General features: G+C 38.3%; 104 protein-coding genes, 1 pseudogene and 1 riboswitch (2 of these 106 cut by a window edge). Of the genes and pseudogenes, 75 read left to right on the top strand and 30 right to left on the bottom strand.

Annotated features, from left to right (window positions below):
- From SFC47_RS17780 to SFC47_RS17750, 7 genes are all read left to right on the top strand, one after another.
- On the top strand, positions 1-478 hold the final stretch of the coding sequence (locus SFC47_RS17780) for a hypothetical protein (RefSeq protein ID WP_411255651.1). Its footprint begins 746 nt before the window's first position; only the last 478 of its 1,224 coding nucleotides appear in the window; its start codon lies off the left edge, out of view; it ends in the stop codon at positions 476-478.
- Positions 479-496: 18 nt separating this feature from the next.
- Positions 497-1,396, top strand: coding sequence for an SP_1767 family glycosyltransferase (locus tag SFC47_RS17775; protein WP_411255650.1), 900 nt, complete (start codon positions 497-499; stop codon positions 1,394-1,396).
- 31 nt (positions 1,397-1,427) lie between these two features.
- Positions 1,428-2,357, top strand: coding sequence for an SP_1767 family glycosyltransferase (locus SFC47_RS17770; protein WP_411255649.1), 930 nt, complete (start codon positions 1,428-1,430; stop codon positions 2,355-2,357).
- A gap of 99 nt (positions 2,358-2,456) precedes the next feature.
- Positions 2,457-3,755, top strand: coding sequence for a glycosyltransferase family protein (locus SFC47_RS17765; RefSeq protein WP_411255648.1), 1,299 nt, complete (start codon positions 2,457-2,459; stop codon positions 3,753-3,755).
- A gap of 263 nt (positions 3,756-4,018) precedes the next feature.
- Complete coding sequence (locus tag SFC47_RS17760) at positions 4,019-5,578, top strand: polysaccharide biosynthesis protein (RefSeq protein WP_411255647.1); 1,560 nt, start codon at positions 4,019-4,021, stop codon at positions 5,576-5,578.
- Positions 5,579-6,317: 739 nt separating this feature from the next.
- Positions 6,318-6,857, top strand: a complete 540-nt coding sequence (locus tag SFC47_RS17755; protein ID WP_411255646.1) for a transposase — start codon at positions 6,318-6,320, stop codon at positions 6,855-6,857.
- A 62-nt stretch (positions 6,858-6,919) separates the two neighbouring features.
- Positions 6,920-7,600: a magnesium chelatase domain-containing protein gene (locus SFC47_RS17750; protein WP_411255645.1), complete on the top strand. Its 681-nt coding sequence runs from the start codon at positions 6,920-6,922 to the stop codon at positions 7,598-7,600.
- Positions 7,601-7,726: 126 nt separating this feature from the next.
- Here SFC47_RS17750 and istB read toward each other — a convergent pair whose 3' ends face one another.
- Both istB and istA read right to left on the bottom strand, forming a co-directional pair.
- On the bottom strand, positions 7,727-8,446 hold the full coding sequence (istB, locus tag SFC47_RS17745) for an IS21-like element helper ATPase IstB (RefSeq protein WP_411255644.1): 720 nt from the start codon (positions 8,444-8,446) through the stop codon (positions 7,727-7,729).
- Positions 8,446-9,948, bottom strand: a complete 1,503-nt coding sequence (gene istA, locus SFC47_RS17740; protein WP_411255643.1) for an IS21 family transposase — start codon at positions 9,946-9,948, stop codon at positions 8,446-8,448. The genes istB and istA overlap by 1 nt, the downstream gene beginning before the upstream one ends.
- A gap of 150 nt (positions 9,949-10,098) precedes the next feature.
- On the opposite strand from istA, the pseudogene SFC47_RS17735 reads away from it, so the two are divergent.
- From SFC47_RS17735 to SFC47_RS17725, 3 genes and pseudogenes are all read left to right on the top strand, one after another.
- Positions 10,099-10,356: pseudogene (locus SFC47_RS17735) on the top strand (ATP-binding protein); the annotation flags it as partial.
- 175 nt (positions 10,357-10,531) lie between these two features.
- Complete coding sequence (locus SFC47_RS17730) at positions 10,532-11,809, top strand: hypothetical protein (RefSeq protein WP_411255642.1); 1,278 nt, start codon at positions 10,532-10,534, stop codon at positions 11,807-11,809.
- Positions 11,810-11,879: 70 nt separating this feature from the next.
- Positions 11,880-12,893, top strand: coding sequence for a hypothetical protein (locus tag SFC47_RS17725; protein ID WP_411255641.1), 1,014 nt, complete (start codon positions 11,880-11,882; stop codon positions 12,891-12,893).
- Positions 12,894-13,106: 213 nt separating this feature from the next.
- On the opposite strand, the gene SFC47_RS17720 is transcribed toward SFC47_RS17725, so the two are convergent.
- From SFC47_RS17720 to SFC47_RS17710, 3 genes are all read right to left on the bottom strand, one after another.
- Positions 13,107-13,379 (bottom strand): hypothetical protein, encoded by a 273-nt coding sequence (locus tag SFC47_RS17720; RefSeq protein ID WP_411255640.1) that lies wholly within the window; start codon positions 13,377-13,379, stop codon positions 13,107-13,109.
- 383 nt (positions 13,380-13,762) lie between these two features.
- Positions 13,763-14,002 carry a hypothetical protein gene (locus tag SFC47_RS17715; protein WP_411255639.1) on the bottom strand — a complete coding sequence of 80 codons (240 nt, stop codon included), beginning with the start codon at positions 14,000-14,002 and terminating at the stop codon, positions 13,763-13,765.
- A gap of 191 nt (positions 14,003-14,193) precedes the next feature.
- Positions 14,194-14,481, bottom strand: coding sequence for a helix-turn-helix domain-containing protein (locus tag SFC47_RS17710; protein WP_411255638.1), 288 nt, complete (start codon positions 14,479-14,481; stop codon positions 14,194-14,196).
- Positions 14,482-15,113: 632 nt separating this feature from the next.
- Here SFC47_RS17710 and SFC47_RS17705 point away from each other — a divergent pair.
- Positions 15,114-15,332: a DUF1659 domain-containing protein gene (locus SFC47_RS17705; RefSeq protein WP_411255637.1), complete on the top strand. Its 219-nt coding sequence runs from the start codon at positions 15,114-15,116 to the stop codon at positions 15,330-15,332.
- A 33-nt stretch (positions 15,333-15,365) separates the two neighbouring features.
- Complete coding sequence (locus SFC47_RS17700; protein WP_411255636.1) at positions 15,366-15,584, top strand: DUF2922 domain-containing protein; 219 nt, start codon at positions 15,366-15,368, stop codon at positions 15,582-15,584.
- Positions 15,585-16,115: 531 nt separating this feature from the next.
- On the opposite strand, the gene SFC47_RS17695 is transcribed toward SFC47_RS17700, so the two are convergent.
- From SFC47_RS17695 to SFC47_RS17670, 6 genes are all read right to left on the bottom strand, one after another.
- Positions 16,116-16,409 carry a helix-turn-helix domain-containing protein gene (locus tag SFC47_RS17695; RefSeq protein WP_411255635.1) on the bottom strand — a complete coding sequence of 98 codons (294 nt, stop codon included), beginning with the start codon at positions 16,407-16,409 and terminating at the stop codon, positions 16,116-16,118.
- Positions 16,410-16,596: 187 nt separating this feature from the next.
- Positions 16,597-17,127, bottom strand: a complete 531-nt coding sequence (locus tag SFC47_RS17690; RefSeq protein WP_411255634.1) for a competence protein ComK — start codon at positions 17,125-17,127, stop codon at positions 16,597-16,599.
- A gap of 376 nt (positions 17,128-17,503) precedes the next feature.
- Positions 17,504-17,995, bottom strand: coding sequence for a sigma-70 family RNA polymerase sigma factor (locus SFC47_RS17685; protein WP_411255633.1), 492 nt, complete (start codon positions 17,993-17,995; stop codon positions 17,504-17,506).
- A gap of 209 nt (positions 17,996-18,204) precedes the next feature.
- Positions 18,205-19,050 (bottom strand): hypothetical protein, encoded by an 846-nt coding sequence (locus SFC47_RS17680; protein WP_411255632.1) that lies wholly within the window; start codon positions 19,048-19,050, stop codon positions 18,205-18,207.
- A 180-nt stretch (positions 19,051-19,230) separates the two neighbouring features.
- Positions 19,231-19,695 carry a RidA family protein gene (locus SFC47_RS17675; protein WP_411255631.1) on the bottom strand — a complete coding sequence of 155 codons (465 nt, stop codon included), beginning with the start codon at positions 19,693-19,695 and terminating at the stop codon, positions 19,231-19,233.
- 616 nt (positions 19,696-20,311) lie between these two features.
- Complete coding sequence (locus tag SFC47_RS17670) at positions 20,312-21,565, bottom strand: homoserine dehydrogenase (protein WP_411255630.1); 1,254 nt, start codon at positions 21,563-21,565, stop codon at positions 20,312-20,314.
- A gap of 103 nt (positions 21,566-21,668) precedes the next feature.
- Positions 21,669-21,778: riboswitch (SAM riboswitch) on the bottom strand.
- Between the two features lie 325 nt (positions 21,779-22,103).
- On the opposite strand from SFC47_RS17670, the gene SFC47_RS17665 reads away from it, so the two are divergent.
- The gene (locus SFC47_RS17665; protein ID WP_411255629.1) at positions 22,104-22,865 is read left to right on the top strand and encodes a SurA N-terminal domain-containing protein; all 762 of its coding nucleotides are present in this window, start codon (positions 22,104-22,106) and stop codon (positions 22,863-22,865) included.
- Between the two features lie 243 nt (positions 22,866-23,108).
- Here the strand turns inward: SFC47_RS17665 and SFC47_RS17660 are convergent, their stop codons facing one another.
- Positions 23,109-24,428 (bottom strand): short-chain fatty acid transporter, encoded by a 1,320-nt coding sequence (locus tag SFC47_RS17660; protein ID WP_411255628.1) that lies wholly within the window; start codon positions 24,426-24,428, stop codon positions 23,109-23,111.
- An 866-nt stretch (positions 24,429-25,294) separates the two neighbouring features.
- Complete coding sequence (locus SFC47_RS17655) at positions 25,295-25,492, bottom strand: hypothetical protein (RefSeq protein ID WP_411255627.1); 198 nt, start codon at positions 25,490-25,492, stop codon at positions 25,295-25,297.
- A gap of 115 nt (positions 25,493-25,607) precedes the next feature.
- Between SFC47_RS17655 and SFC47_RS17650 the strand changes: the two genes are divergently transcribed.
- From SFC47_RS17650 to SFC47_RS17620, 7 genes are all read left to right on the top strand, one after another.
- Positions 25,608-27,554 carry a BglG family transcription antiterminator gene (locus SFC47_RS17650; protein WP_411255626.1) on the top strand — a complete coding sequence of 649 codons (1,947 nt, stop codon included), beginning with the start codon at positions 25,608-25,610 and terminating at the stop codon, positions 27,552-27,554.
- 181 nt (positions 27,555-27,735) lie between these two features.
- Complete coding sequence (locus SFC47_RS17645) at positions 27,736-28,050, top strand: PTS lactose/cellobiose transporter subunit IIA (protein ID WP_411255625.1); 315 nt, start codon at positions 27,736-27,738, stop codon at positions 28,048-28,050.
- Between the two features lie 6 nt (positions 28,051-28,056).
- The gene (locus SFC47_RS17640; RefSeq protein ID WP_411255624.1) at positions 28,057-29,013 is read left to right on the top strand and encodes a glycosylasparaginase; all 957 of its coding nucleotides are present in this window, start codon (positions 28,057-28,059) and stop codon (positions 29,011-29,013) included.
- A 59-nt stretch (positions 29,014-29,072) separates the two neighbouring features.
- Positions 29,073-30,413 carry a PTS sugar transporter subunit IIC gene (locus tag SFC47_RS17635; RefSeq protein WP_411255622.1) on the top strand — a complete coding sequence of 447 codons (1,341 nt, stop codon included), beginning with the start codon at positions 29,073-29,075 and terminating at the stop codon, positions 30,411-30,413.
- Between the two features lie 2 nt (positions 30,414-30,415).
- Positions 30,416-31,153 carry a copper homeostasis protein CutC gene (locus SFC47_RS17630; RefSeq protein WP_411255621.1) on the top strand — a complete coding sequence of 246 codons (738 nt, stop codon included), beginning with the start codon at positions 30,416-30,418 and terminating at the stop codon, positions 31,151-31,153.
- Positions 31,154-31,165: 12 nt separating this feature from the next.
- Positions 31,166-31,471 (top strand): PTS sugar transporter subunit IIB, encoded by a 306-nt coding sequence (locus SFC47_RS17625; protein WP_411255620.1) that lies wholly within the window; start codon positions 31,166-31,168, stop codon positions 31,469-31,471.
- Between the two features lie 203 nt (positions 31,472-31,674).
- Positions 31,675-31,848 carry an asparagine synthase gene (locus SFC47_RS17620; RefSeq protein WP_192651005.1) on the top strand — a complete coding sequence of 58 codons (174 nt, stop codon included), beginning with the start codon at positions 31,675-31,677 and terminating at the stop codon, positions 31,846-31,848.
- A 134-nt stretch (positions 31,849-31,982) separates the two neighbouring features.
- Here the strand turns inward: SFC47_RS17620 and SFC47_RS17615 are convergent, their stop codons facing one another.
- Complete coding sequence (locus tag SFC47_RS17615) at positions 31,983-32,789, bottom strand: GNAT family N-acetyltransferase (RefSeq protein ID WP_411255619.1); 807 nt, start codon at positions 32,787-32,789, stop codon at positions 31,983-31,985.
- 204 nt (positions 32,790-32,993) lie between these two features.
- On the opposite strand from SFC47_RS17615, the gene SFC47_RS17610 reads away from it, so the two are divergent.
- Positions 32,994-33,539, top strand: a complete 546-nt coding sequence (locus SFC47_RS17610) for a hypothetical protein (protein ID WP_411255618.1) — start codon at positions 32,994-32,996, stop codon at positions 33,537-33,539.
- 51 nt (positions 33,540-33,590) lie between these two features.
- Here SFC47_RS17610 and SFC47_RS17605 read toward each other — a convergent pair whose 3' ends face one another.
- Positions 33,591-35,405, bottom strand: a complete 1,815-nt coding sequence (locus tag SFC47_RS17605) for a hypothetical protein (protein ID WP_411255617.1) — start codon at positions 35,403-35,405, stop codon at positions 33,591-33,593.
- A gap of 363 nt (positions 35,406-35,768) precedes the next feature.
- On the opposite strand from SFC47_RS17605, the gene SFC47_RS17600 reads away from it, so the two are divergent.
- The 5 genes from SFC47_RS17600 to SFC47_RS17580 are packed head-to-tail and all read left to right on the top strand — an operon-like array spanning position 35,769 to position 38,050.
- Positions 35,769-36,263: a hypothetical protein gene (locus SFC47_RS17600; RefSeq protein WP_411255616.1), complete on the top strand. Its 495-nt coding sequence runs from the start codon at positions 35,769-35,771 to the stop codon at positions 36,261-36,263.
- Between the two features lie 16 nt (positions 36,264-36,279).
- Positions 36,280-36,750, top strand: a complete 471-nt coding sequence (locus SFC47_RS17595; protein WP_411255615.1) for a hypothetical protein — start codon at positions 36,280-36,282, stop codon at positions 36,748-36,750.
- 11 nt (positions 36,751-36,761) lie between these two features.
- A complete protein-coding gene (locus SFC47_RS17590; protein WP_411255614.1) occupies positions 36,762-37,190 on the top strand; it encodes a hypothetical protein in 429 nt (142 codons plus the stop codon).
- A 15-nt stretch (positions 37,191-37,205) separates the two neighbouring features.
- The gene (locus SFC47_RS17585; protein ID WP_411255613.1) at positions 37,206-37,517 is read left to right on the top strand and encodes an HIRAN domain-containing protein; all 312 of its coding nucleotides are present in this window, start codon (positions 37,206-37,208) and stop codon (positions 37,515-37,517) included.
- A gap of 29 nt (positions 37,518-37,546) precedes the next feature.
- The gene (locus SFC47_RS17580) at positions 37,547-38,050 is read left to right on the top strand and encodes a hypothetical protein (protein ID WP_411255611.1); all 504 of its coding nucleotides are present in this window, start codon (positions 37,547-37,549) and stop codon (positions 38,048-38,050) included.
- A 45-nt stretch (positions 38,051-38,095) separates the two neighbouring features.
- Here SFC47_RS17580 and SFC47_RS17575 read toward each other — a convergent pair whose 3' ends face one another.
- A complete protein-coding gene (locus SFC47_RS17575) occupies positions 38,096-38,671 on the bottom strand; it encodes a tetratricopeptide repeat protein (protein WP_411255610.1) in 576 nt (191 codons plus the stop codon).
- Between the two features lie 358 nt (positions 38,672-39,029).
- Between SFC47_RS17575 and SFC47_RS17570 the strand changes: the two genes are divergently transcribed.
- From SFC47_RS17570 to SFC47_RS17550, 5 genes are all read left to right on the top strand, one after another.
- Positions 39,030-39,395, top strand: coding sequence for a hypothetical protein (locus tag SFC47_RS17570; RefSeq protein ID WP_411255609.1), 366 nt, complete (start codon positions 39,030-39,032; stop codon positions 39,393-39,395).
- A gap of 29 nt (positions 39,396-39,424) precedes the next feature.
- Positions 39,425-39,907 (top strand): hypothetical protein, encoded by a 483-nt coding sequence (locus SFC47_RS17565; protein WP_411255608.1) that lies wholly within the window; start codon positions 39,425-39,427, stop codon positions 39,905-39,907.
- A 22-nt stretch (positions 39,908-39,929) separates the two neighbouring features.
- Positions 39,930-40,679 (top strand): HIRAN domain-containing protein, encoded by a 750-nt coding sequence (locus tag SFC47_RS17560; protein ID WP_411255607.1) that lies wholly within the window; start codon positions 39,930-39,932, stop codon positions 40,677-40,679.
- 161 nt (positions 40,680-40,840) lie between these two features.
- Positions 40,841-44,164, top strand: coding sequence for a RecQ family ATP-dependent DNA helicase (locus SFC47_RS17555; protein WP_411255606.1), 3,324 nt, complete (start codon positions 40,841-40,843; stop codon positions 44,162-44,164).
- The gene (locus SFC47_RS17550; RefSeq protein ID WP_411255605.1) at positions 44,152-44,658 is read left to right on the top strand and encodes a hypothetical protein; all 507 of its coding nucleotides are present in this window, start codon (positions 44,152-44,154) and stop codon (positions 44,656-44,658) included. The genes SFC47_RS17555 and SFC47_RS17550 overlap by 13 nt, the downstream gene beginning before the upstream one ends.
- Before the next feature lie 245 nt (positions 44,659-44,903).
- On the opposite strand, the gene SFC47_RS17545 is transcribed toward SFC47_RS17550, so the two are convergent.
- The gene (locus tag SFC47_RS17545) at positions 44,904-45,476 is read right to left on the bottom strand and encodes a hypothetical protein (protein WP_411255604.1); all 573 of its coding nucleotides are present in this window, start codon (positions 45,474-45,476) and stop codon (positions 44,904-44,906) included.
- 375 nt (positions 45,477-45,851) lie between these two features.
- Here SFC47_RS17545 and SFC47_RS17540 point away from each other — a divergent pair, with 375 nt between their 5' ends.
- Positions 45,852-49,586 carry an Ig-like domain-containing protein gene (locus tag SFC47_RS17540; RefSeq protein WP_411255603.1) on the top strand — a complete coding sequence of 1,245 codons (3,735 nt, stop codon included), beginning with the start codon at positions 45,852-45,854 and terminating at the stop codon, positions 49,584-49,586.
- Positions 49,587-50,062: 476 nt separating this feature from the next.
- On the opposite strand, the gene SFC47_RS17535 is transcribed toward SFC47_RS17540, so the two are convergent.
- Together SFC47_RS17535 and SFC47_RS17530 are read right to left on the bottom strand one after the other, a co-directional pair.
- Complete coding sequence (locus tag SFC47_RS17535; protein WP_411255602.1) at positions 50,063-51,472, bottom strand: hypothetical protein; 1,410 nt, start codon at positions 51,470-51,472, stop codon at positions 50,063-50,065.
- Between the two features lie 343 nt (positions 51,473-51,815).
- Complete coding sequence (locus SFC47_RS17530) at positions 51,816-52,268, bottom strand: hypothetical protein (protein WP_411255601.1); 453 nt, start codon at positions 52,266-52,268, stop codon at positions 51,816-51,818.
- Between the two features lie 407 nt (positions 52,269-52,675).
- On the opposite strand from SFC47_RS17530, the gene SFC47_RS17525 reads away from it, so the two are divergent.
- The 9 genes from SFC47_RS17525 to SFC47_RS17485 all read left to right on the top strand — a co-directional run bounded on the left by SFC47_RS17525 (position 52,676) and on the right by SFC47_RS17485 (position 61,664).
- Positions 52,676-52,999 carry a DUF3870 domain-containing protein gene (locus SFC47_RS17525; protein WP_411255600.1) on the top strand — a complete coding sequence of 108 codons (324 nt, stop codon included), beginning with the start codon at positions 52,676-52,678 and terminating at the stop codon, positions 52,997-52,999.
- A gap of 241 nt (positions 53,000-53,240) precedes the next feature.
- Positions 53,241-54,278 carry an LLM class flavin-dependent oxidoreductase gene (locus tag SFC47_RS17520; protein ID WP_411255599.1) on the top strand — a complete coding sequence of 346 codons (1,038 nt, stop codon included), beginning with the start codon at positions 53,241-53,243 and terminating at the stop codon, positions 54,276-54,278.
- Positions 54,279-54,309: 31 nt separating this feature from the next.
- Positions 54,310-54,861: an NADPH-dependent FMN reductase gene (locus tag SFC47_RS17515; RefSeq protein WP_411255598.1), complete on the top strand. Its 552-nt coding sequence runs from the start codon at positions 54,310-54,312 to the stop codon at positions 54,859-54,861.
- 83 nt (positions 54,862-54,944) lie between these two features.
- Complete coding sequence (locus SFC47_RS17510) at positions 54,945-55,901, top strand: hypothetical protein (protein WP_411255597.1); 957 nt, start codon at positions 54,945-54,947, stop codon at positions 55,899-55,901.
- Complete coding sequence (gene fahA, locus SFC47_RS17505) at positions 55,898-57,196, top strand: fumarylacetoacetase (RefSeq protein ID WP_411255596.1); 1,299 nt, start codon at positions 55,898-55,900, stop codon at positions 57,194-57,196. The genes SFC47_RS17510 and fahA overlap by 4 nt, the downstream gene beginning before the upstream one ends.
- Before the next feature lie 28 nt (positions 57,197-57,224).
- Positions 57,225-58,385, top strand: a complete 1,161-nt coding sequence (locus tag SFC47_RS17500) for a homogentisate 1,2-dioxygenase (protein WP_411255595.1) — start codon at positions 57,225-57,227, stop codon at positions 58,383-58,385.
- A 282-nt stretch (positions 58,386-58,667) separates the two neighbouring features.
- Positions 58,668-59,933 (top strand): MFS transporter, encoded by a 1,266-nt coding sequence (locus SFC47_RS17495; RefSeq protein WP_411255682.1) that lies wholly within the window; start codon positions 58,668-58,670, stop codon positions 59,931-59,933.
- 110 nt (positions 59,934-60,043) lie between these two features.
- Entirely contained in the window at positions 60,044-60,889 is an 846-nt protein-coding gene (locus SFC47_RS17490; RefSeq protein ID WP_411255594.1) for a hypothetical protein, read from the top strand.
- 193 nt (positions 60,890-61,082) lie between these two features.
- Positions 61,083-61,664 carry a hypothetical protein gene (locus SFC47_RS17485; protein WP_411255593.1) on the top strand — a complete coding sequence of 194 codons (582 nt, stop codon included), beginning with the start codon at positions 61,083-61,085 and terminating at the stop codon, positions 61,662-61,664.
- Positions 61,665-61,789: 125 nt separating this feature from the next.
- On the opposite strand, the gene SFC47_RS17480 is transcribed toward SFC47_RS17485, so the two are convergent.
- Positions 61,790-62,281 carry a DinB family protein gene (locus SFC47_RS17480; RefSeq protein WP_411255591.1) on the bottom strand — a complete coding sequence of 164 codons (492 nt, stop codon included), beginning with the start codon at positions 62,279-62,281 and terminating at the stop codon, positions 61,790-61,792.
- A 331-nt stretch (positions 62,282-62,612) separates the two neighbouring features.
- Between SFC47_RS17480 and SFC47_RS17475 the strand changes: the two genes are divergently transcribed.
- The 15 genes from SFC47_RS17475 to SFC47_RS17405 all read left to right on the top strand — a co-directional run bounded on the left by SFC47_RS17475 (position 62,613) and on the right by SFC47_RS17405 (position 87,163).
- Entirely contained in the window at positions 62,613-63,545 is a 933-nt protein-coding gene (locus SFC47_RS17475; RefSeq protein WP_411255590.1) for a GNAT family N-acetyltransferase, read from the top strand.
- 436 nt (positions 63,546-63,981) lie between these two features.
- Positions 63,982-68,022, top strand: a complete 4,041-nt coding sequence (locus SFC47_RS17470; RefSeq protein WP_411255589.1) for a S8 family serine peptidase — start codon at positions 63,982-63,984, stop codon at positions 68,020-68,022.
- A gap of 723 nt (positions 68,023-68,745) precedes the next feature.
- Positions 68,746-69,558 (top strand): sugar-phosphatase, encoded by an 813-nt coding sequence (yidA, locus tag SFC47_RS17465; protein WP_411255588.1) that lies wholly within the window; start codon positions 68,746-68,748, stop codon positions 69,556-69,558.
- Between the two features lie 179 nt (positions 69,559-69,737).
- Positions 69,738-70,103, top strand: a complete 366-nt coding sequence (locus SFC47_RS17460; RefSeq protein ID WP_411255681.1) for a VOC family protein — start codon at positions 69,738-69,740, stop codon at positions 70,101-70,103.
- Positions 70,104-70,227: 124 nt separating this feature from the next.
- On the top strand, positions 70,228-70,527 hold the full coding sequence (locus tag SFC47_RS17455; RefSeq protein ID WP_411255587.1) for a hypothetical protein: 300 nt from the start codon (positions 70,228-70,230) through the stop codon (positions 70,525-70,527).
- A 148-nt stretch (positions 70,528-70,675) separates the two neighbouring features.
- Entirely contained in the window at positions 70,676-70,852 is a 177-nt protein-coding gene (locus SFC47_RS17450) for a hypothetical protein (protein ID WP_411255586.1), read from the top strand.
- A gap of 677 nt (positions 70,853-71,529) precedes the next feature.
- On the top strand, positions 71,530-75,585 hold the full coding sequence (locus SFC47_RS17445) for a S8 family serine peptidase (protein ID WP_411255585.1): 4,056 nt from the start codon (positions 71,530-71,532) through the stop codon (positions 75,583-75,585).
- A gap of 326 nt (positions 75,586-75,911) precedes the next feature.
- Positions 75,912-76,484, top strand: a complete 573-nt coding sequence (locus SFC47_RS17440) for a hypothetical protein (protein WP_411255584.1) — start codon at positions 75,912-75,914, stop codon at positions 76,482-76,484.
- 12 nt (positions 76,485-76,496) lie between these two features.
- Positions 76,497-77,096: a D-glycero-alpha-D-manno-heptose-1,7-bisphosphate 7-phosphatase gene (locus SFC47_RS17435; RefSeq protein WP_411255583.1), complete on the top strand. Its 600-nt coding sequence runs from the start codon at positions 76,497-76,499 to the stop codon at positions 77,094-77,096.
- An 879-nt stretch (positions 77,097-77,975) separates the two neighbouring features.
- Positions 77,976-81,041 (top strand): S8 family serine peptidase, encoded by a 3,066-nt coding sequence (locus SFC47_RS17430; RefSeq protein WP_411255582.1) that lies wholly within the window; start codon positions 77,976-77,978, stop codon positions 81,039-81,041.
- 110 nt (positions 81,042-81,151) lie between these two features.
- Positions 81,152-81,706, top strand: coding sequence for a hypothetical protein (locus SFC47_RS17425; protein WP_411255581.1), 555 nt, complete (start codon positions 81,152-81,154; stop codon positions 81,704-81,706).
- A 233-nt stretch (positions 81,707-81,939) separates the two neighbouring features.
- Entirely contained in the window at positions 81,940-83,028 is a 1,089-nt protein-coding gene (locus tag SFC47_RS17420; RefSeq protein ID WP_411255580.1) for an endospore germination permease, read from the top strand.
- On the top strand, positions 83,025-84,437 hold the full coding sequence (locus SFC47_RS17415; protein ID WP_411255579.1) for a spore germination protein: 1,413 nt from the start codon (positions 83,025-83,027) through the stop codon (positions 84,435-84,437). The genes SFC47_RS17420 and SFC47_RS17415 overlap by 4 nt, the downstream gene beginning before the upstream one ends.
- A complete protein-coding gene (locus SFC47_RS17410) occupies positions 84,438-85,592 on the top strand; it encodes a Ger(x)C family spore germination protein (RefSeq protein ID WP_411255578.1) in 1,155 nt (384 codons plus the stop codon).
- Positions 85,593-86,590: 998 nt separating this feature from the next.
- The gene (locus tag SFC47_RS17405; protein WP_411255577.1) at positions 86,591-87,163 is read left to right on the top strand and encodes an HD domain-containing protein; all 573 of its coding nucleotides are present in this window, start codon (positions 86,591-86,593) and stop codon (positions 87,161-87,163) included.
- Between the two features lie 240 nt (positions 87,164-87,403).
- On the opposite strand, the gene SFC47_RS17400 is transcribed toward SFC47_RS17405, so the two are convergent.
- A complete protein-coding gene (locus tag SFC47_RS17400; RefSeq protein WP_411255576.1) occupies positions 87,404-88,294 on the bottom strand; it encodes a hypothetical protein in 891 nt (296 codons plus the stop codon).
- A gap of 201 nt (positions 88,295-88,495) precedes the next feature.
- Between SFC47_RS17400 and SFC47_RS17395 the strand changes: the two genes are divergently transcribed.
- The gene (locus tag SFC47_RS17395; protein ID WP_411255575.1) at positions 88,496-89,161 is read left to right on the top strand and encodes a hypothetical protein; all 666 of its coding nucleotides are present in this window, start codon (positions 88,496-88,498) and stop codon (positions 89,159-89,161) included.
- A 293-nt stretch (positions 89,162-89,454) separates the two neighbouring features.
- Here the strand turns inward: SFC47_RS17395 and SFC47_RS17390 are convergent, their stop codons facing one another.
- The gene (locus SFC47_RS17390) at positions 89,455-89,661 is read right to left on the bottom strand and encodes a hypothetical protein (protein WP_411255574.1); all 207 of its coding nucleotides are present in this window, start codon (positions 89,659-89,661) and stop codon (positions 89,455-89,457) included.
- A gap of 433 nt (positions 89,662-90,094) precedes the next feature.
- Between SFC47_RS17390 and SFC47_RS17385 the strand changes: the two genes are divergently transcribed.
- Positions 90,095-91,027, top strand: a complete 933-nt coding sequence (locus SFC47_RS17385) for an ABC transporter ATP-binding protein (RefSeq protein ID WP_411255573.1) — start codon at positions 90,095-90,097, stop codon at positions 91,025-91,027.
- Positions 91,020-91,964 carry an ABC transporter permease gene (locus SFC47_RS17380; protein ID WP_411255572.1) on the top strand — a complete coding sequence of 315 codons (945 nt, stop codon included), beginning with the start codon at positions 91,020-91,022 and terminating at the stop codon, positions 91,962-91,964. The genes SFC47_RS17385 and SFC47_RS17380 overlap by 8 nt, the downstream gene beginning before the upstream one ends.
- A gap of 60 nt (positions 91,965-92,024) precedes the next feature.
- On the opposite strand, the gene SFC47_RS17375 is transcribed toward SFC47_RS17380, so the two are convergent.
- Positions 92,025-92,741, bottom strand: a complete 717-nt coding sequence (locus SFC47_RS17375; protein ID WP_411255571.1) for a 3-ketoacyl-ACP reductase — start codon at positions 92,739-92,741, stop codon at positions 92,025-92,027.
- 249 nt (positions 92,742-92,990) lie between these two features.
- Between SFC47_RS17375 and SFC47_RS17370 the strand changes: the two genes are divergently transcribed.
- Both SFC47_RS17370 and SFC47_RS17365 read left to right on the top strand, forming a co-directional pair.
- Positions 92,991-93,815 carry an aldo/keto reductase gene (locus SFC47_RS17370; RefSeq protein WP_411255680.1) on the top strand — a complete coding sequence of 275 codons (825 nt, stop codon included), beginning with the start codon at positions 92,991-92,993 and terminating at the stop codon, positions 93,813-93,815.
- A gap of 421 nt (positions 93,816-94,236) precedes the next feature.
- Positions 94,237-95,589: a glycosyltransferase family 2 protein gene (locus SFC47_RS17365; RefSeq protein ID WP_411255570.1), complete on the top strand. Its 1,353-nt coding sequence runs from the start codon at positions 94,237-94,239 to the stop codon at positions 95,587-95,589.
- Between the two features lie 342 nt (positions 95,590-95,931).
- On the opposite strand, the gene SFC47_RS17360 is transcribed toward SFC47_RS17365, so the two are convergent.
- Positions 95,932-96,900, bottom strand: coding sequence for a sugar phosphate isomerase/epimerase family protein (locus SFC47_RS17360; protein ID WP_411255569.1), 969 nt, complete (start codon positions 96,898-96,900; stop codon positions 95,932-95,934).
- A gap of 206 nt (positions 96,901-97,106) precedes the next feature.
- Between SFC47_RS17360 and SFC47_RS17355 the strand changes: the two genes are divergently transcribed.
- The 6 genes from SFC47_RS17355 (at position 97,107) to SFC47_RS17330 (ending at position 104,120) form a co-directional block, all read left to right on the top strand.
- A complete protein-coding gene (locus SFC47_RS17355; RefSeq protein ID WP_411255568.1) occupies positions 97,107-98,096 on the top strand; it encodes a LacI family DNA-binding transcriptional regulator in 990 nt (329 codons plus the stop codon).
- Positions 98,097-98,210: 114 nt separating this feature from the next.
- Positions 98,211-99,185: a substrate-binding domain-containing protein gene (locus SFC47_RS17350; RefSeq protein WP_411255567.1), complete on the top strand. Its 975-nt coding sequence runs from the start codon at positions 98,211-98,213 to the stop codon at positions 99,183-99,185.
- Positions 99,186-99,272: 87 nt separating this feature from the next.
- A complete protein-coding gene (locus SFC47_RS17345) occupies positions 99,273-100,763 on the top strand; it encodes a sugar ABC transporter ATP-binding protein (RefSeq protein ID WP_411255566.1) in 1,491 nt (496 codons plus the stop codon).
- Positions 100,756-101,733: an ABC transporter permease gene (locus SFC47_RS17340; RefSeq protein WP_411255565.1), complete on the top strand. Its 978-nt coding sequence runs from the start codon at positions 100,756-100,758 to the stop codon at positions 101,731-101,733. The genes SFC47_RS17345 and SFC47_RS17340 overlap by 8 nt, the downstream gene beginning before the upstream one ends.
- Before the next feature lie 11 nt (positions 101,734-101,744).
- Positions 101,745-102,779: a Gfo/Idh/MocA family protein gene (locus SFC47_RS17335; protein ID WP_411255564.1), complete on the top strand. Its 1,035-nt coding sequence runs from the start codon at positions 101,745-101,747 to the stop codon at positions 102,777-102,779.
- A gap of 426 nt (positions 102,780-103,205) precedes the next feature.
- Complete coding sequence (locus SFC47_RS17330) at positions 103,206-104,120, top strand: VOC family protein (RefSeq protein ID WP_411255563.1); 915 nt, start codon at positions 103,206-103,208, stop codon at positions 104,118-104,120.
- A gap of 230 nt (positions 104,121-104,350) precedes the next feature.
- Here the strand turns inward: SFC47_RS17330 and SFC47_RS17325 are convergent, their stop codons facing one another.
- Positions 104,351-105,148 carry an HAD family hydrolase gene (locus SFC47_RS17325; RefSeq protein WP_411255562.1) on the bottom strand — a complete coding sequence of 266 codons (798 nt, stop codon included), beginning with the start codon at positions 105,146-105,148 and terminating at the stop codon, positions 104,351-104,353.
- Positions 105,149-105,477: 329 nt separating this feature from the next.
- Here SFC47_RS17325 and SFC47_RS17320 point away from each other — a divergent pair, with 329 nt between their 5' ends.
- The 3 genes from SFC47_RS17320 (at position 105,478) to SFC47_RS17310 (ending at position 107,642) form a co-directional block, all read left to right on the top strand.
- On the top strand, positions 105,478-106,551 hold the full coding sequence (locus SFC47_RS17320) for a coiled-coil domain-containing protein (RefSeq protein ID WP_411255561.1): 1,074 nt from the start codon (positions 105,478-105,480) through the stop codon (positions 106,549-106,551).
- Positions 106,538-107,269, top strand: a complete 732-nt coding sequence (locus tag SFC47_RS17315; protein WP_411255560.1) for a hypothetical protein — start codon at positions 106,538-106,540, stop codon at positions 107,267-107,269. The genes SFC47_RS17320 and SFC47_RS17315 overlap by 14 nt, the downstream gene beginning before the upstream one ends.
- Positions 107,270-107,441: 172 nt before the next feature.
- Positions 107,442-107,642: a hypothetical protein gene (locus tag SFC47_RS17310; protein ID WP_411255559.1), complete on the top strand. Its 201-nt coding sequence runs from the start codon at positions 107,442-107,444 to the stop codon at positions 107,640-107,642.
- Between the two features lie 23 nt (positions 107,643-107,665).
- Here the strand turns inward: SFC47_RS17310 and SFC47_RS17305 are convergent, their stop codons facing one another.
- Positions 107,666-107,953, bottom strand: a complete 288-nt coding sequence (locus SFC47_RS17305) for an HNH endonuclease (protein WP_411255558.1) — start codon at positions 107,951-107,953, stop codon at positions 107,666-107,668.
- A 197-nt stretch (positions 107,954-108,150) separates the two neighbouring features.
- Between SFC47_RS17305 and hprK the strand changes: the two genes are divergently transcribed.
- The 5 genes from hprK (at position 108,151) to SFC47_RS17280 (ending at position 112,380) form a co-directional block, all read left to right on the top strand.
- Positions 108,151-109,080 carry an HPr(Ser) kinase/phosphatase gene (gene hprK / locus SFC47_RS17300; RefSeq protein WP_411255557.1) on the top strand — a complete coding sequence of 310 codons (930 nt, stop codon included), beginning with the start codon at positions 108,151-108,153 and terminating at the stop codon, positions 109,078-109,080.
- 509 nt (positions 109,081-109,589) lie between these two features.
- Entirely contained in the window at positions 109,590-109,907 is a 318-nt protein-coding gene (locus SFC47_RS17295) for a PadR family transcriptional regulator (protein ID WP_411255556.1), read from the top strand.
- Positions 109,904-110,623, top strand: coding sequence for a DUF2812 domain-containing protein (locus SFC47_RS17290; protein ID WP_411255555.1), 720 nt, complete (start codon positions 109,904-109,906; stop codon positions 110,621-110,623). Before SFC47_RS17295 ends, SFC47_RS17290 begins: the two co-directional genes overlap by 4 nt.
- A gap of 191 nt (positions 110,624-110,814) precedes the next feature.
- Positions 110,815-111,198 (top strand): VOC family protein, encoded by a 384-nt coding sequence (locus tag SFC47_RS17285; RefSeq protein WP_411255554.1) that lies wholly within the window; start codon positions 110,815-110,817, stop codon positions 111,196-111,198.
- Between the two features lie 405 nt (positions 111,199-111,603).
- The gene (locus SFC47_RS17280) at positions 111,604-112,380 is read left to right on the top strand and encodes a transposase (RefSeq protein WP_411255553.1); all 777 of its coding nucleotides are present in this window, start codon (positions 111,604-111,606) and stop codon (positions 112,378-112,380) included.
- 197 nt (positions 112,381-112,577) lie between these two features.
- Here SFC47_RS17280 and SFC47_RS17275 read toward each other — a convergent pair whose 3' ends face one another.
- From SFC47_RS17275 to SFC47_RS17260, 4 genes are all read right to left on the bottom strand, one after another.
- Positions 112,578-113,261, bottom strand: a complete 684-nt coding sequence (locus SFC47_RS17275) for a DUF4956 domain-containing protein (protein ID WP_411255552.1) — start codon at positions 113,259-113,261, stop codon at positions 112,578-112,580.
- 36 nt (positions 113,262-113,297) lie between these two features.
- Positions 113,298-113,996 carry a polyphosphate polymerase domain-containing protein gene (locus SFC47_RS17270; RefSeq protein WP_411255551.1) on the bottom strand — a complete coding sequence of 233 codons (699 nt, stop codon included), beginning with the start codon at positions 113,994-113,996 and terminating at the stop codon, positions 113,298-113,300.
- 369 nt (positions 113,997-114,365) lie between these two features.
- Positions 114,366-114,878, bottom strand: a complete 513-nt coding sequence (locus tag SFC47_RS17265) for a GrpB family protein (RefSeq protein WP_411255550.1) — start codon at positions 114,876-114,878, stop codon at positions 114,366-114,368.
- 87 nt (positions 114,879-114,965) lie between these two features.
- A protein-coding gene (locus tag SFC47_RS17260) for a VOC family protein (RefSeq protein WP_411255549.1) crosses the window boundary here: on the bottom strand, positions 114,966-115,343 show its 3' portion. 6 nt of this gene lie beyond the right edge of the window; 378 of the gene's 384 nt are visible here — the last part of the coding sequence; its start codon lies beyond the right edge, outside the window — the gene reads right to left on this strand; it ends in the stop codon at positions 114,966-114,968.

Here is a 115,343-nt window from a genome sequence, read left to right as displayed (position 1 = left end):
AATGAAAAGAAATGTATTGATTAGTTTTATTATTGCATTATTTTTATTTGTTGCAGTTATAATTATCCTCTTGAATTTTGATCTTATCCTATCTCAAAATATCAAACGAATTGAATCGATTGGTGGATCTATAAAAATTTGGCTCAACAGTTATATGATTGGAATCCCATGGGGAGAAATCGATAATTATACAGACGGATTTGATATGATATTTCCTCATAATTGGTTACTTGCTTTCCTAGTTCATGGAGGAACTATTTCATTTATTTCCCTTTTTGGTTTATACTTCTTTTATTTGAAAAGAGTTTATCAAATTATTAAAATAAATAATTTAAGCGCAGGTTATAAACAGATATTATATTTAGTAATTACATTACTGTTAATATCTGCACTTTTCGAACAGATTTTTTTATTAGTACCTGCTGTATTTATACTATATATATTTATCGGTTTTTCAACTCAGTCATTTGAGGAATAATGCGGGGAGGTAATTTTGTTGGACTTACAAGAAATAAAGAGAAGGCTACTTATTTTTCCTAGGATGTGCAAGAATATAATATTCTTTATAGCTGGAACTTTTTATTTCAAGAAAAGGAAACTAAATATAAATGTTTTATCGATTGAAGAGACAATTATGGTAGCAAAGAATAAATCGGTCATAAGGTTTGGTGATGGAGAAATCGCATTAATTAATGGTAAAGATATAGTTTATCAAAATTACAATATCGAGTTAGCCAGAAAATTATCACAAATCATTAATTCAAAAAATAATAACATTTTGATTTGTCTCCCTGATATCTTCGGAGACATGGAAGAATTGAGATTTAAAGATAGGTATTTTCATCTTAAGTTTCTATTTTATTATCGAAAGTACTTTTTAAAAGAAATCAACGGTTATCAATTTGGAAATACATTTATGTCTAGACCATATATGATTTTTAAAGATAAAGATAAATCCATTGAATGGTTTTCTATGTTAAAACAATTATGGGAAGGGAGAGAAATTGTAATCATTGAAGGTGATAAAAGTAAATCGGGTGTAGGAAATACATTGTTTTCAAATGCTAAGCATATCGAAAGGATTATTTGTCCATCAAAAAATGCATTTGGTAAATACACCGAAATAACAAATGAAATCTTAAAAATGGATAGAAATAAATTGTATTTATTGGCTTTAGGTCCTACGGCAAAAATAGTAACATTTGAATTGGCAAAATACGGATATCATGCAATAGATATTGGGCATTTAGACTCAGAATATGAATGGTCATTAAGGAATGCTAAGGATAAAATTATGATAGAAGGCAAGCATACTGCCGAATTTAAAGACGAATTTATTAATCAAGATATTAATGATCAGGAGTATATCCGTCAAATAATTAATCGTATTGAGTAGGTAATTTAGTCATATTTAGATTAGGAGTACAATGATGAGGATAACAATAAAGAGGTTATTTACGAGGATATTTATAATACCGTCCAGACATATTAGATACTTATACTATTCCTTATTCTATCTGCTATATAAAAATCTATTTCCAAACATCACCATCTTAAGTGACTTTGAAACCGTAGAGTTAATAGTACGAGATAAAAAGTCAGTAAGTAGATTTGGAGATGGAGAAATAAGTTGGATATTAGGAACACAAAAGGGCTCGTTTCAAAATGGTTCTGAGATACTTTCGAAAAGACTGTCTGAAGTACTTAGTTCAAATTTGGATAATTTACTAATATGTTTACCTTATACACTTAATGAAGTTAAAGGCTTAGATTTAAATGCAAAACATTTTTGGACCAGAATAATGCATTACCAAAGGTTTCATATTTTTCACTATATTAATACAAACGTATATGGAAATAGTTTATTTACTAGACCCTATATGATATACAAAGATAAAAAAGGTGCTGAAGAGAAGTTTAAGAAGATTAAATTAATTTGGGAGAATCGTGATATCGTTATGATTGAAGGTTCATTTACATTCTTTGGTATAGGAAATGATTTATTAGATAATGCAAATAGTATTAGAAGAATTATCGCACCGCATGAAAATGCATTCGATAAATATAATGAAATATTGAGTGAAGTAAAAAAACTCGAGAAAACATCATTAATATTATTAGCCTTAGGTCCAACAGCAACTATCTTGGCTTATGATTTAACAAAATTAGGTTACCAAGCAATAGACATTGGACATGTTGATATTGAATATGAATGGTTTTTAAGAAAAACAAAAAGAAAAATATCAATTACAGGGAAATATGTTAATGAAGTAAACAATAAAATTGATAATAACTTTATTAACCAAACTAACGTTCAATATAGTGAGTCAATAATAGCAAAAATTAGTAAAGACTAAAGATATTTTAATTGAGGCGATAGGAAATCATCCTCCTTTATTTAATTTTCTACAACGCTATATTCTTTAGTAATTAAAATAACTTTGAGGTGGCATTTTTTGAAAAAAAAAATACTTTTTATTTCACGTGATTTTTGGCCAAAATCGAATGGAACTATATCTTGTTTAGAGAACTTTTTGCCGTATTTGGGTGAAAAGTATGATGTGATATTATATTCTGCTAAGAATTCTTTAAATACAAGTAGTACTGAAGAGTATAATAATATAACTATAAAACGTCCAATGAGTTTTTGGGATAATTTTATTTTGATGAAATTGTATATATTGGGAAAATTAGAACGTTTGGGTCTTAATAAATTAATAAAGAAAATATTAATTATAATTGTAAAAATAATATTCTTATTCCCACTATCTATTGCAAAGAGGTCTGGAATTATTTATGGTTGGGAAAAAAACTTGATTAAATACCTAAGAAAACACGAGGATTTGGAAAGTTTTGACATAATTATAGCGGTTGGAGCTCCTTTCTTAAATATAAGAAGTGCGTACAATATTAAACTAGAAAATCAACATTTAAATTTTATAATGATTCAGTTTGATTTATATACGGATAATCCTATAGCATTAATAGAAGATACCAAATTTAATTTACGTAATTCACGATTAGATGAAGAACAAAGATGGTATGAAATAGCTGATATCGTTTTGGTTACAAATGAAATGAATAACACTATAATGAATAGCGAACTTAAAGCTTGGGATAGCAAAACTTTTGCAATTAATATGCCTAATCTTAGTGATATACTGAATCATAATTCTAATTATATCTTCAATAACGATAATGATGATATAAACATTGTTTATACCGGGACATTATATGAAGACATTAGAAATCCGACTTTTTCTTTGGAAATCTTCAACTTAATCACTCGAAAAGATCCAAGAATAAAAATTCATATTTTAGGCTCCGGTTGTGAGGAAATTATTAAGGAATATAAAATTAAAATGGGCGAAAATTTAATTTTTTACGGTCACCAAAGCAAAGGGTTTTCTATTGACGCCATATATTCATCTGATTTCATGCTAAATATTAGTAACCGAACAACATCTCAGGCTCCTAGTAAAATATTGGAATATATCGGATCGTGTAAACCAATAATTAATATTTATAATGTAAAGGACGATATCTGTAAAATAATGTTAGGGAATTATCCACTGAATTTATCAATAAAGGAAGATTACTCGAAACTAAATAAATTATCTAACGAAGTTTATGAATTTATTTTAAATTCTATGGGGAAAAAATGCAGTTTTAATGATGTAAAACAAAATTATAAAGAATATTTACCAGAAACCTTTACCAATAAGATTATTAAATTAATTGAAAAGCAACAATAGGTAGTATTTTAAAAGTAATTATTAGTAGCAGTTAATTTCACTTGAATTTTTAATTCTATCACAGGGCCTTAAATAAATCATACTGTTAGTGTTTAACTTAACTTAAGTTTTTTCCTGTTAGTTTTAGTTTTTCACCAAGGCAGCCTTTTTTGATCATGCTGGATTCAGTGAATTAAATAGTGCCCCCATCATTTTTAAGTTTGAAATGTGACTGAATAAACTATTATGAAACCTGATTTATTTTTTGCGGCTTTATAACCAAAATGGTAAAAGCTCGTTATAGTGGAGGAAAATTAAGAGAGATGACAAAAGGAAAAAAGAGCATATATACGGCAATATCTGGCTTTTCACTAACCCTAATAAATGGTTTATTAGGATTAATAGTAATAAATTTAATAATTTCAAATTATGGTTCTGATTTTAATGGATTAAACTCAACTGCGACACAGTTTATTACTATGTTATTATTAATTGAAAGTGGTTTTACTCTAGCTACTAATGTAGCCTTATTTAGACCTTTGGCTGACCAAGACTACAATGCAATTAATAAAATTATGTCTGCTACGAAAAGAATATTTAATAAAATTGGGATAGTATTTTTTTTGATAGGGATCATACTTTCCATTGGCTATACATTCCTCATAAAGACTGATTTGTCTAACAACATTGTTATACTAACATTTTTAATGACAGTTATTTCTACATCTTTTAATCTTTTTTACACCACAAAGTTTAGAATATTAATTCAAACTGAGCAAAAGGAATATATATTAAATTCAATTCAGATTTTTACTTTAATCATTCAGCAAGTTATCATAATTATTGTAATACTTCTAGAAGGACATATGTTGTTAGTGCGGTTTGTTACCATGGTTGGGGCTATAATAAACGGTTTAATTATTGCTTATATATTTAAGAAATCTTATGATTTTGTTGATTTTAATGCTATTCCAGATTATAAAGCAATAAAAGGTACCAAAGACGTCTTTATACAAAAATTTACAAGTGTACTGTATTTATCATTTCCAATAATATTTATTTCGGCAACTGCTGGAACCATCTATGCAAGTGTTTTTTCTGTATATAATAGTATATTTTTAATGTTGAAAAATGTAATATATGCATTTATTAACGCTCCGCAAATGGGGTTTGGAAAACTTTTAGCAGAAAATGATAAAAACTATGCATGTAAGGTTTTTATTCAATACGAGTTTATTGCTATTAATGTTTTACTTTGTTTATTAACAACTGCAACTGTATTAATAATGCCATTTATTAATATATATACAAAAGGTTTTGTTGATATTGATTATACAAATTGGTATATAGCCCTACTGTTGATAGGAATTACATTTTTTGAAATTATTCATATCCCTAGTGGTCACATAATAAATATGTCAGGTAACTTTAAAGTTGCGAGAAACATCCAAATAGCTGCAAGCGTTGTTTTAATAACAGTTATGATAATAGGAAATATGATTTTTGGCTTTTATGGAATTTTATTAGCTGTTTTGAGTACTGCAGTTTTATTAGCTGTACTGGAAATTAATTATGTTTATATGGTGTTTTTCAAAAGGTCTAGTTTGGATTTATTAAAAATATTACTTCCTAACTTTATTGTATCAATGCTATTAAGTTACTTTGGCATTTCTCTTTTACCTACAATTAAGGGGTACCTGGAGTTTATTATTGCTGGATTCATTCTAGTAATTTTAAACGGAAGCGTAATATTAATTTTCAACCTAATAATAAATAGAAAGATTACAATTGAAATTCTTAATAGAATGAGAGTAAGCATTCCTAGAAAGTTTCAGACAAAATAAATCACTAGAGGTGTAAGTTGCGAAGCTTTAACTAAATCTACTAATTTGTTAATAATAAATATCGGTGCCTGGCATCCCTATATATCCGTTGAAGATTAATAGGTTGTTAGATAAAAAACTGGTGACAGACATCATTCAAGTAATGTGTATTTTTTTTCCTAACTCTTATTTCATGCAACTTTAGTCATCAAATGTTACTGACAAAATAATGAATAGAAATTTAATAATTCTTTTGTCCGTAAACTGACGAAATAAATGGTCAAGATAGGTGATGCCCGTAACCACTAATTATCTTCATTAAATACTCTCAATTATATATAATCTATTAAAACTTACTATTGGGTTCACTGTCAATCCTCATATATTGTTGTAAAATTATATTTTTTAAAATAATTTTACAATTGTAGAATTGAGAACTTAATTAAATGATGTACTGCTAAAAAAACTACCTAATGACTTGTGATGCGATGGGCTCCATTGGACCTTCAATATACATCAAATACCTGGTGTATTTGTTAATATTAATTTAAGCGAAAGTGATCACGAATCATGGGGTCAGACCCCCACTCAGCTAAAGTTTAATGCGGTGAAGCGATGATTAAATGGAGAGCATGCCTCTCTGTTTTTTTTTTACACAAATTTGTCAAAATCAAATATCGAATTTGGTAGGAATTTAGGGGTTGGTGTTGAATTAAGTATTTGATATTGAACTTATTTAAAAGAGAGGTGCTATTCCCAATTGTCGCGAAGTCACCGTATTTGGTTTCCAGGTGCCATGTATCATATTACGAACCGTGGTAATAGGAGGTCTTCTATATTTTATGATGATTTTGATCGTGAAGCATACTTAGAACTTCTAGAAGAAACCCGATTTAAATTTCCTTTTTATCTCCATACCTATTGCCTCATGACAAATCACATTCATCTCCAATTAGAAACCATTCATCATCACCCAAAAGATATAATGAAAATGCTAAATTCTAGATATGCGATGTATTTTAATAAACGACACCATTTTGTTGGTCATGTTTTTCAAGGTCGGTATGGAGCAGAGTTGATAGATACATCAGATTATCTTTTAGATGTAAGCAGATATATTCATATGAATCCAGTTGAAGCAAAGATGGTAAAGTTCCCCAAGGATTATCGGTGGAGCAGCTACATGGCTTATATATCAGACTTCCAAAATCCTCATATTACAACCACAAAAATATTATCTCATTTTCTAAAACCCAAGCAAGAAAATTACCGCAAGTTTGTTGAAGGTACAGAAACGTAAATACCTTCAATATCCTAGTATAATTGAAGTTACCAAAGTTATCATTGGTGGGGGACATTTTAATGACAGTAAAAGCTTTCAGTATTGGTTTAAAAGGACTTGAAGGTTATCTTGTACAGGCAGAGGCAAGGATAAAACCCGGTACGGAGTCGATGGTGATTGTTGGCTTACCGGATGCTTCAGTTAAGGAGTCAAGGGAACGTGTTCTAGCCGCACTTGGACATTTTGATGTGGATGTCACGGATAAAAAGATAGTAGTGAATTTATCTCCATCAGAGCAAAAGAAAAATGGACCGCTATTTGATTTAGCAATCGCGATAGCTGCCTTAAAAGAGGTCAATATGATAAAAGTGCCAATTCCAACGGATACTGGGTTTATTGGTGCATTATCTCTTGATGGCATGATAGTAAAAGCGGAAGGGATGCTGCCGGCTTTAATTTCTGCTAAAGGTCTTGGACTAAAGAAAATATATCTTCCTTATGATGCCACGATTCCTATTCAGATGTTAATAGATTTGGAGTGCGTGGTAGTTCAGCATATTGAGGAAGTGGTTCAACACTTAGAAGGGCAAGAACTGCTGACCTTTCCCCATAATTTAACTTCAAATGATCAAATGCTTCAATTAACTGACTTGCCACAAAAAGATTTTCGACATGTAATTGGACACGACCAAGCAAAACGGGCACTTGAAATCGCCGCTGCTGGTGAACATAATGTGCTTATGAGTGTATTTGGCAAGTAAAAAATGATATAAATGGCAATTAATAATGTGTCACTTGCCAATCCTCTTTTTTATACTCATTAACGCCAAGCCGTTGGAACTGCCAAATTCTATTTGGCAGCTAAAAATGTCCCGTTTGGCAATTATCTAACTCTGTAGTAATGATTCCTTCATTCGATTACTTGGACCTTTGAAGACCACTAGATGTGAATGATGGATTAACCTATCTATAACTGCCTCGGTTAAAATTGGATCACCAAATACATGGTTCCATTCTCCAAACCGAAGGTTTGTTGTAATGATTAAACTTTTCCTTTCATAACACATACTAATTACTTGGAATAGGAGTTCTGCTCCTTGTTTATGAAGAGGGATGTAACCCAACTCATCAAGAATCAATAAATCTAGCTTTTCAAGCTGTTTAAAGAATCTACTTAATGTACCTTTTTCATTCGCGTCTAATAATCGATTGACTAACCCTGCAACAGTATAGAACCTTACATGATAGCCATTCTTTTGTATGGCATTAAGTCCTATTAAAGTTGATAAAAAGGTTTTACCTGTACCAACCCCACCATAGAAAATTAAATTCTCCTGATTTTTTATGAACTGACCCTCTAATAAATAGTCTTTAGTTAAGCCCTGATTATACTCGATTTCATCCCACTTAAACGGAATGCTAGGTATCTTTGGCAATGCTGCTTGACTCAGAAGTAAATTGACTCTGCGTTCCTCCCGTTGCTGTACCTCAAGTTCTAGTAATCTTAATAAATATTCCTCATTTGAGGCTGCTTGAACATCATGATAATGTTGTCTAATCCAACTTAATTTCAATCGTTTTGCATATTCTTGGATGGCTAATTCCATTACGAAACACCACCGTTCTTAAAGAATTGATCGTAGTGGTCAAGACCACGCGTAGCGGGTGGCATTGATGGAATATCTCTTTTTACTTGTATTTCTTTTCTATGTCCACGGCCATTAATCAACTGGTAGAAAACTTGTTTGATTGAATCCACTGACGGATGGCCACTTTCAGAAGCCCTGTTAAGGGCTTGGGTAGCGTATGTAAAGTCATGCTCCTTTAATAAAACAGACAATAATCTCAATGCTTCCTGTTTCTCATAAACAGTACAATTCTCTAAGTATTTTTGCCACTCCTCAGGCATCTGTTCATAAAAGCTTGTATATTTAATAGCTGTTGGTCTCTTCGCCATCAAATTCAAGTATGGCTGCCACTCCATTGATTTCTTTTGTTTTCCGTAAAGTCGGGAATGAACAACAATGAGCTCATGCTCCTTTGTTAAAATTTCTACCTTATTGAATGATATTCTTGCCAAAACTATGCATTTGGCAAAACGAGGGGATGTAGAGTAAAGTCTATTATCTACTTTTATATAACCATATTTATCTGCTGTTACTTCTTCATGCCTTACACATTGATATTCCTTTTCTGGCAGCTGGAATAAAGCCTGTTTATCTTCCTCAAATAATTCTGATATTAAAATGTCTTTTTGATAATGTTTTCTTTGACGATCTTTTTCGGCAACCAGCCAGAATGTCCTATTTAAATCTTCTAGGCTCGAATAAGATAATTCCGGTAATAGAAAGTTATTCCGAATATACTTAACCATTGCTTCTACGTGACCTTTCTCATTGCCACTGGCAGGATTACAAAATTCCGGTTTAAATCCATAGTGAAATACGAAATTCTGAAATTCATCAGTTAGTTCTCTTTCTCCATTTGGTAGGACCTTCTTTACAGCTGGTGCTAGGTTATCAAATCGAATCGCCTTTGGCACTCCACCTATATAATGAAAAATTCGTTTTAATCCTTCTAAAAAGCATTCTCTGTTCTGTGAATAAAAAACCTGAAAATAAAAGGCATTGCTATTGGGGAATGATAGAGCTAGAAAGGGTAGATCAATGGTCTCCCCATTATGTTTAAATGGTGCTTCTCCAAAGTCCACTTGTGCCATTCCCGGCTTAGCTTCTAAAGGGATAGCCGCATCGGAAGTATTCTCTAATAATTCTAGTTTTCTCTTGGCTACATACTCTCTTACAGTACGGTCTGCCCCCTTAAAACTATAATCACTTACCAATTGATCAAATATTCTCTTTGCTGTTCTGCGATATTTTTTCTTTTTCTTCAAATCCTCCTGGAGCCACTGGTCCACTATATGCTTCACCGGTTCCATTACTTTACTCTTTCTTAATTGCTTATGCTGAATTTCATTCCAGTCCTCTTTATCTGCATACTTTTTTATAGTTCTAGGATCTCTCCCCATTTGTTTTGCAACATCTGAATAAGAACGTCCTTTAATATTTACTTCTTGTTTGATATAATTTATATCAGTCACTGTTAACACTCCTTATACCTCCCTGTAATTGTTAGCCCAATAACAGAGAGTTTAATTGTATGAGAGATTGTTGACAAGTGACTTTTTTTATTTGTCCCTCTAAAATCAACACTACATAAAATAACCGCCAAACCTTACATTTTTATACTGCCATAAACACTTATGAGCGGTCCGCCGGGATGAGGAAAAAGCATGCTGGCAGAAACCTTTCCCTCCATTTTGCCTGCTCTTACAAATCAAGCCCAACTCGAAGTAATGAGTTTATACCAGTTGGCAGGGGAAAGTAGAAACTTACATCAAAATGCCCCATACCGCCATCCCCACCATTCTGCATCTTCAGTTGCCATAATTGGCGGAGGCTCCACACCGAGACCAGGGGAAATTTCACTTGCACATCATGGTGTATTGTTCCTTGATATGGATATATTGGTACTATCTCTATAAATTAAATCTCCTATAAATTCCGGTGCCTGTCACTCCTCAATAAGTGTATATGTAATAAGGCAATAGTATTTCGTTTTAATCCCCACTATAAGGATGGAAAAATAAATGCATATTGTGGTAAATTATTCCTAGAGGTGAAATTAAAATTATGAATAAACATCAGGAGTTAGCACTGAGAAGTCATGACATTACAATCGGTTTAGGTAATAAACAAGTACCAGAGTTTGAAATATTAACAGAAATTGGAAATATGGTTAAACTTGCATTAAATATCCGGGGTCTTCCAATTATTCCTTACAGTACTCTAAAGTTGGCAGCATATCACTTTTTAGATATTCCTACATACATGTGTAATAGTATAGTGGAGAATCTCGCAGAAATTGACTTTGTTAAAATATCTTCAGAGGGAAAAACAATAAAAGCTGTCTTACCTACAGTACCATTCTATGAAGATATATACGAGGGCATAGGTGAATTTGCTGAAACAAAACAAATTAATGAAACAGAGCAACTAGCAGTGACTATTTTGAAAAAGCTAACAAACTCTCCAGTAAGTTCTTCTACAGTATATGAACTCGGGGCTGAGAAAAAACTAGTGGAACGTAACTTATCCATTGGTAAACAAGGGAACTATATTATTAATAAGAGAAGTAGAGGGAAGGACATATTGCTAAGTCCTGTTTATTTTTCGGAAAACGCTGATTTATTCTCTGATCTTGTTGCCAAATCTGGTGCAAAAACTGTCCAAAAAATATTAACATTAATAAAACAAGCTCAAGGGATTCCTTTACACATTATTGAACAAAGGAAAGAAATAAACGGATTTAAGCTGACAGATCCTGAAATAAATCTTTTAAAGAGTTTAGCGCACGATAGCATGATAAAGCCACCGTCGATAAAGACTTCCCATGCAGGTGAGAATTATTTCTTATTTACTCCTAAACCGGGAAATGCTCGTCTAAGCCCGACAAAAAGGGAAATCTACGAAAGAGCAATGGCACTTGTTTCAGCAGTAAGACAAGGACAGTATTTGCCAAAGAAGTATGCTATTAGGAGCCCATTTGCTATACTCAGGAAATTGAAAAATGATCATGAAATTGGCGCAAATACAGAAGCAATTGAACAGTATAGACAATTAACTGTACTAAGAGTAGGGAAACTTGTTTCTACACCAGCTGGATGGCACAAATTCGTACTAATTAATACAGAAGAAAATATTGAAGCTGTAAGTTTAGCACTAGATCTTGTAACAATGGGAGAAGGACAAGGTTTAGAGGTTGACGACCAAATGAGGTTGGCTATAAGTCAAGGTCAAACATATGTTGAATCACTAATAAGCGCAAATAAGTTAAAAGAAAGAGAAAATGTGGCACTTTCTGAAGAACATCAGGAAGAAGTAGACAATATATTTTTAGGGGGAGTTTAACATTATTAAGGATAAAGGTTTAAAACTTAAATTGTTAAAATACTACATAGCAAATGAATGGTTTCCACATATGGAAGCAGAAATTTATTTTGCAGAAGGTGTATCACCCAAGAGGAAGATAGTAACTGATCTCGATACAGTGGCATTAATACCATCCAACTTTGGAGAGCTTAGTTTTTTAATAGGAGATTGTAAAACATTAAAAAATCAATCTCCTATTACCAGGTCTCTTTGGTTAAGTGGATTAATGGGTTTGCTGAAGGCAGAAAGAGGAATAGTTCTTCTCACTAAGGAAATTGAAAGAGATCATAAACAACTATCTTCTAATATGAATGTGAGTCTTTTGTCAGAGCAGGATTTTGAAATTCTTGCAAATAAAACTTCCACAAACTATAAGGTAGTAAACAGCGCATTGTGCGATGGTAATACATGGGATAAATATTATGAATTGTACAAGAGGTACCCGCATTTGGAAAATGCATTAAAATTTGTTAAAAATGATTTTTGGAATGTTTCTGATGACAAGTTAAAGCTTAGAAAGACACTATACACAATTAGAGGGATTCGAAGAGAGCTAAATCCAGATAATCCCGAGCATGTAGCCCTTCTAATTGACTTAATCTCTCTTTTCTCTATAGCTTTAAACAGAGTTACTTTGGATATTTTTAATCAATATCTTCTTCCAGAGACCAAGGAGAACCTATCAAGAGAATTGAAAATTTGGCTATGGGGAGGAATGGACCAGTATTTATATTGGAAAAAGTTATACCAAATAGCTAGTAACAAAGGCAATGACGATGAAATTGAACTTCCAGAATGGGATACATTTGTCCAATTAATTAGGCAGTTCCTAGAAGAACCCTATTCAACGTCCAGAGTGCCTTTGTTATTGAGAGAAGTAGCATTTGAAACAATGTCTGCCGGCTCAATTGGTTATACTCTGTCTAGGCAGTTAGCAACAAAATATAGTCAGGCTACTAAATTTGCTATAATGATTGCTTCATACGTTTGTAAAGCAGCGTTGTTACCGAAGGATTTTGATTCATTGATTAGTAAAAAATTAATGCATCTACAGTCTTTTTAATTTGCTTAAGAGATTTTAGAATAATGGCAGTAAGATGGAATTTTTTTAGACTTGGCTATGGTGCTGTCACTCCTCGAGATTTGTCGAAGATTGGTAGTGTATCTGGCATAAATTTGAGCCATCACTAAAACGAAAGAGGTGGTAGGACCTCACATATATAGAAGAAAAAGCCTCATTTTTTCTAATTGAGGTCTTTTTTCTATATAATGATGTTTATCTAAATTTCTTTTTTCCTTTTTCGAATATTCTTGAAAAATTTTCACTATTCCAGTGGGTTTGTATATCACCATTTGGACAACCATGCATTTCACAAGTACTTTCTGCTTTTACTTGCTGTTTGCAATAAGGACACTCACCCTCAAAAAGATGTATTACCTGTTCTGGTTGATTTAATTCATTATAATACATAATAAATTTTAAATTTTCCCCGTTCGGCAATGCAAAACCACGACGATCTTCAAAAATTAATCCATTCCTAGTAGCCAACTTTATTTCCCCCATTTATCCAGCCAATTAATTTTTCTGTGCAAACAAATTAATTATCACCATTTTCAAAGAAAATTTCAATAAGAAAGGAAGGAGAGATTTAGTGGAACGGTTTTTGAATATTGAGTTGAAGATTTTAAATTTGGAATCAGTCCCCCACTCAGTGAGATACCGAAACGATTGATGAGTTAAATGAGTTAGTCCAGAAAGTTGGACTAAATGTAGTTGTTGATTTTATTGATAATGGACCTGATAAAGTCGTTCAAATGTATCAGACTGGTAAGGTAGTAAGGGAACAGCAGGTAATCATTGATACGATGGAGAAATCATATAGTCAAAGAAAGAGCATGGAAAACCTCTAAAGGAGGCCTGCTCTTTTTATATTATTGATTTGCGATGTTATTAATTGCCTGAATAGCAGCCTTTTCTGGGTCATGGCCATCCCGACCTATGCCTATTGGAAATTCTTCCGATATATGTTGTACTTTACCAGGTCGTTTATTTGCATATGCTTTGATGGTTCCATCCGTATAATGGAAAATCTCTATGTAATACAACTGACCTTCGTGCTCAAATCTTCTCCAGATATCCATTTTAGCAATTTCAATATTCTTCTTGTTCATGTACTGTTCCTCATTTGCTTTTTAGTATTTTCAAGGTCATTCTAGTAAATATAGGTGTATGGCACTGAAATTCCAGCTAGGCGTAGTCTCGAATATATAGATATGTAAAAAAGTTGAACCGCCGCCAGTGAACATTTTGGCAGCGGCTTTCGAAAAATAAAATTGATATTATTTTAGTGTTTCACTTATTGCTAAGATTCCGACTTGGCAGGCTTTTTCTTCTTTGATTTCCGTTTCTTAGGTTTGTATATAACCTCATCTGAAATTTCCTTGAGAAATTCCCAATGCTCCATCTCAAAGGCTTTAGCGAACTTACATATGGAGGTTCCAGAGGGGGATGTTCTATTGTATTCAATGTTTTGGACCGTTCGATATGCTAGATCACTCACCTCAGCAAGATACTCTTGTGTCCAATCTCTCTCAATCCTCATTCTTCCTACTCCTAATCCAATATACATTTCTTCTCCGGTCTGTATCAAGGCAATTCTCCTTTTTAGACCATTAACTCCCGTGGGAAGAAAATGTAACACGCACTGCAATGCGTGTTTTGCTAGAATTAAGAAAAATTATGAATATAATTAGCTAGAAAGACACAAAAACAAAGGTTTTATTGAGTATGAGTACTAGCATTCTAGTTTATACTTTGTCTTATCTTACACAGCGACTATGTAGCTCATGGGGATGGGTTCTGATGGGACTGAAAAACTGAACAAAAATGAGTGTGAGCCCAAAAACTAGTAAAAAAGAGAACGATTACTCGTGGGGTTGAGGAGAGAAAAAAGATGCAATTAAAAAAGGTAGAAATCTCAAATATTTGAGATTTCTACCTTTTTTTGGTTTGTGACCATTTACATTCGCCATTGGAGGCTTCAGATGGCTTTCCCGGTCCATTTGCGGTGAAAACATTTTGTTTTAGATTTAGCCGTTAAAATAGCCGTTACTTCTCCTGATTATTTATCCTCATCATTACCTTTATTCGTTTCATGACACTTCTTCTTACTTCAAATAGCCTTAAAAATGAGCTAAATCCTTTTTAAAAATTTTATTTTCAATGAACCTGTCCTTTTTGCCTGCTTTTCAATATATAAAGTGGTGAAAGGAGGTGATTACGATGGCACAAGCATTTTTAGCAACATCAAAGCTGCGTGTGGTGTTCCAGGTGGGTGTAGGTGAAGATGGCAAACCGCTTCTAAAGGCGAAGACTTTCAGTAATATCCAAAAGCTGGCAACAGCTGATCAACTTGTACAAGCAGCACAAGCGGTGGTTAGTTTGTCCAATGATACTCTTAGCAGCATTGAGAGAGTCGACAATTCTGATTTACTAGTGTAATCGTATATTAACTAATAGAAGGAGGTGAATGAAATGGCTAAAACATTAGAGTTAGAGTTTGTTACGGAGTATGGTAAACCTGCTCGTTTATCAGTAGAAAATCCGAAGGAACCGATTGAGGAAGCAGTCGTAAAGGCAGCAATGGAGGAAATGATTGCTTCAGGAGTCTTCACATCTGCCAATGGTAATTATGCTTCTGTTAAAGGAGCACGAGTGATTGACCGTAATGTAACGGAATATGAAATCGTTTAATAAAGTACGAGGCCGGTTTCCTAAAGGAGCCGGCCTTTGGTAATTTCTCGACAATAAATTTTCACAGAAACAGGTAAAAGTTCGTTTCCCAAAAGGGTTTGCATCATTTTTAATCAAACGATTAGTTAGTATTACATCCTGTTATTCTATGTAAGAACTTGTATTTTGCTAGTTTTTATTGTCAGCTTTTGAAGATAATTCCTGGGACCATAACTTTAATACGACATTTTTTTCTTTGGACAACAGGCAAAAGTCCGTTTCCTATAAGGGTTTAAGAATAATTTAAACAAACGATTGATTAGTTGAATTGGTTTTAATCAATCGTTTGATTAGAATCTCATTAATTGCTGCTACACTAAGGGTTAACCCTCCTTCGAAGGATGGATAATGTCGAAAAGAAAGTCCAGTAAAAAGGTGTTGGCTTTATGAAGGTTTTCAGGTAAAGGTGAAGATGTATGATTTTACAGATGATATAGAGTGAGGCATAGGGGACACCACGTTTATTTAGTGTCTCTAGTATGATGGTGAAATTTAGTCTTCAATTTTTTCGAAAGTAATGATTTGATTCATATCGTCAATGTCTAGAGCATCCGCAATTCGGGTTAGATGATGAAGGTGGACATTGATCCTTTTTTGGTTAATTAATTCACATAAAGCAGCGGGACGGATATCACTTAGCCGGGATAATTTTCTTATAGTTATACCTTTTTCTAAGAGTAGTTCTTTTAATTTAATGACAGCGAGTCTTCTCATGGCTTTACTTGCACCCAATCTTTTTTTATTTTGGAATGGTACGGTACAAAAAGTTTTGCGATACCATTCCATTGAATAATGATAAAAAGATTTTCTCCACGTACTGAAGTACGCGGAAGTGTCAAAGTATACCATTTAGGTTTTTATGTTGCTAAAAAGGACACAAGTTAAAGAAACAGCCTGATGAATATTCATCAGGCTGTTTTATAAGAGTCTATTATACAACCACATCAAGCCATACGTGTTTTATCTAGGCAATTCAGAGATTTTTTTTACTTTTTCTTTTTCTCGTCTTCTTTGGAGGTTCAACCATAAAAGACATCGGGTTCTTTGCATTTTCACTGGTAATTTTACATAGCTGCTCCGCTGATTTCCATTTGTGATTAAAGGAAAATAACTTGGAGTCGCTCATGAGTATGAATCCATTTCGAAACTCGATATATGTTTTTCGCCTAAGACTTTGTGTTCTTACGATTTGGTTGGGATTATACCAAATGGTACCGTCGTGTTTATGTGACTTATCAGGGAAGACGCAAATGCTATGTATAGGGTTGATCATGACAGGGCACATCATGTTGTTCCCCATGATCATTTTGGATGTATCCATGGCCCCCCTTAAATCAAATCCAATACATCTTATGCTATCGTCTAGGATTTCCGTAGGTGATCGATCTACGATAAAAACTTGGTCAAATTGTCTTACAAAGGTATATTTTTTTCCATTGCGATCATAAAACCCAAACATGTACATCATATGCTGATTGATTAAGTAGTACTTCTCAATATCCAATACATCACTCCTGAATTTTGCATATCTTGAATTTTTGGTACTAGCAGCAGGTAGAACATGGTTCTCAATGTAGGTTATGGATCTGGGTGTCAATGGTTGAGCAAATACTTTTGACATGTGAAAATAAAGAAGGTCTGGTTGATTTGAGGCTAGTTTGTAGTTTCACTTAAAGAAGAAATAGCATTTAGAAAGTGTGGTGGAAGTGTTTTTTCTATTGTTAGACAAACTTGAACACTTAATTAAAAAATACCATTTCTTCAAATAATAGGTGTACCGTATACGCGTACCATTGGTGGATAATTTGTGAATATTATAGTAAAAAAGTCCCGGGTAGCTTAGATGGTGTACGAGCTGCCCAGGGTTGAAAATGATGATGTTACTGGTGATTTGTAAGCTTTTCCCTCAATTTTCTAATTGCTCCTGCTTTCCATTGCTTAACAGCGGAGAGTGTTACCTTCTCGTTTTCTGCTATTTCTTTTATGGATAATTGATTTAAGGATGATTGTATTACCCATTTTGCCTCTTTTTCTGTAAGGCAATCGCAATAGGTTTGAATGATTTCTTTTTCAAGAAGTTTTGGTGATTCGTGACCTTCCACACCTACCCAGAATTCCTCTTCCTTTGGAAGAATGTTATTTTCCTGATAGTGGTTGTGCTGCGTCATTTCAGATAACATTTTCCCTTTTATAAAGGTGTAGGCATAATTTGAAAAACTACCTTTTCGTTCATCAAAGGATTGTGAAGCTTCCCAAAGTGCAATTAACCCCGTCTGATAAAATTCATGCTGGTTTTTATAAATGTGCAGGGATCTCATAATCTTATGAATCATAGGCCGATACTGTACAACTAAATCATCAAAGCTCTCCACTGGTAAAAGTCCTTCAGGCAGCGCGCTTCCGATATATTCCTAGGTAGCTTTACCTTAATTCATCCATAGAGAAACTTCGAATCACGGAAAAGTGAATTTAGCTTAGAAAAATAGATTTATAGGGTGAAATTTGATTCAAATTGGAACAACAGTGACCATGGGGACGGTTCTTTTGGTTTTATTGTGTGTTCTTAAGTATCGTCAAGAAATTATGACTCTGTATGCAGCCAATCATAGTACATGACTTCACCGTTTCCGAGCACATAGCGAAATGGCTTATGTTCAGATTTCATTTCAAATAATTGGTGGAGATAGAATTCTTTTAATTTGTTGGTTAAGATTCCATAAAAGAAGGCAATCGGCTTTGTTACCTGAGTGGTAGATTTCAATTTTCGTATCAGCTGTTTAAATGACGTAATCGCTAAACTGAGAATGTCCTCTTTGTCCTGGTCACATTCAAATCGAAATGCAGCGATTTGTACCATATGCCAGTATTCTTCAATCGTTTTCGCATCAGAGAAGAAGTATTTTACAACTTGAACAAATGCTTGAGGAACTTTATCACTAACAAAAGTGTAATCGAGTTCAGTCGGCGCTTCGTTACGTTTATTATTCTTTTGATGATTAGTTTTTAAAAGATTATTAGTTTCTTTAGGGTGGTTCATTATTTCCGCTTTGGGTGGTTCACTTTTAGGAAAACGATTAAAACAATAAAGGTTGCTGGACTGTGAACCATTTTTGCGTTCTGTTTCATGGATGGTGATAATTCCTAATTCTTTCGCTTTCATGGTCATCCGTTTAAATGTGGAGCGGGAGATTCCGTTACCTTGATAATCTTCATTAATCGCTTTTAGGATCGTACCAATCTTCGCGTTCGAAACTCCAGGAATCTTTGCAGAAAAACGAACCAGCCGTTTCAAAGCGACTAATTCCCCTTTAGAGAAATCCACCTTCTTCACCGCTAACCACATTTCAACATGTGTATTGAACTCCTTAAGACTAGTAAACTGAGAATATTGTTCAAACCCTTCAATCCTGCCGGATTTTAAATTCATAAAAATGCACCACCCTTTCTACCTTCTATATAGGTTTGGAAAGGGTGAAAGGACAGGGTGGATTGCGGAAAGTTGTTACGGAATTGTGAAGTGAATATATGAGGTATTTAAAGATACAAAAAAGGCGTAGTATTTAACATTATTAACGTTAAATACTACACCTCGGAATACTGTATTATCCTATTGTTTTACTGCAATGATAAAATCAATCTCAATCGGAGTATTACTAGGGAGTTCCGCTACTCCAACAGCTGTGCGGGCATGAAGTCCTTTTTCGCCAAAAATCTGATCTAATAATTCAGAAGCAGCATCAAGAACTTTTGACGGTTCATAAAAACCAGGTGCAGTCTGAACATAGCCTGTTACTTTTAATACTTGTTCAACCTTGTCAAGGCTTCCGATTGCAGCTTTTAAACTGCTAAGCCCTTTTAGCACACACATCTTTGCTAGTTCCTGCGCTTGTTCAATCGTAACCTCTCTACCTACTTTACCTTGAAAAGGAACTTCTCCATTTATTCTAGGTACTTGTCCACTAATGTAAGCTACACCTTGATGAATCTTTACCGGTACATAGTGGTAAAGGGGTGCAGCTGCTTCTGGTAATTGTATATCTAAATCTTGTAAACGTTGATCAATGGTAGTCAATTTCTTGCTCCTCTCAAAATTGGTCTTTCAGGTAAGATATAAAAAGTAATTTACTCCTTATATTCAAGAGGTGTTGTCAGAAATCCTTCTGGAAATATGTTGAAAATGATGCATGGTGGTGTGGAGAAATTGTGGAGGTTTTCAGGAGGACGGTTCTTGTAGTCACTACCCAAGTTTTGTCGAAGAATGATAGGTTGTTAGTTAGGTGAAGAGTGTTAGAATAGAGTTGCAGCTAAATATTGTTGGGGTGGCACAGTTGTCAATCTTCTTTTCTTTCATTAGGGAAGGAGGTGATAATACTGGAAACTTTTCTTGATATCTTACGAGAAATTCTAAAGGGAATTGTGCGTGAAGTCAGTGCATATTTCTTTCGGAAAAACGTACTAGAAAACAGGAAAACCACCCCGCGCCGTAGGAAGCAAGAGGGTGGTTCTCAGAAATAATCCACTTTAACAACCACCACCCAGACGGCAGGAGCTGCATGGAGAAGTGTTTGCGACAACACTTCTCTTTTTTATTATATGTTCATTATACACAAAAAAAACCTTATATAAAAGTTAATCCTAAGCTCAGACTCATTCCAATGTGTCAACCTAGATTTATCTATGGAGAGAAGTCAATTTACTTTTTCCGGCAGATTTAATAGAGTACTTGTGCTAGAATTATAGATTTTAACCTCATATTTGTTTATGAGTAAAGGGTGTTCATAGTGTGTCAGATCACCTTTAAAAAGAATGTAAGATTTATTTAAGATAGAGCTTTGATTTGTTTTAATAATGTCGCCATGAGCATGTAGTTGTGAAGTTATTTCTTTTTGTAAGTTGGTGGATTGATAGAATAATAAATAAACTTTTTGAGTTAAAGCTTCATTTTCGTATGTGTTCTTTGTAATTCTTGAATATTGATAATTTTTGTTTTCCTTTGTCAGATAGATTGATAATAAGTCCTCAATAACCGCACTGGCCGTAGCTTCTGCTCCAGCGCCTGGTCCTTGTAAAGTCAGGTATCCAAGTAAATCTGTCTTTATTCGAAGGGCATTATCAACATTTTCAACTCCGTGTAAAGGATGATCCTTATCAACAAATACAGGCTTTACTTCTACATTCAATTGACTGTCAATCAGTACTAAATGCTTAAGGCGAAGCCCAAGTTGATCTGCCAATAAGATTTCCTCATGCGAAATACCCTTTATTCCTTGCACGTTCACTTGTTCCCAATCAGGTTGTTCTCCAAAGATCCACTCGCTTAATACCATCGCTTTATAAAATGCATCTAAGCCTTCAATATCATTCGTTGGATCAGGTTCTGCATAACCTTTCTGCTGCGCAAGTTCAAGGGATTTTGGAAAGGAATCACCTGTTGTTCGCATATGACTTAAGATGAAATTGGTTGTTCCATTTAAAATAGCTTCTACCCTCTCAATTTGATTTCCACCGAGCAGCTCTTTAATGGTTCTTAGTACAGGGATTCCACCGCCAACACTAGCTTCGTAAATAAATCGCACCCCGCTCGCATGAGCTATTTCCATTATTTCTTTTCCATGACTTGCAATTAATTCTTTATTTGCTGAGATTACATGACAGCCATTTTGAAGCGCTTGTTTTATATAGGATAAAGCGGGTTCAATTCCGCCCATGGCCTCTATAACTACATCTGGATTACCCTTTTCGATAATTTCATCGAAGCTTGTGGTAACCATAACGTTTTCATCAATGGAGCGAGGCTTTTCTTTATTTTTAATTAAGATACCTATGGTTTCAAATGATTTCCCCGTTAGTGAAGATAATCGTTCCTCTCGATTCGTTAGTGCGGAATATGTCCCATACCCTACTGTACCTAATCCTAATAACGCCACTCTAATTCTTGTCATTGTTGACTCCTTTCAAAAATAAAGAAATGTAAGTCTTAAGAAAAGTGGAAAAGTAAAAGCCGCTCTATCACTGAGATAGAGCGGCTCCATAAAAAAATTCCGTCTCTTATCTCTCAAAGTAAAATACTTTGTAGGACTTAGCACCTTTTCAAACATCTGTTTGAAGGTTGCCGGGCTTCACAGGGCCTTTCCCTCTGCCACTCTTGATAAGACTTATTAAATTAATACAAATATTATCAGGGTAAACAGTTAGAGTCAACTTAATTTTATGAAAATTTTAAATCATACTCAGCCGCCTGCAAATTAATATGTTATTTTTTATAACTCCTTTTGAAATTTTAGAAGCTGTTGGACGAAGATACAAAGGAGAATAAGACTATAAGAAAGGTAGGTTACGAACTCCATAGGTAAAAGGATTCTAAATTGAAGAAGTGGACCCTTTTAGGTTTCTTTTTATGACTATGTCTTATATAATTGACCACTAGATTAACGTTTTAAATGGAGAATATTATTTTTTGGCCGTGAAAGGAGAGGGATCATGAAGAAAATTATCTATACTCTTATTACAGGAATCATAGCTGTCACTTTAACAGCTTGTGGTACAAATGATGAAGGTAAACAATCCAAAAATAGTGAAGAGCAAACTGCTCAAACCCAGCAACAAGATCAAGAGAAACAGATGAAAGAAATGCAGAAGAAGCTAGATAAGCAAAAAATAGAGGAGAAGAAAACCGTTGCTATCATCAATGATGAAGAGGTTTCAGGCAGTGACTATAATATGGTATTATCTTCTCTGCAAATGCAGATGCAACAAATGGGACAAGATCCTACTTCTGAAGAAGCGGCAAAACAAATAAAAGAACAAACCATCGATAGCTTAGTGGGACAAACGTTGATTCTTCAAGAAGCTAATAAAAAAGGGTATCAAGCATCAGATGACGAAGTTGAAAAACAAATAGCACAAATGAAAGAATCGTATAAAGATGATAATAAATTTGAAGATGCTATGAAACAAGCTGGTTTGGATATGAAGACCCTAAAGAATAATATTGCAGAGAATATTCAATATATGAAGTACCTGGAGAAAGAAATTCCAGCAGGAGAAGTAACGGATGAAGAAATTCAAGCTTATTATGATCAAGCAGTCCAGCAAGGAAGTCCCGATGGTCAAGAACTTCCAAAGCTTGAAGAAGTAAAACCGCAAATCAAGCAACAACTTGAACAACAAAAACAACAAGAACAACTCACTAAAAAAGTAGAAGAGCTTAAGAAAAAAGCTGACGTTGACATTAAAATCTAATGTTTTCAATACGATGAACCTTAAAGGTTATGTATCTAATGAGTAAGTTATAAATAAAAGGCTGCCTGAGAAGTTCTTTGGAAGCCTTTTTCTAGGTTCATAAAACTATCAATAATGTATAAGAATTGACCTCTCAAAAAATCATGGAATAACCTCATGCAAGTTTTTTTAGTAATTAAGAATGATGAACCCTCTCGTGGTAGGGAGGACCATCAGAACCGTCCCCTTGGTCATCTCTGCTTTTTAGAAGAATAAGAATCCTAGTGAAATGACTATACCGCTGACAACAAGGACCATGACAAGGTAACCCATGATGTCCTTCGCCTTCAGACCAGCGATTGCCAGTGCTGGAAGTGCCCAGAATGGCTGAATCATGTTCGTCCATGCGTCACCCCATGCAACGGCCATTGCTGTTTTTGGAAGGGATGCACCAAGTTGTGTCGCTGCATCCAGCATAATAGGGCCTTGAACGGCCCATTGGCCTCCACCAGATGGAACGAAGAAGTTGACAATACCTGCGCTTAAAAAGGCAAGCATTGGGAAGGTAAATTCATTTGAAATGGCAATAAACGCGTCAGATATGACCGCAGCCAATCCTGAGGTCGTCATCAATCCCATTAATCCGGCATAGAAAGGGAATTGGATGATAATGCCGCTCGTTCCTTTCACCGCGTTTAACACGGCGTCCAAGAATTGTTTTGGAGTACCATGAAATAGAATGCCAAGGAATAAAAATAAGAAATTGACGATATCGAGATTTAGCTTAAAACCGTTAGTAGCGAAATAATAGAACAGAAAAACAAGTCCAAGTGCTCCAATTAAGAACGAAACCAATTTGCTGTTTTCAAGTTTGTCAGCAGGTGTCAGCGCCTCTTTTTCAATGGCCGCTGCCTGGAAATCACCCTCCAAGAGTGCAGGGTCAACCGTGATCGTTTGGTCCTTTGATGGCATACTTAAGCGGTTGATAATAGGAATGGTTACCATCAGCCCTAATACAATCACGATATTAAAAGTTGAAAAAATCGTTTCACTTGTTGGTATAACACCAATTAGATCTTCTGTAAAATGTCCTGGAGTGGCAATGGTTAATGGGACAGACCCTGAAATTCCTCCATGCCATACGAGAAACCCTGAGTAAGCGCTCGCAATAAGGAGCCTGTAATCAACATTTTCTACTCTTTTTGCTAATTCCTTCGCAAACAAAGCACCAATGACCAGCCCGAATCCCCAGTTAATGAGGCTGGCAATCATCGATACGATCGTGACGATGACAATCGCTTGCCCAGGTGACTTGGCGGATGAAGCCAGAGCTCCTAACCCCTTTTTAAAAATATGGCTGCTTGCCAAGACATGTCCGGTTACTAAAACCAGGACCATCTGCATCGTAAAAGATAGAAGTCCCCAAAAACCATTTCCCCAGTGCTGGACCATTTGGTAGGGTCCGTTATCTGTAAAAATAAGGCCTAATCCAAATACAACAAACGTTAGTATGATGACGAATATAAATGGATCTGGCAAATACCGCTGCATGATGCGGTTAAAAAATGATACCAATACTTTCATAAAGCTCTCCCCTTTTGATGTCATATTGCAACACTATTAAGTATTTTACAAAAATTCCGAAATCCCTCCAATTTTATATAAAATTTGACAAATTAGTTAAAAGTACCTAAATGTGGGTCTTGGTGACCAGGGGGGTGACCATGGGCGTGACCATGGGGACGGTTCTGGTGGTCTTTAATTGGTGGTGGTTTAGGAAGCGGAGATGGACACTTCAATAGTAAGGGACACCGCAAAATAATTAGAAAATCCAAGAGTATTCTTCGACAATATATTTTCAAGAAAACAGGTAAAAGTCCGTTTTTTAAAAGGATTTGCTGCACTTATAATCAAACGTTTAATGGAGATTATCACTTGTTGGAATTTGTGGGATTATATGTTTTTGTAGTTTCTTTTGTTAGTTTTGAAGATGACTCCTAAAAAGCACAACTTTTGTACGACAATTTATTCTTTTGAAAGTAGGTGAAAGTTCCTATGATAAAAGGGTTTGTCCACTTTTTAATCAAATGATTGATTAGTAGAAATGGAATTAATCAAACGATTGATTAGAATTGCTTTAGATGTTGTCAAACCTGCGCTTTTGTATCCGTAGTGCTAAAGATTTTGTCGAAAAGAGGATTTAGTAAAAAGGAACCATGGGGACGATATTTCGTATTTATTTGAGGTTCTTAGTAGTAGCGTCATTTTTCTTTGCTGAATATATATAAAGTAATAAAAAAAGCCTAGTATTTAACATTATTAACGTTAAATACTAGGCCTCGGAATACTGAATATATCTCCTTCTCTTGTTAAGAAATCATCTGGATCTATCCTCTTGTTTTACTGCAATGATAAATCAATCTCACTCGGAGTATTACTAGGAAGTTCCGCTACTCCAACAGCTGTGCGAGTATGATGTCCTTTTTCGCCAAAAATCGTATCCAATAATTCAGAAGCGGCATCAAGAACTTTTGATGGTTCAAAAAACCAGGAGCCGTCTTAACATAGCCTCCTGTTACTTTTAATACTTGTTCAACCTCCACATTGACAACAGCAATCCACAGGCACCATCCAGTATTTTCTCGCACAAACTTCCGATTGACCCCTTGAGAAACTGTCCCTGTGGAATGCCCAGGGTTCTGGTATAATAGATGTAAAAATTGTTTACGACAACGCTGTCTGTCTGTCTGGAGGTGACCCTAAATGGATAATTTTCATCCGCGTCAACGAACGATTATAAAAATGCTCTATGAAAAGAAGGCATGGATGAAGGGTGGAGAGTTGGCTGCTGAGCTTAGGGTATCGGATCGGACGGTACGAAACGATATCGCCTATATTAATTCCGTAGTAAATATGGACCTTATTGTATCTCAAAATAAAAAAGGTTATCAACTTTCGGATTACGATAAAGCCAGGGAGATTGTCGCGAATGAAGGGGAAGGCATGCCTGTTCTCCCAGAAGAGCGGATCAACTATATCTTGAAACATCTCCTCTTTCGAGACAGGGAGCTAGATCTATATGAACTTTCGGAAATGCTTCTGGTCAGTGAAGCAACGATTGAACTTGACCTGAAGGAAATTAAGAAGCTGGTTTCTGAAAACAACCGGGACCTAAGCTTATCAAGGAAGGCAGCCTCCATCACGCTTACGGGAAGTGAAAAGGATAAGCGAGCGCTATTTAGTGAGCTTTTATTTAAGGAAACAAACAGAAATTTTTTTAATATTTTTAAATATGAACGGTACTTTCATCACCTCGACTTAGGGCTGATTCAAAGAAAGCTGATGCAGGCTGTGGAGAACTATCGCATTCATCTTAACGAAATGGCTGTGGTCAATCTAGTCATCCATATTGCGATTACCATTGACAGGATTAAAAGTGAAAATATCCTTGATATGGAAGCGGAATTGGACAAGGTGTTGGAAATGCGGGAATATAAAATGGCTGAAGAGCTTTGCGGCCAGTTAGAGGATGATTTTGGAGTCAGATTCCCTCGAGGAGATATCATCTATATTTCCTACCTTATCTTAGGGAAAAGCATTATTAAAAATAAATATAAAGAAAAAATCGAACTTGAGGGGATAATCGACCCCCAAATAGCAAGTCTTACGGAGGCGCTGATTACTTCTATCAATAGGGAATTCTGCATCAGCTTTGAAGAGGACGATAACCTTTTTATCGGATTATGTCTACATATTAAAAGAATGATTGAAAGGGTCAACAGCCAAGTTCTGTTGCGGAACCCCTTACTGGATGAGCTGAAAATAAAATATCCGTTTATCTTTGAACTTGCTGTTTTTGTTTCGAAGGAATTTTACAAAATAACAGGATTAGTCATTAAGGAAGATGAGATTGGATTTATTGCCCTTCACCTCGGAGCTGCCTTTGATAGTCTTAATGGGAACCAGACCATCAAACGGAAAATCGCTCTTATTTGCCCGACGGGTTACACGACAAGCGAGTTGTTGAAGTCAAAACTGCATTCCTTGTATCAGGATAAGGTTGAAATTCTTGGAACTTTCTCCTTTATGGAGCTGGATAAGCTGATGAAGCAGGAGCCGGACCTCATCCTTTCTACCGTTAAATTTGATTATGAACTGGACTTCAAGGTGATAGAGGTATCGCCATTCCTTGATCAGAACGATATTGAAAAAATAAATCAACATTTATTTCTCTATGGAAACGATATCGGAAGAACTCGTTTTTTGAATGACATCAACTATTTTTTTAGAAAAGATCTTTTCTTTAAGGGCATCATGTTTAAGGATGAATGGGATGTTATTGAATATCTCGGGAGCGAGCTCTCTAGAAAGGGATATACGCCAGAGGAGTATGCTAAGCTCGTGATCGAAAGGGAGAAGATTTCTTCTACGTCCTTTGGAAATCTTCTTGCGATTCCGCATCCGATTGTGATGAATGCGTATGAGACGGTCATTGCGGTGTCGATTCTGCAAAAGCCGATGATGTGGGGGAAAAACAAAGTCCAGCTTGTGTTTATGTTTGCCCTTAAGGAAGCGGACAGAAAGAAATTAAACGAACTTTATAAGCATATCATTGAAATCGTTGAAAAACCGGAGGGGGTCCAGTACCTAATCAAATCTAATAATTTTGATGAATTTATCTCACGGATTTTAACCTATGATGCAAATTAATCCCGGCTTTTAGCCGGGATTTTGTTGTCTTCCGCATTCTTGCCATTTCGTTTCCGTACTCCCTGCAATAAATTTTTTCCGAATGGTTAGGAAAAGGTTTATTGGAGACGGAATGTGATGGAGAACTATAATACAACTTAAGTAAGAAGTTATTTATTTTTGCAGCAAGGAGGTGAAGCTGGTGAAAGCGGTCGAACAAACTGCATTTGAAATTATCGCATCCGCAGGGGATGCCCAATCCAAGATGATGAGTGCTCTTCAGTGTGCACGAGAAGGAGATTTTCAAGAAGCAGAAAATCTTATGAATGAAGTAAACACGTCACTAGCAAAGGCACATAATGCCCAAACGGGTTTGATTGTGGAAGAAACAAGAGGGAACAAATCGGAGTATTCAATCATTATGGTTCATGCCCAGGATCATTTAATGAATGCGATACTAAGTCAAACATTAATCAGTGAAATGATTCATTTGTATAAAAGATTAGAGGAGAAATAAGGGGGGATGAAGGTGAAGTGGGGTATTATTGCAACCTGGCGGATGGCCAAAGAAGGCGTGGAAGCCGCTAGTGAAATGCTTAAGCAAGGCGGAAGTTCAGGTGATGCAGTGGAGACAGCTGTAGGGATGGTAGAGGACTATCCCCTTTATAAATCGGTGGGGTATGGCGGACTGCCAAATGAAAATGGCGAGGTTGAACTTGATGCCGCGTTCATGGATGGAGATACCCTTTCCATCGGTGCGGTAGCAGGGATAAGGGACTACAAAAATCCGGTGTCCATTGCCAGACGCCTGAGTGAAGAACGATTTAATACCTTCCTTGTGGGAAATGGCGCCGAGGAATATGCCCATAAAAATGGGTTTGAAAGAAGGAATATGCTGACGGAAAGGGCAAGAAAACTTTGGGAAAAGCGGGTCAAAGAGATAGCTGAGAAAAACCTGAGCCCTTACGATGGCCATGATACGGTCGGGATGGTTTCTGTTGATTCCAAGGGACAGATGGCATCCGCCACATCCACAAGCGGACTGTTTATGAAAAAAAGAGGAAGAGTGGGGGATTCCCCGCTGTCAGGTTCAGGATTCTACGTTGATAGCAACATAGGCGGAGCTTCGGCAACCGGACTTGGGGAAGATCTAATGAAGGGCTGTGTGTCCTATGAAGTGGTCCGTTTGATGAAAGAGGGCATGCATCCTCAGGCTGCTGCCGAGCGTGTGGTGTATCAGTTTACCCGCTATCTGACAGAGAAAAGCGGAAAAGCGGGAGCGATGTCAGTGATTGCCATGAACAACCATGGTGAGTGGGGAGTTGGCACTAATGTGGAGTTCTCTTTTGCCGTGGCCACCTCAGAAGAAATGCCAATGGTGTATGTGGCCTCCCCAAAAGGGGACAAAACTGTATACGAACTGGCATCGGAGGAATGGCTTGAAGCCTATACTAAGCGGATTACCAGTCCAGTTGAATAAAAAGTAAACAGCATTCGGGGGTTTTAGGGCCCTAACTACTATAAAAGGGGGTACAGTATATGGAAAAAATTCAAAGATTCCTTGAGACCAAACTTTTGCCTGCTGCAACAAAGGTGGCCGGGCAAAGACATCTTGCCGCGATCAGAGACGGATTTATCTCGTTTATTCCATTTTTAATTATCGGTTCCATCTTTATCATTATTCAAGATTTCCCTGCGCCAGGCTGGCAGGAGCTGCAGGTTAAACTATTTGGGGAATTTTTTAATCAATTTATTATTCTTCCAAAGCGGGTAACCTATGATATCATGTCGATCTTTATTGTTGCGGCGATATCTTATAAACTCGCACAATCGTATAGGATAGATGCCTTCTCGGCTGCGATGTTGTCTATTAGTGCCTTTATCCTGGTAACACCTATTAGTACGACCATTGACATTGATGGTACTTCACATGTGGTGGAAAAGGTCATCACAGTTGGCGGCTGGTACGGTACGAACGGAATTATTGTAGCCATTATTACGGCTCTAGTGGTAACCGAAATGTTCAATTATTTTATTAAAAAAGGAATCATCATCAAGATGCCGGATGGTGTGCCGCCAGCGGTATCACGGGCATTCTCAGCACTTCTTCCGGGATTTGTCATCATTGTTGTGATGCTTTTGGTCCGATTGTTATTCATGCAAACACCATATGAAAATATCCATGACTTTATTTACCAAGTGGTTTCATTACCGATGCAGAGTTTGGTCGCTAATAATATTTTTGGTGCCATCGGGACGGTATTTGCCATCAGTCTTCTCTGGTGTTTAGGATTAAACGGCGGTACCATTGTAAACGGAATCATGAGACCGTTTTGGGTACCGCTTCAGGACGAAAACCTAGCTGCAATAGAAGCTGGGAAAATTGCACCCAATATTATTACCGAGCAGTTCTTTGATATGATTTGGATTGGCGGTGCAGGCGCAACGCTTGCGGTGGTCTTGGTGCTATTATTCAAGGCAAGGTCAAAGCAGTACAAGGAGCTTGGAAAAATGTCACTGGCTCCGGGATTATTTAATATTAATGAGCCGATCATGTTTGGATTACCTGTGGTTTTAAATCCAGTCTTGATGCTTCCGTTAATCCTTGGGCCGATCGTGATCACCGTCCTTAACTACAGTGCTATGGCGCTTGAGATTGTCGCTAGGCCGACAGGAGTCATTATTCCATGGACAACTCCGCCTTTAATCCAAGGATTCTTGATAACAGGACATTGGTCAGGTGCCTTGCTTCAATTAGTCGATATCGTCATCGTCATGCTCATTTGGTTACCGTTCATAGCCGTGATGGACAAGAAAAAGGTAGCCGAAGAAACAGGTGTTCAGGATAGCAAGAATTCAAAAGGGAAAATGGGAGCTTAGTCATGAGTGAGAATCGTGAAGTCCTGATAGATCGTATTGATTCCACACCTGTAGATGAGGTGAAAATGGAACTGATTGCGGCAACGATTGAGGATGCAAAGAAGATTGAAGCCTATGGCGGCGACAGGATTGAGCTTGTCAGTGCACTTTCAGAAGGCGGATTAACGCCAAGCTATGGGCTTATGAAATCGGTGATCGAATCTGTTAGGATACCTGTCAATGTAATCATAAGACCGCATTCACAATCCTTTGTTTATTGTGATGAAGAGATTGAGATGATGAAACATGATATTAGAATGGCCAAGGAACTTGGAGCCAATGGTGTCGTGATTGGCGCTCTTAATGAGCAAAACCAAATATGTGAACAGAGCCTTAACAGACTCCTTGGGGCCGCTAAAGGGTTAGAGGTTACCTTTCACCGGGCAATCGATGAACTGGAACATCCAGCGGAGGGAGTAAAGATTCTTTCCAACTATAAAAGCATAAATAGAATTCTGACGTCAGGCGGGAAAGGCAGCTTGAGTAAGAATAAGGAGATCATACGAAATATGGTCCTTCACTCCGGTCACATTAAGATTTTGGTTGGAGGGGGCTTGAACTTTGAAAATGTAACGGAAATCATGCAAGGGACAAATGCCCCGGAATATCATTTCGGAACCGCTGTGAGGGTGGAACGTTCTCCTTTTAAGAATATAAGTGAGGACTTGCTGAAAAAACTCTATGAACTAGTAAAGAAATAGGAGGAACGATAGATGAATATTATTTTAGTTTGCTTTGCAGGTATGTCAACAAGTATGCTGGTCAGCAAAATGGAGAAGGTCGCAGCGGAACGTGGGATTGATGCTACTATTAGCGCTATGCCGGCAACAGAAATCTATGATGAACTAGATGGGGCGGATGTTGTTCTATTAGGACCACAGGCTCGTTATGCCCTAGATAAAGTAAAAAGTGAGGCAGAACCTAAGGGAATTCCCGTTGCGGTCATTGATTCCATTCTTTATGGAACCATGAACGGTGGAGCTGTTCTTGACATGGCTTTAGATATGGCAAAAAAATAAGATTATAATCAAGGAAAAACGGTCAAGCTTTTTGAGATTGACCGTTTTGACGTATATCAAAATCGGGTGCAATCCACTGTCACTCTTTTGCGAGGAGCCAAAAGCAATTATAGATTTTATGTGATTTTTATAATTAATGAGTAAAAAGGGAAAAGTATTAGTTGGTGCCTAAACACCACTAACTTCGATGTGGAGGGATATTCATGGATATTCGCGAGGGCTTGATTCCAACGGTATTAGGTACGGCGGTAACAGCAACTGGATATGCCTTAAAACAAAAACGAGGTTCCAACAAAATGATAGCCAATACAGTCTTCGGATTTGGACTTGCTCATATTGTGTTAGGGGCCATTGATCTTGTGGAACATCGACGTTAGGTAAAAAGACGAGCACTATTTGTGTGCTCGTCTTTTTATTTATGTGACCGTGGGGACGGTTCTGATGGTCTTTTTGGAGGTTCAAAGTAAGTAGGGCCATGAAGTTTGCGCAACAGGCTCTTACTTCCATTCCTCTATTCTTTCATCCAAAAGGAATTTATAAATACAGTCCGAAATCCAACTTTCAGCATATTATTATGGCTTGCCGAACCGAACTCCACATCTGTAAAAATCTTCGTTAGCCCCATTTCTCCTGCCACTTTAATTCGATGATGCAGCAATGCTTTTTGAACGCCTTTCCCTCTATATAAAGGGAATGTAAAATCATTAGCGATATATCCTTTCTCTCCGTGAATAAAGAGAGAACCCATTCCGACTGCTTCCTGACCAATATAGGCAATGAAATTCTGAAAGAAAGGCCCAACGAAATATGCTGCTTTCCTTTCAATCAGTTCATCCTCTATTTCCATTTCATTCGAACGTGCGATGAGCTGGAGAAATTCCACTACATTTTCCTTCGTTACTTTTACAAGTTTTACTTCATCGTTATGTTCATACTCACCGATCTTAGGTTCCATCTCTAAAAATACCAGTTGTTCCGCACAATGGAATCCTTTACTCATTAAAGATTTTGAAACCTCAATGTTTATATTATTTGGCGTCATATCAAAGCAGGGAGTTATTTGCTCTGAATCGTATATAGCTAAAATCTCGTCTATTTTATCAAGATCGTTTAATCCGAAGCCTTTAATACGATTGTAATAGATAGAGCTCGGTGAATTGGAGTCAATAAGCAGAATACAATCCCCGATGTTTTTGAGTTGTAGATTTTTATCTACAGGGGAGAGTGCCCTTTTGGAGTTGAAAGCAGTTAGTGCTAATTCCATTTCATTTATGCTATCTACTGCAGATAATACATTTTGTTTATTTTCCGATGTCATATTTCATTCACTCCCATTTTACAGGTCAATAATAACTTGGAATATTATAGCATATCATTTGGTACAGCCCTTAAGGTGTCAAATCAGTTGGTGAGGGAAGGAGTCATAAATCTCGAGATGAATCTGTGTTTTATAAATTGACAGTAAATGACTTATAATTTTATTATCAATGGATATAAGTTTACTAGCAATAGGGGGATTTAGGTGAAGAAGTATATTTTAATAGCTGTTCTTTGTTTAGTGGTAGTAATCAGTGTTACTTTCTTTTTGTCATCCACTCCTACCAGCCCTGTTATTCCTACTACCTCCCTAGAAAAGAGTGTTTGTGAAAGAGTATCCACACAATTTGGTGATTGCAAAAGAATTCTTCTCTATGATTCTAAATCAAATGTAGTATTCGCTGAAAGTAGTTCGGGAATCATTCCGGTGCTGACGAATAAAGAGTTTACTGGTTTTAAAAAGTTTATTTATCCGGAAATGGACTTCCAGGAGTTCAGCGAGGAGAGAGGTGATAGAGGACCTATAGACTGGCGGGCAAATCATAAGGTTCAAAAGGATTTCTCCATTATCTACGGATTTGCTGAGGATGCTGCCAAGACTATCGTAATAAATAGTGAAGGCAATATACAGCCAAACCGATTTTTTGTCAGGGACAACCTGTGGGTTTGGTATGTCACATTTGAGAAGGATAAAGTTACATTGCCTGTTGAGGTTACGGTTTATGATGCAGGAGGGCAGATTATCCATTGAACAGGTGATTAGATAAAAAAACCTACGATAATAAATCGTAGGTTGCATATTTTATAGGGTGGCAGCACCCGCTAATGCAGGACTAGTTAGTTCTAATGGTGTTTTGCATTTACCACATTTCAGATTACCATTTTGATTTTCGAGTAGTTTAACGATTGGAATACGTTTTTTTGCTCCACAACTAGAGCAAGTAATATATTCATAAAGATCTTCATTTGATGCATCAGCCGAACTCGAAACCTCTACTAAGTGTGCTAATTCTTGTATAATATCAGCTTCATTTGGCAGCGTGATTTTCTTACGATTCGATGCAACAGTTTTGATTGCTGGTCTGATGATTCCTCTTGCATAAGAGTGTTTATCGGTGGAAGCGTACATTTCTCTTAGTTCTTTTCCCATATTATACTTATCTTTAATTAGGTCACTGACCTTATTAATCTCATTTTCATTTAAAAGATAATCGAAGGCAAGTTGTGAAAATACAGTATTGAAGATTTCTAACATTTTAGGTGCATCATCTTCAATAAATTTATCCAAAATGGTTTTTGTTACTTTTGAAGAAGCACCTCCACCTAATAAAGAGCCCGCAACAGCTCCTACAACAGCGCCCACTGCATTTCCAACACCAGGCACAATGGAACCGAGTGCAGCACCCGCTGTTGCTCCGGCTGCCCAGCCGGCTGTACCTCCTGCTACGCCTGCAGCTGTGTTTGCTATATTTTTAAATAGCTGAGGGCCAGACATTTTACCTTGTATCGTTCTGGTAATATCAGCGCTTGAAAGTACAGTTGTTGTTACGACACCTGTAACAATGTTCCCTCTTAATAACTTGGAAACATGATTTAATGCAGCACCGCCATAAATTGCTTTATTACTTAAGCCTAATGCTATTTTTGACGCTGCATTTGATCCCATCTTTTTAACTAGGGCATCTGTTACCGGCCTTAATGTTTTATCAATGCCCGTTTTTCCAATTTGGGAGGTTAGAATATTGGAGATAAAGGTAGTCCCAAATACCTTGAGTCCCTCTTTTACAGAGTTTTCCATTGCTACCTCAAAACTTTCACCTCTCCAAATGTTTACGGCGAATGAAATGGCTGAAGAGATTCCCATGGATTTTGCAGAGAATTCAATCCCGTTAAGGGCATCAAATTTCAGAGAATCAATCGTACCGAACTTTGCGATATTTTTAGCCTGTTCATAAGTAAATGATCCCTTTCTGACAATATCCTTTGCCTGACTAGGATCTAAAATGCCAGGTACTTGTCCTTTTTTTATTCTTTCCTCCATTGCTTGAAGTGCAGATTCATATTTATCTGCAGGAACTTCGATTTGCATCGGTTTTCCATTCTGCATATATTTGAAGCTCTCATTTTCAAAGCATTCAGAAATACACTTGGAACCAGTACTACAATATTTTGTTTGAATATAAACGTCATTTACCAAGCGGTCTGGCCCATTCTTTTTATTATCACTCCCTACAAGATGGGCGTCTTTCCCAGTGAATTTATCATGTAAGTGGTTTGCTTGTTCGGCAGCAAAACCATGTCCTCTTGTACCCTGAAAGCCTATTTGATCAGCATAATTATTAGAACTTCCTGCAACTCCTGAGGAGTTTCCAGCATTTTGTGCTGCGGAAGAATGAGGTGTTTTACTTTTAAAACTCTTGGATTCTTGTATTTTTATCATTCTGGCTACCTTCCTTTGGCTGCCATCTGTAAATGATGAAAATTCTACTTTAACTTGAGAAGCAATCTTAGCAGGTGAATCGACATCAACTGCCTTGAAAAAATACGGAATCCCATTTGTTCCGTATAAAATACCTTCCTGATCTTCTGAGTTAAAACTAAATATGTACCCCTCCAAAATTCCCACTCTCCACAATAAAAGTAAAATCCTAATCTAGTTATATATTCCTATAATTATAAAGTCAATAATTGGTTATTTTCGCTTTTTAATAGATAAAGGTCTTTGTTAACACCAAAAGAGCTGTGATAAAAGCCTGTTAAATATACCAAAATGCCTAAAATAAAGAGAATTATAACCTACATAATCGTCAAATCATAATCGCAAACCATAGAGTATTGAAGAAATTTGTCGAAAAACTTTGTCGATATATAGGTTAACGGTAATGGTAAAATTGAAATAGAATTTTTATATTTTTCATAGGATTTTTATCCATGGTTATATAGCTTGTTTTAAGTACAAAAATAATAAAGGAGCAAATAAATGGAAGATAGACCGTACTATTTTGACCGTGATGGGAAGATAAATTTATTGACGATGGAAGACAGGCTGGACATGTATACCCGTTCTATTCAGGAGAAGATTCCTGAAAAGGATGATGCCGAATTTGCATTGGAGAAATTGCAGGAAGTATTGTCAGAGATGAAAGAGTTTATCATTGAAGCACACAGCTTTTCTCTTTTCGGTGAGAGCCCTTATTGGCGGGATTATCTTCAATTGTTATCGAAAATTCTATTTTTAATTGGTAAATGCAAATTCATTTACGAAGAATATGAGGAAGCTACCAAATGGATTATTGTAGGTGCTGAAGTTAGTCCTGGATATGATCGCCAAACGGCAATTTACTATGATGCTTTATTGCATAAAGCATCGCTTAAGACAAAGGAACCTTGTCGGCTCAGTTTACTTGAAAATGCTCATTCATTACATCCCAACTATGAGCATAAATATCAAATTTTAATAGAATATACACTATGAGGTTAGGAGTAAGACAATGAATCTATTGGCTGCATATATTCATAGGGCGTTGTACCGCAGAAATTTCTTATATGAAGAAAATATCGAATATCTAGAAGGAGACTGCACCAAATTCGTAACGCCATTTACTATTACTTATGGCGGGCCAGCTTATTTTGAAGATAAGGAAATCTATATAAATCTATTTGTTGATGATAAATATTCATTAGTAGACGTGTACATTACTGACTACGTTTTTCTAAAAGATTCAATGAGGGATTTCCGCAAGGAGCTCCTGCTAGATCAGATTAATGCTATTAACAAGGAAAATTCCTTGTGCCGGTTTTTTATAGATGAGGATTGGGTCAAGGTGAAATATAGTTTTGATTTTATCCCTACAGAAAACTTAGAAACGACCGCAGATAACATAGTTGGAACGATTTTTGACAATATCGCCCATTATATGGCTGATAAAGCGATAATACTGGAAGATTTAGTTGATTATTAAAGGAGTCACACATGAAAACATTAGCAGATCATTTTAAGGACTATTTCACATTAGTAGATATCCCAGTCAGTTTTGATGCATTTTCATATGATGAATATGACCAGTACGTCGTTTTCAAACATTTATGCCAAGTCAAGAAATGTGGAAATTTGTTGATAACCTGGGAGGTACATGAGAATTATGTCAATATCACCATTGACGATTTCTTTGATTTCCCTTATGAAGATAAATTGGAATACCTAGAGCTTTGTAATGAAATTAATGAAAAAAGCAGATATGCGACATTTTATGCTGACGAAGCTTCCATTAAATTAAAACATACTGTATTTTTGCTAGACTATAACAATATGGAAAATACTGCTCAGCATGTGATTGATTATGTCACAAATAACTTGGTTATTTTAGCGGAACGAACAATTGATGATTTTAGGAACCTTTAGGAATGAGGCGGCAAGTTGAATAGTGATAACCTAGAATTTTTTAAGAGTTTAAAGGTTAAAGGCGTATCATTTGATCGACGACAAGATGTCATAGCAAAAATGGATAGTTTAGATCGAATTGTATTAAAACGAGAAAGAAGTAATGAATATGATGGAAATGCCATCGCAATCTATACGATTCGAAATGAACAAATTGGCTATATTGATCGAGAAGTATCTACGGAATTAGCTGCTATCATGGATGAAGGTAGAAAAGTCGCTGCCTCTATTTCAAGAATTAATGGGGGAAGCGGTACCTTTATGGTGTTGTATTGGACATCTACATAGAAAGACCAAAGGCTTACGCTTTTTCCTTCATGAATGATGAACCACAGTTAATGAAGAAATTTCAGGAAAATCTTTATTTAAGCCATTATGATTCTAAAGAAATTGGATTTCTTCAATCTGTCCTTGAGAAACTGCCTCAATCCATACAGTGTTTCCATTTTATCTCCTATTATATCATTGAGAATTATGAAGCAGGTGTCGATTTTACTTGGGAGCTAATCAACAAGGCAGAGATAACATGGTATGAAACGCTGCTTCAATTGGCAGACTTTGATGTAATGAATGTTACACCATCTCACTTTATGAAGCTGCTATTAACAGATCTTTATTTTTGTTTTCACATAAAAGACGTAATTTACTTATTAACAAGATTAGATAATGGTGAAACAGGATTGGAAGAGGATGTTATGGTAATGCTCCAGAAATCTGCTGATGAACTTGCTAGGTTTTTCGGCAGCGAATTTACTCATATTTACAACCAATGGGGGCTTTTAGTACGGCATTTAATAGAAAATAAAAAAGAAACTATATAGGTAATTTGCCTATATAGTTTCTTTATATTATTTAGAATATAGAAATTACCTATTTGCTTTCCAGTAATCCATTGCAATATTAATATAGGCAGAAATGGCCCCTTGGTTATAACGATTAGGCTGCCCCATAATTGATTTTTTATATTCAGGTATTAGGACTTTAAAATCATGCGGCAGGGCATTGTCAAAATCAGCGAGAGCATGGCCAAGATGGTGGAATAAGTTACCGCCAATTACATCGAATTGCTCACTTGTTGTGTAACGGATCGCTGCATTAAGGGCAATCATATAATTTCTCACTGCTTCATCTTGCTTGTTAAGCAGGTAGCATATTTTACCGAATGCATTATGTACTTCAGCTATATTCTCGTATCCATTGACTAGCTCAGCTGCCTTTTTATACATGTTATAAGCAGCCTGAAGGTTATTTACTCTTTTGTAATTAACTCCTAAGAACAGGTATGCTTGAAAGAGTTTATCTCTGTCATTGCTTGGAAGTACTTTTAAAGCTTTTTCTAATAGTTCAATAGCCTTAACTGCGTCATTTCGTTCGTGTGCTTGTAAACCATCGCGTAAAAGAGTGTCACCATTTTGTGAAGTCCTGCTACTAAAAAGTCCCATTCCTATTCTCCTCAACATTTGATAAATACTCCTAAATTATATTATTAATCTATAATGAAAACCATTTTTATTTTAATAGCTCCGACTCAGAATAAGGCATTTTCCCCGCCATACTTGAAATCCTATCTTGTTTCAAAATAGATGGAATATTAGTGAATACGTTATGACATCTACCTTTTTTCTTACTAAAACATCATGGAAGGAGATGAAAATTTTGTCGATTTATGGGAGAAAATTTTGTCAATGTATAGGCCGATTGTAATGGTAAAATTAAATTAGATTTTATTTATAGAAGAAGATTGGTATCTAACGTTTTTATTGTTTAAGGGAAAGGAAAAAGAAACGAAGGGGTAAAGTGATGAGTTCTATACAAAATCTAACTAGATCAGATTTAGAGATTTATTTAAAAGCAAGAAAACTAGACTTAGCTGAGATTGAGCAGGCCCGGCAGAAAATGAATCGAACCCAAGCTTATATTTTAGGGAATGATGTGGACGAATTCAAAAGAATTATTTCTTTTATCGAGGATGAGCTTACTTTTAGAAAGCAACAGGGAGAGCCATTAAAGACTTCATTTCTCAATGTGGAGGAGCTGAGGGAAACTAAGTACATTAGGTGTCCACACTGTAGTAGTAGAAACCGAATTATTTCCATTTACTATAATAGGTCGGCAAAATGCTGGACCTGTGGTGAAATATATGAAGAGAGAGAGTCACTTTATTAAAAATATTATCCTGCGGGAGGAATAATTTTATGAGACAGATGAAAGTATTAAATGATATTGGGCAAGTATTACACGATTATTGTTTTAGAGAGGATATTCTAGAGGAACCGAGTTATTTAGACATGATTGCAAAGAAAATTCCTCAAGTAGATATAGGGGAAATTTCAGATCATTTATTGCTAATGCGCTTCTTTATTGTTGATTTCGGGGTAAAGCTTGCATTAGGCCAGAATAATGGGGAGGACATTGCTCCTATTTTGGATTCGTTTAGAGAAAATCTTCATCAGACACTGAATAGCCAAGATTTTCCTAGAGTTCAAAGTGCGATGAATAGTTATTGGTCTTGCTACCAGAGTGTGGGGGCGGATCGTTTTATTGATGAGGTGCCATATGTATTTGAACGCATATGTGGTATTCAAAGTGAAGACATCCGATTTGTGGGATTAAATAACTTTTCATTATTCTTTGATTTCGTGATAAAGACTTCTCAATTAGAAAGTATTTATCAGTAATAATTTGGCGAGGAATTAAACTATGACCAGGATACGATTAACAGGCGTAACGTTTGAAGGAAGACAGGAAGTCATATCAAAATTAGCAAGCAGGGCCATAATTTTAATAAAAAGACGTCCTAATAATGCACATGATAAAAATGCTATTGAAGTAGTAACAGAGTCGGAAGAAAGCATTGGCTGGATTCCAAGGAATATTGCTGCGTCTTTAGCCCCTCAAATCGATCGAGGTGTCCTATTTGATGTCCGTATGATAAGAAGAACAGGCGGTAATGGATATCATTATGGTATCGAAATAGAGGTAACGAAATCAATGGATAATCTGTTTTATTCAGAGAGAGTAAGAAGCATTGATTACGGTTTTGAGGATCAAAATTATTGGAATGAACAATTAAGCAGCTATGAGAAGGATGCCATTTGTAACCGTGTGTATGCCGCTTATAATCATTTAGTTTCAAGTGGAAACCCAAGTTTCGAGCCATTTGAAAATTATGATTTGTTATTTTTATTTTATGTATCTAATAATGTGTTCAAAGTTAGCATCATGGCGCTTTCCGATTGTAAATTTATGAATAATGAGCTAATAGAACTATCAAATTCCCCATTTTATGCCGGAGAGTATGATTTACAAACCGGATACCGATTTGGATTTAATACAGATGAGGTAGATTCTATGATGCATGAAATAATAGAGTATTTCCACTTGTTAATAGAAGAGATATTCGAAAAGTTAGCTGCTAATTTACTAGAGCAATTAGAAGGTAAACTCTAATTTTAAGATCGTTAAAACAACTGTGGTTCGGATAAATATATATACTTACAACCATCTCCTTGATGGTCGAGGCTGCATGGGGAAGTGCTGATGGCACTTCTCTTTAATTATAAGTACTAAATCCTATAATGGAGATAGTATATCTTCAGGGGAGTAAGTTCATGAAAAAATTCACCGCTAATTATTGTCATTCTAATTCAAATTTCATTATTACAAATCTGCCTAACATTCAGATCATATCACCCTATACCAATATCATTCGAATTGTTCAAAACATGATTATGCGTGGGAATCCGACTATTGCTTCTGTTTTTTTACGAAAAAAACTGAACCTAGATCGTGACTATTTAAAGTTTATGAAACCAGTAAAATTCCTTTCCAAAGAAAATCTAAACTGGGCACAGACAATTAAAGGTGATGTTCAGAATGATGATTACCCGGCAGAACAATTCTACAATGATTTAGGAAGAATTCTATATAGTTTGGGTTTCATTAGAAACTTAACGATAGCAGAATGCCCTATTTCGGATATTATTCCTGAGGTGAATCAAGCTTTTACCATGCAAAAGGTTGATTTTTACATTCCACTTCTTAAAACAGTCATAGAAGTAGATGGAGCGGGACATAAAAGGCAACAAGAGCTTGATAGAAAAAGAGACAAAGCACTTGAGCGGTTTGGGATAAAAGTAATTAGAATTAATACTAAAGATATCAGGCGAAGAAACTACGAAGATTTAATCAATCATTTTAGAGAATTATATAACACCTATAACTACGAAATTAATCAGTATCGGCACTTTTTAGAAGTAAATCCAAAAGAATATGATATTCAAATAAAATTAACTTCTATTGCAAGGTTTCAGGTATTTGTTCTTGAACTTCTTGATAGAGGTGTTATTTCTATCGAAGATAAGTGTTGGAACTTTAACATATTCGCTGTGGATGCGAAAGAATATCTGGAGCTCGCATTAAGGGACCTTGAATTATGGATAGGAAATACTGCAGCTCTTTTTAATATCTATATAGACATGCCTAAGGTCAATATAAAGGTATACGAGAGAGAGGATCAGATACCAGGAAATAAGAATGACATCAACATAAAGTTTGATTTATTTAAACGCTGGGACGACACAATTAAGGAACGTGATGTCTATCATATACGTACTGATTTTGATGATCATGCTAACTATTTCTCTGTGAAAGTTAAGGATCCCGTTGTTTTTAAGTTATCTGCTAATAGGCATCAAAAGCACTTAGAATTTTTCTTGGAGAATTTATTTGGATTTAATCAATTTCGTGATGGTCAATTAGAGATTATATTAAACTGTTTGAATGGTGAAGACACTGTCGGATTATTACCAACTGGCGGCGGGAAATCTCTAACCTATCAGTTGTGCGTTATGCTTCAGCCTGCGATTAGTTTTGTCGTGGTCCCAATTAAGTCTTTAATGTATGACCAAATCGATAATTTAAATAGAAAACATTACATAACTCATGCCAGCTATATTAATGGGGATTTAAATCCGGAGGAGTCAAGCAGGAGGCTGCAGGATTTTGCTGCTGGGAAACACTTCTTTTTAGTGATTTCTCCTGAACGCTTTCAGTCAAAAAAGTTTAGGGAGGAATTATCACTCGTAAATCGTACAAAGGCCATATCATTAGCAGTCATTGATGAAGTCCACTGTTTGTCGGAATGGGGCCATGAGTTTCGAACATCCTATTTGGCTTTGGCAAACTCTATTAGGAAATTCGCACCTTCAACTAGATTTCTTGCTCTTTCGGCTACAGCTTCGTCAAAAGTGCTCCAGGATGTCATGAATGAGCTTGGTATTAATGGTAATAATGTCATAACCATTTCAAACTTCACTCGTCCTGAGTTGAACTTTTCAATTATCCCAGTGAAGCAAAAGCCAAAAAAGGATTACCTAATTAATTATTTGGAGAGTAATGTCAAGAAGACCTCGAAAGATAATGAAAAGGGGGCAACTTTGGTATTTACACCTACTGTTAATGGAAAAAGCGGCTGCTTTGAGTTACATCATTATATCTATTCAGCTACTGGATTATTCACTGGCTTTTACTCTGGCAGCAAACCAAAGCAATGGAATGGAATGAATTCGTTTAATGACTATAAGGATCAAATCCAACAGTCTTTCATGAAGGATGAAATTGATGTTTTAGTTGCTACAAAGGCTTTTGGAATGGGTATCGATAAAGGAAATATCAGGACCACGATACATTTTGGAATTCCAGGTTCTTTGGAATCATTCTATCAAGAGGCAGGCCGTGCTGGCCGTGATAAGACGAAATCTAATTGTGTTGTTTTATATAACCCTGATCAAATAAATGAAGAGCAGGAGCAAGTTCTCTTTGGAATGAATACGGAAGTAGACCGTTTAAAAGAGGAAACAAGGAAAGTAAAGGGAGATTTAAGCACCTTATTATTTTTTCTAACGAGTAATTTAATGGATATACAAGCAGAGGTTGATGAGATATATAAGTTCTATCATTCACTACCTGTTAATGAGGGGTATGAAATAGTAATAGATTTCTATAGTGATATTGATCGTGAACGTAAAGAAAAATCTGTCTACCGTTTGGCTTTGTTGGGCATTATTGAGGATTGGACAATAGATTGGAAACTAAAAAAGCTTGAAGTTGAATTAGCGGAATGGACTGAACAAACGGTTGAGGAAAGGCTTACAGCCCATATCAGAAAATATGATTCTCTGTTTACCTTATTGAGCACGGATAGGCATGCAGACCAATATAAGGACTATATCGAACATTTTAGTAAAGACAATGATCCATTTTTAAAAAGAGTCCTTTATATATTATTAAAATGGTACAACGATAATGTGATTTATTCGCGAAAGCGTTCAATGCTGTTAATGAAGCAGTGTGCTGATGAATTTACTGACAGCCAGTCTTTACAGGGAAAAATTGAAATGTATTTCAAAAGGAACGATGATGTTTATTTTTTAGAAAAGATTGTTGCAAAAAAAGATCAGATTAAAGAATGGTTTAGAATTTTCTACGTCCAGGAAGAAGGTAAGGATGACAAGCTGCGTGCTCTAAGTACTTTTAAAGGTTTAAAGGTTACAGTAAGCCGTTTTCTGGAGAGTTACAATAATGATATCAGTCTAAATCTAATAAATGGGATGATTAGTTTAGCTGCTGGTGAATTTGAATCGCTAGATAGCCGGGAGCGAATGGAGTCAGCAATCAGACAGGTTTCGAAATTTGAATCGAAGGACCGCCAAGAGATGCTTGATTCCATCCTAGAAACTTCAGATATCCTCTTATCTCTAGAACAGAAAACCAATTTAAGTGAAGTGCTTGTAAGCAACGGATTTAATTTAATGGATGATTTAAGACAGATTTATCATACCTTTGAAGACCCATTCAGTTTTGGCGGCATGATTAACACATTAAAAACTAAAATGAAGCAGCACGCATATGGAGGGTACCCATGGGAAAGTTAGAACAAGTTGATCAACTTGAAACCTATATTGATGATTTGGGCAAAGAAATTGGCAAAGTAAAAAAAGCATCAGACTACCTAAAATTAATAGAGAAGCATCAGGAAGAGATCAGTAAAACATCTACTTCACTGATTCAGACAAAAGACCAACTTAAACTTTATCAGGAGATTATTGAAAGTAAACTTGAACTGTTTCAAACTACAGCGAAAAACATAGAAGCAAGGCAGCAGGCAGTAGAACAAACACAATTTAATATTATTGCAAATCTTGCAGAATTAAAATTACAGCAGGAGAAAGATGTAAAAGGTATTAATGATTCAATGAATGATGTTAATAAGAAGGTGAGTAAGAGTCAAGAGACTCTGGTTGGAGAACTTACTAGAATACAAGAAGAACAGAACAAAAAACTAATCAGTCAATCGAAAACAAATAAAATCTACTTTATGGTTAATACAGCTTTGATTGTTATTTTGGGAGTATTGGTGTTGTTTTAGCATAAAACAGATTGATATATTGGGATTTCGTATCGTAACCTTAGAATTAAGCTTAATTATATTATTTTAAGTGTTTATCTAATTAGTAATATTGATGATGAAAGGCGGCAAAAATTCTTAGAATTTTGTCGTTTTTCACATTTTGGTTTAATTTGTAAACGCGATAGGTGTGTAAATTAATTATGAATGATAGAAAGCATGTAGGTAACAGTTTTTTGCAAAAAAAAAACGGCCTCAGCCGTTTATTAATGGTCGCTTAAACGATCTTTTGCCTCTTCTTGATATTCATAACTCTCTTGAATTAAATACTCTGCATTAGCATCAGCCTGTGTTGCGATTAATGCTGTTGATGCTGTACTAGCATTATAGGCTGAACCTGTCGCATCTTTTAACTTCTCTACAGCATTTAAATGGTCATAAAATGCACCATAATTAATTTGATTGCCTCTTTTATAAACTTCCAATGAACCCCATAAATTTTCTACTCTCGAATATAAATCATCTAATTCCTGTTCCATATTCGGATTTCCTTCTTGATATATAATTAAAAAATCTCTATAAAGTACATCATATTCATCCATAGATTTTTCAAGGAAGTCTTTTTGAGTTTCAACTTCTTCTTCTTCATATGAGGTCGATTCATAATTTGTTTCTTCATTTGCAGCAGCTGCCTGTTGTCCGTTAAAATCCATTTCACTTACTATTCCAAGAGCCAAAACTACACCAAATATTGTTAATACTAACTTAATTGCTTTTCTCTTAACCTTTTTGTCTAAGGGCTTTAATTCTGATTTCCATGGTCTGTTTGATGGCATCATTACTTCCACTCTCCCTTACAATTTATGACCTTTTTATTTATTTCAATTTCTATTAGGTTAATTTGTTTTGCCTTCTAATACTAAGTGATTTCACTTCAAATTGCTTGTAACACTTTCTGGTAAATAAATGGGAGGAACAACAGGAACCATAGTGATGGTTCTTGTGTCCTTTTTTATCTTCTGGGTTATGGACCAAACCGCTAAACTATAAGTAGAGACCATTAACTAATTTCCAAAAATCTGGTATATCCTTAAATTCACCTATTATAGTAATATATCACTAGAAACTATCAGAAATAATAATACGAGGGTTTATTTTATCCGGTACTATTTCTGGTGAGATAGAGATAATAAAAGTGGGAAGAGGGAAGGAATTTGAGGAAGGTACTAGCTATTATACTTGCATTACAGCTGATCCTCGTAAATGGGGCAGTCTATGCACAAGAACCTAAGCAAGAAGAGAGCATAAATGCCAAAATTTCTAGTGGGGACGAGCCCAGACAATCGTTATCGGTTGAGGCAGATTATCGTAATCCAGCTAGTTATCCGCTTATAGCGGAAGGGGGATACGTTGATTATTTACTAGGCAGTTATAATGACTATCAATATATTTATTATGAAACAGTCACAGCTTCTGAATATTATAGCGACTATATGAAAGTTCAGTTGTTATACAGTGCGGATGAAGCCTATTCAAAGGATAGTATTTTAACGATTGAGTTTTTTAAGGAAGAAAATAATTATTTAAATTATGCAGGGAGTACTGAATTCAATACTTCAGGGGCTACTTCAGGTTTAGTGAACTCACATATTGCAAAAGCTGATTTTACAAATGAACCCTATATTTATATGAGAGTCGGTATTTCAAAGTCTTCTAATGATACTTATTATTCTGATACCACTACCTTTAAAGTATCGAATCCTTTCTACACTTCTAGCAGCAGTACAGAAGTGGATTCGTATGCAGTGATTAGCAATGAATCTACCAATGCTGGTGCTGCCCAGCCGACGGGTACGTTTAATCTAAAAGAGATGACCTACACAAAGGATAAAAGTTTAAAGCCGGATGCCTACCAGGTTGATGTTAATAAACCTTTTGATCTTGCTAATCATAAAGGAAAGGTTGCCCGAAAGAATGCAAGGTCTATAAGCCTTAGCTACAATATCGGCGATTATAAGAATTTCTGGGTTACTAATTTCCAAAACAATGGTGATTATCAAATTAATGCGAGATTAGCCTATAGCGGTACGAAAGCGAATGTATGGGTTTATAATAACCAAATTTCCGATTCGGAGGCTGAAAAACTCGGGAAGGAATTTGATCAGAAAATCCATTCAACCGTAACCAACTATTTTGGCCTAGAATCTGATGTGAATAATGATGGAAAGATTAATATTTTAACATATGACATTCAAGATGGGTTTTCGGGCAGTGGCGGTTATATCGGCGGGTATTTTTGGTCGGGGGATTTATATAATACGACCGCTTCGAATCAGTCTGAAATCTTCTATATCGATACGTACCCATCAATGGGAATGGGGTCCGTAAAAGATGTAACAGGTGCATATGAAACATTAGCACATGAGTTTCAGCATATGGTGAATTTTAATCGAAATGTTCTGATTGAAGGCAGCAGCAGTAATATGGATACATGGCTGAATGAGGGCCTTTCCATGGCGGCAGAACAAATTTATTCAGGTAAAGGACTTAGCGACCGTGTTGACTATTTTAATGTGTCAAATTCGATAGCCAATGGTCATTCTCTATTGTATTGGGATAACAATGGCGATACGCTGGCGAATTACTCGTTGTCTTATTTATTCGGACAATATATTAAGCTTCAAGCCAATCAAGGGGATGCCGTTTTTAAAGAAATCTTAAATGATAGCAGCAATAATTATCAAGCAGTTGAAAATGTTGCGAAAAAATATATTAGTCCGGATATGACCTTTGGGGAGTTGATGACTAATTTTAGAATTGCTTTGCTGTTAAAAGAATCAACAGGCTTATACGGCTTTAAAGGTGATCCGTTCTTTAACGCATTAGAGGAGAAAATTTATACGGGCAGCTCCGCGAACCTTCGTGGCGGGGGAGCGGTCGTTACTACTTTTGATTCCAAGGAGGGTCTTTCAATCCCTGCGAATAAGGGTAGTGATGTAACCTATACCACTTTCCCGATGAATAGTGGTGGAACCGAAGTTGATGTTACAGCTCCTGAGAGTCCAGTGGTGAATCCGGTTAGTGATGCTGATACGCAGCTAACGGGTACTGCGGAAGCAGAGTCTAAAGTAGAAGCAAAAGTAAACGGTGCGGTAATTGGTTCTGCTACAGCAGGTCCAGATGGGAAGGTTACTGTTGGAATTACTGTCCAAAAGGCTGGAACGGAAATTGTTGTGACTGCAGCTGACAAAGCGGGGAATGTAAGTACCGCTAAGAAAGTGGTTGTGGAGGATGGAACAGCACCGGGACAACCAACGGTGGGCGTTGTTACGGATCAAGATATTACTGTAACAGGACAGGCGGAAGCAGGCTCTAAGGTGGAAGTGAAGGTAAATGGAGCATTAATTGGCAGTGCAACAGCAGATGTGGATGGAGAGTTTACCGCTAATATCCCTGTGCAAAAGGCTGGGATAGAATTAGTGGTCACTGCTATAGACAAGGCTGGTAATGCAAGTGCTGCAACGAAAGTTGTTGTAAAAGATGTTACGGCACCTGGTAAGCCGTCTGTGAATGGTGTGAGTGAAAAGGACACTTCTGTTACAGGGGATGCTGAAGTTGGTTCTAAGGTGGAAGTGAAAGTAAGCGGCTCGATCATTGGCAGCGGAACGACTGGGTCAGATGGAAAGTTTACTGTATCTATTCCTGTTCAGAAAAGCGGGACAAAGTTAGTGATTACAGCTGCTGACTCTGGTGGAAACGTGAGTGAAGGTGTGACGGTTACAGTTAAAGACGCCACTTTACCAGAAGCACCAAAGGTGGATGAACTTACTAATCGGGAGACCTTCTTGATTGGAAGTGCGGAGCCATCCTCGACCATAGTAGCTAAGGTTTCAGGGGATGAAATCGGTAGAGGAACAGCTGATAGTAACGGAAAATTTAAGGTTGCTATTCCGAAGCAGTCTTCAGGAAAAGTTGTTGAAGTATACGTGGTGGACAACGCTGGAAGTGTAAGTCCGGCAACAAAAGTAACTGTTAATAAGAAACTGGTATCTTTAGTTGGTGAAACCAGGTATGCAACAGCAGTTAAAGTTTCACAAACCGGCTGGAAAACAGCGGACACAGTCTTGTTGGTCAATGGCTTTGCGATTGTCGATGGTTTAACCGCTACGCCATTAGCTTCAGCCAAGGATGCACCAATTTTATTAACAGCAGCGGATTCGATTCCAAAAACGACTATGGATGAAATCACGCGCTTAAAGGCAAAGGAAATTATTTTAATCGGTGGAGATTTAGTTATTACACCAAAAGTGGAAAAGGAACTAGTATCGAAGGGTTATAAAGTCACTCGAATTGGCGGCAGTAACCGAAAAGATACATCACTAGTGATTGCGAAGGAACTTGATAAATTAGTGGATGTCAGCACGGTTTATGTTGCGTATGGCTGGGGTGAACCTGATGCACTTTCAATCGCCGCACAGGCAGGCTTGAAAAAGCAGCCGATCATTCTAGCAGATAAATCAGCTGTACCGGCTGACACGTTTGCATGGTTGAAATCAGAAAACATTACTTACGCTTATTTTATCGGTGGTGAATCTGTTATTGGACCTTCAATTTTGAGTGAAATGGATAAGATCACCTCAGCAAATGTTCTAGCGAATCGACTAAGCGGCGTGAATCGTCATGATACGAATGCTAAGGTCATCAGCAAGTTCTATCCAGAGGCAGAATTAAGAAGTATTCTTGTGGCGAAATCAGAAACAGAAAGTTTAGTAGATGCTCTAGCTGCAGGACCTCTAGCAGCTAAATTAGGATCACCTGTTTTGTTGGTATCATCACCTTATGGAATTTTAGCATCTCAAAAACAAGCATTGGGTGGGAAACAGGCGAAATACATTCACCAAATTGGTGGAGGAGTAAATCCTTCAGCTGTTGGTGAGTTGGTTAAGTAGGATTTGGTTGGTTAAAAGAGTCCCTCTTTTTGAATAACGGGTTCAGTTACCTGTTACAAAATTTCATTTTGTAAAGCAAATAGACCATCAAATTTTAATATAAAATGATGGTCTATTTTTATTGGTATACAGGCATTTATACTATTAGATTTTATTTTTTTGTTACAGTATTTGTATACCAATTTGCAGACTAACAGACACTTCAGTAAGGTTGCAAATTACGGTACATATTAACCGGCAATTTTGCTAACAGAAATAAATTGGGAAAACGAAAAAAATCGGCTTAACAGGAGCGTTAGTGATTTTTATTTATGATTGGGTCCTTCTTTAACTGAAGCACCCCGTTACTTTAAGTACAATATTTCACAAACACAAAACTAGAAAATTTAAAAATAAAAAGTGAAAAAGAGAGCTAGTGATATGACTTTCTCAGCTCTAAGGAATTTTGTTTTTTTAATATTGCACAAATTATACTTCTAATAAAATCTTGATGTTAATTCTTGTCTATAATAATTTCTCAAACTATAGCTAACCCACTCTCGTATATTAATGATACTAAATTCTAAACTTGCACCATTTATGTTTACAGAAATATCATAATAGTCTACAGCACCCGTCCCTGTTTTCACATCTAATAGAGGCCGAACAGGTGGTATATATGTACTTGTACATGATTCACCCGTATGTAAATATAGAGACCTCAGGTTATAAATTCTTTTAAATATATCACCAAAACCCACATCTATATATCTATCCATAAAAGATTTAACGCGGTGTGTAATGCTGTACATTAATTGACCACAAGATGTACATTTCTCTACTTCGGTTTTATTAATACTTGAAGTCACCGTTTCGACTGATGATAAGTAACCTGTTACAGTTCCATCTATGATTGTTTTATGGTTATTTTCAATTTTTGTTTTCGTTAATACATGTGTATCACTTAAACTTACCATTTCACTTTGTATATTTATTTCACCTAGCAAGCTATTTCTAAAGTGATAACAACTTTTTAAAAATACAGAAAACTGCTCATTCGTAAGGGAATCATCCAATAATATTTTATCTATTATTTTTATAGCCTCATTAGAGAGCAACAACTTATTATCAACTATTGGATAAAAATCAATAAACAAATTATTATCTATTTCATTATCCCAAATGTAATCATTTTGAAATGAACTCTGTAATTCCATACAAAATTGCTTTGGTAATCCTTCATTACAAAATTCAAATTTTCCGTACTCAAATAAAGCATTTGTTTCAATTGATAAAAAATCTAAAATAGAATCAACTTTTTTTAATGCTTTGTTTAAGTTTAATGCGTCGGTAGGATTAAGTGCTTGAATTTGGAAAAGCAAGTTATTGCAGTCATTAGACTTATCAATAATAAAATACGTACCTTTGTAGTTCTCAATTAGTACATCATATTTAAATTGTTGCGAAAATATATTACAAAGTAAAAAGTAACTCGTTAAAGTATTATTGTTCTTTCTTGCATCATTTACGAGTTCTTTTAACATTGGGAAGATACTAACCCCATTTAAATCATTTTCCAGTGAGAATAGATATAACTTATCAATAGTACCTCTTTTCTTATATGATACTCCTGCATGTATATATCCAATTGATGTTCTCATAGAACCAAAATAGGTGAATGTCAATTTCTGAAATTGATATTTCTTAGGCAAGTATGCCCAAGGACAATAATCTTTACCTTTTGGACTGAAATTAGCGTTAAAATTCTCCCATAATTTGTTTAGAAAATTGTTGGAGGAATCGACATCGATAGTAGCGAGGTCAAACGAAACAAAATTGTCTAAATTAAGTTCTATAAAATTGTTTTTATTTAAAATATCAACTACTCTAAAGACTCCATCATTCATTATTTAATTATCTCCCTTAGACTATTTTAAAAGTAGTAGAATTTATAAATTATTTTCTAGATTAGGAATGTTTAGATTCCATTTTTTTTTCTTTGTCAAATTCAGAATAGATTAATATTAACATAAATTTCGAAAAAGTAATTTCTGTTATTTAACAATATGGACAGATTGCTAAACAAAAATAGATCTGGATTCTTCCACTAAACTGACAGTAAATTTTAACAAGAAAAAATGACCGCTGTAGCGGTCATCATTATTAACCAAGCACCCGTTAGCTTAAGTATCATTTCTTCACAATATTTTAGTTAAGTTCACAAAGACTTATCGCTTTCGCTTAAGTCCCTTAGTTACTCACTTCCCATTTGAATTTGCCATTATTTTGCTTAAGTTGTTGTTTCACCAATTCTAATTCATAGAAACTTAAGTTTGTTTCTTCTACAATCTCTTCGTTTGATTTACCTTCTTTTAAAAGTGCTCTTGCTTTCTCGTATCTTGATACCTGAAACTCAAAATAACCATGATAGAGTTTAAGCTGCTCTCTTACGTCCTTTAATTCCACATAGCTTGTTGGTATCATGTGAACAAGTTCTTCATCCGTTTTTCCTAATTCAATCAGGCTTTTTGCGATTCTATACCTTTCATTTACAGTTCCTGTACCATAACCCATCCTATACCCGTCATCCCAAGCGGTATCATAGCATTCTTTACAAGGAAGGCATTTGTCTAGGTCTTTCTTAACAAAACCTGTAAGAATGATTACAGAAATTAATGTTAAAAGAAAAAATGTTTGTTTCATAAAGTCACACCTTTTTATCTTAGTATGACCTGTTAGTTCGCTAAAGAGTCAAATACGCATTATTCGTTCTTCTATTTCAACTAAACTGCACTCGTTAGTTTAATAAGAAATTCAGCAAAAAGGGGCATAAATCCTTCTTAGTAATAATGGTTTATAATGTCCTACAAAACAAAAAGACCAATAACATTTTTACATACAACAAACACTACTTTATACATTCCAAATTAACGGTTTGTGATAGGTATTTGAAGAGGTTACTTTTTGAGGAGGGCTTTTCTTTTTATTTGCAGGGGGGGCGATAATGGAAAAGGTAGACTAGTCCTTAGGGAGAGAATCCCCTAAATGAAGTTGAGCAGAAAGGTAATCTATTGTAATATTATTAGAAATTAGGATAAGGGGTGGAGGTAATGAGTTTGGAGGTTAAACAAAATTATGTTCTAGTAACAGGATTTGCGCAGCTGCCAAAGGGAACACCTGTTTATGAAGTGCAAAAAACAATAGGGTGTATCTTAATGGTAGATACGGAAACGGATATTATTGTGGAAGCAACATTTACCTTTTTACAGGATTTAACTAATAACTTTCTCGGAGGCATATTAAGAGGGAAGTCATTAAGAGAAACAGAAGAAATTATAAATGAATTAGAAAATAGATTTATAGCTCCGCCTCAAAAGGCTGTCATTCAAGGGTTAATTTCAGCCAAAAAAAATTATTATGAAAGTAAAAAATAAATTTCGTTGAAAACCCTTGCAGTTTGCAGAAAATTTGTAATACAATAAGTTAACAACATAAAACTAGTGTTTAACTGGATTATCTACTGAGCAAGGACTAGGGCCGAACCTCATAGAGTGGATAAAGGGCCAGTAGCTTTAGGAAAAAATTTCCCGACTGAGGAGTCACTTCAGTTTGAAATTTTTTCTATTGCTACTGGTTTTTTTGTTGAAAAAATTTAGTTAAGTGGAGGTTTTATTAATGGAATTCGGTTTATTTACTGTATTTGACAATTATAAGAATCAAAAGGAATCATTTGAACGTACACCTGAACAACTTTTACATGAAGTTTTGGATCAAACCGTGGCTGCGGACGAGTTAGGATATACGGCTGCGTGGTTTGCAGAGCACCATTTTAATGAGTATGGAATTATGACCACACCTCAAACTTTTCTAGCTGTAGCTGCAGAACGTACAAAGAATATTCGGCTTGGGACAGCGATCGTAACACTGCCGTTTAAGAATCCAATTCAGGTTGCGGAAGATTACGCATTGCTTGATGTCCTAAGCAACGGCCGTCTAAATCTGGGGTTAGGCAGCGGCTATCTTCCACATGAATTTGCAGGATTTAATGTTGAAGGGAAAGATAAAGCTTTAAGATTCAATGATTCTCTTGCTGTTATTGAAAAAGCATGGACAGGTGAGAAGTTCTCACATGACGGAGACTATTATCAATTCAAGGATATTAAACTTGAAGTTACTCCGAAACAAAAGGAAATGCCCATTTGGATTGGGACATTAAGTCATAACGGTGCTAGTTTTGTAGGTAAAATGGGTTACAACATTAGTGGTGTACCTTATGTAGCTTGTAATTCCTTACCTGAATTAAAAGAGATCCTTACTAATTATAAGGAAACTTACCGAAAAGCTGGTCATGATGAAAAGAAAATTAATATCCCGCTTGCCCTCCATACGTATGTGGCCGAAACAACAGAGGAAGCAATTGCGACAGCTAAGCCGCATCTAGACTTGTATCTAGATACACGTATGTATGGAAAGAGTGCAAAATACGAGGATTTAAGAGATCGTGAACAAGTACTAATTGGTTCTCCTCAAGATGTAATTGAAATGTTGAAAAAATATCAAGATGCCGGCTGCGATCACGTTATGATGCTTATGAATTTTGGTGGAATGCCTCATGAGAAGGTATTGAAATCAATGGAATTAGTCGCAAAGGAAGTAATGCCTGCATTTAAAGAAAATGCTAGTGAGAAAAAAGAATACGCTACTGTCATCTAAGGATAAAACATTTTAGAAGGAGGGAAGCAATATGAAGCTTCTCGGTATTTCAGGAACGATTGTCGGAGCAAAAACCTCTATATTAGTACAAACGATTTTGGATGAAGTAAAAAGGGCCCATCCAGAAATTGAAGTAGAAATGCTGGATTTAAGGGATTATGATACGCAATTTTGTGATGGAAGAAAACAAGAGGACTATAACGGTGATACAAGGGAAGTAATCCGTAAAGTAACGGATGCAGACTTTTATTTATTCGGTTCTCCTGTTTTCAACTGTTCCATCCCTGCACCCTTAAAAAATCTTATCGATTTAATTCCTCCTGAAGTTTTTCGTCATAAGGTAATGGGATTTGCGGCTAACGGTGGAACCTATCAACATTATTTAATGATTGAAAATCAATTAAAACCGATCATGTCTTATTTCCGTGCTTATTTAGCTCCAAGTTATGTATATGTAAATGCAGCACACTTTAATAAGCGAAATGAAATTGATGATGCGGAAATTAAAGAGAGAATACAAAATCTTGCAGGTGAACTTGTTCATATGCAGCAGAGTTTAGGGAAAGTACTCGTTAGATCATAAAAATTTGTCCGCTCTCATTCATTCAGACTAGTGAGGGCGGACAATCCTATTAATTTGTTTTTCATAGTAAGGAAGTGAGATAGATGAAAAGTCGTCCAAGTCTTAAAGCTTTTTTAAGTAATTTAGTAGACTACGCAGGTCTATTTCCACCTGCTAATTTATCAATAAACGATGCAATCAAAAATTACTCGGATTATGTTAACAGCGATGATTCATGGATGCTAGGTCCTTTTATTCAACCTGTTACAAAATTAAACGAATTGGTGAAATTTAGACAACTTTTTACTGATAAAAGTCCGCTGCTCCTCTCAGTTGTTGGCAGAAAAAGCGAGTCTAATAGAGAGTGTAGTCTTCAATTGAAAGAGGATATAGAGCAAATTAGGCTTTATAATGAAACATTTTCTAATTGGGCAAAGATCGATACCTATGAACTTCCCTTACCAGCAGTTGTGCCCACACAATACTTGTTAAATGAATTGTTCGATGTAACAGAATCAATAGAGCTAAAAGTGTTCTGTGAAGTTAATATACTCAGCCAAACGGACTGGGAAGAATATTTACTAAAATCATTGGATTCCATAGCTAAGTTTAATTTAGAACATACAAGTCAGTTGGGAGTTAAGCTCAGAACCGGCGGGATTAAGGCAGAAATGATTCCAAGTATTGATAGGATAGCTTTTGCTATTTCTGCCTGTCGTGACCGACATTTACCGATAAAGTTTACAGCTGGTCTGCATCATCCTGTTCGTATGTTCAGAAATGAAGTAGAGGCAAAGATGCATGGATTTCTAAACGTTTTTTTAGCCGGCATGCTGGCTTATCAACACAACTTAGATCAAGCTAAGGTTAAAGAAATTCTATCTGAAGAAGACCACAATCAATTTACAATTGAAGATGAGTATCTTGCTTGGAAGCAGTATCGTATTTCATCGGAAGAAATTGCAATTTACAGGAAATATTTGTGTTCATTTGGAAGCTGCAGCTTTGATGAACCTAAAGATGAATTATTAGAATTAAGCAGACAGGAGGTCATCAAATGAAGTCCTTTATTCATGTGAGTGAAGAATCTCATTTCCCTATTCAAAATCTCCCATATGGCGTTTTTAGTACCAGCGATCTGACAAAGCCAAGAGTCGGGGCTGCAATTGGAGACTATTTATTAGATTTATCCCTATTGGAAGATAAGGGTTACTTCAAAGAAATGATCGAAGTTAATAAAAAAATATTTAACCAGCCATCACTTAATCCATTTATGGAATTAGGAAAGGAAGTTTGGACGAAAATCCGTAAGAAACTTCAACTTTTGTTATCTGCGGATGAGTCTAAGCTAAGAGATAATGATGAATTACGAAGTCAGGCGCTCATTCTTAGACAAAACGTAACCATGCATTTACCTATTAAAATAGGAGACTATACAGATTTTTATGCATCAAAGGAACATGCGACAAATGTTGGAATTATGTTCAGAGGCAAAGAAAATGCTTTAATGCCAAACTGGACTCATTTACCGGTAGGGTATCACGGGAGAGCAAGCTCTGTTGTAGTAAGTGGAACCAATATCCGCCGCCCTCTTGGACAGATAAAACTACCTGATCAATCTCCGATATTTGAACCATGCAGGCAACTAGACTTCGAGTTGGAAATGGGTTGTGTGATCGGCGGCGGAAATCAAATTGGTGAACCAATTTCTGTTGAAGAGGCAGAAAACCATGTTTTTGGAATGGTTTTGGTGAACGATTGGAGTGCTCGTGATATTCAGGCATGGGAGTATCAACCATTAGGACCGTTTTTAGCTAAAAACTTTTCCACTTCCATTTCGCCATGGGTGGTCCCGTTAGAAGCATTAGAACCTTTCCGTGTAGCTGGTCCTGTTCAAGAACCTAAACCTTTGGAATATCTAGACCAAACCAAACAGGGATCTTTTAATATTGAACTTGAAGTCTATTTAAAATCGGAAAAAATGAAGGCACCTACTCAAATTTGTTCTAGTAATTATCGTTATTTATATTGGAGTATTGCACAACAAATTGCACACCATACGGTTGGAGGTTGTAATTTAAATCCGGGCGATTTGCTTGGATCCGGTACCATCAGCGGCCCTGAAAAAGAATCTCGCGGCAGTTTATTAGAGTTAACCTGGAGAGGCCAGGAACCACTTCAATTAGAAGATGGCGAAGAGAGAAAATGGTTAGAAGATGGTGATGAATTAACGATGACCGGTTTTTGCCAAGGAGACGGTTACCGGGTCGGTTTTGGGGAAGTTGTTGGTCTTATTCAACCAGCGCTTAATAAAGAACGGGTAATAAAGAAGAAAGAAACTGTAGTAAATAGCTGATTCTTTTAAAAAGGGAGGATTACCTTTTATGGTTTGGTATCAACAACTGGGAAAAATCCCTCCAAAGAGGCACACGGTGTTTCGGAAGGAGGATGATTCATTATTTCGAGAACAGGTTATGGGGACGAAGGGGTTTTCAGGTATCCAATCCATTTTGTATCACCATAATCCGCCAACTAGTTTTTTTAAATCTGCCTTAATTGGAGAGAGTAACCCAGCATACGAAGAACAGAGTGCACTTCGCCCGCGTCATTTCTATACCGATAATGTAAACAAAGAACCAAGTGATGCTGTTATGGGCAGAGAGTATGTGCTTGGAAATGATGACTTAGTTATCGGGGTAGTAAATCCTACTAAGAAGATGGATTACTTTTATCGTAATGGAGAAGGGGATGAACTTCTTTTTATTCATCATGGTACGGGGAAAATTGAATCCACTTTTGGAACGCTTTATTATGAACCGGGTGATTATATTGTGATTCCAATCGGGACGATCTACCGGGTTGAGCCAAATCCGGGAGAATCAAAGTTCCTGGTTGTAGAAACTACTAGCTGGATTACGACACCTAAAAGATATCGTAATGAATTTGGCCAGCTTCTGGAGCACAGTCCTTTTTGCGAGAGGGATATAAAGGGACCAGAGGAATTAGTTACCTATGCAGAAGAAGGAGAGTTCGAAGTCCGTATAAAAAAGGGAGATTATTTGCATTCTCACTATTTTAAACATCACCCACTTGATGTTATAGGCTGGGATGGCTATTTGTATCCTTGGAAATTTAATATAAGAGATTTTGAACCAATAACTGGGCGTATCCATCAACCGCCGCCTGTTCATCAGACATTTGAAGGGCATAATTTTGTTATTTGTTCATTTGTTCCAAGACTTTATGATTATCATCCGGATGCAATCCCTGCCCCTTACTATCATAGTAATGTGGACAGTGATGAAGTCTTGTATTATGTCGAAGGCAATTTTATGAGCCGAAAAGGGGTCAAACAAGAGTCGATTACATTACATCCTGGTGGGATTCCCCATGGACCGCACCCAGGGAAAGTGGAAGATAGTATCGGCAAAAAAGAAACATTAGAATTAGCGGTGATGATCGATACATTCCGTCCTTTAAGAGTGATTAAAAAAGCGCTGAAATTAGAAGATGAAAATTATCAATACAGTTGGGTTGAGAAATAATCATTTTCTTTGTTTCTAAAAGATTTATTTGGTTTTTCTAAAAGATTTATTTGCTTTTTCTAAAAGGGTTATAGATTACAGTCAGAGCTGTTATTAGGAACCCCATCTACAACAAAAGAGGGTCCTTCAAACAAAATTTGAAGGAGAACTTAATAGAGATTGACCCATTATTAAATTTTATGAGCCTGATTTAAGGAGTGAAATGGAATGAGTCAAGTAGTTAAAGTAATACCTCAAGATACAAATGTTGAACTCTCAAAAGCTGGGGTTCCTCGTTCTTTAATGTATTTTGTCTTAAGTATTTGTTTTTTCTGTATATTAGCAGATGGTTACGACTTGGGGATTTATGGAGCCGTTCTTCCTAGTTTACTAGATTATCAGCCATGGGGATTAACTGCAGCACAAGCTGGTGCAATCGGCAGCTATGCATTATTTGGAATGCTATTCGGTGCAGTTTCGATTGGTGCTATTACTGACTTTTTAGGAAGAAAGTGGACATTAATCATTTGTGTAACGGTATTCTCACTCACTATGATTGCTTGTGCAGCAGCTGCTTCACCAGAAATGTTCGGTCTATTTCGTTTTATTGGGGGAATCGGCTTGGGCGGAGTAATCCCAACAGCTTCTGCCCTTGCCATCGAGTATTCACCCACACATCGCCGGTCTTTAAACTATGCACTAATGTTTTCAGGTTACTCGTTTGGAACGGTTTTGGGCGCTATATTGGCTATTTTTCTTTTAGAATCATTTGGCTGGAGATTAATGTTTTGGATTGGTGCTTTACCTTTATTATTAATCCCTGTTATGATCAAGTTTTTACCAGAATCTGTAGATTTTCTTCTATCCCGTAATCGGAATAAAGAAGCTGAAGCTATTTGTAAACGTTACCAAATGGATATTTCATTTTTTCGAGAACAAAAAGAGAAATCCGAACAAACCGCGGGGAAAGACAAGAAATCAATCAAAGGGTTATTTACGAAGGAATATTTTAGAGCAACACTATTTATTTGGTTAACATATGTAATGGGATTCTATTTAGTATATGGCTTAAATACATGGTTACCACAAATAATGAGAGAATCAGGATATTCACTCAACTCTAGTTTATCATTTTTACTTGTCATGAATTTGACAGCAGGTATTGGAGCCATGCTAGCTAGTTTTATTGCCGACCGCTTTGGGTCAAAAAGAGTTATTGGTGTGTCCTATACCCTTGCTGCTATATCCGCATTTTGTCTAACACTGGGTGCACCTCCAATTGCCGTTACTTATTTATTGGTTGGAATTGCAGGTTTTGGTGCTGTAGGCAGTACGCAAATTTTAAACGCCTTTGTTACAAAGTATTATCCTGCCCAATCAAGAGCAACAGCCTTAGGATTTGGGCTTGGAATCGGTAGAATTGGAGCTATTTCAGGACCTATAGTTGTAGGCTTCTTGCTAAGCTTACATGTTGATTTACTTTGGAGCTTCTATACATTTGTAATTGCTGGGGTTATTGCTACAATCGGGATTATATTAGTTCCTAATAAAAAAGATGAAATTGTATAAATAACTAAATGGCTTGTATCCTTTCTGAAACTGGGAATGGTACAAGCCATTTTAACAGGACATGTGTCCAATGATACGTTCTATTAGAAAACCAGGAGGAGCTGGTTATTTTGCAAACTTTTTTTATCAATCATTTTTCGGAATGTAAGACAATAGACAGGAAGCCTTGTGTTATGGCTCTAGGTTTTTTTGACGGAATTCACTTAGGACATAGGAGATTGATTGAGAATGTAAAACGGATATCGCAACAAAGTGGATTGAAATCAGCGGTTCTAACGTTTTTTCCTCATCCAAAAGAAGTCTTAAATCAGGTTAAGTTTAACTATTTAATATCCATGGAGAAAAAAATAGAGATTCTAGAAAAGATCGGTGTAGATCAATTGTATGTTGTACGATTTGATAAGATATTTGCAAGTATGGATCCAGAAGAATTTGTTGATAAATATCTTATTCCTCTAGAAGCTAAGCAAATTGTGGCAGGGTTTGACTTTACCTATGGCAGTAAAGGAAAAGGGACTATTCATACTCTTGAAGCACATGGAAAAGGGGCATTTCGTGTGTCAATGGTGCCAAAAGTAGAACAATTCGGTGAAAAGGTTAGTTCTACTTTGATCAGAAATTTGCTAAGAACTGGGCAAGTGGGGGAAATTGTCAATTATCTAGGAGACTATTATCAGTCAAAAGGAAAAGTTACAGGGATTTATACACAAGGAGACTTTACTATGGCAGCATTTAAAGCTGATCCCTACAATATAATGCCTAATGATGGAAGCTATGAAGCTGTTGTTTCTTTTGATAATCGGACATTTCATAGTAATTGTCATGTTTATGAGGAAAGAAATGGAGAAACATTCGCGGAAATTGAGATTCCACATCATATAAGGAAAATTGATTGTAGCGAAGTGATTATAAAGTGGATAAATAAAAGACCTTCTAAAACAGCGAAAATAGGGTGACCGTGGGTGACCATGGGGACGGTTCTAGACCATGGGGACGGTTCTCATGGTCTTTTTAAATGGAGAAAGAACCGCAGGAACTGTCCCCATGGTGCCTATGAATCTGAAAAAATAACAGTTAGTTATTGCTAAAATTGGTCAAATATTACACAATTGAATAGACAAAAATGACAATTAGCGAGGTTGATAAACGGTGCATGTGTTTGTAGCAAACAACGAAGATAGAGAAGAATTTATGAATCTCTGGGGCCAAATTGCCAATGAAAGGAAATACCAAATAACAGGGCTTGCTGAAAACTCAGAAGCCTATATTCTAAAGGACAAAAACACAGCTAGCGTGGGGACAATCGAATTTGTACCATGCGATACAAATCTATCGGAAATGAACGATCTAGTTGATATATCGAATGAAACACGAATCCTTCAAAATCTAAAACACTCTTACCAGGTTCGGAAAATGGGGGTTAAAAGGGAGTTTGCCTCGAAGGCCATCTTATTGGAACTGCTTAAGCTTGCTGCCATGCATGCCAAGGATAATCAAGTTCGATATTATGTTAGTTATTTAGAGCAAAGACATTATGACAAACTAACGGAGAAGTTTAAATTTAGAATTGAAAAAATTGGTGAGGAAGTCATGTTTGGAAAGAAGAAGCTTGTTCCAGCTTTCATTGATGTGGAAGATGCGATTCAAAACACTCAAGGCTATCCTATTTATATTAAATCTATTGCTTACTTAGTTAAGGGAACTAAAAAGGTTAAAGCGTTATTTGCGTAGTGCGGATATGACAAGAAATGACCGCGAGAACCGTCCCCATGGTCACCCATAGACATGTTAAAAACTCGTCAATCGTTGACGAGTTTTTTCGATAGAAAATTAAACTGTGGGGCGATGGAAAATTTTTAAAAGCTCCGTTTTTCTGCCCAGGCACCTTGCATTTTGCTTAGGAATACCATTTGCCCAATATGATAGGCGTCGTGCATTGCTAAACTCTTCAGTTCAAGCACTAATGAATGATCTTCTCCTGGGACCGGTCTATACAAATCTTCGTGATCTACTGTTTCTAATATTTTCCCAAGCTCACGATGAACATGAAAGTATTCTTGTTTTGTTTCCTCCCAACCTTCTATCGTCTGAGCTGGCAGTCGAAATGTAGACTCATTATTTTCTGCCTGTGGTTCATTCTCTGTTTCACCAAGAAATCGGACCAGAAATTTTTTTTCATAGAAAAGTATATGACAAACTAACTCCCAAATGGAATGTGCCCCCTCAAATGGTTTCCAAATTGCCTGTTCCAACGTAATATTTTCAAGCACCTTTTCAAGCGGTGGAAACCAGTCTTCTTTATCTAAGCAGCTTGCCCATTGTTGTGACAAAAGTGTCGATGCCTCCATACTCTATTCCCCCCAATTTACTTTTTAATGGATACATTTATTTGCACATGTTCTAGATAGTTCTTAAACGGCCCTTTAACAGAAAAAATATTATGAAAACGCTAACAACAATAGTTTATCATATTACATTGGTTCTTAAAGTAGAAGCGAGTGCTTATGATGAAAAGAGATTGAATTTGTTGATAGGGGTGGGGGATTGGGTTGCAGTGGCAGCCTTTTTGGGGCGTTAGAGTTTTATATGCAATTTAAGATAAAGAGCAGTTATAATATATTGGTAGAAACTAGAAAAAGCTCATTATGAGGGTTCTCAGAACAAAGGGGGAGAAGCAGGATGGGAAAAGAAATAAAGAAGTTTACGATAAAACATCCGACATTAGAGGATGCCCAAGCTATTACAGATTTGGTGGCACTTTGTGATATCGAGGACATTGGAGAACCCGATATTACCTTGTCAGATGTGCTTGATATGTGGAATTCCATCCCCATTGAAACCGATGCATGGGTTGCTCTTTCTGAGACAAATGAAATCGTTGGGTATGGATTTGTTGAGGTGACAGGGGCTAATAGAATGGATACGTGTGTATTTGTACACCCGCAGTTTAAGAATCGTGGAATTGGTTCACTTTTACTTGATAAAGTGGAGGAACGAGCTAAGGTTCTGGTGGAAGGAAAAGAAGGTCCGCAAAAGTTGATGAATCAAATTTCTTTTACCAATAGTGCTGCTAGAAAGCTAGTTGAGGATAGGCGATACCAATTCAGCAGACTTTATGAACGGATGAAGATTGAGTTAGAGGAAGAGCCAGCTCAGGTGAATTTACCAGAGGGGATATCGTTGCGGCCATTTCAACCAGATCATGACGAGGAAACACTATTCTTGATTTACGATGAAACATTCCAAGATTCATGGGGTTACACCAAGAAAGACTTCTCTACATGGATTTCGCAAAAAAAGAGCGATGGTTATGATCCAAGTCTTTGGTTTATAGTTTGGAAGGATTCCGAGCCAGTAGGATTCCTCATGAGCAGAATGCAGGATGATGGATTGTTTATTGATTTATTAGGCGTAAAACGTGAATACAGAAAGCATGGAATCGGCAGGGCGCTGCTGCTCCATACATTTGGAATCGCTTACGAACGCAATCAGAAAACGATTCTTTTGTATGTTGATAGTGATAGCCTCACCAATGCTAACCGCTTGTATCAACAGGTTGGGATGAGACCGCATTCGCAGACGGCGGTTTATATGAAGGAGCTTGTTGTTTAAGCTATTTATGAGAAAAGGTAGAATTCTAACGTATGGACGTTTTCTTAGGAAGGAGTCTTCTATTTATTAGGAGCCTCCTTTTTATTTTGGAATTACAAATGGTTGAACAGTTGTATCGTTTTGAATGAACTAAAAATGACCAGGAGAACCGTCCCCGTGGACACCTGGTCACTCGTAAACATGACCAAGAGAACCGTCCCCATGGACACCCCATGGACACCCCATGGACACCAAAATTAACCCAAGTTTTTTATTGATAATTCATGCTTTTTTACTAAAAAAACATAAATTATTGTTCAATTTACTAGAGTTATAGTCTAAAAGTCACTGAAAAATAAACCGATAGCTACTAATTGAATATGAGATTATTATTTTATTTGTAATATTCAAAATCTTAAGAAGAGTAGAAAGCGGGGATTTTATGGGAGTTAACTCAATGTTTAAAAAGACAGCAATGATGGCGTTTTCTGCTAGTTTGTTACTGTCACCGATCCATTCGGTATTATCTACTGAAGCAGCAGCACAGGTGATTAAGGCGGAGGATATTCTGTCATCTTTAACTAGCGAACAACGACTAGCCTTACACCAATTGCAATTGAATGATCATACAGGACTTCAGGGATTTAGTGAGGCAGATCTAGCATCAAATGAAGATATATCCGTCATTGTCCAATTCAAATCGAAGCCTAGTAAAGTGGCGGTTTTAGAAGCGGCTGTTAAAGGAAAAAAGCTAAGCAAAGAAGAAGCATCGGCACAGGTTGAAAAAGAGCATAAAAAATTTAAAGAAGACATCCAAGAAATCACTAAGACAAAAAAGAGTTCCATCACCCGGACATACAAAAATGCTTATAACGGTGTGGCCATGACATTGCCTTCCGACCAAGTAAAACAGCTATTGGAATCTGATGTTGTACAAGCTGTATACAAAAATGCGACTTTTACTGTGGATCCTGTACAGCAAGAGCTCCCTTCAGACGTCAAAAAAGAAGTTACGACTTCTGTTGAAAGTATTCCTTATTTGAAGATCGACAAGTTACATGAGCAAGGAATTACAGGGGAAGGTGTAAAAGTAGCCGTTCTCGATACGGGGATTGATTATAACCACCCTGATTTAAAGGATGCATACAAGGGTGGATATGATTTTGTCGATAATGACAATGATCCTATGGAAACGACCTATGCAGATTGGAAGAAAACAACTCGACCTGAGTATTCTCCAAATGGAAGCGCTTACTATACCTCCCATGGTACTCATGTTTCTGGAACGATTGCGGGTCAAAATAAAAATGATAGTGAAGTGTCAGTAGTGGGTGTGGCACCGGATGCTGATCTTTACGTGTACCGTGTGTTAGGGCCATATGGCAGCGGAACAACAGAAGGTGTCATCGCAGGGATTGAAAAAGCGGTAGAAGATGGAATGGATGTTATGAATCTATCGTTAGGAGCAACGGTAAACGATCCGTATTATCCAACGAGTACAGCCATTAACTATGCGGTGTTAAATGGTGTAACAGCCGTTGTTGCTGCTGGAAATTCAGGTCCAGGAGCGAAAACAGTAGGTTCTCCTGGTACAGCGGCATTGGCGCTTACAGTTGGAGCGAGTGATGTTCCTGTTGAGTTAACTTCGTTTACAGGCAGTATCTCAGGAAACTGGTCTACTGAGCTTATCAGCATGGGCAGAAGTTTTGCAGATGATTTCGCTTCCCTAGACGGAAAATCTCTTGAGCTTGTGGACGTCGGCTTAGGTGCGGAAGCTGATTATGCAGGCAAGAACGTTGAAGGAAAAATTGCCTTCGTCGAGCGCGGGAATTTTGCCCTTCATGACAAAATTAGATTTGCAAAAGAACATGGAGCAAAAGCTGTTATCTTATATAACAATGTTGATGGACAGCTTGGAGTCAATCTCGGGGAATCTACCGTATACGTACCTGCTTTTTCAATGACAAAAGAAGCCGGTGAGCAATTAAAAGCAAAAATTGCACAAGGAAACTCGACGTTTACCTTCTCAAACCTTAAAGAGATCGTATCTGAAGGTGATAAACTAGCTGACTTCAGTTCAAGAGGACCGGTAAATACCAACTATGATATTAAACCAGAAGTAGTAGCGCCAGGAGTGAGTGTGCTTTCTACATTCCCTTCTTATATGATTGACCCTGAACATCAAGAAGACTATAAATATGCCTATTCCCGCCTAAATGGAACTTCTATGGCCACGCCGCACACTGCGGGAATTGCCGCCTTATTACTTGAGGCTAATCCGGATCTTGATCCAGATGATATTAAAACCATTTTGATGAATACAGCTGATCCATTAAATGGGGAGTATAGTTTGTATGAAGTGGGGGCTGGCCGAGTAGACCCTTATCAAGCCGTCCTTGGAGAAATGAAAATGCAAGTGATCGATGAGACACTCGTGCCAAATGGCGAAGAACTTGTAGAGGTTCAAAATCCATCTGGTGATATCAACTTTGGCCTTCACTTTGGTGCGGAAGGTACGAAAGTGAAAGAGAAACATAGTATCCAAATCACCAATAACAGTGATAGCACAAAAGAATTTTCTGTTTCTATCGAAGAAAATGTCGTTGCGGGTACAAACAGTTTACGTGAAAATGGCGTGAAAATTAACGTAAAAAAGAAGATTAAAGTAAACGGTAATAAAGAAGTGAAAGAAAAAGTATCCTTGGATGCGCCAAAGACAGCAAAAGCCGGGCTATACGAAGGATTTATTGTCCTTACGAATAAAGCAGATTCGTCGGATATTTACCGCCTGCCATTTAATTTTAGAATTACAAAGGATGGATTAGGCTATTTAGATCTGCTGACTCCATCGATTACACCGCCATATTTAAATCAAGGAAGAACCCATCTCGATAATCGTTTAGGTGCTTTAGTTTCCTTTAGCTTAAGTTCTCCAGGTGAAAGAATGGATGTGGTCCTACAAGATGGTAAAACAGGGGAAGATTTAGGATTCATCGGGACACTGGATTTAACCAATTATCCACTTGATAAGAGTCTAGCCTTGTTTGCTTTTAGAGGAGTGTATTATTCATTTACTGGGGATGAGAAACAGCCGATTGCAAAAGAAGAGAGCTATGCGCAGCCTGGCCACTATAAGCTGAAATTTATTGAAACCAGTCAATCTGGAAAAGTATATCAAGAAACACGTGATCTTTTCATCGATATTGACGATCCAACCTTTACAAGTTCGTTAGATGGACAATCTCCATTCGTTGAATATAAGCCGGGACAAGCAACCTATCCTTTTGATATTCAAATAGAGGACGCACTCGTAGAAGAAATGCAAGCTGCAGGAGTGGACATCGATCAATCTTCGAATGCAGTCATTTATACATGGGGAGATTTTGGTTTCCCATCAAGTCCGGTTCCAATGGATAAGGACGGGAAATGGGCAGAGGAAATCGCCATGGAAGAGTCCATGCCGGCAGTAAAATTTACCTTGACTGCCGTTGATTCTGCCGGTAATTCACCGCTGACAAAAGATTACTACTTTGTGAAGGAAGGGACACCTGTTACCTATGCAAAGAGCGCGGTTACAAAAGCAAATACAGGTGATACGGTTAATGCCCAGCTATTTTTGGATAATGTAAGTGATGCAAAAGAAGTCATTTGGAACTTGAAAGATCAATTCACGTCCTATCAATTAGTCGATGCCAAACTTACGGGTGAATTTTCAGATAAAGGATCTGTAACCGTAGATGGAGACAATGTAAAGGTTGCCTTTAACGATAGCAATGTGACGTTTGACCATAAGGCTGTTATTGATGTTACCTTGAAGATTACAGATGAAACATTCGTTATTGGAGCGTTTATTAATCCAACGGCCACTATCATAAATAGTCAAAATCAATCTAGCAAGTTATTAAACGCTGGCTATAGATTTGAGGTTTCACCACAGTATAATGCTGCATACGGCTATGTATTGCCGGACGGATTCATTAATCCTGCAACTGGTCTTCAAATTAAAAAGGATTGGACAAAGGTTGGGGCAACGCTAAAGTTCAAAGAAGCTGGCGGGTTTGTCTTTGACGCTACTTCATTGATTAAGGATCGAGCAGACTATAAGGTGGAAAAGCTTCCGTTAAGCAAGGACCCATATATTTTAGAAATCAAGGTGCCTGGTCACTTTGAGGTTCAAAGCAAACAACGTATTGGGTTTGAATATAAAGGTGAGCTACATGGCATGAATCACTATGTCAATCCGATTCATATTACTGCTGGTGATGTCAACCAAGATAACGTCATTGATGTGTTAGACGCAATAGCCATTCAAAACGCGTGGAAGACAGACAACCGTGCAGCTGATATTAACTTTGACGGCATAGTCGATCAGACGGACATCGGATTTGTTCAACAGAATTATCTATTGCAAAACAATTATGTCGAAAATCCACCAGCAGCAAAAGAAACACATGATGGTAAGACACTAGAAAGCATCCTAAGTGAATTAGGGCTATAAAATGAATGATCTCCCGGGGGTGTAACTCTCGGGGGATTTTTTTTGTGGGTGGAGTGACCAAGGGGATTAATTAGGCATTACCGGAAACCGGTAATGCCTCTTTTATTTGCTTAGGTTCCATTGTCTGAGACCAAGAGAACCGTCCCCATGGTCCTACTCTCGTTTTTCATATCTTAAACTATGAATTTCTTTGTATCTATTTATTTCGTTTCTCGTTTTTCGTTCTGTTGAGGATGATGAGGTTTTACCAGTTTGGAAATCACTCCATACTTTGTAAGAGTAGTAAATAGCAAAACAACTAATGATTAAAAGTATATATCCCACTTTTGAAACACCCCTTATTTTATTGTAATGGAACGCCTATCCTTCTTTGATTTTTACATGAGATTGATAGTTTGTTGGATTGCAAAATATTGATAAGATTCGGTGCAGGTGAGTAGTGTGGTTGCCATGATGCTGGTATATTTCTTTTGTTAGCAAAGAGGGAATATACATGGAAACATACCATGATATTACTGAGAAGTAGCTTAGGCTGCGGAAGAGAAGTATTAAAATCAAATTTATTTTTTAATATATGGTAATTATATACAGTAGATACCGTTTTTACAATTTAATTCCAAATTGATTGTCATTGTAAACCTCCCGCCGTTCTGGATTATTACTGCAGCTTCTTGTAGTATAGTTATAAGATTTACTTACAACTAGAATGTAGGAGGACCAGATTTGTATAAATTAATTGCAATCGATATTGATGGAACGTTGATGAATGATCGAAAAGAAATTACGAAAGAAGTAAATGACGCCATTCAAGCTGCGAAAGCAAAAGGCGTGAAGGTGGTCATCTGTACAGGGAGGCCAATCGCTGGTGTCCGGTCGATTATAGAGGAATTGAAATTAAATGATGAAGACGACTTTGTGGTGACCTTTAATGGTGCTCTTGTACAAAATACATACTCTAAGGATGTAGAATCCCAAATTACCTTAAATTATAATGACTTAAAAGAAATACATGATTTAAGTCTAAAGTTGAATTCACCGCTCCATTTCTTTGATACGGAAAATCTTTATACGCCTAATCGAAAGATAAGCACGTATACCATTCATGAAGCCCATATTAACAAAATTCCTCTTAATTATCTGCCAATTGATGAAGTGCCTAAGGACATGCTAATTTCGAAAGTCATGTACATTGACGAACCTGAACGTTTAAATGCTACTATTGCAAATATACCTGAGTTTTTCTGGGACAAATATACGTTTGTTAAAAGTACTCCGTTCTTTTTAGAAATCCTTGACCCACGTGTCAGTAAAGGAAATGCGATAAAACAACTTGCTGAAAAACTTTCGATTAAACAGGAAGAGGTCATTTGCATCGGCGATGGCGAAAATGATTTAAGCATGATTGAGTATGCCGGCTGTGGAGTAGCAATGGCCAATGCAGTATCTGTTGTAAAAGAGGTTGCTCAGTTCCAGACATTGTCTAATAATGAAAATGGAGTAGCATATGCTATTGAGAAATTAGTATTGGGGACGTAGGGACGGTTCTGCTGGTCTTTTTTTCTTCGGGTTTCTTAGTAGATAAGGATTTTTAGGTGTGGCAACGGTTAAGAAAAATATTGTCTGTGGTTTGTGTTTGGCAGTTAATTGGGGTGACCGTGGGAACCGTCCCTATGGACACTTTGGCAATTTAATTTTAGGAGGAATGCATTGTGAAGATGGAACATGTGGGAATTATGGTGAAGGATATGGACGAGTCTTTAGCGTTTTATCAAAACATCCTTGGTTTAGAGTTAAGACATAGAGAGTGGATCAGTGACAGTGTGGAGCTTGCCTTTTTATTTTTTCCAGAGCAGCCGAGTGTGGAGGTTGAACTTGTCTACGGCGGCGGCCCGGTTGAAAATCAAGGAATCGTGAACCACTTGGCTTTTACGGTTGAAAACATTGAAGCTGAACTTGTACGCTTTAAAGAAGCAGGCGTCAAATTAGTAGATGAAGAACCTAGAAGCGTTTTAGGTGGTACGGTAAAAATCGCCTTTTTCCAAGGTCCAAATGGTGAGAAGCTAGAATTAGTAGAAAGATAAGTGTATATAGCAAAATGAAAAAGAGTGGCAATTGCAATCACTAAGCTGAGTAAGTGAGTGGTTCGCCGCTCTTTTTTTGAATTGCGTTTTTGGGCCATAGCATGCTGCATAAAAGGAAGAGTGTATGATGAAGAGGTATTTGATAATAAATATCCTGTTACTCCCAACCTATATTTCTACTATCATAGCAGGGACAATGGGGTTATCTACTTTTGAGACGAAACATCAAATATTAACTGTCGGTTTACTCCCAGCTGCGGTTATGAGCATTCTAATAAGTGGATTAATGAACGGGATGATTTATTTAGGTCAAAGAAAGCATGGAGACTCCAAAGAAAACAAGCGCACATTCCGAACATGTGCCTCCATCATAGCAGTCCTATATTTCATAGGTTTATTGATTACTACCTTTAGTATGTATTAAAGGGAACCGTGGGGACGGTTCCTTCGGTTTTTTGAGAACCTTTTTCTCTTTAGTTTCGACTTTGTTTTCACAACTTTTTAGAAAGAAAGATTGATTTATAAGTGTTATTCCCAAGGTTTAATCAATCGATTGATTAACTTTCATGCTGTTGGAATTAGTCGGAGATTGTCATGGAAGCAGTATTTTGACGGTCTTTGGAGAATCAGCGAAAAAAACACTGCCATTCCTCGACAATAAATTTCCCGGAAAATATCAAAAAGTTCTTTTTCTAATAGGGTTTGTAATCTTTTTAATCAATCGTTTGTGTAATGAAGAAACAGCATGAATGGTGTATAAGTTTGTTATATTTTCATGGAAATGCTCATAATTTTGCATTTAAGACTTTTACCGATTTAAACTGCCTCCTAGTTCGACAATATTATTATTAGGAAATCTCCTAAACACCTTTATTGGCAAGAAAATATCTGGTTTTAATCAAACGTTTGATTGGATAGGTTTCGATGCGTAAATGTCGAAGTTTGTTTTTTAGCATGAATGTTTATTCCGTGTACATGGGTGGTGCCTGTCATTATGAGGCGCCTTTTTGTATGGGAAGACTCTTTTAATAAGTCCCCGTGTAGTTGAAAGAAAAACCCCCGACTTCAGTTTACCTGCCGTATCAGTTTGTATGGAAAACCCCGATTATATTGATATTAATTACTCATTTACGTGATAGTGGTCATTTATTTAGGTTTCTTTGAGAGATAGCGATTGAACGGATATTGTGACCAGGAGAACCGTCCCCGTGGTCACCCGCGGTCACGACTGAACTAACAGGGTGACCAGGAGAACCGTCCCCGTGGTCCCCGCGGTCACGACTGAACGGACAGGGTGACCAAGAGAACCGTCCCCACGGTCACTTTGGATTAGGAAATAACCCCAACAGGAGAATTTGCTGTTTTGTCTAAATCTATCGTCGAGTGGTAAAAAAAGCCACAAACCGAATAGATGGAGGAGAACTGTGTGAAGAAGATAAAGAAGTCTAAAAAGATCGGTCGAAGGTTATCGGTCATGGCGTTGTCGGGGGTATTGGCCATGACTGGAGCTCCGCTTATGTCACAGCCGGAGGTCTCTGTGAAAGCTGCTTCCAGCTTAACGTCTAAGGATGTTTTAGCATCCTTAACACCTGAACAAAGAAGGGCTATTCAAGAGGTAACCGCTTCGTCAGACAGTACAGGTATTCAGATACCTTCAAGTGTTGATCTAACTAGTAACAAAGAGATTTCTATCTTGGTAGAGTTTAAAAACCATGTGCCTAAAACTGCAATCATAGCTAGTAAGTTAAAAGGGGAACAGCTTTCCTATAGTGAAGCAAAAGCTAAGGTAGATAAGGAGCATGACACATTTAAAGAAGACATTGAAAAATTAAACGTAAAAGCAACCATCAAAGGGAGCTATAAAGAGGTCTTTAACGGTGTTGCTATGACCCTTCCAGCTTCAAAGGTTCAAACACTATTAAAATCAAATGTTGTGAAAAGTGTCTGGGAAAACAAGATAGTAGAGTTCATTCAACCTGTTTCGAGTGAAGAAACGAACGGAGGGCCAGTGTATTCCGGCGTGCATCCTCATGGTATGACAGGTGTAGACAAGCTTCATGAAAAGGGTTTAACCGGGACAGGCGTGAAGGTAGCTGTATTGGATACGGGAATCGATTATAACCATCCAGACTTAAAGGGAGCGTATCAGGGTGGATACGATTTTGTCGATGAGGATGGAGACCCAATGGAAACCAGCTATGAGGACTGGGCAGCTTCTGGGTTACCGCAGTTTAACGGGTCATCACCGTATTATACAGCCCACGGAACACATGTATCGGGAATTATTGCGGGTCAAGGTGAAAGTGACTCACCACTTACGGTAAAAGGGGTAGCACCTGATGCTGACCTTTATGTATATCGGGTGCTTGGTCCTTATGGGAATGGAACAACGGAAGATATCCTCCAAGGAATAGAGGCAGCGGTGAAAGAAAAAATGGATGTGATCAATTTATCGCTTGGAAATATCCTAAATGATCCGTTATCACCGCTATCGGCAGCGATTAACAATGCGGTCATTGCAGGAGTAACTTCGGTGCTTGCGGCAGGAAACGCCGGTCCCGGATTGTATTCTGTCGGGTCGCCAGCATCCTCTGCTTTAGCGATTACGGTCGGTTCAACGAATACAGAAGTGAGTTACCCTCATTTTACCGGAGCGTTTAGGTCAGCAAGTTTAAATCAGGATTTAGAACTTCGATATTCTACAAGCGGTTTAGGGATTAATCTTAGCGAATGGAAGGATATCACGCTGCCGATTGTCGATGTGGGAATGGGCTTAGATGCTGATTATGAAGGCCGTGATGTCCAGGATAAGATTGTTTTGATGACGACAGGCGGAACGAGCAGGATATTTGAGAAAGTCGAGATCGCGAAGAAAAAGGGTGCAAAGGCCGTTTTCGTTTATTCACCTTATCCAGGATTTATTGGAGATACATGGATTGAAGATCCAAAATTCATTCCAACTTACATTGTCGAGGGAACGACAGGGAAAAAGTTAACACAACTGCTTAAAACAGAAGAAGCTACGTTTACATTTAACGCAGTAAATAAACAAATCATTACAAAAGACGATACACTGTCCTCCTTTAGTTCCAGCGGTCCTGCGCGTTTAACGTATGATATTAAACCGGAGATTGTGGCTCCAGGTGCTGGGATTTTATCCACTGTACCAAAATACAATAGCCAAGTAGAGGATTATAAAGATTCGTACGCGAAGTTTTCTGGAACTTCCATGGCAACACCGCATATCTCTGGAGTTGCAGCGTTATTAAAACAAGCAGATCCGAAAAGCACTCCTGATGAAATTAAAGCAGCACTTATGAATACGGGAGATGACCTTGTACCGAATTACAGTGTCTATGACCTAGGGGCAGGCAGAGTAGATGCTCTTGAAGCTGTGGAGGCCGCCACTCGGATTCAAGTTGTAGACCAAACACCTCACCTCCATAATGGTAAGGAAAAAGAGATTAAGGATTTAACAGGTGCATTGAGTTTCGGAACAAAATTTGTCACAGGCTCTGATATTCAAGATGAAAAAGAAGTGTCTATTGAAAACCTGACAAATGAAGCGAAAGCATTCAAAGTGGATGTATCCTTCAACATCAATGCAAGAGGCTCTAGAGACGGAGAACTAAACGGTGTAAAGCTTACTGCACCTGAAAAAATTGAGCTAAAAGCCAAAGGAAAAACTACAACCAATGTATCCTTGCTGATCCCAGATTCAGCACAAAACGGTATTTACGAGGGCTATGTGACTTTTACGAATCAGGAAAATGAAAAAGAAGTTTATCAAGTGCCATTTGCAGTTCGAAAGGTGAAAGAGGGCGTGGATTATCTAGAGATTTCCAATACTTTTTCAACGATTCGAGAAAACGGATTTGGAAAAATTGCTAATATTACCGGCAGGTTTGCGTTAAACTCACATATGAAAAACATTGATATCTTCTTGGTTGATGCTGCCCAGGATAAAGAGATTGGATTTGTCGGGAACATTGATGGAAGGTTCGTACAAGAAGGAGCCATCGTCTACCTAAACGGCTCTTTTGATGGGAATTATCACCCTCTAACCGAAAATACAAACCAGCCGATTGCTTATGAAACCAAAGTTGCACCAGCTGGGGCATACAAGCTGAAATATGTATTCACCGATGACAGCGGTAAAGAAACGATCATCGAAAAACCTGTACTGATTGATAACCAAATACCTCAATTAAAAACGAACATCACAGAACGTATTATAGAGGTAGATCCGTCACAAACCATGGTAGAAGTAAGCGGCCATATAGAAGATCAGCAGATTCAAATGGCAAAGGAACTGGGGATAGATGTAACCCAAGGATCAAACAATGTTTCCTACAAATCTGTCAACAGTTTTCCACAAAATCTTCCAGTTGGTGAAAATGGTGATTTTACCCTTAAGCAATTCTTTCCTAGCTATGTAAAAGTGCTGCCTGTTCGCTTGACGGGAAGTGATCGAGCAGGTCTTGATTCTGTACAGGAGGAATTCTTCTATGTGAAATCTGGTACACCATATCTAGCAACTGTGCCGAATCGTACTGAAACAAAAACGGGTGAATCTGTTCAATTTACAACCAGTCTTCATCATGTAGCGCCTTGGAAAGAGTTAACCTTTAGCTATACGTATAATAAAGAGGTGCTGGATGTAAAAGGGATCAATCTTGTTGACGCATTAAAAAACAAAGCAGAGCTTAATATAGAGGAAACGTCCTCTGGTATGAAGGTGACGCTGAAATCAAAAGATGGCTCTGAAATCGTTACAGACGGATTGTTCACCATTGATACCGAAGTGAAAAATGATCAATTTTTTAGTAATTATTTAGATATAAAGGCAAGCGGAGCGAAGATTACAAAAGGTGATGGCTCAACGGTTTCAGTTGAAGGGATTTCTCCAAGCTTAAAGGTATGGTCAGATACCTCTGAAATAACAGCCGATATTAATGGAGAAGCTGTCTTCTTCCGGGATGGGTTTGGTAAATTACTTACTACTCATATCGATTATAAAAAGGTAGGGGCAATCATAAAAGCAGTGGACCAAAGCGGGAAAGAGTATCCAGCGGAAATCATAAACGATGGGAGATTTAAAATTTCAGGCCTTCCATCGACACAGGAAATACTCAAATTGCATTTCGACGTTCCAGGGCATTTCTCAGTAGTAAAGGAATTCCAAGTCGGCCGTGAAACGGACTATGGCGAGCAGAAGTTCGTGAAGTTTTTCCCAGCATGGGCAGGGGATGCAAACCATGACCAGCTGATTGATATTCGAGATGCCCTTTACCTTCAAGAACATTGGGGTTCAAGCGACCGACAAGGAGACATGAACTTCGACGGCATCATTGATATGAAGGACATGGAATATATTAAAAACCACTATCTTCAAGTTAATCCTACCATAGAGGTGAAAGATAAACCTCAGGATAAGGATAGAGGGAGAACTTTGGATGATATACTTGGTGAACTAAGGTAAGTTCGTGACCATGGGGACGGTTCTGCCGGTCTTTTTCTCTTGATTAAGACCATGCAGGCTGTTTCTGTGGTTTTTTTATTTCTAAGTTCCTAGTAAATCAAAATCTTGGTTAGGTTTGCGGTAAGCACTATAAGTTAACGGGTGGTTCATTAAACGATTCTATTGTTTGGATTAATTACCGGTGACCAGGAGAACCGTCCCTGCGGTCACGCCGATGACCAAGAGAACCGTCCCCACGGTCACCCACGGTCACTAGAATCTACTAATTATTTACCAAATATGGTAATCTTAAAAAAAGATAAAATGATTACGGTGGGGTAGTTGGAATGAATATTGAGGCTTTAGAAGTTGAAGACGAGATTGAAGATGAGATTGAGGTAAATCATTCGGATGTAGATAGGCAAATCCTGCATTACCAAGCTTTACGTGAGGATGTTCGAACGGAGATTAAGACGAGGATTCAGCAGCGAGATAACTTTTCGACACAATTTATAACAGCGCTTGGAGCGATTGTCGCGGTTGCCTTTGCGAAAGATGGGTTTGAGAAGGTGATTTTAATTGCGCCGTTAATCGTGATTTACTATACGATGCAGATTATGTACAGCTATCGTGTTCACGATATTTTGGCCCGTTATTTACGAGAAGAAATTGAACCTACTCTCACAAGGCTGTGTAAGGGCAATCCCGAGCATGAGTGGGAGAGATATTATAAGAAGAATGCGAAACCGGGAATTCGCAGGAAGTTTTTTATTTATGTGATGTGGATGGTGAGCGTTGGGATTTTAGCCTATTACATGAATGTAACGTCCATCAAGAATACCACGGCCATTGCAGCGGGGATCATCTATTTGGCTGCGATGCTTTGGGTAACTTTTACCTTCAAACGGGATATCAAGTAAGAGGAGAATACAATGAGAGATTATCCAGAACATCCAAAGACTGGCTGGAAAAGGGCCGTTTTTTTAGACCGTGATGGGACGATTAATGTCGATACCCATTACCCGCATAAAATAGAAGATTTAGAGATTTATCCTGAAGCCTTAAAGGGAATGCAGATTCTAGCTAAACTGCCAGCGGATTTAATTGTGATTACCAATCAGTCTGGAATTGCCTTAGAGCTTTATGAAGAGAGAGAGATGTCTGCTTTTAATTCTGAGCTGAGGAAACAGCTGGATGAAGCAGGTTCAAGGGTTGATGCGATCTATTATTGTCCTCATTTTGAGAAGAAGAATCCGCAATATAATGAGGAAACGAAGTGTGATTGCTGTAAACCACTGCCAGGGCTGGTACTCGAAGCGGCAGAGGATTTCCAACTTGATCTAACGAAGTGCTTTTTTATTGGGGATAAAACCTCGGACATCGCAGCAGGACAAGTGGCTGGATGCAAAACGATTTTGGTGTTAACCGGAAAAGCCGGCAAGGAAGACGACCGAGTACCTGTTACTCCTGATTATGTTGTTGCTGATTTGTTTGAAGCGGCTTTGATTGTTGAAAGGGAGATGTTGGGGTAACGTATGAAAACGTGGTAGAGTCCAGTGGCTTTGGTAATTACAAAATCAGAGATATATGAACGGAAAAAAGGAGCCCTAGGCTCCTTTTTAAGTAGATTTACTGCTTTTTCCACATCTGATGCATTTACTAGTGTAATAATTGTACTTGTGTCGTCTGCGAATGATACAAAGTATGGATTTCAAACTCAAATAGATCAACTCCCTTTGAATTTTACAGCGGTAAATCAAATATCTTATATAGTAAAATATTAACATTTATTTGATTTTTCTGAAAGTGAAGTTTTACCTACTTTGAGAAATTATGAACATAGGTGACCATAGGGACGGTTCTAGTGGTCTTTTTAGTGACCAAGAGAACCGTCCCTATGGTCACTTGAAATTATATTAATATATTTTAACGAAAGGGTACTATTTCTTATAATGGCGCCTTTTTTTTGTTGGAAAGGAAGACAACAGACCCTATTAATATGGTCTGCATTGGAAACGTGCCTAACGTATAAATTCAGTATTAACAAGCGTTTAACGCACGTTAACTCACGGTTAACATTACCATGATTCAAAATTCTGCTCTTATTCTAGGTCAATCTCACTAAAATATTACCCCTAAATTTTTACATAGGAAAATCAATGGATTAGCCATAATTAATATACTAATAAAATTTGAGAACTGCTCAATAATCACTCCTAAACTTACAAGTTTAACTAGACCACCAATTTTGTTGTGTGTTGCTTTACATAGGAATCATCATGTATGGGCTTTAACAAGGTTAGTCTACTTAATCAGGAGTAAAACGGAGCGGTTACAAATTAGAAAGCAGGTGGTCTATTAAACTCACAAAAGCAAGGAGAAAAAGAAAATGACAAAGGGGAGTTGGAGAAATGGAAAGGAAAAGACAGGGACGTATTATACTTCAGTGGGTTTTGTGCGCATTGTTGGTGCTGGCTGCCTTCTTACCGCAGGTGGCTTTTGCTGTAGAAACGACTTCATCACCAATGGTTAGTAAAACGCAGACAATCATACCGGCGGAAAAAATTAATGCGAAGGTAAAGGATTCTTTTTCAAAGAAAGATAGAGTTACCTTTCTGATCAAGCTAGCAGATCAAGTCAACACGCCAAAGGTAGCTGCCGAGGCGGAGAAGAAAGCTAAGGCGCTAAAACACACGCCTGCCAAAACGGAATTGATGAAGCGTTCTGCGGTTGTCTCTCATCTCAGAAATAAGGCGGATGAAACGCAGGGGAATTTGGTTTCTTATCTTCAAGAACAGAAACAAAAGGGGAATGTAAGTGATTTCGAATCTTTTTATATCGTGAATGCAATGGCGATTACGGCGACAGAAGAGGTTATGAATGAAATCGCATCTTTCCCGGAAGTAGCCAAGGTTCTTCCGAATGAAACGCGTCAGTTGATTACGCCGGATGCAACGGAAACTGCTACTGCGGTTACTACTGAAGCTGCACCAAATACTGAAGCAGAGCCGAATGCCGAAGTGATTGAATGGGGCGTTCAGAAGGTAGGCGCACCTGCACTTTGGGAACAGGGTATTGATGGCGGCGGTATTGTAATTGCCAGCCTTGATACTGGGGTTAAGTGGGATCACCCGGCACTCAAGGAAAAATATCTGGGTTACGATCCTGCCAATCCTGATGCTGTCAACCATGAGATGAATTGGTTTGATGCGGTGTCGGGAATCACCACTCCTTATGATGATCAAGGACATGGAACACATACCATTGGAACGATGGTTGGTGCCACTCCTGATGGCACAGCGAAAATCGGGGTTGCTCCTGGTGCTAAGTTTATTGCGGTAAAAGCGTTCAGGCCTGGAGTCGGCGCAACGGATGTTGATTTGTTAGAAGCGGGAGAATGGATTTTGGCGCCTAAAGATGCCTCAGGTACGCCGCATCCAGAGAAGGCTCCTGATATCGTCAACAACTCTTGGGGCGGCGGTGCCGGACTCGATGAATTTTATCGTCCGATGGTTCAGAGCTGGAGAGCAGCTGACATCTTTCCGGTGTTCTCTGCAGGAAATACGGGGCCAATCGGAACTGTTTCAACACCAGCTAATTACCCAGAATCCTTTGCAGTAGGGGCGATGGATGTTAATGATCGACTGGCTGGTTTCTCTTCCCGAGGACCTGGTCCATTTAAGGATGAACTGAAACCAAACATTGCGGCTCCTGGCGTAGGTGTTCGTTCTTCGATGCCGAATGGTGCATATGGGACGATGAACGGGACATCAATGGCGGCACCTCATGTGTCCGGTGTAGCTGCGCTCCTGCAGCAGGTAGCACCGCAGATGACGATTGAACAAATCGAGGAAGTTCTCATGCATACGGCTAAGCCAATGACGGATACCGTCTATACCACTTCACCAAACTTCGGTTTTGGGCATGGATTAGTCAATGCAGTTAAGGCGATTGATTCATATAAAAATGGACTAGGCACCGTAAAGGGTATGGTGGTGAATGAGGAAGATGGGACTCCTGTCTTTAAGGCTTCTGTTACAGCACTTGAAATTAACCGTGCAGCTGTTACAAAGGCTGATGGCAGTTACAGTTTGTATGTTCCGGTCGGAACCTACACCATAAAGGTGGAAGCGTACGGTTATTACCCAACGACTCAGACTGTTGAGATTACAAGGGATGGTACCGTAATCGGGAATATTAGCTTGAAGCCGCTGCCAAGGGGTACGTTTAAAGGTAAATTGCTAAATTCCCAAACCAAGCAGCCGATTGCAAATGCCACTCTGTCCTTAATCGAAGATCCGGCGGTACTGCCTGTAAAGACTGATAATGAAGGTAATTACAGTATTACTGCTATTGAAGGTACTTACACTCTTCATATGGCTACCGCTCATTACAAATTGAAAGAGCAAAGTATTACGTTTGCCGGGGTTCAAACCGTTAACCTTGAGATGGATCCATTCGTGGGCTTCCCAGGAGAAATTAAGTATGACGATGGAACTTCTGAGCTGGGTTCAGGTTGGGGCGTAAGTGGCAGCGGTTTTGCAGTTAAGGTATCGCTGCCGGAAGGACAAACTTCGGGCATGCTGTCTAAAGCATTGATTCATTTCTTTAAAAACTCGTTCACGGCTGTTGGCCAAAATTACGAAGTAGCCGTGTACAGTGCGAACTCCTATGGTGTTCCTGATAAAAAAATTGCCGGGCCTGTTTCGGCGAAAGTTACACAGGTTGGAGATTGGAACGAAGTGGACCTAAGCGATCTGGGTATAACCCTTACAGGTGATTTCTATCTGGTATACCTTCAAACTGAAGTAGGTGACAGCATTCCATATGTGTCCTTTGATGGCGATGGAATCAACTATAATCGTTCATGGGTGTACAATGGCGGAATTTTTTCACAGACGTCTGCCAGAATGCTAGGAAACGTCATGATGCGTGCGGTTGTCGATTTTGAAGCAGGACCACCTACCATCACGAATCCTGCAGATGGAAGCTTTACCAATCAATCCACGATTACCGTAGAGGGACAAGGTGCCGTTGGAAATCAGATTAATATCTTCAATGGAACTGAAAAAGCGGCGACTGGTTCGATTGATGGAAAGGGTCAGTATCGTGTGGAGGTGCCTTTAAAAGCTGGTGAAAACACACTTTCTGCGACGGTTTCAAATTCTGTTGGGTCTACAGGTTCTTCAGCTTCAGTCAAAGTAATCCTGGACCAAACAAAACCAACGCTTAAGTTAACCAGTCCAAGCAACCTCAATAAGAAGTACGGCAAATCTGTTGTGGTGGAAGGGACTGCGGCGGATACGTATCTAGACACCGTACTCATTAACGGAAAAGCCGCAGACTTAAACGAAGATGGCAGCTTTGCATACGCCGCCTTATTGAAAAATGGATCAAATCTATTAAAGATAGAGGCCTATGACAAAGCTGGGAACGTTACAGTACAAGAGATTGTGGTGAAATCTAGCGGGAAGTGACCGTGGGGACGGTTCTCGTGGTCCCAGAAAAAAATGTGGGGGAGGTTTTCCTGGCCTGGACTAGTCCAAAAAGCCAGGAGGACCTTCCCCTGTTGATGAGGTGGGGAAATATGAGAAGAATACTTTTTGGTTTTTTGGCTGCTTTTTTAATATTTTTGGCTGCCTGTAATGCAGAAGAGCCTGTTAATAATCAGTCTACAAGGGAAAAAGCTTCCGTGAATGTTGAAGGTGATTCAAAGAAAGAACCTGTTGAGGAAATCAAGGATTCAGAAGAAAAACCAACAGTCGATACCGAAAAAGATATTACGGAAGAAAGTAAAGAAAGCCAAGCGGAAGAAACATCACCACTTACGATCGAAAAAATACAAGAAATTATTGACTACCACGGTCTTGGAGAAGGTGACCAATTAACAAATGTTTCTTTGGAAAGTGGAGAAATAACAGCGACGATTGATTTAGCTCCAAATGAACAATTTCCGGCTAAAGATAAAGCAGTAATTAGGTATAGTTCTTTATCAGATGAATTATTAAAGCATGAAGGTTGGAGCATCCTAACTGTTACATATGCTAATGTAGGTACCATCAGTATGAATCGTAATGAAAAGGAAACAAATGAATTTGGTGATTATTTTCCAACATTGGTTATTGAGGAAAGACTAAAATAAACCACATAATCCGTGGGGACGGTTCTTGTGGACCCTATGGATCCTCCGATGAACTAGTTGGGGCATTACTGGAAAAACAGTAATGCCCTTTTCGTATTTCTGTGAGCAAGAGAACCGTCCCGGTGCCCCGTGGATTGTGACCAGGAGAACCGTCCCCGTGCCCCCCTGCCCCCGCCCCTGTTGCATAGTTTTCGCTAATCGGATGAATAATATGGAAAAAAGGAATTTAGTATATGCAAAATAAGTTAAGGTTTATTTCAATTGTGTATGTCGTTTTACTGGCTGTAGGTTTGTTTGCGCATGTGGAGATTATTCCTTTCTTGTTAAGGACAGCCAAAAGAGATTCTTGGATTAGTATCATCTTAACGATCATCATTTTGCCTTTTTGGATTTACGTTTTATACAAGATTGTTGCAATCGTAAATAAGCGTTCGATCATTCAGCTTTTAAAGGATCATGGGAGCCCGCTTAGTTATTACCTCCTTCTGTTACCATTAGCCATTTACATGGTGATCGATGCTTTTGTGACGGCACAGGATATCATTTATTGGTCCCAATTGAGCTACATGCAGGGATTTAACAGTTTTACACTGGCACTTGTCTTACTTCTTTTCTGTTTGCTTTGTACAGAGTCGGGTCTGTTTTCGATTGGACTCTTAAGCAGTATTCTTTGTCCCATCGTTCTTTTCCTAGGATTCTTTATTTCGTTCGCAAATATGAAGAAAAAGCATTATGAACTGCTATTCCCATTATTTACGGATGGTTATTTACCAACGGCGAAGGGGCTGCTGTATACTTCTTTACCAGTCTTAGAGTTATTTATCATCATTTTTTTAACACCGGTATTACAAAAAGCAGTCTCAAGAAAGCAATTATTCGTTGTAGGGTTGTTTATCATTGGGTTAACGCTGGGACCTGCAATGGCAGCGATTGTTGAGTTTGGCCCTGAACAGGCTTCTTATTATCGATATCCTGCTTATGAGGAGTGGCGCTTGATTACCATTGGGCGTTATTTTTCACATGCGGATTTCTTTGCAATTTATCAGTGGCTTTCAGGTGGAGTGGTCAGAATCAGTTTATTTGTATTCATCGCCTCCCGAATTCTTACGAAAGGGATTACCAATAAAAAAATAGTCAGGGTCCTGTATGGTATTGTTTTTATCGCCTGCATTTATCCATTTGATCAAAGCACATTCTCTACCATAATTTATGGATATTTCAGGCCGTTGACGTTCTTTTTATTAACCATACAAATCTCTATTTTGGCGTTATATATCGTGAAGAATAAACAGAAATGGTCAGGAGGCAGGATTGAATCATGAATGAATTTCTTTTCACTTTTGAAAACCTGCAGAAGCTTTTCAACCATTCATCTGATATTGAAATCAAAGAAGAGCACTCTAAGGGGAAATCTTCAATTTTTGTCTATTGCAAGCCTTTAAGTGATACTAGTCTGATTCCCTCGTTTGTATTGCCTTCTATGGAAACTTCCAGCTCTATTTATCAATCTTTACAGATGGAGATCATGAGCAAAAAGGAAGCTCGTGCTGAAAAAATAGAGGAAGCGATTTTTTCAGGGAAGCTAATGGTGATCCCTCCTGGAGATAAGATTATTTTTTATGATATTAGTAAAACTCCCGCAAGGCAGCCAGATGAGTCGGTGGCAGAGGTATCCGTTCGTGGACCAAAGGATGGATTTGTTGAAGATATCACGATAAACCTTGGACTCGTCCGCAAAAGGCTGCGGACGAAGTCTTTAGTGGTAGAAGATTATACAATTGGCAAAAGAACGAATACAAGAATTTCTCTGCTTTATATAAAGGATATTATTAATGAAGAGATTCTGAGGGATATACAAGGACGTCTTTCGGGTTTAGATATTGATATTCTAACAAGCTCCTCCATGCTGATGGAACATATAATGGACAATAAATTTACGCTTGTTCCTCTCATCGACTATACTGGCAGAGCTGATTTTGTTGTAGAAGCCATCAATCAAGGGCGCTTTGCCATTATCGTGGACGGGGCTCCGACAGCGTTGGTTGCACCATTCGATCTGACTTTTCTTTTTAAGACCCCTGAAGATGAAAATACGAGCTTTTATTATGCTTCATTGGAAAGAACCCTGCGTATTTTCGGTCTATTTACGACGACGTTTCTGCCTGGGTTCTATACGGCACTAATTACCCATAATGTGGGACAATTGCCGCTCCCGCTCATTGCGACGATTACGGTATCGAGATTAGGATTGCCCTTTTCACCATTTATTGAAGTTCTACTCATGCTCGTCATGTTTGAGTTATTTAAAGAAGGCGGGGCGCGCTTGCCGAAGGGAATTGGACAAACCGTTGCTGTTCTTGGAGGCTTAATCATAGGTGATGCAGCCATTCGCGGTGGTATTACTTCGCCAACATGCCTAGTTGTTATTGGAATCACAGCGATTTCGAGCTTTACTCTAGTTAATCAGTCTCTATCAGGCAATATTTTCATTTTAAGAGTATTCGTTCTACTCTTAAGCTACTTTATGGGTATCTATGGATTTTTCATCAGTCTGATGTTCGTTTTTCTCTATTTATCAAGGTTGAAATCCTTTGGTGTTCCTTTATTGGCGGAGATCTCCTCGCCAAAAGGGAGAGATCTACTCTATAGCTTTTTCCGCATTCCGTTTCCATTCATGAAAAAACGGTCTGCATACTTAAATATTAAAGATGGCACAAGATCAGGTGAATAGATGAGGAAATATTTATATGTTTTCTGTATTCTTACTGTGTTAACGGGGTGTACTAAAATTCATGAAATCCAATTTCAAGCCTATGCTGTCGGGATTGGCATTGAGTACGAGAAGGATGAATATCATGTGGTGCTCCAGTTCTTAGATTTTTCAAATGTAGCGAAAACAGAACAGGGGAAAAGTGATCAGCCAAGCCCGATCTGGATTGGCGAAGGAAAAGGAAAGACGGTAGAAGATGCCATCATTAAGATCTATAAAGGCATTCAAATTCCAGTAAATTACGACCAGCTCACCTTATTTGTTTTTGGAAAGTCCGTATTAGAAAACAGGTTAAGAAAAACCGTAGAGGCGTTAGATACGAATTTCAATATCCGCCTGACAGGCTGGGTTTACGGTACAGAGGAGCCGGTAGAGAAGATTTTTACCACGAAGGTTCCGTTTAATTATTCCTACAACAATGCAAGGATTGTTCAGCCGCAATACATGCATCAGCAGGATTCCTCTATTCCAGCTTTGTCGCTGCAGGAACTTGTTTATCAATTACATGAAAAATCAAAAACGATACTCGTTCCAAGTATATCCACGGAAGATACTATCATGAAAATGGATCAAGATAAATTGCCTGTGACTGTTTTTAATGGCGCTTATTTGATGAAAGGGGAAAAACTGAAAGGTCATTTAACAGAGGGTGATCTCACGGGCTTTATACGAGTCAATAACAAATCCGTTCGATCACCTGTCACTGTTCATGGAGGAAAAGAGGAAATTATTCAAATCGAATTATTGAACCCAAAAATGAAGAAAATGGTCAATAAAGACCAAAATAAGATACAAATTGGTTTAGATATTAAAGTCTCTGCTACTGTCAAAGAATCAAGCAAAGGGATACTTGCTCCAAAAATTGAGAAAAAAATTAAAGAACAAATAAGAAAAGAAGTATATGATGCCTATGTAAAAAGTCAAAAAATCGGCGGGGATATTTTTCAATTTGAGGACTATCTGTACCGATTCATGCACGATGATTGGAAATCCCTGCAAACCAGCGGAAAATTCCCCGCTTTAAACAAAAAAGACATCCATGTGCACATCGTCCCACTAAAAAGCATAAACAGAATCAACGCTGGGGTTGATACGCTTATTAATGACTGGAAATGATGAGGTGGGGGCATGGGGGGGGCATGGGGACGGTTCTCGTGGTCACTTTTTACAAAATGCCGGGAGGAATAGTCCCCGCAAAAAATCCACTGTTTCAGAATTTGAAAACAGTGGATTTTTTCTATCCTTAGGATTTCTTATTTAATATCATGCCAAACGTTAAAATCTCATAATTATTTTTAAGAATAAATCCATAATTTTTTTTATGGTCGATTACGATATCTCCATCTAGGTGGCTAATCACCAATGGATCTATTAGAATTGAGATATTATCGACTTTAAAAACCTCTTCATTGTTTACCTGCTCAACCTGAGCAAGTTCGTACGTATACGTGGCCCCTCAGCCAGTAGTACGGATTTGGTTGACTTTAACAGTTGGATTTTCACCCAGTACATTTATAAGCTGCTGCTTTGCGTCAATAGTAAGAGTAACTTTCATTTTTTTCACCTCAATTTATAATACCCTTTCTTTATCAAGTTAATCTAGAAAAAGACATTGTATAAGCTTCCGCTAATGACCCAATGTTGTAATTTAACATTTTCTTCTGGGAATCTTCGACAAAATATTCTCCGGGAAATAGGTGAAGGATTATGTTTTTCATGCGTTTAATGCGCTTTTAATCAAACGTTTGATTCGTACTGCAGCTTGCAGATTGTTGTCAGGACTTGTCTCTATCTGGTTTCTATTATCAGTTTTAACGATTATTTTTAAAATCACCATTTTTTTATGACAAAATTTTGCCTGATAAATTAGAAAAGTTCTACTAACTAAAGGGTTTGAACGCTAACTAATCAAACGTTTGATTAGTATAATGTTTTTTAATTAATCGATTGATTGAAATCGCGTTACATGTTGAAAACAAAGGGTTTGCACGTCCTTAGCAGGATGAAATTTGTCGAGAAGAGGTTATAGTAATAAAGGGTACTAATGTAAAAAAGTGCACTGAATCTTCCATATGAGAGATAATTAATTAAGAACATAGAAAGGAAGTGGACTAATGAATAAGCTTGATCAGGCGATTGAATTTACCGCAAAGGCCCATCGTTCGCAGTACCGGAAGGGCACAGATATTCCCTATATCAGCCATCCCTATGGAGTGGGGATGATTTTAATGAAGGCAAATTGTAAGGAAGAAGTCATCATTGCTGGAATTCTTCATGATACGTTAGAGGATACCGAAACAACGGAACAGGAAATCCTGGATCTTTTCGGTCCGGAGGTGCTGATGATTGTTCAGGGCTGCACGGAACCGAACAAAGACGAGAGCTGGGAAGTCAGAAAGAAGCATACGCATGAATTTTTGAAGGGTGCGGCACTTTCCATTCGAGAGGCTGCCTGTGCGGATAAAATACATAATCTGCGGTCAATCAAAGTTGACCTTCAAACTATGGGAGAAAAAGCCTGGGATAAGTTCAAGCGGGGACGTGAACAGCAAAAGTGGTATTATACTGGGATTGTAGAAAGCCTAGGCCACTCAGGTAATTTTCCGCTGTTGGCTGTCCTGCGAACGGAGGTAGAGGAAGTTTTTGGTGACCGTGGGGACGGTTCTGCCGGTCTTTTTGAAACGTAGTGGTTAGTTGACCAAACACGGAGTCCAGAAAATGAAGAGTCCAAGCAATCCTGGCTTTTTGAAAATATAATAGGGGGTGTTATAAAAACTGCTTGTAAGACGGGAGAGGAAGATTTGGGAGTAAGGATTTGGCAGAAGATGGTGCGAGTATGGGTGAAATTGCTTTTAAGGCGATAGTGACCGTGGGGACGGTTCTATTGGTCATCACAAAAAAAGTGACCAGGAGAACCGTCCCCATGGTCACTCTTTGAACATAGAATAAAAGTCTTCTGGATTTGCGTCTTTTTCATAGTCCATGTCTATCTCGACAAAGTCCCATTCTTTTGCGTTTAATTGATCGGTGGTGATGGGGATATTTTTGTCAGCTAGAAGGTCTTTAATATGTAGGGAGTCTTCTAGGGTATATTTGGAGTAGCTAAAAGGACCAAATTCTTCTGTTTCACCATTTTTTAAGAGAAATACAAATTTCCACTTAAAACTGCTGCCGGAATTTCTGCTAAATCCGTCACTTGTTATATTTCCTTTTAGATTTACTTGTTTGACTTCAGACCATGCAATATTTTCTTTATTACCTAATGTACTAATCAAAAGCCCATCCTGATTAATGGTTTTGTAGTCGTTATGAAGCATGATTGAAATAGTGACCGATAAGGCAAGCGTGATGATAAACGTTGATTTAACGGTTTTCCTGCTTTTCTTCCAACCTGCCACAAAGATGCCTATAAAACACATGAATGCAGCCAGTCCAGCAAACACAGAGGTATAACCCAGCCAATCTACAGATATATTCTGAAAATAAACATCCCCTGGGCTTGATAAACGGTCCAAATTATTAAACCCTATGGTGTCTAGAATATTAAGCAATAAAGGAGTAATAATTGTAATGAGTACATAGATTCGAATACCTGGATGTATGAATAAAGACTTGAAACTAGCGATATTAAACATAAAAGCCTTTTTGCCTTCATATAAGAAGATAGCTAGTAGTAACGGTAAAACGCTAGTTAGTAGATACATTGTAATGATCGGTAAAATGGGTCCGCCATACCCCATTCCTACTGCCGCAGCTCCAAAAATGAGCGAAGTAATAATCAAAAGGAATCCAAAAATTTTTCTAATCTTGCCTATCAACGTTCTGTTCCCCTCTCTAAGTTGTTTGTTAATTATACGGTTTTCTTCTAAAGTGGGAGTCATCTATTAAAAAAACAGTCATAAAGATTGAGTAGTGGAATATAAAAACTGCAACTAATGTACCATTTTCAGGAAAATAGGGAACATTTTCAAAATTGAAACGTTAATTATAGTAGAGATCATTTTGGGAGGTAATAGAAAATGAAACGTGGATTAATTTTGACTACTCTTTTGTTAGTAATGACAGCATGTTCTGCTGAGGATGTTTCAGAGAGTAAGGTAGATACTGCTAATCAATTAGCTCCACAAACTATCACCTTGGGAGAAACCAAAACGATCAAAGAAAATGAAATGATTGCGAGCACTCAAGTTGTAAGTGAGAATGTTGAAACACAGAGTTCGATTTCAAATTCTTATATGACAGGAACCGAAAGTTCATTTTTAGCAGAGAAACCTACTGAATTCCTGGTGAATGAAAAGGTAGAAACACCTGCTGAGGATTTTATTATGATTGAAAATGAGAAATATATGAATATGATGCAAGATGTGAAGTTTCAGGATTGGATCGATGTTGCAGTGAAATATGGGGCAGCCCTTTATGCGATTCCGAATTCTGATGTATTTGCGATTGTGAGAGATGGAGAGGTGCTCGTCGGTATGAGTACCGGAGTGGCAAGTGCAGCGCCAAACCATATCGATGTTCTATGTGACTTGATGGCAGATAAAGGTGAGGATGCAGGAAAGATCATCGAAGGGATTAAACAAGTGACTCAGACGGGTGAGAGTGTTCAATTGGTTGGTCCGGAGGAATTTGGTGATGATTATTCCATTGAAAAGATGGATGAGTGGGTTGTAGTTTCGTGGTAAAAAGACCGTGGGGACGGTTCTCGTGGTCATTTATGACCACGAGAACCGTCCCCAGGTCCCTCCCGCGTCCATCAGAGTTTTTTAGATCCAAATTGGCAGGTATGGTACCGTATTGAACCGGGCACATGCCTGCCATTTTTGCTTTATGCGCTTGTTTTCCTAATATTAGAAATACTCTTCAATTCTCTTCTTTTAACTCCTCGTATGAGCACAGTGCCTCTCCCTAATACATTTCTGGTTGCAGTAATTCGAAAAAGCTCTCATAGGAATGCAGTCTATTTGTATAAACACTTTTAGTTTGAAGGTTTCTTTGAGTTCGAATGATAATGCTGCTTGTGCTTTTTGAGATAGCCTTCCGGATCCATCTGTAAAGCTCGCAATTTTTTTAAGTATTCTACCTCTAAACGCAAAAGTTCATTTTCTCTTTCTAACTTTTGTTTATATGTCATTTCGCTCTCTTTTGCTTGTTTGACTTTTTTATTCTTAGCAGTGTCAGACATGGATGGCCGTCCTCTCGGTTTTTTCAGGGATTCACCATCCTCTAGGAGTGCTTTTTTCCATAAGGAGATAAAAGTAGGGAGGGTTGTTATCCCAAAATGAAGGGGGCTGCTTCGTTTCGGAAGGGCCTATTCTTATTATAAAGATTAATACATCCAGCTTTAATTTAACAGAATAACATTTTTTAGGCTTATTATCCAACAATCCTTTTTTTTTTCAAACCTCTCGAAAATTTTCACTCTGAATTTCGGAGGGCGGTACATTCTTGTGGTTTGAAATGACCACAAGAACCGTCCCCGTGGTCACCTTGGATATTATCGTCTAAACGATAAGGATGTAATTAAATACAATAATATTTTATTGTAAAACAATAAAAAATGTGTTAAATTCATTTTGGCAATAAAAATAATTAAATTTATAAAAAGGGGTACATGTATGAACAACGAACCTATCATCAGCTTACGTAATGTTACCAAAGTGATTGGTCGGACTACCATTATCGATGACCTTACATTTGATGTACCAAAAGGCGAAATATTTGGTTTCTTAGGTCCGAACGGAGCTGGAAAGACGACCACTATCCGCATGATTGTTGGACTGATGTCAATTACCAAGGGGCAAGTCCTGATTAAGGGGAGAAATATCAAAACGGAATTTGAGCAAGCGATCCGCCATGTCGGCGCCATCGTGGAAAGCCCGGAAATGTACAAATATCTAACTGGATACCAGAACCTTATTCATTACGCTCGAATGGTGCCAGGGGTATCCAGGGAGCGGATTGACGAAGTGGTGTCGCTGGTTAAGCTAGAAGACCGCATTCACGACAAAGTCAAAAAGTACTCTCTTGGCATGCGCCAGCGTCTAGGAGTGGCCCAGGCACTGCTGCACCGGCCGTCGCTGCTCATTCTCGATGAGCCGACAAACGGTCTGGACCCGGCGGGAATTCGCGAGCTGCGCGATTATTTGCGGCATTTGACTCGTACGGAAGGAATCAGTGTGGTTGTCTCCAGCCATCTACTATCCGAGATGGAGCTTATGTGTGACCGTGTAGCTATCCTGCAGCGCGGCAAGCTGGTTGAGGTAATGCCGATTCAGGAATTTACCCGAGGGAACGATCGAACACAAACATATCAAATCCAAGCACAGCCGCCGGAGAAGGCGTTGGCGGCCATTAGTGAGATGGACGGGGTTGTGGAAGTCAAACTTATTCAGGATGGACTCGTTGAAGTTACAACCGAGAGGGAACGCATCCCTGAAATTTTAGTTGGTCTAATGGAGAACCATATTCGGATCTATGGTGTCCAGATGGTTAGCCAGACTCTAGAAGAACGATTCTTGGAAATTACGGGGGGAAGACAAATTGGTTAATCTAGTACTCAATGAAAATATGAAGATCTACCGGCGGGTACGAACCTGGATTCTGGTTGGACTTATGGCTGCTTTAATACTATTTGTTAACATTATCGAATGGCACTCCGGTGGCAAAAAGGCGGAAGGCGAGGGCTGGAGGACAGAACTGCAGCAGCAGAATCAGCAATATAGCGAAATTCTGAAGCAGCCAGAGCTGGGTAATGATGACCGAGCGTATTTTGAGCAGCAGCTTGCAGTCAACGAATATCACTTGGAGGAGAATATTCGCTCCACAGACGGTACCATGTGGGATGGCGTGAACGGTTCGGCCAATCTGATGATTGTTATTACCATTTTTACTATCATCATAGCAGGCGACAGTCTGGCAGGGGAATTTTCAACCGGCACAATTAAGCTGCTCTTGATCAGACCAGCTAGCAGGGTCAAAATTCTCGTTTCCAAGTATATCTCTTTTCTGATGTTCGGTATGTTGCTGCTCCTCACACTATTTGTCCTATCCATTCTCGTAAACGGAATTTTATACGGTTTTGGTTATATGGATTTACAGTTGATCAGTATGAATGGAGAAGGGGAAATCATCGAAAGGAATATGGTCCTTAATTTGTGGAAAACTTATATGCTTAATGGAATATCTACGGTCATGTACGTAACCATGGCCTTTACAATTTCGTCCGCTTTTCGGAGCAGTGCCATGGCAATCGGGTTTTCGATCGGCGCCCTGTTCGCAGGTAATATTGTCCTGGAAGCCCTGCAGCGTTTTGAATGGAGTAAGTACCTGTTATTCGCCAACACGGATCTCACCCAGTATTTAGCTGGACGTCCTTTCCAAGAGGGAATGACCTTGTCCTTTTCTATAGGCGTGCTCGTAATTTATTTCTTAGTATTCAACTTGATTTCTTGGCTTCTCTTTACACGCAGGGATGTTGCGGCTTAAGAAAAGACCGTGGGGACGGTTCTCGTGGTCATGACCACGAGAACCGTCCCCACGTCCCCTTTATGGATTCGTTGACCAGAGCCCTGCCGTTTTTAGGACAACTCTTGGATGTAGCTTTAATCCTGAGACAATCAGGTCGGCTAAATCTTCCGGATGCATTACTTTTTCAGCATCTCCTGTAATCAGATTTGTATCATAGGCTAAGTCTGTGGCGACTGTGCTTGGTGTTAGTGCGGTCACACGGATATTGTGTTTTCTTACTTCTAGCATGAGCGATTCTGACAGCCCTAGGACTGCGAATTTGGATGCACTATAGGCACTTGTAACGGGAGCGCCTTTTTGCCCTGCTGAGGAAGAAATGTTGATGATATCACCGGATTTCCTCTCAATCATTCCCGGTAAGACCGCTCTTGTAACATTGTAAACTCCCATTACGTTCACTCGGATAATGTTTTCCCACTCTTCAGGGGATAACTCTAAAAAGCCGCCAAATTTAGCAATCCCTGCGTTGTTAATTAAAATATCGATAGATTCTAGGTCTGATTGTATATGTTCAACCGCATGTTGAACGGACGTTAAATCTGCGACATCGGCGGCAGCTGCAGAAATATTAACATCATAGGCTTCTAACTCAGCCGCCACTTTTTCTAGATTAGACATATTTAATCCAATTAAGCCAAGATTGACGCCTTCTTTGGCTAAAGCAATTGCCGTTGCACGGCCAATTCCTCTGCCAGCTCCCGTAATAATCGCGTTTTTACCTTTTAATGGAATCATCTGTACACTCCTAATGTTTAATATGTAGTAGTCTTCCATCTGACATATGTATTCTCTCCATATCTTTCAAAAACATATTTCCATTAAGTGGGAAAGACCAGAGGGACGGTTCTCTTGGTCATTTATGACCACGAGAACCGTCCCCGCGTCCCACAACGGTGAATAGAAAGGCAAAAAATGGTGCATATAATAACAGTTGTGATACGATTACAAAGGTTAATACATATGAAATGTAAAGGAGAATGTACCATGAAATTTGTTACTTTAAATAATGGCGTGAAAATGCCTCAGCTGGGATTTGGTGTTTGGCAGGTTCCTGATGATCAAGCGACAGAGGCAGTAGCGATCGCACTAAAAACTGGTTACACCTCTATTGATACAGCGATGATATATAAAAATGAAAAGGGTGTAGGACGTGCGATTGCTGAGTCTTCTGTTCCTCGCGAAGAGTTATTCATTACCACCAAAGTCTGGAATGCGGACCAAGGCTATGAAAAAACATTACGTGCATTTGATGAAAGCTTGGAACGATTAGGGCTTGATTATGTTGATTTATACTTGATTCACTGGCCAACGCCTAACTTTGATCAATATGTTGATACCTATAAGGCTTTAGAAAAGCTTTATCATGATGGCCGGGTGAAGGCAATTGGGGTATGTAACTTTGAAATTGAACACTTAGAGCGCATTCTAAAAGAATGTGAAGTCGTGCCGGTATTGAATCAGGTTGAGTGTCACCCGTACCTAGCTCAGAACGAGTTAAAAGAGTTTTGTGCAAAGCATAATATCTTTATAGAAGCATGGAGCCCGCTTGAGCAGGGAGGCGAGGTGCTAAAAGATGAAGTGATTCTCAGTATCGCTCTGGCACACAGCAAATCCCCAGCACAAGTGGTGTTGCGCTGGCACTTACAAAACAACACCATCGCCATCCCGAAATCCGTAACACCATCCAGAATCGAAGAAAACATTAACGTTTTTGACTTCGAACTGTCATCAAGTGAAATGGAGCAAATCACCAAACTTAACCGCGATCGACGCAGAGGCTCCCATCCAAACGACATGCACGCTCGATAAGCTTGGGTGTCCATGACCATGGGGACGGTTCTCATGGTCATTTATTGTAATTTAATAATCAACTGCATACCTAAGGGGCATTACTGGACAACAGTAATGCCCTTTTTGTGTACCACAGGGATGGTTTTTTGGAACAAATCCTTGAGACCGTGAGAACCGTCCCGGTGTCCGTGCGCTGTAACAACAGTCCGAGTGACCACTAGAACCGTCCCCATGCCCCCCCCATGCCCCCCGTGCCCACCTCCATCGAATTTTGTCGATATAAATAGGTACAATGTCATGGGTAATTTATCTTTTTTTGAAGGAATTGATTTGGTTCTTGTCGAATAACTGATTTAATATTTCAATTTTTTGGGAATCAAAGAGAAAATCGTAGAAAAATGGTGAGTTTATAAATTTAACTGTGAAAGGTGCATAATGTATGATACCTAAACAAAAGCCCATTGATTCACAAGTAGAGATTCCGCGTAAATCGATATATATCCCAGTGGTAGGGAAGTTTTGGCTGAGTCACTGTTTTGCTCTTTTATGGTTATGTATTTCAATTTATATAGCTCATCCCTGGCTAAGGGATTTAGCCTATCATGTTTCCTATCCGCTTGCGCTGCTGATAATTGGCGGTCTTGCATACATTCCGGGTTATATGAACGCTTTTCTAGTAATTAGCTTAATTTTAGATCGCCAGCCTCCCTCTAAATATGAAAACCCACACGATGACATCACGATACTAATTGCCGCACATAACGAGGAAGACAAGATTTTTCAAACGCTGCAATATATAGATAGACAAGATTATTCGGGTAAAATATCGGTAACCGTCATAAATAACTGCTCGACGGACCAAACGGTTGATGAGGTAAGAAGAGCAAAGAAGAAATTGTCCATTGACATTAAATTGATCCATGAGAATAAACCAGGGAAGTTTCACGCGCTGAATCATGCACTTAAGGCTGTTTCCACTCCCTTTTTTATTACCCTGGATGCGGATACGCTGCTTCATCCTTCTTCTATCCGCTATCTAGTATCAAGAATGAAGTCAAGCCCAGAGGAGGTTTGTGCTGTCGCAGGCAGTGTTTTAGCTAAAAACAGTAGAGACAATTTATTGACTAAAATTCAAGAATGGGATTATTTCTTGGGCATCGCCTCTATTAAAAGACTTCAAGGGCTATATCAGGGAACTTTGGTAGCCCAAGGTGCCTACAGTTTATACAAGACAGAATGCATAAATGATGTGGGAGGCTGGCCCGATGCTATCGGGGAAGACATCGTCTTAACGTGGCGTCTGCTCCAAAGAAATTGGAAGGTTTACTTTGAGCCATGTGCTGTGGCATTTACAGAAGTTCCTAGCTCCTTTAAACATTTGGTAAGGCAGCGAGCCAGGTGGGCAAGAGGGATGATTGAAGGATTACATGAAGTAAAGCCTTGGAGGCAGCCACAAATTTATGTGAAATATATGACGGGAATTAATTTTATCATGCCTTACTTGGATTTAACCTTTACACTTTGCTGGATTCCCGGACTGATTTTGGCGATGTTTGGAAACTACCTGATTGTTGGCCCCGCCACATTATTTGTTTTGCCGTTAACACTTCTTAGTTATAGTTTTCTATATATCTATCAAAAAAATTATGTATTCAAACGGTTAAAACTTAGAATCCGAAAAAATATAACAGGCTTTATATGTTACTTCCTTGGCTACCAAATAATTATGTCACCAGTATCCGTTTACGGCTACCTGCAGGAATTTTTTAAATTCAAAAGGAAGTGGAAATAAAAAGACCGTGGGAAGACCGTGGGGACGGTTCTCATGGTCACGCCCCATGAAAACTAATAGTGAAAAGGGAGAGGTGCTAAAATGTCCTCTCCCTTTGTTATGCTCTTTTATGCAGTTAAGGCTGGGCAGGGGGCGGACATGGGGGTGCATAATATTCTTATGGTCTCGGGGACAAAAGAACCATCCCTGTGCCCCCGCCGGTGCCCCCGCCAAAAAGACCAAGAGAACCGTCCCTGTGCCCCCGCTGGTGCCCCTGCCAAAAAAAGACCAAGAGAACCGTCCCCGTGCCCCGCCCGCACCCGCGCCACCGCCCCCGCCCGCCCCGCGGACCAAGAACCTCAGCTAGCTCCACCACATCTGCCCAATAGATTCTTTTACAATAATAGGTTTTAAGTTTTCGACTGCTTTTGTGAATCCTTCTTCGATGGACATTAGGCCGTCTTCATGCTCGATGCTTACAACATAGTCATATCCATAGAGTCTTAGTGTGCTAATGATATCTGCCCATGTTTTTTGATCGTGTCCAAATCCAACCGATCTGAAATACCATGAACGGTCGCGCATTTGGGAGTAGTCGGTCATGTCAGTAAGGCCATTACGATTCATGTTCTGCTGGTCGATAATGGAATCCTTCGCATGGAAATGGTGGATGGCATTTTCCCGGCCAAGTATTTTTATCGCTTCAATCGGGTCAATACCCTGCCACCACATATGACTCGGATCTAAATTTGCTCCGATTGCTGGTCCGCAAGCCTCCCTTAATCGCAGCATGGTGGCTGGTGTATGGACGGAGAACCCCCCGTGCAGCTCTAAGCCGATTTTCACATTATGGGCCAGTGCGAAATCATTTTTTTCCTTCCAGTACGGAATTAACTTTTCTTCCCACTGCCATTTCAAAACCTCTTGAAAGTCATGGGGCCAAGGCGTAACCGGCCAGTTTGGATAAAGGGCACCTTCATGATCACCCGGACAGCCAGAAAATGTATTCACAACAGGGACGCCTAGTTTTGAAGCCAGAACAATACTCTTTGTGAGAACCTCGTCAGCGGGGTCAGCAATTTTCTTCTGTGGATGAAGGGGATTGGCATGGCAGCTTAGTGCACTAATAATCAATCCATAATCCTCAATTTTTTGCTTAAAGCTTTGCAATTTAGCATCGTCACCCAATAGCTCATCCACTTTACAATGAGCATCTCCAGGATATCCCCCTGTACCTATTTCAATGGCCTCTATTCCTTTAGAGGAAACATAACCTAACATATCTTCAAAATTTTTATCAGAAAATAATACGGTAAATACACCTAATTTCATTCTCGCTTACACTCCTTCATGTATATTATCTGAATCTTTAAAAATGTAATCCATTACATTTTTAAGATAGTGGAATTATTCTAGTAAATCAACTATTTTATTTTTGTAAAAAATAAATATTGACAGATAATTTCGAACATAATAATATAAAAATGTAATCGATTTCATCGTAACTTATCATGAAATCACAGAAAGAAGGAAGTAAGATGGCAAACATCCAGCAGGTAGCGAAAGAGGCAGGGGTTTCTGTTGCAACCGTTTCAAGAGTGCTAAACGGACAAAATACCGTTTCTGCAAAAACAAAAATGAAGGTAGAAGAGGCTATTAAGAAATTAAATTATGAACCAAGCCTTCTGGGAAGAAACTTAAGAACTTCAGAAAGCAGGCTGCTCTTAATCTTAATCCCATCGATCTCCAATCCATTTTATTTAGAAATCATTAAAGGAATTGAACAGGTGGCGATTAGTCTAAATTACAATATTCTTCTTTGTGAAACCGATTCTAATCCTGAAAAAGAAAATATATACTTCGACCTCGTACGGAAAAAGATGGCTGATGGAATTATATCGATGGACCCGGCTGTTAATGTTGAGACGTTGAAAAAGTTAGCCGAGAATTATGCCATTATTCAATGCAGCGAATACGAAGAGGGTACGGGAATTCCGTATGTAACCATTGATAACGAGGAAGCTTCTTACCGGGCAGTCAAGCACCTGATTCAAATTGGCCACAGCAAAATAGCCTTAATCAATGCTGATGAAAAGTACTTATTTGCCCGCCAGCGAAAAATGGGATACAAACGAGCGTTAGAAGAGAATGGAATTACGTTGAAAAACGAATACATTATTCCTGCCCAACATTTAAGTTTTGAAAATGGACAGCATGCGATGAAAAAAATCCTCAATTTAAAAGACCGGCCAACAGCCGTTTTTGCCGTATCGGATCTTTTAGCCATCGGGGCGCTTAAAGAAATTAACGCCTCTGGTTTTACTGTACCAGGTGATTTCGCGGTCGTAGGTTTTGATAAGATTGATTTTTCAAATATGACAAACCCTACGCTTACCACCATCGCACAGCCGATGCATAAAATGGGAACACTTGCAGCGAAAATGCTGATTGACAAGATTAAAGGAAAAGAAGTTGAAAGTATCCTATTGGATCACGAGTTAGTCATACGAGAGTCTACATCAAGATAATGCAGCTAAGATCAGCGCTCTGCTATTAATCATTTAATAGTAGACCGCTGGCCTTAGATGTGATTGTAATCGATTACAAAACAATAGGGAGAGCCTTTTAAAAAATATAAAGGGGTGAAGGTTTTGAAGAAATTTTTAGTCTTAATTTTGTCTTTAGTAACAATGTTTAGTTTGGCAGCATGCAGCAGTGATACAGGAAGTTCCGAGGGTGGAAAAGACGATGATACGTTGAAAATTGGTATTTCTTTACCATCGGCAACACATGGCTGGATGGGAGCTTTAATTGATAGTGCTGAAAAGCAAGCAAAGGCACTGAAAGAAAGTGATGGCATTGAGTACGTCATGACCAATGCTGCTGATCCAAATAAGCAGGCAAATGACGTGGATGATTTAATCGCTCAAGATGTGGATGTTATCGTAATGCTTCCAATAGAGTCTGCAGCACTTTCTCCTGTAGGCCAAAAAGTGAAAGACGCAGGTATTCCGTTAGTCATTGTTGACCGCGAACTTGAAAACGATGCCGCTACTGTAGTGGTAAAAGGCGACAACGAAGGCATTGGTGTCAATGCTGGTAAATACTTTGTTGAAAAGTTAAATGGAAAAGGAAAAGTAGTTGAAATTACTGGACCGCCAAGTTCTGTTACAGAGCAGCGTGGAGCAGGCTTTAAAGAAGCAATGGAAAACTCTGATATTGAAGTAATCGCTTCACAAAGCGGGGATTTCTCAACTGAAAAATCACTAGAAGTTATGCAAAATATTTTACAGGCGCATCCTGAAATTGACGCAGTATTCACACAGGATGATGGAATGGCGCTAGGTGTACTTCAGGCAATTAAAGAAGCTGGCCGTAAAGATATCCAGTTTGTAACAGGTGCTGGCGGCGGTAAGGCTGTATTTGAGGATATTAAAGCAGATGGCTTAATTACTGCAACCTTCTTATATTCTCCAACAATGGTTGAAGATGCGGTTAAAATTGCAGCAGACATTGCAAAAGGCAATAAACCAGCAGAATCAATGGTTGTAAAAGAAGCAACGCAAGTAACAAAAGAAAACGTTGATGAGTTCTATGACGCAGAATCAAAATTCTAACTAATTGATGGGAGATGCAATTATTGTATCTCCTCTTTTCCTAAAAAGGTGGGATGAATGAACATGGCTGCAAGTCCTTTACTGACAATGAACAACATTGAAAAAGCATTTAACGGTGTACCTGTATTGAAAAGAGTATCCCTTACAGTCGCCGAGGGCGAGATTCATGCGCTATTAGGTGAAAATGGTGCCGGGAAATCTACACTGATGAACATTTTAGGCGGCGTTCATCAACCCGATCGTGGATCCATTACCATTCATGGTCAGGATGTGAAAATGTCTAATCCAAGAGTATCTCAGGCACAAGGGGTCAGCTTCATCCATCAGGAACTTAATGTGGTAGCTGATCTTCGAGTCTATGAAAATATGTTTTTAGGTTCAGAGCTGCGAAATAAAGTGGGCTTTTTAAAAGTAGAAGAGATGTGCCGGCAAACTGCTGAAATTTTATCAAAGCTTGGTGTGGATATCAATCCGAAGGAATATGTTAGAAATCTAGAAACCTCTTATAAACAATTAATCGAAATCGCCAAGGCGCTGCTGCATAAATCAAAGCTCATCATTATGGATGAACCGACCACATCGTTAGCGGAACATGAAGTCAAACGTTTATTTGAATTAATGAAGAACTTAAAGAAATCAGGCGTGTCTATCATTTATATCTCTCATAAGTTAAAGGAAATCAAGGAAATTTGCGACACCTATACGGTGCTGCGTGATGGAGAACTTGTGGGGACTGGCAGTATTGAAAATGAAAATTTAGATACCATTACGAAACTTATGGTTGGTAAATCAATTTCTCAAGAGCGAATCGTGCAAAAGCATACGTTTGGACCAGTCGTTTTAGAAGTGAAAAACCTAAACAGTCAGGGATTATATAAGAATATTAACTTCACCCTCAGAAAAGGTGAAATACTAGGCTTTACCGGCTTAGCTGGTGATGGCAGAACAGAGCTTTTTGAAAGCTTATTTGGATACCGGAAAAAATACACTGGTGAGATTACGATTCATAACCAGCTGGTAAAAATAGATCACCCACGAAAAGCATTGGAAGCAGGATTGGCGCTGGTTCCGAAGGACCGGAAAGAGAATGCCATCATAAAGGATTTAAGCGTGGTTCATAATATGAGCTTATCGTCGATCGGACACTTTGAAAAGTCTGGTTTTATCCAAGAGAGGCAGGAAAGGGAGAAGTTCCAATACTATAAGGATAAGCTAAACATAAAAGTTCATAATCCGCGTATTACCATCGATAAGCTGAGCGGTGGAAACCAGCAGAAAGTGATTATTGCGAAATGGCTTGAGGTAGATACCGATATTATTATTTTTGATAATCCGACCCAGGGGATTGATGTTGGCGCAAAGCAGGAGATTTATCAGCAAATCGTTACCTTAGCAGAACAAGGAAAAGCCATTATTATTCTGTCTTCAGAGGCACCAGAGGTACAAAAGATCTGCCATCATATCTATGTGATGTATCAAGGGGAAATCACAGCGCGCTTTAAGGGAGAAGAAGCAACCGAAGATGAAATTATGAGTTATGCAACTGGCTCAAAAAGGGAGGCCGTAAACATTGGCTAATGTTAATACAATCAAACAACCAAATCCACAATCCTCAACGACAAAAAACCGCCTCTCTTGGCTGTGGTCCGAGTATAGCGTCATTATTGCTTTTTTAATTATTTTTCTTGCAGCATCGATTATGAATCCAAGATTTCTAGATCTCAATAACCAACTGAATATCTTAATGCAAGTTTCCATTATTGGAATTGTAGCGTTAGGGATGACGGTGGTTATGCTTTCTGGCGGGATTGACTTATCGGTTGGGTCCGTGCTGGTATTTGTCGGTGTCGTATCCGTATTAGCATTAAATGCAACCGGCAGTATCTTCGTTGCCATTGTAACGGCTATGGCTGTAGGTTCATTTGCAGGTTTTTTAAATGGATTAATGGTTGCTAAAGGAAGGATTGCTTCGTTTATTGCAACCTTAGGGATGATGGCGGCAGCAAGGTCAATCGCTTTATATATTGCAGAAGGCGGCAGTATTTCAGGAGAGGTTTCAGGTTTCACTGCGATCGCCAATAGTGACCTATGGATTTTTGATTTTCCTGTTATTATTTTCTTTGCTATGACCGCACTTATGTATATTTTAATGCATAAAACCCGCTTCGGACGTTATGTGTATGCTCTTGGAAGTAATGAAAAAGCGGCACTTCTTTCAGCGATTCGAGTTGACCGGGTGAAAATTGGTATTTATAGCTTGGTAGGATTACTTGTGAGTGTCGCGGCAATCATTGAAACATCTCGATTAAACTCGATTTCATCCTCGAGTTCAGGTGTTCAGTATGAACTAGATGCGATTGCTGCTGTTATCATTGGCGGTACGAGAATGACAGGCGGCCGCGGTAAGATTATGGGTACATTTTTCGGTGTACTGATCCTAGGTATCTTAAATAACATGATGAACTTGATGAATGTTTCTCCACACCTCCAAGGATTTGTTAAGGGATTAATTATCATCATTGCAGTAGTATTCCAAAAGAGAGAGTAGGAGGGAATCCATTGGGTATAAAAGTAGGAATTATTGGCTGCGGCTCAATCACAAAATTGCGCCATGCACCTGAATACGAAGCGAATCCCTATGTGGATGAAATCATATTTTATGATCGAAATGCAGAACGGGCAGCTGGTCTTGCGAGCCAATTCGGAGGCAGGGCAGTTCAAACAGTAGAAGAGTTATTTGCCGACCCAAGTGTTGACGTCATCAGTGATTGCTCTTCTAACGAGTTTCATCATATCTATTCTACACAGGCATTACTTAGCGGAAAGCATGTTTTATGTGAAAAACCAATCTCTTTAACACTTGAGCATGCAAACGAAATAATCGAGGCGTGTAAAAGTTCGGGAAAAAAATTGATGGTGGATCATAACCAGCGATTTACGCGGGCTCATCAAAAGGCGAAGGAAATTATTAAAAGTGAAGAACTTGGAAAAGTCCTTACCTTTCGCACAACATTTGGACACTCTGGGCCGGAACAGTGGGGTGTGAATAAATCAAACTCTACCTGGTTCTTTAAAAAAGAACGCTCAGGTCTTGGGGTAGCAGGAGATTTAGGGATTCATAAGGTCGATTTACTTCATTTCTTATTAGATGATGAAATTGAAAGCGTTAGTGCTTTTCAAGGAGCTCTCGACAAAGTCAACGAAAATGGAGAACCGATTGAGGTATGCGATAACATCGTCTGCAGTTTAAAAACAAAAAAAGGCCGTCTTGGTACAGCAGCATTTTCTTGGACCTATTATGGAGAAGAAGACAATAGTACGATCGTATATTGTGAAAAAGGTATTTTAAAAATATATCATAGCGATCAATACCAATTAGAAGTCATCCATAGTAACGGTGAGAAAGTTCATTACGAACTAGAAAGCATTCAAACAAACGATAATCAAACCAATAGCGGTGTAATCGATGCATTTATTAAGTGTATTCGAGAGGACCAAGAACCACCAGTATCAGGGCACGATGCACTCTTATCACTGAAAGTAATACTCGGAATTATCGAAGCCGCAGAAAAAGGCACGGTCGTTAGGATTTAGGTGACCATGGGGTGACCATGGGGACGGTTCTCATGGTCATTTTTGAGTCGGTGACCATGGGGCGTGACCGTGGGCGCGTGGCCGTGGGGACGGTTCTCATGGTCATTTTTGAGTCGGTGACCATGGGATGTTCTGTTGTAATCTCCAATAGATAGAGTTATATTTTTTAAGCAGCTAATTGGCTGGTATGGTTACGGTATTGAACCGGACGCATGCTTGCCAATTTTTGCATTATAGCTTGTTATAATAATAGATATACTCTTCAATTACTTTTTCAATTTCTCAAATGAGCACTTTCTGGTTACAGTACTTTCCACTGGAACATAGCACAAACCTCATAAAAATCATAAGAACCTTCCCCCTGGCACTAAAAAAGAATGAAATTGGCAAAAATAAATTTAAGAATGATATTTAGGAGGAGAAACGATGTTACAAGCAAATCAAAAAATTGTTCCGCATTTATGGTACGACAAAGAGGCAAAAGAAGCTGCGGAGTTTTATGCTTCTATTTTCCCGGATTCAAAAATTACGAATGTCACGACCATTCACGACACACCATCAGGAGACTCTGATATCGTTACTTTTGAGCTTTGGGGGCAGAAGTTTATGGCGATCAGCGCGGGTCCTCATTTCAAGATTAATCCGTCGGTGTCTTTTATCGTTAATTTTGACCCATCACGAGTAGAAGACGCGAGTGAAAAAATAGAAGAGGTTTGGAATAAGTTGTCCGATGGCGGCACAGCGTTAATGCCATTTGATCAGTATCCGTTCAGTGAGAAGTATGGCTGGATTCAGGATAAGTATGGTTTGTCTTGGCAGTTAATGCTTACTAATCCAGAAGGGGAAGAGCGGCCTGAAATTGTGCCCTCACTTTTGTTTGTCGGCGATCAGTGCGGAAATGCCGAAGAGGCGATGCAATTTTATTTATCCGTATTTAAGAACTCAAAGCAGGGACATCTCGCCCGCTACCCGAAAGGCATGGAGCCTGACAAAGAAGGAACCGTAATGTTCTCAGATTTCAGCTTAGAAAATCTGTGGTTTGCCGCAATGGATAGCGCGCATAAACACAATTTTAGTTTTAATGAGGCAATCTCATTTATGGTGTACTGCGACACACAAGAAGAGATTGATTACTATTGGGAAAAGCTCTCTGCTGTACCCGAAGCTGAACAATGCGGCTGGTTGAAAGATAAGTTTGGCATATCCTGGCAGATTGTGCCAACGAAGATGGATGAGATGATGAGCAAGGGCACACCTGAGCAGCTTGCCCGCCTAACCGAAGCATTCCTTAAAATGAAGAAATTTGACCTTGCGACATTGCAGAAAGCATATAAGGGGTGACCATGGGGACGGTTCTGCTGGCTTTTTTTTAGATAAGTTAAAGTTATATAAAAAGTAGAAAAGCATATTTACCTCCAAAAGGTTGAGGTAAATATGCTTCTTTGTATTGTGGCCAGTGATGATTTACCATTCTATTGGCCAGAGTAACCGTAAATGTCCAAGAGAACCGTTCCCTTGGTTTCAACCGAAAAATGACCAGGAGAACCGTCCCCACGGTTTCACCCACGGTTTCATATCACATATGATTCAAATGATTTAAGAAGGTAATGTTCTATAAACTCAGCTAATCCATCATTTTCGTGGTGTCCTGTAACTAAATCAGCAGCAGCTATAACTTCTTCGTTTGCGTTCCCCATCGCCGCTCCCATACCTACATGACGTAGCATCTCTATATCATTGGGGCCGTCTCCAATGGCTGCGACCTCAGTTGGACTAATTCGATAGGCGCGAAGTAAGGTCTTTATGGCAGACCACTTGGAAACATGAGGAGCAAGCAGTTCAAATCCGTCATCCCAATTAACGACTTCTGCTTCCTTGGAAAACAAAGATGATAATTCAGGACAAGGTGTACCTGTTCGAACACTATATTTAAGTACATCTTGATAATCTGCCTGTCTTAAATCTCCAATGTACCGCGGAGGAATTTGCCCAACTTTTGTCCAATAATCGATTTCTTCATTTGTTTCCTTACAATAAAGACCATTGGCTGTATGAATCATAACATTACAAGGACTTTCAGCGGTCAAAGCGTGGAAGCGTTCTTCGTTCAGGTGGATGGTTTTCATTTGTATAACTTTCCCTGTCTCTGCACCGTGTATAGCAGCACCATTCAAACAAATCATAGGAGTTCGTAATCCAATTTCTTTATGGTAGGGAGCGGTAACTTCATAGTGTCGGCCAGTCGCAAGAAAAACCTTGACTCCCTGATTCATAAGCCTGTAAATGGCTGCCATATTTCGACGGGAAATTGTGTTTGAAGCTTTTAGTAGAGTACCATCCATATCAATAAATATTGCACGTACATTCATCCTATACAGCCCCCTCATCCGTTGTTGAGCCAATCATATCATTTGAATATTAAAGCCTTGTAAATTTAGTGTACAGATTAAATAAAGTTTAAAGTGACCGAGGGGACGGTTCTCGTGGTCATTGTGGGGGAGTATGGGTGCGGTTCGAGACCGTGAATTTTTTAAGCTCCTTATTTTCTCCTTCAATTATAGCTCTTGGAATTTTTCACTGGTCTCGAGAAAAAGAAATGAGACCAAGAGAACCGTCCCCATGGTCCGAAAGAGAATTGTCGAAGTCTGGTTGGAAGTGTAGTAAAATGGAAATAAGTAGTTTAATAGGAGTGAAATGGATGGTGAGTGCAAGTTTGGTCACCGATTTGCTAGTGAGGCTTGAGGAAGAAAAGGACAAGTGGATTAATGATGCGATTGTGCGCTTTGATGGTGAAAAGTATGCGGGAAAACCAGAGGAGTTAAAATCACCTGAAGAGTGGCTGATTGAGATTAAAGCCACTGAGCATTTCCTGTACAATCAGAAGAACCTCAATCTCAAACAGATGGAGCAGGAGTTGAAATCGCTAGACGCTGCGCTGCTAGAAAATAATTATAGCCTCAAGAATTTGGCGGAAGAACTTGATGCTTTTGAAAAGGAGCTTGCAGTATACGAGAGTGGAACCAATGACTTGGATGAAATTCAGTTAGAGAAATTCCACTTCGTACTAGATGACCAGTTTACTTTTGATAAAAAGGATCAAGTGGTATTTAAGGAGCGGAAGACATCCAAGCTACTGGAAAGTTTCCAGTTGGTTGAGAGTGAGATGCTTGATTTTTACCAAAGGCAGCTATCGAATGCTTGGCTTCTGCTGACACGGAGCATGCAGAATATCACATCTAGCGCCAAGTTCGATTTTGAGACCACACCGCCTCTCGTGGATGTGAGTTTGAAGCATGGCCGGGGCTTGGATCAATATATAAAGCCAGGGAATTTTGAAGAGGATTTTTGGATTGTGCTTGAAACGTTAGAATCGAATAACAGTGTTGTGTATGATTATTATCTCAACCAGATTCGCCAATTTCAGAGAAATACCCTAGAAGAAATCAAGCAGTTATATGATAGTAAAAGTGAACATAAACGTGCAGCTGATGAGAAGATGCTGGATTTACAAGAAAAGAACTTGCAAATGGAAAATCGGATGGCAGAGCTTAAGGAGCAGTTAAGTCGAGTGAAGCCTGAATTGGAGCAGGCAAGACTCCGGCCAAAGCAGCTGGAAGATATTTTAAAAGAAGAGTTTGTTAGAACTGTTTCCCTCTGGCAGGAGAGGCTGTTCGCTGAGGATGCTTCTGATGAGGAACGATGGGTCTATCATCAGTACTGCCAAATTATTTTAAAGCAAGCGGAGAGGATTATTGGAAATGAATACTTCTAATACAATGGATGAGAAATATACTGAGGCCATTCAATCATTGAAAAAAATCAATAACGAACTATTCTATGATGACCTGAAGCAGCTGATGAAGGACCGGGAAGAAACGATTTCGGAACTGAACGGAGAAGTCTATGAATCCATAGAACACATGAAGAAATCGATGGACAATTTCCCTGTGCAGGTGAGCGAGCAGCTAAACCAAACACTTATCAACCCGCAGAAGGAGTTGTTTGGCCGCGGGATGGAAGTGTTTAATGAGAATATCTTGGTGCTGGAGAAGAAGATTGCCTTTTGGCACCAGCAATATCAGGAATATCTGGAAAGGACGGAACAGCTTTTAGCTGATGCCAAAGGGTTTCAGCCGGAGGACCGGGATTTTATCGTTAGTGAAATCGAAAAGGTCGTGACAGGTATTCGGAATCTTCAGGTGCAGTTGAGCGAGCAGGCTTCTGCACTGAATGTGAAATACGAAGTAGTGAGTGATCGCTTAGGTGTGATACTGCACGAGATGGCTTCTACTGAAGGCAGGTACAGAGATGAAATCGAGCAGCTCCGTAATGATGTTGTGCATATTCAACAAGGCGTTCAGGAAGAGTTAGAGCGGAGTGTTGTGCGTAGTGTAAAAAGAGAAACTCAGTTGAAAAAGTGGCTGATTGGTTTGGGGATTGGACAGGGTGTTTCGGTATTGTTAATGATTTTGTTATTTATATTGAAGTAATATACAAACTTTAGCCAGGCTGCCATGCTTGGCTAATTTTATTTGCAGGACTTATTAAAAACAGATTTGTTAGTAGGATAATGAAGAGTTTTCTTGAATACATTCTAGTGGATATAGCTATTTTTTCATTCATCTATTACAGGATTCATATACAGTTGGAGGAGGTATTGCCATGAGTGAAATTGGTTCAGCGAAAAAGGGCAGCAGCGGGCGGAGTTTCACCGTAGGATCTTCTATTAAAAAAGGAATCTCCTTCGGAACCTGTTTGGCTATCGTAATATCTTATACGGCGTGGAATTCTATCCCATGGGCAATTTTTCACGGATTGTTGAGCTGGGTTTATGTTATTTATTATTGGGCTAAGTATGTGTAAAAGAATTTAAAGCAACAAAAAGTCTAACGCTTCCGTTTCCGGTCGTTAGACTTTTTGATTTTCATTAATTTTGTCGAAGGCTGTTTGCGAATCCATTTAATAAATCGTGCTAGTTGGGCATCTTGTTTTAGCTCTGGAATCGTTGTTAAACGTGCGGCGATTTCAGCGTTTGTATAGAGAGCATGGATCTGCTTGTGGCAAGGGATACACAAGTTTGCCACAGCCCCAAATGTGCCGCCCATTTCTTTTGGCAGCAGGTGGTGAACCGTTGTCTCCACCTCCTCACGTTCACAAAGCTCACATGTACCCATTTTAATTCCTCCTGATTTTTCAAATCTCTTGTAAAGTCCATTAAATAATTATTTGCATTTTTCCTCTTATCAATTCATACCTTGCATAGAAGCATTCCTAGTGTTTTCCTTAAGGTTATCCTTCTGAAGTTGGATGACGTTTCCATTGTAATTAAGTTATAATCTTTATATCAAAGGCTAATAGGACGTGAGTTAGGTTGAGAAAAGTAACTGTTGAAAGCTTGGTTCAAAGGTTTTCATTGAAAGTGCTGGCTGGAGAAAACCGTCTGGATCAGACGATTACCCAATCCGAAGTGCATCGGCCAGGGCTGGAATTTGTGGGCCATTTTGACTTTTTTCCAACAGAGCGAATTCAGATTCTCGGAAAAAAGGAAATTACCTATTTACATAAGTTAAGCAAAGAGGAGCGTAAAATTCGAATTGGAAACATTGTGCACTATCATCCGCCATGTTTTATCGTAACAGCAGGTGAGGAAGGACTGACGTATTTAATTCACCATTGTACAGAGCAGGGAATTCCCTTGTTAGTGACAAACCAGCCTGAGACCACTTCAGAGTTTATCAAGAGAATCGATGCGTTTCTGGTAAAAGAGCTGGCGCCAGAAATGGCTATTCATGGGGTTTGTATGAATGTGTCTGGCATTGGAATCCTGCTGCGCGGCAATTCAGGTGTTGGAAAAAGCGAGACGGCGCATACCCTTATTCGCCGCGGACACCGGCTGATCTCGGATGATGTCGTGGTTTTAAAGAAGCTGAGCTCGCAAACCATCCTGGGTACACATGATGAAAAAACGAAGGAATTCTTGGCGCTCCGCAGTATTGGATTGCTAAATGTGGTCCGTCTTTACGGTCGAAAAGCATTCCAGGACGAAACCCGAATTTCCCTTGATATCAATTTAACAAAGTGGGAAAAAGACGCCTTATACAATGACCTAGAACAAGAATACCATTATACCGACTATATGGGAGTCAAAATCCCATCAATGGAAATTCAGCTCCAGCCAGGCCGTGACGTCGCCGGACTAATCGAAGCAGCCGCAAACAACTGGTACCTCAAGCAGCAAGGATACAGCGCAGTCGAAGAATTCATGAGCCGGGTTGAGGCTGATATCAAAGATCAGGGGTGACCGTGGGGACGGTTCTCGTGGTCACTTTTCCTCCGGTGGGACCACAGGGACGGTTCTCCAGGTCCTGATAGTATCTTTTAACATTAGACTAAGAATCGAACCCACTATACTAGAGGGTTCTTTTTTTATAAGGCTTTCATTGTTTTCTTTCATGTAAATAATATAGGCGGAGAAATTCCTGCTAATGTATAAGGAGGAAGCTTAATAAGTGGATTTAAGCGGAGGGATTCCGGTTAACTGCTCTAAATAAAACAAAATTCAAAGATTTATATAAGATAACTGGAAAAGCTCCGTTTATTACTCAAGAAATTTGGGTATTTCCCAATTTAGCCGGAATTTCTCCGCTTATTTTTTTAGCAGAGTGAAACCAACCTGCAGTATTAACAGAGTGAAAAAGATATATCACTTTATGATATACCTCTAGACATATATATCACAAAGTGATATATTAATTTTAAACATATGTATCACTTTATGATATATCGTGAAATGATATAGGAGGTAGTTGATTGAAAACAACGGAGCAATTAACGGATTCAATGTTTTATATTATGGCTGCTCTCACTAAGCCTAGGCATGGTTACGCTATCATGAGTCTTATCGAAGAGAGGACAGAAGGAGCCATAACCATTGGGCCTGCATCCATGTATACCATCATTAAGAAGTTATTAAAACAAGAATGGATTTATCTGTATGATGGAACGGATCCAAGACGTAAGACATATCTGCTTACTGAAAAAGGGAAAGAAGTATTGGAGGCAGATGTGAAGCTTAGAAAACTGATGATTCATTTAGCGGAGATGGGATTAAGGGAGGCTGAAGAATGAGACATACAAAATATGTAACGTCAGGCGGGTTAGCTTTTTCTGAGGGTAAGGACATGGAAAAATTACGTAGATATTCAAAAGAAGGCTGGCATGTCAGAGATTTCAAATTTATGGGGTATACCCTTGAAAAAGGGGAAATCACAGATTATATCTATAGCGTCGATTATCGGTTATTGAAGCAGGAGGAAGCCGAGGAATACTTTGAACTATTTTCCTCCTCTGGATGGACGCATATTTCATCACAGGGTGATATTCACCTATTTCGGGCATTACCTGGCACAAAGCCGATTTACAGCGATTCTGAGTCGGTTGTTGAAAAACACGATAATTTAGGCAGTTCTATGAGATGGGGCACCGTTGGACTGGTTTTTGTAACAGCCATCTTATGGATTGCTGCTTTAATAAGTGCAGGCACCTTACAAATGACTTTTACTATCATGGCTGTTATTCTCAGTATCCCGGCCATCCCAGCCGCTTGGACTGTGATGACAATCTACAGTAATAAATGGAATGCAGAAGGGAGACAGGGCTTAGCGAGGCTTATAAAAAGCCTGCCTATTCTTTTTCTTATCCTCGTAACCTTAATCATTTTGTATGTTGTAGATGATCTCAACCAATCAGTTCGCCTCTTAGCCTATATGTTAATAGGAGCAGTCGCCCTTCCAACAGCTGTCTGGGCCATCATGTCTGTTTACCAGAAAAGTGACCGTGGGTGACCGTGGGGACGGTTCTCGTGGTCCCAAAAGATTATGATAAATACACATTAACAATTTGAAGTGGCATTACTGGAAGATTAGTAATGCTTTTTTCTATTTCGGGTGACGACGGAGGATATTGCTAATGGGTTTACTAATAACCGATGTGGTCAAAGTTAATAAAGACTTTATTGAAACGAGGAGGATTATTGATGGAAGAAGCCCAAAATAGTTTCGTCCCTGGAACGATTCTTTCTGCTGATGTAACGGTTACTCAGTCTGAGACTGTACGTGATTTTTACAAAAAAGTAATCGGATGGAAACATAGTGATTACAAAAGAGGAGGTTATACCGACTATTTTATGACTACTGAAGATGGTCAGCCAGTGGCGGGGATTTGTCAACGAGCCGGAAGTTTAGCTGATCTTCCTCCAGTGTGGATTGTTTATTTTGGAGTAAATGATCTAAAGGCGAGTCTGGAAGAATGTCGTAATCTTGGAGGCAAGGTTCTTTCTGAGCCACAAGGTGAGGGGCGCGGCAGTTATGCAATTATTGAATATCCGGAAGGTGCCATCTGCGGCCTTAGTCAAATCTGATATTGGAAATCTAGAATAGCAATCTAAAAACAATATGTATAGGGTTCAATGCAATGCCAGTATTTACTGGCTTTTTTCATTCTAAATTAAATTCAACTACACAAACACTCCCCATGAAAGGAAAAAAGTGTATAATAATTTTGAAAGTTTAAATTTCCACCATTCCTTCCGTTAAGATTCTCGCGTTTGTTTCCTCATCTTGAAAACCTTTCATTTTCTTATCATTCACAGTGACATTATCAAAAAGACCATGGGGACGGTTCTAGTGGTCTAATCTAACGTGACCATGAGAACCGTCCCTCTGGTCACCTAAGGGAGAAGTGTATATGGAGTTTTTTGTATGTCTTAGTTTTGTTAGATTCATAGTGCAAATAATTAGACCGATGTACTTTGGTGGTGTTTAAGATGCCGCGAGGAGCCAGAGTGAAAAGCATGAGTGGAATCTATCATATTATGCTTAGGGGTGCGAATCGCCAGGAAATTTTCCACGATGATGAGGACTGCTCAAAGTTTCTTGACATATTACATCTTTATAAGCAGAAAACCGGAGTGGAGTTCTACAGTTGGTGTTTGATGAGTAATCATGTACACCTCTTAATAAAAGAGGGCAATGAGAATGTATCGGATACCATGAAACGGATAGGTGTAAGTTATGTCTCGTACTATAACTGGAAGTACAGAACAACAGGGCATCTGTTTCAAGACCGGTTCAAGAGTGAGAATATCGAAAGTATACGGTACTTATTAACCGTGGTACGGTACATCCATCAAAATCCAATTAAAGCAGGAATGGTAAGACGAGCGGATGAATGGAAGTGGAGCAGCTGCCGCCAATACTACGGTACTAGGGGGACAAGAGGGAGGTTACTAGACGCTGATTACATTTTTGGTATGTTTTCGGAGGATACTATTTTGGCCAGAGAGAGATTTAGAGAGTTTAATGAGAAGGAAAATCAGGATCAATGCCTAGACGACCACTGGGATAATAAAAGATTAACAGATGAGGAAGCCAGGGAAGAGATCAAGGAGCTTCTGACCGATATTGAAATTGCTCAAGTTAAGAGTTTACCGAGGACCAAAAGAAATGAAATACTCAAAAAAATAAAAGAAATCAAAGGCCTTTCCCAACGCCAAACAGCAAGAATTCTTGGTGTTTCAAAGACGCTTATAGCTAAAACTTGATTATGTGACCGTGGGGACGGTTCTCATGGTCATAAAGACCACGAGAACCGTCCCCATGGACACCCCATGGACATCCATGGACATCCATGGACACCCATGGACACCCATGGACATCCATGGACACCCATGGACACCCATGGACACCCATGGACACCCATGGACACCCATGGACACCCATGGACACCCATGGACATCCTTTAAGCAGTAAAATTGCCATCATAGCTTAGCATAATAGCTGATTTTACGCCTTCGATAGCGGAGATATTATTTATGAAGCTCATATCATTCTCTTTGACACGGATTTCATAGGTGACTTCAAAGTCATTGCCAGGCATGACGGACTTTGATTTAAGGGAATGCTTTTTGGCGTGCCCTGAAATGACATGTTCCAAAGAATTTTCAATAGAATTCTCATTGTATCTGATTACCAGAAGATAAGGGTTCTCGATTTTAATTTTATTAACAAAGAAAAATAAAACTAGTCCAATTAGAATGGAACCTGTCACGGCAAGTGCAATAAAGCCTGCACCGCATAAAATGCCTACAACGATTGCCCAAAAGATATACACGATATCCATTGGGTCTTTAATCGGGGTCCTAAAACGCACGATGGATAACGCACCAACCATACCGAGTGACAAGAGAACGTTTGATGAAATACCAATGATAATCAGGGCGGTTGCCAAGGCCATTATGATGAGTGAGATATTAAAGGTGTGGGAGTAAATTACCCCGGTGAATGTTTTCTTGTAGATCATATAAATGAACAATCCCAAAGCAAATGCCACCAACATACCTATTAGGGCATCGACAATCGAAATGCTGCTCGACTTTTCCAAAATGCTAGATTTAAAGATATCTTTAAAATTTGTGATTTCCATTTTCTTTTTCCTCCAAAGTTGATTTAGTTTGTGTGTTTATCCAAACATTCTGCTGATTTGATATTTTGAGTAAGTCCCTCTGCGCCTGTCGCCGAGCTGAAGGAGATATTTGATGGTATCTGGGAGGAACTCGTCATATTTCACTTCAAGAATCACAATTTCCGGATTGGTTTCAACCATCGGTATATCAGGATTCAAAACTTCATTGTTGCGGAAGCTAGTTTTAATAGAGCTGTCAAAGGTCACTCGTACGTTCCCGTATTCATAAATGAATACTTCCCTCTCATAGTCGACGACGGTGAAAGGCTTTAGTTGAAATAGATTCATTTGAATAAATAAGTCCTGGATGAGCGGTCTCTCGTCGTTTTCCATCCACGCAAGATCGCCGAGCCTGATTTGTTCATATTCTTCAGCACTAATCTTGCATTTTTGCTTATAGGTCATGTTGTTGCGTTTGCTCTTTTTTTCAAGGTTTATGAGATTGGTATTATAGTCGTACAGGCGAACCCGGAACTTATCCCTCTCTATAAATCCTTCTTTTTTCTGGTTTAGGATTTTGTTATCGAAGTTATCGAAATAAACACTTCGGATTAGATATTTACCATCATTTTTTGCATGGGGATCGGTTTGCATCACATGCTTCAATCTATTTCTTAGCAAGTAGCAATCCATTTTAGAAATTTCATGTTTTAATTCGTACCTGCCTCTCACGCCATTCAAGGTCAAAGTCTCCATGTCCATCATTCTCCTCTAATGTGTTGTTCCATGAACACATTATGAAAAACGAACCTTAAACAAACCTTAAAAAAGGGAGGGGGCAAGGGGACGGTTCTGTTGATCTTTTATTTGGGGGAATCCAAAATGCCCGTGGGAATGACCGTGGGGACGGTTCTCTTGGTCTTTTCTTTGAGGAAATTCAGAAGAAAAATCAGGAGTAATATCAAAAAGGGCCATGAGAACTATTCCCATGACCCAGGCTTTTTATTAGAGGAAAAGAGAATCAAGGGATTACCTAAAAATGACCAAGAGAACCGTCCCTCTGCCCCACAGGAAAAATCAGGAGCCGCAAAAAAAGAGGACCAGAAGAACCGTCCCCATGCCCCCTTAATCCACATACCAGTCCAAAGCTCTTCTCTCTATTTCCTTTGCAAGTTGATCTTTACCATTTATGTAAGAGTCAATGTCATAAGGAAATTGTTGTGCTAGTTTTTCTTTTAGGTCACCATATGCTATTTTTGCATCTGGATGGGTTCTTAGATAATCGCGAAAAGCCAGGTGGCGTTTTATTTCCTTACTGCCAGTCTGATAGATGTGAATGTGATGAGAACGGTTGTCCCCGCCTTTTTGAAAATATCTTCGTCCGGCGATTCCATTCTCTCCTTTAGGGTTATACCCAATTTCTTGCATCACTGTATTATGCTTATCAACACTGTTAATATTTTTAACTACAGGCATAATGTCTATAATAGGTTTTGCCTTTAATCCGGGAACAGAGGTACTGCCAATGTGGTGTATGTCTACGATTTCATTTCCAAAAATCTGTTTTAGTTTTTCAGCTTCCTCCAAAAACATTTGAGCCCATTTCTCACTGTAAGAACAAACTTCCACCTTTCGCAAAAATATCCCCTCCAAATGTTCATTTGTAAAATGACCAGCGAATAACCCCGCCATAATATTAGGACAGGGTTAGCATAAAATGACCTGTTATAGCTGCATAATCTGAATAAGATTTCCGCATGTGTCGTCGAAGACTGCGATGGTGACGTTGCCCATTGTTGTCGGTTCCATCGTAAACCTTACGCCTTTTTCCATTAATCGATTGTATTCTGCGTGAATATCACCAACGCCAAACATGGTAACTGGAATGCCATCAGCAAATAACTTTGCTTGATACTCTTTTGCAGCAGGATGCACATTTGGTTCAAGTAAAAGCTCAGTCCCATCTTCCGCTTCCGGAGAAACAAGCGTTAACCATCTATGTTCTCCTGTGGGAACGTCATGCTTTTTTACAAATCCTAGTGTTTCCGAGTAAAAATCCAGTGCCTTTTGTTGGTCATCTACAAATATGCTAGTAACAATGAT

The organism is Neobacillus niacini, assembly GCF_046591715.1.
GTDB lineage: Bacteria > Bacillota > Bacilli > Bacillales > Cytobacillaceae > Neobacillus > Neobacillus niacini_L.
The sequence above is the reverse complement of the archived record's forward strand: the minus strand, read 5'-3'. Positions and strand labels throughout refer to the sequence as shown.

What these genes read in the sequence shown, in the direction of transcription:
- SFC47_RS17770 (WP_411255649.1), top strand. Translation starts at nt 1,428, where the DNA reads ATGATGAGGATAACAATAAAGAGGTTATTTACGAGGATATTTATAATA.
- SFC47_RS17760 (WP_411255647.1), top strand. Translation starts at nt 4,019, where the DNA reads ATGGTAAAAGCTCGTTATAGTGGAGGAAAATTAAGAGAGATGACAAAA.
- SFC47_RS17750 (WP_411255645.1), top strand. Translation starts at nt 6,920, where the DNA reads ATGACAGTAAAAGCTTTCAGTATTGGTTTAAAAGGACTTGAAGGTTAT.
- istB (WP_411255644.1), bottom strand. Translation starts at nt 8,446, where the DNA reads ATGGAATTAGCCATCCAAGAATATGCAAAACGATTGAAATTAAGTTGG.
- SFC47_RS17730 (WP_411255642.1), top strand. Translation starts at nt 10,532, where the DNA reads ATGAATAAACATCAGGAGTTAGCACTGAGAAGTCATGACATTACAATC.
- SFC47_RS17725 (WP_411255641.1), top strand. Translation starts at nt 11,880, where the DNA reads ATGGAAGCAGAAATTTATTTTGCAGAAGGTGTATCACCCAAGAGGAAG.
- SFC47_RS17715 (WP_411255639.1), bottom strand. Translation starts at nt 14,002, where the DNA reads ATGAACAAGAAGAATATTGAAATTGCTAAAATGGATATCTGGAGAAGA.
- SFC47_RS17705 (WP_411255637.1), top strand. Translation starts at nt 15,114, where the DNA reads ATGGCACAAGCATTTTTAGCAACATCAAAGCTGCGTGTGGTGTTCCAG.
- SFC47_RS17700 (WP_411255636.1), top strand. Translation starts at nt 15,366, where the DNA reads ATGGCTAAAACATTAGAGTTAGAGTTTGTTACGGAGTATGGTAAACCT.
- SFC47_RS17695 (WP_411255635.1), bottom strand. Translation starts at nt 16,409, where the DNA reads ATGGAATGGTATCGCAAAACTTTTTGTACCGTACCATTCCAAAATAAA.
- SFC47_RS17680 (WP_411255632.1), bottom strand. Translation starts at nt 19,050, where the DNA reads ATGAATTTAAAATCCGGCAGGATTGAAGGGTTTGAACAATATTCTCAG.
- SFC47_RS17670 (WP_411255630.1), bottom strand. Translation starts at nt 21,565, where the DNA reads ATGACAAGAATTAGAGTGGCGTTATTAGGATTAGGTACAGTAGGGTAT.
- SFC47_RS17665 (WP_411255629.1), top strand. Translation starts at nt 22,104, where the DNA reads ATGAAGAAAATTATCTATACTCTTATTACAGGAATCATAGCTGTCACT.
- SFC47_RS17660 (WP_411255628.1), bottom strand. Translation starts at nt 24,428, where the DNA reads ATGAAAGTATTGGTATCATTTTTTAACCGCATCATGCAGCGGTATTTG.
- SFC47_RS17650 (WP_411255626.1), top strand. Translation starts at nt 25,608, where the DNA reads ATGGATAATTTTCATCCGCGTCAACGAACGATTATAAAAATGCTCTAT.
- SFC47_RS17640 (WP_411255624.1), top strand. Translation starts at nt 28,057, where the DNA reads ATGAAGGTGAAGTGGGGTATTATTGCAACCTGGCGGATGGCCAAAGAA.
- SFC47_RS17635 (WP_411255622.1), top strand. Translation starts at nt 29,073, where the DNA reads ATGGAAAAAATTCAAAGATTCCTTGAGACCAAACTTTTGCCTGCTGCA.
- SFC47_RS17630 (WP_411255621.1), top strand. Translation starts at nt 30,416, where the DNA reads ATGAGTGAGAATCGTGAAGTCCTGATAGATCGTATTGATTCCACACCT.
- SFC47_RS17625 (WP_411255620.1), top strand. Translation starts at nt 31,166, where the DNA reads ATGAATATTATTTTAGTTTGCTTTGCAGGTATGTCAACAAGTATGCTG.
- SFC47_RS17620 (WP_192651005.1), top strand. Translation starts at nt 31,675, where the DNA reads ATGGATATTCGCGAGGGCTTGATTCCAACGGTATTAGGTACGGCGGTA.
- SFC47_RS17615 (WP_411255619.1), bottom strand. Translation starts at nt 32,789, where the DNA reads ATGACATCGGAAAATAAACAAAATGTATTATCTGCAGTAGATAGCATA.
- SFC47_RS17600 (WP_411255616.1), top strand. Translation starts at nt 35,769, where the DNA reads ATGGAAGATAGACCGTACTATTTTGACCGTGATGGGAAGATAAATTTA.
- SFC47_RS17595 (WP_411255615.1), top strand. Translation starts at nt 36,280, where the DNA reads ATGAATCTATTGGCTGCATATATTCATAGGGCGTTGTACCGCAGAAAT.
- SFC47_RS17590 (WP_411255614.1), top strand. Translation starts at nt 36,762, where the DNA reads ATGAAAACATTAGCAGATCATTTTAAGGACTATTTCACATTAGTAGAT.
- SFC47_RS17580 (WP_411255611.1), top strand. Translation starts at nt 37,547, where the DNA reads ATGAATGATGAACCACAGTTAATGAAGAAATTTCAGGAAAATCTTTAT.
- SFC47_RS17575 (WP_411255610.1), bottom strand. Translation starts at nt 38,671, where the DNA reads ATGGGACTTTTTAGTAGCAGGACTTCACAAAATGGTGACACTCTTTTA.
- SFC47_RS17570 (WP_411255609.1), top strand. Translation starts at nt 39,030, where the DNA reads ATGAGTTCTATACAAAATCTAACTAGATCAGATTTAGAGATTTATTTA.
- SFC47_RS17565 (WP_411255608.1), top strand. Translation starts at nt 39,425, where the DNA reads ATGAGACAGATGAAAGTATTAAATGATATTGGGCAAGTATTACACGAT.
- SFC47_RS17560 (WP_411255607.1), top strand. Translation starts at nt 39,930, where the DNA reads ATGACCAGGATACGATTAACAGGCGTAACGTTTGAAGGAAGACAGGAA.
- SFC47_RS17555 (WP_411255606.1), top strand. Translation starts at nt 40,841, where the DNA reads ATGAAAAAATTCACCGCTAATTATTGTCATTCTAATTCAAATTTCATT.
- SFC47_RS17550 (WP_411255605.1), top strand. Translation starts at nt 44,152, where the DNA reads ATGGGAAAGTTAGAACAAGTTGATCAACTTGAAACCTATATTGATGAT.
- SFC47_RS17545 (WP_411255604.1), bottom strand. Translation starts at nt 45,476, where the DNA reads ATGATGCCATCAAACAGACCATGGAAATCAGAATTAAAGCCCTTAGAC.
- SFC47_RS17535 (WP_411255602.1), bottom strand. Translation starts at nt 51,472, where the DNA reads ATGAATGATGGAGTCTTTAGAGTAGTTGATATTTTAAATAAAAACAAT.
- SFC47_RS17530 (WP_411255601.1), bottom strand. Translation starts at nt 52,268, where the DNA reads ATGAAACAAACATTTTTTCTTTTAACATTAATTTCTGTAATCATTCTT.
- SFC47_RS17525 (WP_411255600.1), top strand. Translation starts at nt 52,676, where the DNA reads ATGAGTTTGGAGGTTAAACAAAATTATGTTCTAGTAACAGGATTTGCG.
- SFC47_RS17520 (WP_411255599.1), top strand. Translation starts at nt 53,241, where the DNA reads ATGGAATTCGGTTTATTTACTGTATTTGACAATTATAAGAATCAAAAG.
- SFC47_RS17515 (WP_411255598.1), top strand. Translation starts at nt 54,310, where the DNA reads ATGAAGCTTCTCGGTATTTCAGGAACGATTGTCGGAGCAAAAACCTCT.
- SFC47_RS17510 (WP_411255597.1), top strand. Translation starts at nt 54,945, where the DNA reads ATGAAAAGTCGTCCAAGTCTTAAAGCTTTTTTAAGTAATTTAGTAGAC.
- fahA (WP_411255596.1), top strand. Translation starts at nt 55,898, where the DNA reads ATGAAGTCCTTTATTCATGTGAGTGAAGAATCTCATTTCCCTATTCAA.
- SFC47_RS17500 (WP_411255595.1), top strand. Translation starts at nt 57,225, where the DNA reads ATGGTTTGGTATCAACAACTGGGAAAAATCCCTCCAAAGAGGCACACG.
- SFC47_RS17495 (WP_411255682.1), top strand. Translation starts at nt 58,668, where the DNA reads ATGTATTTTGTCTTAAGTATTTGTTTTTTCTGTATATTAGCAGATGGT.
- SFC47_RS17480 (WP_411255591.1), bottom strand. Translation starts at nt 62,281, where the DNA reads ATGGAGGCATCGACACTTTTGTCACAACAATGGGCAAGCTGCTTAGAT.
- SFC47_RS17475 (WP_411255590.1), top strand. Translation starts at nt 62,613, where the DNA reads ATGGGAAAAGAAATAAAGAAGTTTACGATAAAACATCCGACATTAGAG.
- SFC47_RS17470 (WP_411255589.1), top strand. Translation starts at nt 63,982, where the DNA reads ATGTTTAAAAAGACAGCAATGATGGCGTTTTCTGCTAGTTTGTTACTG.
- SFC47_RS17460 (WP_411255681.1), top strand. Translation starts at nt 69,738, where the DNA reads ATGGAACATGTGGGAATTATGGTGAAGGATATGGACGAGTCTTTAGCG.
- SFC47_RS17455 (WP_411255587.1), top strand. Translation starts at nt 70,228, where the DNA reads ATGATGAAGAGGTATTTGATAATAAATATCCTGTTACTCCCAACCTAT.
- SFC47_RS17440 (WP_411255584.1), top strand. Translation starts at nt 75,912, where the DNA reads ATGAATATTGAGGCTTTAGAAGTTGAAGACGAGATTGAAGATGAGATT.
- SFC47_RS17435 (WP_411255583.1), top strand. Translation starts at nt 76,497, where the DNA reads ATGAGAGATTATCCAGAACATCCAAAGACTGGCTGGAAAAGGGCCGTT.
- SFC47_RS17430 (WP_411255582.1), top strand. Translation starts at nt 77,976, where the DNA reads ATGGAAAGGAAAAGACAGGGACGTATTATACTTCAGTGGGTTTTGTGC.
- SFC47_RS17425 (WP_411255581.1), top strand. Translation starts at nt 81,152, where the DNA reads ATGAGAAGAATACTTTTTGGTTTTTTGGCTGCTTTTTTAATATTTTTG.
- SFC47_RS17420 (WP_411255580.1), top strand. Translation starts at nt 81,940, where the DNA reads ATGCAAAATAAGTTAAGGTTTATTTCAATTGTGTATGTCGTTTTACTG.
- SFC47_RS17415 (WP_411255579.1), top strand. Translation starts at nt 83,025, where the DNA reads ATGAATGAATTTCTTTTCACTTTTGAAAACCTGCAGAAGCTTTTCAAC.
- SFC47_RS17410 (WP_411255578.1), top strand. Translation starts at nt 84,438, where the DNA reads ATGAGGAAATATTTATATGTTTTCTGTATTCTTACTGTGTTAACGGGG.
- SFC47_RS17405 (WP_411255577.1), top strand. Translation starts at nt 86,591, where the DNA reads ATGAATAAGCTTGATCAGGCGATTGAATTTACCGCAAAGGCCCATCGT.
- SFC47_RS17395 (WP_411255575.1), top strand. Translation starts at nt 88,496, where the DNA reads ATGAAACGTGGATTAATTTTGACTACTCTTTTGTTAGTAATGACAGCA.
- SFC47_RS17390 (WP_411255574.1), bottom strand. Translation starts at nt 89,661, where the DNA reads ATGTCTGACACTGCTAAGAATAAAAAAGTCAAACAAGCAAAAGAGAGC.
- SFC47_RS17385 (WP_411255573.1), top strand. Translation starts at nt 90,095, where the DNA reads ATGAACAACGAACCTATCATCAGCTTACGTAATGTTACCAAAGTGATT.
- SFC47_RS17375 (WP_411255571.1), bottom strand. Translation starts at nt 92,741, where the DNA reads ATGATTCCATTAAAAGGTAAAAACGCGATTATTACGGGAGCTGGCAGA.
- SFC47_RS17370 (WP_411255680.1), top strand. Translation starts at nt 92,991, where the DNA reads ATGAAATTTGTTACTTTAAATAATGGCGTGAAAATGCCTCAGCTGGGA.
- SFC47_RS17365 (WP_411255570.1), top strand. Translation starts at nt 94,237, where the DNA reads ATGATACCTAAACAAAAGCCCATTGATTCACAAGTAGAGATTCCGCGT.
- SFC47_RS17360 (WP_411255569.1), bottom strand. Translation starts at nt 96,900, where the DNA reads ATGAAATTAGGTGTATTTACCGTATTATTTTCTGATAAAAATTTTGAA.
- SFC47_RS17355 (WP_411255568.1), top strand. Translation starts at nt 97,107, where the DNA reads ATGGCAAACATCCAGCAGGTAGCGAAAGAGGCAGGGGTTTCTGTTGCA.
- SFC47_RS17345 (WP_411255566.1), top strand. Translation starts at nt 99,273, where the DNA reads ATGAACAACATTGAAAAAGCATTTAACGGTGTACCTGTATTGAAAAGA.
- SFC47_RS17330 (WP_411255563.1), top strand. Translation starts at nt 103,206, where the DNA reads ATGTTACAAGCAAATCAAAAAATTGTTCCGCATTTATGGTACGACAAA.
- SFC47_RS17325 (WP_411255562.1), bottom strand. Translation starts at nt 105,148, where the DNA reads ATGAATGTACGTGCAATATTTATTGATATGGATGGTACTCTACTAAAA.
- SFC47_RS17320 (WP_411255561.1), top strand. Translation starts at nt 105,478, where the DNA reads ATGGTGAGTGCAAGTTTGGTCACCGATTTGCTAGTGAGGCTTGAGGAA.
- SFC47_RS17315 (WP_411255560.1), top strand. Translation starts at nt 106,538, where the DNA reads ATGAATACTTCTAATACAATGGATGAGAAATATACTGAGGCCATTCAA.
- SFC47_RS17310 (WP_411255559.1), top strand. Translation starts at nt 107,442, where the DNA reads ATGAGTGAAATTGGTTCAGCGAAAAAGGGCAGCAGCGGGCGGAGTTTC.
- SFC47_RS17305 (WP_411255558.1), bottom strand. Translation starts at nt 107,953, where the DNA reads ATGGGTACATGTGAGCTTTGTGAACGTGAGGAGGTGGAGACAACGGTT.
- SFC47_RS17290 (WP_411255555.1), top strand. Translation starts at nt 109,904, where the DNA reads ATGAGACATACAAAATATGTAACGTCAGGCGGGTTAGCTTTTTCTGAG.
- SFC47_RS17285 (WP_411255554.1), top strand. Translation starts at nt 110,815, where the DNA reads ATGGAAGAAGCCCAAAATAGTTTCGTCCCTGGAACGATTCTTTCTGCT.
- SFC47_RS17280 (WP_411255553.1), top strand. Translation starts at nt 111,604, where the DNA reads ATGCCGCGAGGAGCCAGAGTGAAAAGCATGAGTGGAATCTATCATATT.
- SFC47_RS17275 (WP_411255552.1), bottom strand. Translation starts at nt 113,261, where the DNA reads ATGGAAATCACAAATTTTAAAGATATCTTTAAATCTAGCATTTTGGAA.
- SFC47_RS17270 (WP_411255551.1), bottom strand. Translation starts at nt 113,996, where the DNA reads ATGGAGACTTTGACCTTGAATGGCGTGAGAGGCAGGTACGAATTAAAA.